This window comes from Tsuneonella sp. HG094 (assembly GCF_053819285.1).
In genome coordinates this window covers 1285971-1394856 of sequence record NZ_JBSORA010000001.1, presented here as the reverse complement: position 1 = coordinate 1394856, position 108886 = coordinate 1285971, and the positions used below count along the sequence as shown (strand labels likewise).

At 65.1% G+C, this 108886-nt stretch carries 118 protein-coding genes, 3 tRNA genes and 1 other RNA gene (2 of these 122 only partly in view); 70 read left to right on the top strand and 52 right to left on the bottom strand.

All coding sequences use genetic code 11. The features are described 5' to 3' along the window. A protein-coding gene (gene der / locus ACWPMX_RS07005) for a ribosome biogenesis GTPase Der (RefSeq protein ID WP_455699316.1) crosses the window boundary here: on the bottom strand, window positions 1-1383 show its 5' portion. The gene continues 15 nt to the left of window position 1, outside the view; 1383 of the gene's 1398 nt are visible here — the first part of the coding sequence; it begins with the start codon at window positions 1381-1383; its stop codon lies beyond the left edge, outside the window. A 70-nt stretch (window positions 1384-1453) separates the two neighbouring features. Here der and ACWPMX_RS07000 point away from each other — a divergent pair, with 70 nt between their 5' ends. Next, entirely contained in the window at window positions 1454-2215 is a 762-nt protein-coding gene (locus tag ACWPMX_RS07000) for a CHAP domain-containing protein (RefSeq protein WP_455699315.1), read from the top strand. Here ACWPMX_RS07000 and ACWPMX_RS06995 read toward each other — a convergent pair whose 3' ends face one another. Both ACWPMX_RS06995 and ACWPMX_RS06990 read right to left on the bottom strand, forming a co-directional pair. After that, window positions 2216-2494: a DUF3297 family protein gene (locus ACWPMX_RS06995; protein WP_455699314.1), complete on the bottom strand. Its 279-nt coding sequence runs from the start codon at window positions 2492-2494 to the stop codon at window positions 2216-2218. A 40-nt stretch (window positions 2495-2534) separates the two neighbouring features. After that, entirely contained in the window at window positions 2535-2723 is a 189-nt protein-coding gene (locus ACWPMX_RS06990; RefSeq protein ID WP_455699313.1) for a hypothetical protein, read from the bottom strand. Window positions 2724-2862: 139 nt separating this feature from the next. Between ACWPMX_RS06990 and ACWPMX_RS06985 the strand changes: the two genes are divergently transcribed. The 4 genes from ACWPMX_RS06985 to clpX all read left to right on the top strand — a co-directional run bounded on the left by ACWPMX_RS06985 (window position 2863) and on the right by clpX (window position 6970). After that, window positions 2863-2947: transfer RNA gene (locus ACWPMX_RS06985), tRNA-Leu, on the top strand. A 61-nt stretch (window positions 2948-3008) separates the two neighbouring features. Further along, the gene (gene tig / locus ACWPMX_RS06980; RefSeq protein WP_455699312.1) at window positions 3009-4565 is read left to right on the top strand and encodes a trigger factor; all 1557 of its coding nucleotides are present in this window, start codon (window positions 3009-3011) and stop codon (window positions 4563-4565) included. Between the two features lie 267 nt (window positions 4566-4832). Further along, the gene (locus ACWPMX_RS06975) at window positions 4833-5537 is read left to right on the top strand and encodes an ATP-dependent Clp protease proteolytic subunit (protein ID WP_455699311.1); all 705 of its coding nucleotides are present in this window, start codon (window positions 4833-4835) and stop codon (window positions 5535-5537) included. A gap of 164 nt (window positions 5538-5701) precedes the next feature. Next, window positions 5702-6970: an ATP-dependent Clp protease ATP-binding subunit ClpX gene (gene clpX / locus ACWPMX_RS06970; protein WP_455699310.1), complete on the top strand. Its 1269-nt coding sequence runs from the start codon at window positions 5702-5704 to the stop codon at window positions 6968-6970. A 17-nt stretch (window positions 6971-6987) separates the two neighbouring features. Here clpX and ACWPMX_RS06965 read toward each other — a convergent pair whose 3' ends face one another. From ACWPMX_RS06965 to mtgA, 4 genes are read right to left on the bottom strand one after another with little or no spacing between them, the layout of a single operon-like run. After that, window positions 6988-7584: a hypothetical protein gene (locus ACWPMX_RS06965; protein WP_455699309.1), complete on the bottom strand. Its 597-nt coding sequence runs from the start codon at window positions 7582-7584 to the stop codon at window positions 6988-6990. A gap of 34 nt (window positions 7585-7618) precedes the next feature. Continuing rightward, window positions 7619-8116, bottom strand: a complete 498-nt coding sequence (locus ACWPMX_RS06960; protein WP_455699308.1) for a GFA family protein — start codon at window positions 8114-8116, stop codon at window positions 7619-7621. A gap of 10 nt (window positions 8117-8126) precedes the next feature. Then, window positions 8127-9053 (bottom strand): cation diffusion facilitator family transporter, encoded by a 927-nt coding sequence (locus ACWPMX_RS06955; protein ID WP_455699307.1) that lies wholly within the window; start codon window positions 9051-9053, stop codon window positions 8127-8129. Window positions 9054-9057: 4 nt separating this feature from the next. Further along, entirely contained in the window at window positions 9058-9726 is a 669-nt protein-coding gene (mtgA, locus tag ACWPMX_RS06950; RefSeq protein ID WP_455700745.1) for a monofunctional biosynthetic peptidoglycan transglycosylase, read from the bottom strand. Window positions 9727-9802: 76 nt separating this feature from the next. Between mtgA and ACWPMX_RS06945 the strand changes: the two genes are divergently transcribed. After that, window positions 9803-10075, top strand: a complete 273-nt coding sequence (locus ACWPMX_RS06945) for a DUF4242 domain-containing protein (protein WP_455699306.1) — start codon at window positions 9803-9805, stop codon at window positions 10073-10075. A 4-nt stretch (window positions 10076-10079) separates the two neighbouring features. Here the strand turns inward: ACWPMX_RS06945 and ACWPMX_RS06940 are convergent, their stop codons facing one another. Next, window positions 10080-10454 (bottom strand): winged helix-turn-helix transcriptional regulator, encoded by a 375-nt coding sequence (locus tag ACWPMX_RS06940; RefSeq protein ID WP_455699305.1) that lies wholly within the window; start codon window positions 10452-10454, stop codon window positions 10080-10082. Between the two features lie 108 nt (window positions 10455-10562). On the opposite strand from ACWPMX_RS06940, the gene ACWPMX_RS06935 reads away from it, so the two are divergent. After that, complete coding sequence (locus tag ACWPMX_RS06935; protein WP_455699304.1) at window positions 10563-11306, top strand: SDR family oxidoreductase; 744 nt, start codon at window positions 10563-10565, stop codon at window positions 11304-11306. Between the two features lie 63 nt (window positions 11307-11369). On the opposite strand, the gene rpoH is transcribed toward ACWPMX_RS06935, so the two are convergent. Together rpoH and ACWPMX_RS06925 are read right to left on the bottom strand one after the other, a co-directional pair. Beyond that, window positions 11370-12296 carry an RNA polymerase sigma factor RpoH gene (gene rpoH / locus ACWPMX_RS06930; protein WP_455699303.1) on the bottom strand — a complete coding sequence of 309 codons (927 nt, stop codon included), beginning with the start codon at window positions 12294-12296 and terminating at the stop codon, window positions 11370-11372. Between the two features lie 123 nt (window positions 12297-12419). Further along, on the bottom strand, window positions 12420-13364 hold the full coding sequence (locus ACWPMX_RS06925) for an RluA family pseudouridine synthase (protein WP_455699302.1): 945 nt from the start codon (window positions 13362-13364) through the stop codon (window positions 12420-12422). Between the two features lie 16 nt (window positions 13365-13380). Here ACWPMX_RS06925 and ACWPMX_RS06920 point away from each other — a divergent pair, with 16 nt between their 5' ends. From ACWPMX_RS06920 to ACWPMX_RS06900, 5 genes are all read left to right on the top strand, one after another. Further along, complete coding sequence (locus ACWPMX_RS06920) at window positions 13381-13788, top strand: Mov34/MPN/PAD-1 family protein (protein WP_455699301.1); 408 nt, start codon at window positions 13381-13383, stop codon at window positions 13786-13788. Window positions 13789-13918: 130 nt separating this feature from the next. Continuing rightward, complete coding sequence (locus ACWPMX_RS06915; protein ID WP_455699300.1) at window positions 13919-14563, top strand: histidine phosphotransferase family protein; 645 nt, start codon at window positions 13919-13921, stop codon at window positions 14561-14563. 72 nt (window positions 14564-14635) lie between these two features. After that, window positions 14636-15274, top strand: coding sequence for an N-acetylmuramoyl-L-alanine amidase (locus ACWPMX_RS06910; protein ID WP_455700744.1), 639 nt, complete (start codon window positions 14636-14638; stop codon window positions 15272-15274). Between the two features lie 7 nt (window positions 15275-15281). Next, an RNA gene (gene rnpB, locus ACWPMX_RS06905) (RNase P RNA component class A) lies at window positions 15282-15679 on the top strand. Window positions 15680-15761: 82 nt separating this feature from the next. Then, window positions 15762-17804, top strand: coding sequence for a S46 family peptidase (locus tag ACWPMX_RS06900; RefSeq protein ID WP_455699299.1), 2043 nt, complete (start codon window positions 15762-15764; stop codon window positions 17802-17804). A 52-nt stretch (window positions 17805-17856) separates the two neighbouring features. On the opposite strand, the gene ACWPMX_RS06895 is transcribed toward ACWPMX_RS06900, so the two are convergent. Both ACWPMX_RS06895 and ACWPMX_RS06890 read right to left on the bottom strand, forming a co-directional pair. Next, window positions 17857-19167, bottom strand: coding sequence for a UDP-glucose dehydrogenase family protein (locus tag ACWPMX_RS06895; protein ID WP_455699298.1), 1311 nt, complete (start codon window positions 19165-19167; stop codon window positions 17857-17859). After that, window positions 19164-19886, bottom strand: coding sequence for a metallophosphoesterase family protein (locus ACWPMX_RS06890; RefSeq protein WP_455699297.1), 723 nt, complete (start codon window positions 19884-19886; stop codon window positions 19164-19166). The genes ACWPMX_RS06895 and ACWPMX_RS06890 overlap by 4 nt, the downstream gene beginning before the upstream one ends. 360 nt (window positions 19887-20246) lie before the next feature. Here ACWPMX_RS06890 and ACWPMX_RS06885 point away from each other — a divergent pair, with 360 nt between their 5' ends. Both ACWPMX_RS06885 and ACWPMX_RS06880 read left to right on the top strand, forming a co-directional pair. Then, the gene (locus tag ACWPMX_RS06885) at window positions 20247-20993 is read left to right on the top strand and encodes a TorF family putative porin (protein WP_455699296.1); all 747 of its coding nucleotides are present in this window, start codon (window positions 20247-20249) and stop codon (window positions 20991-20993) included. A gap of 174 nt (window positions 20994-21167) precedes the next feature. Further along, window positions 21168-21605, top strand: a complete 438-nt coding sequence (locus ACWPMX_RS06880) for a VOC family protein (protein ID WP_455699295.1) — start codon at window positions 21168-21170, stop codon at window positions 21603-21605. Window positions 21606-21620: 15 nt separating this feature from the next. On the opposite strand, the gene nhaA is transcribed toward ACWPMX_RS06880, so the two are convergent. Beyond that, window positions 21621-22811, bottom strand: coding sequence for a Na+/H+ antiporter NhaA (gene nhaA / locus ACWPMX_RS06875; RefSeq protein ID WP_455699294.1), 1191 nt, complete (start codon window positions 22809-22811; stop codon window positions 21621-21623). Between the two features lie 192 nt (window positions 22812-23003). Between nhaA and ACWPMX_RS06870 the strand changes: the two genes are divergently transcribed. From ACWPMX_RS06870 to ACWPMX_RS06850, 5 genes are all read left to right on the top strand, one after another. After that, window positions 23004-23324, top strand: a complete 321-nt coding sequence (locus ACWPMX_RS06870; RefSeq protein WP_455699293.1) for an AtpZ/AtpI family protein — start codon at window positions 23004-23006, stop codon at window positions 23322-23324. Between the two features lie 58 nt (window positions 23325-23382). Then, window positions 23383-24168 (top strand): F0F1 ATP synthase subunit A, encoded by a 786-nt coding sequence (locus tag ACWPMX_RS06865; RefSeq protein ID WP_455699292.1) that lies wholly within the window; start codon window positions 23383-23385, stop codon window positions 24166-24168. A 39-nt stretch (window positions 24169-24207) separates the two neighbouring features. After that, entirely contained in the window at window positions 24208-24435 is a 228-nt protein-coding gene (locus tag ACWPMX_RS06860) for a F0F1 ATP synthase subunit C (RefSeq protein WP_160485897.1), read from the top strand. 66 nt (window positions 24436-24501) lie between these two features. Beyond that, window positions 24502-24996: a F0F1 ATP synthase subunit B family protein gene (locus ACWPMX_RS06855; RefSeq protein ID WP_455699291.1), complete on the top strand. Its 495-nt coding sequence runs from the start codon at window positions 24502-24504 to the stop codon at window positions 24994-24996. Then, entirely contained in the window at window positions 24989-25558 is a 570-nt protein-coding gene (locus ACWPMX_RS06850; RefSeq protein ID WP_455699290.1) for a F0F1 ATP synthase subunit B family protein, read from the top strand. Before ACWPMX_RS06855 ends, ACWPMX_RS06850 begins: the two co-directional genes overlap by 8 nt. Window positions 25559-25632: 74 nt before the next feature. On the opposite strand, the gene ACWPMX_RS06845 is transcribed toward ACWPMX_RS06850, so the two are convergent. From ACWPMX_RS06845 to aroA, 6 genes are all read right to left on the bottom strand, one after another. Continuing rightward, window positions 25633-25959, bottom strand: coding sequence for a DOPA 4,5-dioxygenase family protein (locus ACWPMX_RS06845; protein WP_455699289.1), 327 nt, complete (start codon window positions 25957-25959; stop codon window positions 25633-25635). Between the two features lie 2 nt (window positions 25960-25961). Further along, entirely contained in the window at window positions 25962-26720 is a 759-nt protein-coding gene (gloB, locus tag ACWPMX_RS06840; RefSeq protein WP_455699288.1) for a hydroxyacylglutathione hydrolase, read from the bottom strand. 131 nt (window positions 26721-26851) lie between these two features. Next, entirely contained in the window at window positions 26852-28570 is a 1719-nt protein-coding gene (gene rpsA / locus ACWPMX_RS06835; protein WP_455699287.1) for a 30S ribosomal protein S1, read from the bottom strand. Window positions 28571-28931: 361 nt separating this feature from the next. Further along, the gene (locus tag ACWPMX_RS06830) at window positions 28932-29555 is read right to left on the bottom strand and encodes a (d)CMP kinase (protein ID WP_455699286.1); all 624 of its coding nucleotides are present in this window, start codon (window positions 29553-29555) and stop codon (window positions 28932-28934) included. After that, on the bottom strand, window positions 29552-29809 hold the full coding sequence (locus ACWPMX_RS06825) for a CBU_0592 family membrane protein (protein ID WP_455699285.1): 258 nt from the start codon (window positions 29807-29809) through the stop codon (window positions 29552-29554). Before ACWPMX_RS06825 ends, ACWPMX_RS06830 begins: the two co-directional genes overlap by 4 nt. Further along, window positions 29806-31128, bottom strand: coding sequence for a 3-phosphoshikimate 1-carboxyvinyltransferase (aroA, locus tag ACWPMX_RS06820; protein ID WP_455699284.1), 1323 nt, complete (start codon window positions 31126-31128; stop codon window positions 29806-29808). Before aroA ends, ACWPMX_RS06825 begins: the two co-directional genes overlap by 4 nt. 138 nt (window positions 31129-31266) lie before the next feature. On the opposite strand from aroA, the gene ACWPMX_RS06815 reads away from it, so the two are divergent. From ACWPMX_RS06815 to rimM, 5 genes are all read left to right on the top strand, one after another. After that, a complete protein-coding gene (locus tag ACWPMX_RS06815; protein WP_455699283.1) occupies window positions 31267-31590 on the top strand; it encodes a TIGR02300 family protein in 324 nt (107 codons plus the stop codon). A 94-nt stretch (window positions 31591-31684) separates the two neighbouring features. Continuing rightward, window positions 31685-31760, top strand: a tRNA-Ala gene (locus tag ACWPMX_RS06810). A 121-nt stretch (window positions 31761-31881) separates the two neighbouring features. After that, window positions 31882-33360 (top strand): signal recognition particle protein, encoded by a 1479-nt coding sequence (gene ffh, locus ACWPMX_RS06805; protein ID WP_455699282.1) that lies wholly within the window; start codon window positions 31882-31884, stop codon window positions 33358-33360. 33 nt (window positions 33361-33393) lie between these two features. Beyond that, window positions 33394-33987, top strand: a complete 594-nt coding sequence (gene rpsP, locus ACWPMX_RS06800; protein ID WP_455699281.1) for a 30S ribosomal protein S16 — start codon at window positions 33394-33396, stop codon at window positions 33985-33987. A 6-nt stretch (window positions 33988-33993) separates the two neighbouring features. Beyond that, a complete protein-coding gene (rimM, locus tag ACWPMX_RS06795; RefSeq protein WP_455699280.1) occupies window positions 33994-34476 on the top strand; it encodes a ribosome maturation factor RimM in 483 nt (160 codons plus the stop codon). On the opposite strand, the gene ACWPMX_RS06790 is transcribed toward rimM, so the two are convergent. After that, entirely contained in the window at window positions 34466-35398 is a 933-nt protein-coding gene (locus ACWPMX_RS06790; RefSeq protein WP_455699279.1) for an NAD(P)/FAD-dependent oxidoreductase, read from the bottom strand. The genes rimM and ACWPMX_RS06790 overlap by 11 nt on opposite strands. A 37-nt stretch (window positions 35399-35435) precedes the next feature. On the opposite strand from ACWPMX_RS06790, the gene trmD reads away from it, so the two are divergent. The 5 genes from trmD (at window position 35436) to ACWPMX_RS06765 (ending at window position 39997) form a co-directional block, all read left to right on the top strand. Next, complete coding sequence (trmD, locus tag ACWPMX_RS06785) at window positions 35436-36176, top strand: tRNA (guanosine(37)-N1)-methyltransferase TrmD (RefSeq protein ID WP_455699278.1); 741 nt, start codon at window positions 35436-35438, stop codon at window positions 36174-36176. Beyond that, window positions 36173-36550, top strand: a complete 378-nt coding sequence (gene rplS / locus ACWPMX_RS06780; RefSeq protein ID WP_455699277.1) for a 50S ribosomal protein L19 — start codon at window positions 36173-36175, stop codon at window positions 36548-36550. The genes trmD and rplS overlap by 4 nt, the downstream gene beginning before the upstream one ends. A gap of 141 nt (window positions 36551-36691) precedes the next feature. Further along, the gene (locus ACWPMX_RS06775; protein WP_455699276.1) at window positions 36692-38026 is read left to right on the top strand and encodes a DUF418 domain-containing protein; all 1335 of its coding nucleotides are present in this window, start codon (window positions 36692-36694) and stop codon (window positions 38024-38026) included. Between the two features lie 337 nt (window positions 38027-38363). Then, entirely contained in the window at window positions 38364-39389 is a 1026-nt protein-coding gene (locus ACWPMX_RS06770) for an aspartate-semialdehyde dehydrogenase (protein ID WP_455699275.1), read from the top strand. A gap of 2 nt (window positions 39390-39391) precedes the next feature. Beyond that, entirely contained in the window at window positions 39392-39997 is a 606-nt protein-coding gene (locus ACWPMX_RS06765) for a hypothetical protein (RefSeq protein WP_455699274.1), read from the top strand. 12 nt (window positions 39998-40009) lie between these two features. Here the strand turns inward: ACWPMX_RS06765 and ACWPMX_RS06760 are convergent, their stop codons facing one another. The 3 genes from ACWPMX_RS06760 to ACWPMX_RS06750 are packed head-to-tail and all read right to left on the bottom strand — an operon-like array spanning window position 40010 to window position 43113. Beyond that, entirely contained in the window at window positions 40010-41596 is a 1587-nt protein-coding gene (locus tag ACWPMX_RS06760) for a DHA2 family efflux MFS transporter permease subunit (protein ID WP_455699273.1), read from the bottom strand. A gap of 4 nt (window positions 41597-41600) precedes the next feature. After that, window positions 41601-42677, bottom strand: coding sequence for an HlyD family secretion protein (locus tag ACWPMX_RS06755; protein ID WP_455699272.1), 1077 nt, complete (start codon window positions 42675-42677; stop codon window positions 41601-41603). Continuing rightward, a complete protein-coding gene (locus tag ACWPMX_RS06750) occupies window positions 42670-43113 on the bottom strand; it encodes a MarR family winged helix-turn-helix transcriptional regulator (RefSeq protein ID WP_455699271.1) in 444 nt (147 codons plus the stop codon). The genes ACWPMX_RS06755 and ACWPMX_RS06750 overlap by 8 nt, the downstream gene beginning before the upstream one ends. Before the next feature lie 78 nt (window positions 43114-43191). Here ACWPMX_RS06750 and ACWPMX_RS06745 point away from each other — a divergent pair, with 78 nt between their 5' ends. The 4 genes from ACWPMX_RS06745 (at window position 43192) to ACWPMX_RS06730 (ending at window position 46869) form a co-directional block, all read left to right on the top strand. Next, on the top strand, window positions 43192-43641 hold the full coding sequence (locus tag ACWPMX_RS06745) for a GFA family protein (RefSeq protein WP_455699270.1): 450 nt from the start codon (window positions 43192-43194) through the stop codon (window positions 43639-43641). Then, window positions 43638-44393 (top strand): alpha/beta fold hydrolase, encoded by a 756-nt coding sequence (locus ACWPMX_RS06740; RefSeq protein WP_455699269.1) that lies wholly within the window; start codon window positions 43638-43640, stop codon window positions 44391-44393. The genes ACWPMX_RS06745 and ACWPMX_RS06740 overlap by 4 nt, the downstream gene beginning before the upstream one ends. A gap of 74 nt (window positions 44394-44467) precedes the next feature. After that, window positions 44468-46291, top strand: coding sequence for a M2 family metallopeptidase (locus ACWPMX_RS06735; RefSeq protein ID WP_455699268.1), 1824 nt, complete (start codon window positions 44468-44470; stop codon window positions 46289-46291). Window positions 46292-46386: 95 nt separating this feature from the next. Then, complete coding sequence (locus ACWPMX_RS06730) at window positions 46387-46869, top strand: YbjN domain-containing protein (protein WP_455699267.1); 483 nt, start codon at window positions 46387-46389, stop codon at window positions 46867-46869. Window positions 46870-46905: 36 nt separating this feature from the next. On the opposite strand, the gene ACWPMX_RS06725 is transcribed toward ACWPMX_RS06730, so the two are convergent. Continuing rightward, window positions 46906-48345 (bottom strand): AMP nucleosidase, encoded by a 1440-nt coding sequence (locus ACWPMX_RS06725; protein WP_455700743.1) that lies wholly within the window; start codon window positions 48343-48345, stop codon window positions 46906-46908. Window positions 48346-48424: 79 nt separating this feature from the next. Here ACWPMX_RS06725 and ACWPMX_RS06720 point away from each other — a divergent pair, with 79 nt between their 5' ends. Then, window positions 48425-49045: a DedA family protein gene (locus ACWPMX_RS06720; RefSeq protein ID WP_455699266.1), complete on the top strand. Its 621-nt coding sequence runs from the start codon at window positions 48425-48427 to the stop codon at window positions 49043-49045. A 3-nt stretch (window positions 49046-49048) separates the two neighbouring features. On the opposite strand, the gene ACWPMX_RS06715 is transcribed toward ACWPMX_RS06720, so the two are convergent. Both ACWPMX_RS06715 and hemW read right to left on the bottom strand, forming a co-directional pair. Then, window positions 49049-49936 (bottom strand): tyrosine recombinase XerC, encoded by an 888-nt coding sequence (locus tag ACWPMX_RS06715; RefSeq protein ID WP_455699265.1) that lies wholly within the window; start codon window positions 49934-49936, stop codon window positions 49049-49051. After that, window positions 49933-51084, bottom strand: coding sequence for a radical SAM family heme chaperone HemW (gene hemW / locus ACWPMX_RS06710; RefSeq protein ID WP_455699264.1), 1152 nt, complete (start codon window positions 51082-51084; stop codon window positions 49933-49935). The genes ACWPMX_RS06715 and hemW overlap by 4 nt, the downstream gene beginning before the upstream one ends. 73 nt (window positions 51085-51157) lie before the next feature. On the opposite strand from hemW, the gene ACWPMX_RS06705 reads away from it, so the two are divergent. After that, complete coding sequence (locus ACWPMX_RS06705; protein ID WP_455699263.1) at window positions 51158-51682, top strand: CAP domain-containing protein; 525 nt, start codon at window positions 51158-51160, stop codon at window positions 51680-51682. Window position 51683: 1 nt separating this feature from the next. On the opposite strand, the gene rdgB is transcribed toward ACWPMX_RS06705, so the two are convergent. Continuing rightward, window positions 51684-52310: an RdgB/HAM1 family non-canonical purine NTP pyrophosphatase gene (rdgB, locus tag ACWPMX_RS06700; protein ID WP_455699262.1), complete on the bottom strand. Its 627-nt coding sequence runs from the start codon at window positions 52308-52310 to the stop codon at window positions 51684-51686. Further along, window positions 52307-53023 carry a ribonuclease PH gene (gene rph / locus ACWPMX_RS06695; protein WP_455699261.1) on the bottom strand — a complete coding sequence of 239 codons (717 nt, stop codon included), beginning with the start codon at window positions 53021-53023 and terminating at the stop codon, window positions 52307-52309. The genes rdgB and rph overlap by 4 nt, the downstream gene beginning before the upstream one ends. An 80-nt stretch (window positions 53024-53103) precedes the next feature. Between rph and hrcA the strand changes: the two genes are divergently transcribed. Continuing rightward, window positions 53104-54147, top strand: coding sequence for a heat-inducible transcriptional repressor HrcA (hrcA, locus tag ACWPMX_RS06690; protein ID WP_455699260.1), 1044 nt, complete (start codon window positions 53104-53106; stop codon window positions 54145-54147). Window positions 54148-54161: 14 nt separating this feature from the next. After that, window positions 54162-54740 (top strand): nucleotide exchange factor GrpE, encoded by a 579-nt coding sequence (locus ACWPMX_RS06685; protein WP_455699259.1) that lies wholly within the window; start codon window positions 54162-54164, stop codon window positions 54738-54740. On the opposite strand, the gene ACWPMX_RS06680 is transcribed toward ACWPMX_RS06685, so the two are convergent. The 3 genes from ACWPMX_RS06680 to ACWPMX_RS06670 form a co-directional block, all read right to left on the bottom strand. Next, complete coding sequence (locus ACWPMX_RS06680; protein ID WP_455699258.1) at window positions 54737-55156, bottom strand: hypothetical protein; 420 nt, start codon at window positions 55154-55156, stop codon at window positions 54737-54739. The genes ACWPMX_RS06685 and ACWPMX_RS06680 overlap by 4 nt on opposite strands. Window positions 55157-55219: 63 nt before the next feature. Beyond that, window positions 55220-55642, bottom strand: coding sequence for a vgr related protein (locus tag ACWPMX_RS06675; protein WP_455699257.1), 423 nt, complete (start codon window positions 55640-55642; stop codon window positions 55220-55222). A gap of 113 nt (window positions 55643-55755) precedes the next feature. After that, window positions 55756-56235, bottom strand: a complete 480-nt coding sequence (locus tag ACWPMX_RS06670) for a copper chaperone PCu(A)C (RefSeq protein WP_455699256.1) — start codon at window positions 56233-56235, stop codon at window positions 55756-55758. Between the two features lie 200 nt (window positions 56236-56435). Here ACWPMX_RS06670 and dnaK point away from each other — a divergent pair, with 200 nt between their 5' ends. From dnaK to ACWPMX_RS06655, 3 genes are all read left to right on the top strand, one after another. Further along, window positions 56436-58358 (top strand): molecular chaperone DnaK, encoded by a 1923-nt coding sequence (gene dnaK, locus ACWPMX_RS06665; protein ID WP_455699255.1) that lies wholly within the window; start codon window positions 56436-56438, stop codon window positions 58356-58358. Between the two features lie 72 nt (window positions 58359-58430). Then, window positions 58431-59549 (top strand): molecular chaperone DnaJ, encoded by a 1119-nt coding sequence (gene dnaJ / locus ACWPMX_RS06660; RefSeq protein ID WP_455699254.1) that lies wholly within the window; start codon window positions 58431-58433, stop codon window positions 59547-59549. After that, window positions 59546-60016: a low molecular weight protein-tyrosine-phosphatase gene (locus tag ACWPMX_RS06655; protein ID WP_455699253.1), complete on the top strand. Its 471-nt coding sequence runs from the start codon at window positions 59546-59548 to the stop codon at window positions 60014-60016. The genes dnaJ and ACWPMX_RS06655 overlap by 4 nt, the downstream gene beginning before the upstream one ends. Here the strand turns inward: ACWPMX_RS06655 and ACWPMX_RS06650 are convergent. Next, window positions 60013-62325 carry a patatin-like protein gene (locus ACWPMX_RS06650; RefSeq protein ID WP_455699252.1) on the bottom strand — a complete coding sequence of 771 codons (2313 nt, stop codon included), beginning with the start codon at window positions 62323-62325 and terminating at the stop codon, window positions 60013-60015. The genes ACWPMX_RS06655 and ACWPMX_RS06650 overlap by 4 nt on opposite strands. Before the next feature lie 72 nt (window positions 62326-62397). Between ACWPMX_RS06650 and radA the strand changes: the two genes are divergently transcribed. The 9 genes from radA (at window position 62398) to ACWPMX_RS06605 (ending at window position 73501) form a co-directional block, all read left to right on the top strand. Beyond that, window positions 62398-63765: a DNA repair protein RadA gene (radA, locus tag ACWPMX_RS06645; protein WP_455700742.1), complete on the top strand. Its 1368-nt coding sequence runs from the start codon at window positions 62398-62400 to the stop codon at window positions 63763-63765. 15 nt (window positions 63766-63780) lie between these two features. Beyond that, window positions 63781-64314: a CvpA family protein gene (locus tag ACWPMX_RS06640; protein WP_455699251.1), complete on the top strand. Its 534-nt coding sequence runs from the start codon at window positions 63781-63783 to the stop codon at window positions 64312-64314. After that, window positions 64311-64766, top strand: a complete 456-nt coding sequence (locus tag ACWPMX_RS06635) for an iron-sulfur cluster assembly scaffold protein (RefSeq protein ID WP_455699250.1) — start codon at window positions 64311-64313, stop codon at window positions 64764-64766. Before ACWPMX_RS06640 ends, ACWPMX_RS06635 begins: the two co-directional genes overlap by 4 nt. A gap of 46 nt (window positions 64767-64812) precedes the next feature. Continuing rightward, window positions 64813-66462 carry an MFS transporter gene (locus ACWPMX_RS06630; protein WP_455699249.1) on the top strand — a complete coding sequence of 550 codons (1650 nt, stop codon included), beginning with the start codon at window positions 64813-64815 and terminating at the stop codon, window positions 66460-66462. After that, a complete protein-coding gene (locus ACWPMX_RS06625) occupies window positions 66459-67499 on the top strand; it encodes an alanine racemase (protein WP_455699248.1) in 1041 nt (346 codons plus the stop codon). Before ACWPMX_RS06630 ends, ACWPMX_RS06625 begins: the two co-directional genes overlap by 4 nt. 92 nt (window positions 67500-67591) lie before the next feature. Then, complete coding sequence (gene phaR / locus ACWPMX_RS06620) at window positions 67592-68149, top strand: polyhydroxyalkanoate synthesis repressor PhaR (protein ID WP_455699247.1); 558 nt, start codon at window positions 67592-67594, stop codon at window positions 68147-68149. Between the two features lie 86 nt (window positions 68150-68235). Next, on the top strand, window positions 68236-69777 hold the full coding sequence (proS, locus tag ACWPMX_RS06615) for a proline--tRNA ligase (protein WP_455699246.1): 1542 nt from the start codon (window positions 68236-68238) through the stop codon (window positions 69775-69777). A gap of 38 nt (window positions 69778-69815) precedes the next feature. Beyond that, the gene (locus ACWPMX_RS06610) at window positions 69816-71174 is read left to right on the top strand and encodes a M28 family peptidase (RefSeq protein WP_455699245.1); all 1359 of its coding nucleotides are present in this window, start codon (window positions 69816-69818) and stop codon (window positions 71172-71174) included. A gap of 26 nt (window positions 71175-71200) precedes the next feature. Next, the gene (locus ACWPMX_RS06605; protein WP_455699244.1) at window positions 71201-73501 is read left to right on the top strand and encodes a ribonuclease R family protein; all 2301 of its coding nucleotides are present in this window, start codon (window positions 71201-71203) and stop codon (window positions 73499-73501) included. A 110-nt stretch (window positions 73502-73611) separates the two neighbouring features. Here ACWPMX_RS06605 and ACWPMX_RS06600 read toward each other — a convergent pair whose 3' ends face one another. Continuing rightward, window positions 73612-74064 (bottom strand): universal stress protein, encoded by a 453-nt coding sequence (locus tag ACWPMX_RS06600; protein ID WP_455699243.1) that lies wholly within the window; start codon window positions 74062-74064, stop codon window positions 73612-73614. Between the two features lie 118 nt (window positions 74065-74182). Between ACWPMX_RS06600 and ACWPMX_RS06595 the strand changes: the two genes are divergently transcribed. The 13 genes from ACWPMX_RS06595 to ACWPMX_RS06535 all read left to right on the top strand — a co-directional run bounded on the left by ACWPMX_RS06595 (window position 74183) and on the right by ACWPMX_RS06535 (window position 85383). Next, window positions 74183-75475 carry a pyruvate dehydrogenase complex dihydrolipoamide acetyltransferase gene (locus ACWPMX_RS06595; RefSeq protein WP_455699242.1) on the top strand — a complete coding sequence of 431 codons (1293 nt, stop codon included), beginning with the start codon at window positions 74183-74185 and terminating at the stop codon, window positions 75473-75475. A gap of 7 nt (window positions 75476-75482) precedes the next feature. After that, complete coding sequence (locus ACWPMX_RS06590) at window positions 75483-75860, top strand: acyl-CoA thioesterase (RefSeq protein WP_455699241.1); 378 nt, start codon at window positions 75483-75485, stop codon at window positions 75858-75860. Between the two features lie 155 nt (window positions 75861-76015). Then, window positions 76016-77431 (top strand): dihydrolipoyl dehydrogenase, encoded by a 1416-nt coding sequence (gene lpdA / locus ACWPMX_RS06585; protein WP_455699240.1) that lies wholly within the window; start codon window positions 76016-76018, stop codon window positions 77429-77431. A gap of 96 nt (window positions 77432-77527) precedes the next feature. Then, window positions 77528-77692, top strand: a complete 165-nt coding sequence (locus ACWPMX_RS06580; protein ID WP_455699239.1) for a hypothetical protein — start codon at window positions 77528-77530, stop codon at window positions 77690-77692. 230 nt (window positions 77693-77922) lie between these two features. After that, window positions 77923-79329, top strand: a complete 1407-nt coding sequence (locus ACWPMX_RS06575; protein WP_455699238.1) for a tyrosine-type recombinase/integrase — start codon at window positions 77923-77925, stop codon at window positions 79327-79329. After that, window positions 79326-79718 carry a hypothetical protein gene (locus ACWPMX_RS06570; RefSeq protein ID WP_455699237.1) on the top strand — a complete coding sequence of 131 codons (393 nt, stop codon included), beginning with the start codon at window positions 79326-79328 and terminating at the stop codon, window positions 79716-79718. Before ACWPMX_RS06575 ends, ACWPMX_RS06570 begins: the two co-directional genes overlap by 4 nt. Before the next feature lie 653 nt (window positions 79719-80371). Beyond that, complete coding sequence (locus ACWPMX_RS06565) at window positions 80372-80554, top strand: helix-turn-helix transcriptional regulator (RefSeq protein ID WP_455699236.1); 183 nt, start codon at window positions 80372-80374, stop codon at window positions 80552-80554. Window positions 80555-80615: 61 nt separating this feature from the next. Further along, on the top strand, window positions 80616-82742 hold the full coding sequence (locus tag ACWPMX_RS06560) for a DUF5906 domain-containing protein (RefSeq protein WP_455699235.1): 2127 nt from the start codon (window positions 80616-80618) through the stop codon (window positions 82740-82742). A 378-nt stretch (window positions 82743-83120) separates the two neighbouring features. Next, window positions 83121-83915, top strand: a complete 795-nt coding sequence (locus ACWPMX_RS06555) for a hypothetical protein (protein WP_455699234.1) — start codon at window positions 83121-83123, stop codon at window positions 83913-83915. Continuing rightward, window positions 83912-84142 carry a hypothetical protein gene (locus ACWPMX_RS06550; RefSeq protein ID WP_455699233.1) on the top strand — a complete coding sequence of 77 codons (231 nt, stop codon included), beginning with the start codon at window positions 83912-83914 and terminating at the stop codon, window positions 84140-84142. Before ACWPMX_RS06555 ends, ACWPMX_RS06550 begins: the two co-directional genes overlap by 4 nt. Then, window positions 84139-84564: a hypothetical protein gene (locus ACWPMX_RS06545; RefSeq protein ID WP_455699232.1), complete on the top strand. Its 426-nt coding sequence runs from the start codon at window positions 84139-84141 to the stop codon at window positions 84562-84564. Before ACWPMX_RS06550 ends, ACWPMX_RS06545 begins: the two co-directional genes overlap by 4 nt. Then, window positions 84561-84929, top strand: a complete 369-nt coding sequence (locus ACWPMX_RS06540; RefSeq protein ID WP_455699231.1) for a hypothetical protein — start codon at window positions 84561-84563, stop codon at window positions 84927-84929. The genes ACWPMX_RS06545 and ACWPMX_RS06540 overlap by 4 nt, the downstream gene beginning before the upstream one ends. Before the next feature lie 28 nt (window positions 84930-84957). Continuing rightward, a complete protein-coding gene (locus ACWPMX_RS06535; RefSeq protein WP_455699230.1) occupies window positions 84958-85383 on the top strand; it encodes a hypothetical protein in 426 nt (141 codons plus the stop codon). Between the two features lie 268 nt (window positions 85384-85651). Here the strand turns inward: ACWPMX_RS06535 and ACWPMX_RS06530 are convergent. From ACWPMX_RS06530 to ACWPMX_RS06505, 6 genes are all read right to left on the bottom strand, one after another. Continuing rightward, a tRNA-Lys gene (locus ACWPMX_RS06530) sits at window positions 85652-85727 on the bottom strand. 101 nt (window positions 85728-85828) lie between these two features. Further along, window positions 85829-86944, bottom strand: a complete 1116-nt coding sequence (rodA, locus tag ACWPMX_RS06525; RefSeq protein WP_455699229.1) for a rod shape-determining protein RodA — start codon at window positions 86942-86944, stop codon at window positions 85829-85831. Next, window positions 86941-89046 carry a penicillin-binding protein 2 gene (mrdA, locus tag ACWPMX_RS06520; RefSeq protein ID WP_455699228.1) on the bottom strand — a complete coding sequence of 702 codons (2106 nt, stop codon included), beginning with the start codon at window positions 89044-89046 and terminating at the stop codon, window positions 86941-86943. The genes rodA and mrdA overlap by 4 nt, the downstream gene beginning before the upstream one ends. Further along, entirely contained in the window at window positions 89046-89600 is a 555-nt protein-coding gene (locus ACWPMX_RS06515) for a rod shape-determining protein MreD (RefSeq protein ID WP_455699227.1), read from the bottom strand. The genes mrdA and ACWPMX_RS06515 overlap by 1 nt, the downstream gene beginning before the upstream one ends. Further along, the gene (gene mreC, locus ACWPMX_RS06510) at window positions 89597-90487 is read right to left on the bottom strand and encodes a rod shape-determining protein MreC (RefSeq protein WP_455699226.1); all 891 of its coding nucleotides are present in this window, start codon (window positions 90485-90487) and stop codon (window positions 89597-89599) included. The genes ACWPMX_RS06515 and mreC overlap by 4 nt, the downstream gene beginning before the upstream one ends. Before the next feature lie 13 nt (window positions 90488-90500). Further along, window positions 90501-91544, bottom strand: coding sequence for a rod shape-determining protein (locus ACWPMX_RS06505; RefSeq protein ID WP_455699225.1), 1044 nt, complete (start codon window positions 91542-91544; stop codon window positions 90501-90503). Between the two features lie 191 nt (window positions 91545-91735). On the opposite strand from ACWPMX_RS06505, the gene mutL reads away from it, so the two are divergent. Together mutL and ACWPMX_RS06495 are read left to right on the top strand one after the other, a co-directional pair. Next, the gene (gene mutL / locus ACWPMX_RS06500) at window positions 91736-93535 is read left to right on the top strand and encodes a DNA mismatch repair endonuclease MutL (RefSeq protein ID WP_455699224.1); all 1800 of its coding nucleotides are present in this window, start codon (window positions 91736-91738) and stop codon (window positions 93533-93535) included. Next, entirely contained in the window at window positions 93535-94035 is a 501-nt protein-coding gene (locus tag ACWPMX_RS06495) for a hypothetical protein (protein WP_455699223.1), read from the top strand. The genes mutL and ACWPMX_RS06495 overlap by 1 nt, the downstream gene beginning before the upstream one ends. Window position 94036: 1 nt before the next feature. Here ACWPMX_RS06495 and ACWPMX_RS06490 read toward each other — a convergent pair whose 3' ends face one another. Both ACWPMX_RS06490 and ACWPMX_RS06485 read right to left on the bottom strand, forming a co-directional pair. Then, window positions 94037-94501: a MaoC family dehydratase gene (locus ACWPMX_RS06490; protein WP_455699222.1), complete on the bottom strand. Its 465-nt coding sequence runs from the start codon at window positions 94499-94501 to the stop codon at window positions 94037-94039. 61 nt (window positions 94502-94562) lie between these two features. Beyond that, entirely contained in the window at window positions 94563-95303 is a 741-nt protein-coding gene (locus ACWPMX_RS06485) for a MauE/DoxX family redox-associated membrane protein (protein ID WP_455699221.1), read from the bottom strand. Between the two features lie 44 nt (window positions 95304-95347). On the opposite strand from ACWPMX_RS06485, the gene ACWPMX_RS06480 reads away from it, so the two are divergent. Continuing rightward, window positions 95348-95734: a MerR family transcriptional regulator gene (locus tag ACWPMX_RS06480; protein WP_455699220.1), complete on the top strand. Its 387-nt coding sequence runs from the start codon at window positions 95348-95350 to the stop codon at window positions 95732-95734. Between the two features lies 1 nt (window position 95735). Here ACWPMX_RS06480 and ACWPMX_RS06475 read toward each other — a convergent pair whose 3' ends face one another. Next, the gene (locus tag ACWPMX_RS06475) at window positions 95736-96530 is read right to left on the bottom strand and encodes a DUF1206 domain-containing protein (protein WP_455699219.1); all 795 of its coding nucleotides are present in this window, start codon (window positions 96528-96530) and stop codon (window positions 95736-95738) included. A gap of 72 nt (window positions 96531-96602) precedes the next feature. Then, the gene (gene ychF, locus ACWPMX_RS06470; RefSeq protein WP_455699218.1) at window positions 96603-97703 is read right to left on the bottom strand and encodes a redox-regulated ATPase YchF; all 1101 of its coding nucleotides are present in this window, start codon (window positions 97701-97703) and stop codon (window positions 96603-96605) included. Between the two features lie 298 nt (window positions 97704-98001). Between ychF and ACWPMX_RS06465 the strand changes: the two genes are divergently transcribed. Further along, a complete protein-coding gene (locus tag ACWPMX_RS06465) occupies window positions 98002-99048 on the top strand; it encodes a magnesium transporter (protein WP_455699217.1) in 1047 nt (348 codons plus the stop codon). 56 nt (window positions 99049-99104) lie between these two features. Beyond that, window positions 99105-99335 (top strand): hypothetical protein, encoded by a 231-nt coding sequence (locus ACWPMX_RS06460; RefSeq protein WP_455699216.1) that lies wholly within the window; start codon window positions 99105-99107, stop codon window positions 99333-99335. Here ACWPMX_RS06460 and ACWPMX_RS06455 read toward each other — a convergent pair. From ACWPMX_RS06455 to ACWPMX_RS06415, 9 genes are all read right to left on the bottom strand, one after another. After that, the gene (locus ACWPMX_RS06455) at window positions 99332-99949 is read right to left on the bottom strand and encodes a CPBP family intramembrane glutamic endopeptidase (protein ID WP_455699215.1); all 618 of its coding nucleotides are present in this window, start codon (window positions 99947-99949) and stop codon (window positions 99332-99334) included. The genes ACWPMX_RS06460 and ACWPMX_RS06455 overlap by 4 nt on opposite strands. Beyond that, window positions 99946-100476: an AAA family ATPase gene (locus tag ACWPMX_RS06450; protein WP_455699214.1), complete on the bottom strand. Its 531-nt coding sequence runs from the start codon at window positions 100474-100476 to the stop codon at window positions 99946-99948. Before ACWPMX_RS06450 ends, ACWPMX_RS06455 begins: the two co-directional genes overlap by 4 nt. A gap of 5 nt (window positions 100477-100481) precedes the next feature. Further along, window positions 100482-101051 carry an aminoacyl-tRNA hydrolase gene (pth, locus tag ACWPMX_RS06445; protein WP_455699213.1) on the bottom strand — a complete coding sequence of 190 codons (570 nt, stop codon included), beginning with the start codon at window positions 101049-101051 and terminating at the stop codon, window positions 100482-100484. Window positions 101052-101192: 141 nt separating this feature from the next. Beyond that, window positions 101193-101870, bottom strand: coding sequence for a hypothetical protein (locus ACWPMX_RS06440; protein ID WP_455699212.1), 678 nt, complete (start codon window positions 101868-101870; stop codon window positions 101193-101195). A 65-nt stretch (window positions 101871-101935) separates the two neighbouring features. Next, complete coding sequence (locus ACWPMX_RS06435; protein ID WP_455699211.1) at window positions 101936-102619, bottom strand: 50S ribosomal protein L25/general stress protein Ctc; 684 nt, start codon at window positions 102617-102619, stop codon at window positions 101936-101938. 106 nt (window positions 102620-102725) lie between these two features. Continuing rightward, entirely contained in the window at window positions 102726-103607 is an 882-nt protein-coding gene (locus tag ACWPMX_RS06430) for a TraB/GumN family protein (RefSeq protein ID WP_455699210.1), read from the bottom strand. Continuing rightward, the gene (locus tag ACWPMX_RS06425) at window positions 103604-104518 is read right to left on the bottom strand and encodes a TraB/GumN family protein (RefSeq protein ID WP_455699209.1); all 915 of its coding nucleotides are present in this window, start codon (window positions 104516-104518) and stop codon (window positions 103604-103606) included. Before ACWPMX_RS06425 ends, ACWPMX_RS06430 begins: the two co-directional genes overlap by 4 nt. A gap of 48 nt (window positions 104519-104566) precedes the next feature. After that, complete coding sequence (locus tag ACWPMX_RS06420) at window positions 104567-105208, bottom strand: hypothetical protein (protein ID WP_455699208.1); 642 nt, start codon at window positions 105206-105208, stop codon at window positions 104567-104569. Further along, window positions 105198-105389: a helix-turn-helix transcriptional regulator gene (locus ACWPMX_RS06415; RefSeq protein ID WP_455699207.1), complete on the bottom strand. Its 192-nt coding sequence runs from the start codon at window positions 105387-105389 to the stop codon at window positions 105198-105200. The genes ACWPMX_RS06420 and ACWPMX_RS06415 overlap by 11 nt, the downstream gene beginning before the upstream one ends. 167 nt (window positions 105390-105556) lie before the next feature. Between ACWPMX_RS06415 and ACWPMX_RS06410 the strand changes: the two genes are divergently transcribed. The 3 genes from ACWPMX_RS06410 to ppdK form a co-directional block, all read left to right on the top strand. Then, entirely contained in the window at window positions 105557-106456 is a 900-nt protein-coding gene (locus ACWPMX_RS06410; RefSeq protein WP_455699206.1) for a glycine--tRNA ligase subunit alpha, read from the top strand. After that, window positions 106453-108567 carry a glycine--tRNA ligase subunit beta gene (glyS, locus tag ACWPMX_RS06405; protein ID WP_455699205.1) on the top strand — a complete coding sequence of 705 codons (2115 nt, stop codon included), beginning with the start codon at window positions 106453-106455 and terminating at the stop codon, window positions 108565-108567. Before ACWPMX_RS06410 ends, glyS begins: the two co-directional genes overlap by 4 nt. Window positions 108568-108722: 155 nt before the next feature. Then, window positions 108723-108886, top strand: partial view of a pyruvate, phosphate dikinase gene (gene ppdK, locus ACWPMX_RS06400; RefSeq protein WP_455699204.1) — the start only. The gene runs 2500 nt beyond the window's last position; only the first 164 of its 2664 coding nucleotides appear in the window; the start codon lies at window positions 108723-108725; its stop codon lies beyond the right edge, outside the window.

Below are 108886 nucleotides of genomic sequence, written 5' to 3'. Positions count from 1 at the left end.
GGGGTTCTTCGGTGCCTTGAGCACCACCCGCACTGGCACGGCGTCAAATCCCAGTTCCTTGCGGATGCTGTTGACCAGGTATCGCTCATAGCTCTTGGGCAGCATGTCGAGACGGGTCCCGAAGATCACGAATCGCGGCGGGCGGGTCCCGGCTTGGGTGATGTAACGCAGCTTGATCCGTTTGCCCTTCGGCGCGGGTGGCGGATTGGCCTCCAACGCATCGTCGAACCAGCGGTTGAGCGCGGAAGTCGGGACGCGCTTCGACCATGCTTCGCGGATTTCGAAAGCCGCCTTGAGCATCTGGTCGAGGCCCTTGCCCGTCTTCGCGCTGACCGCGAACAGCGACAGGCCTTTCACCTGGGACAATCCATCCTCGAGCGCGCCCCGGATGCCGTTGAACAGGCGACTGGCATCGCCCACTTCCTCGCTGCCCGCCAGGTCCCACTTATTGATCGCGATCATCAATGCGCGACCTTCCTCGATCACGTGGGCCGCGATCTTGAGATCCTGATGCTCGAGGCCGCGCGTGGCATCGAGCAGAAGCACCACGACCTCGGCAAAATCGACCGCTCGCTTGGCATCGGCGACGGACAGTTTTTCCAGCTTGTCGACCACGACCGCGCGCTTGCGCATACCGGCGGTATCGATCAGGCGAATGTCGCGCACTTCGCCCTCGGGATCGGTCCACTGCCAATCGACCGCGATGGAATCGCGCGTAATGCCCGCTTCGGGCCCGGTCAGCAGGCGATCTTCTCCCAGCAGCCGGTTGATGAGCGTGGACTTGCCGGCATTCGGGCGACCTACGATCGCGAGCTTGAGCGGGCCGAGCGCTTCATCTTCGGGATCGACCTCGCCGGCCCGTTCGGACGCATCGCGTTCGTCTTCCGATGCGCCGATGATCGGATAGAGCGCGTCGAACAAATCGGCCACGCCCTCGCCGTGCTCCGCCGACAGGGCCACCGGTTCACCGAAGCCGAGCGAGAAGGCTTCGTACAGCCCCCCGTCACCCGCGCGGCCCTCGGCCTTGTTGGCAACCGCCACGACGGGAATTTCCTGCGTGCGCAGCCAGCGGGCGATTTCCTCGTCGAGGGGTGTCAGGCCGGCGCGCGCATCGATCACGAACAATGCGGCGTCCGCGCCTTCGACGCTGACCTCGGTCTGCTTCCGCATCCGGCCGGGGAGCGATTCGGCGTCCTCGTCTTCCCACCCCGCCGTATCGACGATCGTGAACTCGAGCCCGGCGATCACCGCGTCTCCGAAGCGGCGATCGCGGGTTACCCCAGGCTGGTCGTCGACCAGCGCGAGCTTCTTGCCGACGAGGCGGTTGAACAGCGTCGACTTGCCGACGTTGGGTCGGCCGATGATGATGACTTGCGGTTTCATGGATCTTTCGCGCGGGAGGTGGCCGCTGGCGGCGCGCTTGGCAAGCGGCGTAACGGCAAATTAACCCTCATTGGCCATCCACAAGCCCATGTGGGGACGGTTGGGAATCCTTGCCGCTGTGCTTGCGGCCACTGCCCCGGGCGTTGCCCGGGCCGACAGCGCGGATGTCGCGAACGCGATCGACGGCACTGAGCTTGCGCCGTACCTTCAGTGCGTACCCTATGCCCGCGAACGGTCGGGCGTCCAGATTTTCGGCGATGCGCGGACTTGGTGGAACCAGGCCGCCGGGCGCTACAAGCGCGGAAACACGCCCAGGCCTGGCGCGGTGATGACCTTTCGTCCGACGGGTAGCATGGTGCTGGGTCATGTTGCCGCGGTGAGCAAGGTGATCGACAGCCGCACCGTGCTGCTCGACCACGCCAACTGGTCGCCGATCAACGGCCGTCGCGGCCAGATCGAGCGCGGGGTGCGGGCCATCGACGTCTCGCCCGCGAACGACTGGACGCAAGTGCGAGTGTGGTATGCGCCCTTGGGCGATCTCGGTACGACCGCCTGGCCGGTCGAAGGGTTCATCTACGGTGAGCGAGACAGCGGTGCGCCGCTTGGCGGATCGCGGGTACTCGCAAGTGCGAGTTACGCGCCGTCTGCCTCACCAAATCCGTCGAAGGCGTTTTCTAAGGCTTTTGCGGGCTTCGGAGAACCGCAACTCGCCGCCGCACCCTCGATACGCGCGGCGCCGACCGGGATCGCGCAGCCCCGCCGGATGGCGCAGGCGTCGCCCGCGCGCCCTCGCGATGCGATCGACGCAGCGCTCGCGCGCTACGCCAACTGATCAGGCTTTCGAGATCGGCGGCTCGTCGCCGAGATCTTCGAACCAGGCTTCGACAGGGCCGTTGAGCTTGAGCGTCAACGGCTGGCCCTTGCGGTCCATCGTCTTGCCGGCTTGCACGCGTATCCAGCCTTCGGAGATGCAGTACTCCTCGACATCGGTGCGGACGCGGTCCTTGAACCGGATTCCGATCCCGCGCTCCAGCACCGACTGATCGAAATGCGGGTTGCGCGGGTTGACCGAAAGGCGGTCGGGCGGGGTCTGGCTTTTCTCGTCGCTCATGGGGCAGCGCCTTTAGTCGCGCACTCCGCTGCGGGCAAGGTCAGTCGGGCGGAGGCATTTCCACCGGTTGCTGGTTCGGCGCGGCGATATCGGGCGGGACGGGATTGACCTCGTCGGGCTGGCGCACGGGGTCTTCCGCAGGTGGGATCACCGGCGGGGTTTCGGGCGGCGCCACGGGGTCGATCGTGTCGGGGCCGGGGTCGGGCTGGATTTCGGGGTTCGAGGCCATCGGGCATCCTTTCGTGTCATGCAGCCAACGGTCCGTGGGGCGGCGATGTTCCCCCGCTTGCCCTTTCCGTCCGCGCGCTGTAACGGCGCACCCCTGTTCGCGGACGGGGCATCCCGCCCGTGCGGCTTCGTTCGGGTTTGCGGGCGTGGCGGAATTGGTAGACGCACCAGATTTAGGTTCTGGCATCGAGAGATGTGGGGGTTCGAGTCCCTTCGCCCGCACCAGCCGCCGCCCCGGTCCCGAGCGATCACGAGATTGACGTTTTACAAAGGCTTACGACCTCCCATGAAGATCGAAGAGACGACCAACGAAGGCCTGCGCCGCGCTTACCGGGTGACCATCACGGCCAAGGACATCGACGCCGCGATCGGCGCCGAGGTCAAGAAGATCGCTCCGCAGGTGCGCATGCCCGGCTTCCGCCCCGGCAAGGTGCCCGCCAACCTCGTGCGCAAGATGCACGGCGAAGCGATCCACGGCCAGGTCGTCAACGAGCAGATCCAGGGCGCGGTCGATTCGCTGCTGAAGGACAAGAAGCTGCGTCCGGCGATGCAGCCGCGCGTCGAGCTGGGTGACGGCTACGCCGAAGGCAAGGACGCCACGCTCGACGTCGAGCTCGAAGTCCTGCCCGAGATCGCCGCGCCCTCGACCGACGGCCTGAAGCTCGAGAAGCTGACCGTTCCGGTCAGCGAAAGCGAGGTCGACGAGGCGGTCGGCAATATCGCCAAGCAGCAGAAGAGCTGGAAGGACGCGCCCAAGACGAAAAAGGCGGCCGATGGCGACCAGCTCATCATCGACTTCACCGGCTCGATCGACGGCGTCGAATTCGACGGCGGCAAGGCCGAAGAAACTCCGCTGATCATCGGCGCGGGCCGCTTCATTCCCGGCTTCGAGGAGCAGCTCGCCGGTGCCAAGGCGGGCGACGACAAGACCATCACCGTGACTTTCCCGGCCGACTATCCGGCCAAGGAACTCGCCGGCAAGGACGCCCAGTTCGCGATCCACGTGCACAAGGTGCAGGTCGAGGACGAAACCACCGTGGACGAGGACTTTGCCAAGTCGCTCGGCCTCGAAAGCCTCGAACAGCTCCGCGGCCTGCTCAAGGGCCAGCTCGAGCAGGAACTCGGCGGGCTCACCCGCACCGCGATGAAGCGCCAGCTGCTCGACACGCTCGCCGCCGGCCACGACTTTGCCGTACCGCAGACGATGGTCGACGCCGAGTTCGAGCAGATCTGGGCCCAGCTCCAGCAGGAAGCGGCGCAGGACGAAAACCCGGCCGATGCGATGAAGGAAATCGAGGCCGAAAAGGACGATTACCGCGCCATCGCGGAGCGCCGCGTTCGCCTTGGCCTGCTGCTGTCGGAGATCGGCCAGGCCAATGGTGTGCAGGTCACCCAGCAGGAAATGAGCATGCTCGTCCAGCAGGCCGCCCAGCAGTACCGTCCGGAAGACCGCGACCGGTTCATGGAGATCATCCGCACCAACGATATGGCCGCCGCCCAGCTGCGCGCGCCGCTGTACGAGGACAAGGTCGTCGACTTCCTGTTCGACAAGGCCGAGGTATCGGAGCGTGAAGTGACCCGCGACGAGCTTCAGGCCGCAATCGAGGCGGAAGAGACCGCCACGGCCGCACCGGCGAAGGGCAAGAAGGCTCCTGGCAAGAAGGCCGAGAAGGCCGACAAGGCCGAGGCTGCGCCGACGAAGGCTCCCGCCAAGAAGGACGAAGCTCCGGCCGAAGAGAAGCCGGCTGCGAAGAAGGCACCCGCCAAGAAGGCTGCGGCTCCCGCCGAAGAGAAACCGGCTGCCAAGAAAGCCCCGGCGAAGAAGGCTGCTGCCAAGAAGTAAGTCGAACCGGGCCGGACCGGGCGCCGCAGTGCGCCGGTCCGGTCTCCGGCCTTCACCAGTGGTACCGGCACACAGGCATGGTGAAGGAGAGTGGGGCAAGCTGCGCGCGGGCCGAGCAGGCCATCCATGCAGCGTGGCACTGCCGCCATACGCGTCAATCCCCAGCTTCGTGTCCAGCTTGGTCCGGGTGAAGGGTTAATCCCCTTGAACATCGTTGGCCCACTCGCGACATAGGTCCGGACAAGAATTCAAAGGACGGACATTTCCATGATCGACGTGTTGGGCGGCTACGGCGAAACCTACGGCAGCCAGGGCAAGTTCGCCCGCGATCCCGTGACCGGCGCGCTGGTGCCGGTGGTGGTCGAGCAGACGAGCCGGGGTGAGCGAAGCTTCGACATCTTCAGCCGCCTCTTGCGCGAACGCATCGTGTTTGTGACCGACCAGGTCGAGGACAACATGGCTTCGCTGATCGTGGCGCAGTTGCTGTTTCTCGAAAGCGAGAACCCGTCGAAGCCGATCAGCATGTACATCAACTCGCCGGGCGGCGTGGTCACCGCGGGCCTCGCGATCCACGACACCATGCAGTACATCAAGCCGCGCGTTTCGACCGTGTGCGTGGGGCAGGCCGCCTCGATGGGCAGTTTCCTCCTCGCGGCGGGCGAGCCCGGCATGCGCATCGCGCTGCCGAACGCCCGCATCATGGTCCATCAGCCGTCCGGCGGCGCGCGCGGCATGGCCTCCGATATCGAGATCCAGGCGCGTGAAATCCTGCGGATGCGCAAGCGCCTGAACGGCCTCTACGCCAAGTACACCGGCAAGACGCTGGAAGAGATCGAAAAGGCGATGGACCGCGATACCTTCCTCGAAGCGGACGAGGCGATGGCCTTCGGCATCGTCGACAAGGTCTTCGAAACGCGGCCTGAATCCGAAGCCGCCGGAGATGCGGAAGGGTCTGGCGGGGCCCCGGAGTAAGCCGTTGCGGCGCCCCAATCCCGCTGCGGGACACGGGCGTAGCATTTCGGCAACCTTGCCGCTTCAGCTTGCCGCAAGGGCGGATAGGCTAGGCGCTTCCAGTTGATTATCGCAAATCCGGCCTTAGGGTCGGCGAATCCCGAACGGGCTTCGAAAGCCAGGATATGACCAAGTTGAGCGGAACCGACTCCAAAAGCACCCTCTACTGCAGCTTCTGCGGGAAGTCGCAGCACGAGGTACGCAAGCTCATCGCAGGACCGACCGTGTTCATCTGCGACGAGTGCGTTGAACTCTGCAACGACATCATCCGGGAAGAGACGAAGGCAGGCCTTGCGGGTCGCAAGGAAGGCGACGTTCCGACGCCGCTCGACATCTTCACCACCCTCAACGACTACGTGATCGGCCAAGACCGCGCGAAACGCGTGCTCTCGGTCGCGGTGCATAACCACTACAAGCGACTGAAGCATAGCGGCAAGTCGGGCGAGGTCGAGCTCGCGAAGTCGAACATCCTCCTGGTCGGGCCGACCGGTTCGGGCAAGACGCTGCTGGCGCAGACGCTGGCGCGCACGTTCGACGTGCCGTTCACGATGGCCGACGCCACCACGCTGACCGAAGCGGGCTACGTGGGCGAGGATGTGGAGAACATCATTCTCAAGCTGCTGCAGGCCAGCGACTACAACGTCGAGAAGGCGCAGCACGGGATCGTCTACATCGACGAAATCGACAAGATCACGCGCAAGGCCGAAAACCCCTCGATCACGCGCGACGTGTCGGGCGAGGGCGTTCAGCAGGCGCTGCTCAAGCTGATGGAAGGCACCACCGCCTCCGTCCCGCCGCAGGGCGGCCGCAAGCATCCGCAGCAGGAATTCCTGCAGGTAGACACGACGAACATCCTGTTCATCTGCGGCGGCGCTTTCGCGGGCCTCGAGAAGATCATCGCCGACCGCTTGCAGAAGCGTTCGATCGGCTTCGGCGCGCACGTTGCCGACCCTGACAAGCGCCGCGTGGGCGAACTGCTCCAGAAGTGCGAGCCGGAAGACCTGCTCAAGTTCGGGCTGATCCCCGAATTCGTCGGCCGCCTGCCGGTAATCGCCACGCTTAACGATCTCGACGTGGCGGCACTGGTGCAGATCCTCAACGAGCCAAAGAACGCGCTGGTCAAGCAGTACCAAAAGCTGTTCGAGCTGGAAGACGTCGAACTGACCTTCACCGAGGACGCACTCAAGGCGGTCGCCGAGAAGGCGATCCAGCGCAAGACCGGCGCGCGCGGACTCCGCTCGATCGTGGAAGGCATCCTGCTCGACACGATGTTCGACCTGCCCGACATGGACGGGGTGACCGAGATCGTCGTCGACAAGGACGTGGTCGAAGGTCGCAAGGACCCGGTCCGCGTGATCAACAACAAGAAGGGCAAGAAGGAAGAGGCGGCCTGATCGCCTCTTCCGGAGCATCAGCCTCCGGACAGTTCCTGCAACCTGCTGCGCAGCTCGCCGATGTCGACGCCCAGCGCGGTTACGTCGGGCATATCCTCCATCAACGGTAGCGCCAGAGCGGCGTACCGTCGTGCGTCATCCGTTCGACCAGCGAGTTGATAGACGAGCGCCTTTCCCGAGTAGACCTGAGGGTCCGGTCCGAAGAGGCCGTCATCGGGCAGGGTATCCGCGATCGGTTCCGCCATTTCGAGTCGGTCCGCGCGATCGAAGACACCGACCAAGAACATATAATCCGCGGGCTGGACGGCAATGATCCGGGGATTCGCGACCTGGAGTTCCATCGCGCGCTCAAAGGCAACGAGAGCATCATCGACTGCGCCTAACGCAAGATGCGCCGTCGCAAGGAAGCCAAGCGCCCGCGGGGTCTCGAAAACGTCACCGATCTCGACAGCACGGACGAGGAGTTCGCGCGCCACGTCCGGGTGGCGCGGGATGAGGTGATAGCCCTGCAGCGAGAGATTCTGCGCCTTCTGGTGGCGCGACCGGGCGAGGCGTCGCTCGAAATCGGCGGCGATGGCATCGGACCAGTCTTCGTTGCGATACCAGTCGGTCATGTGGCCGGGTTAGCTTCGACAGCCTAAGGCGGGGTTACCCGCCTTCGCCTGCCTTCCGGCGGTCGACCAGATTCTGCAACCGCGCCGAGCGTTCCGGAGGCAACAACTCGAACGGGTTGTAGATTGTCTCGAACGCCGGAATGCCATCAGGCAGGGCGACCCAAGGCATCTTGCTCTCGGTGAAAATGACCGCGTCGGGCGTCAGCGAACCGGGGTCGTCCAGTGTGCCGACCCTCAGCCCGAGCCCGAGCGTACCGAGGCGCGGATAACGACTCCACAACGCGCTGCCGCAGGCGGCGCAGCGGCAGATGACGTGGGGACCGCCGCTGCCGGTTGTTACGACGTGCTCGCTGAGTTCGCCATCGACCAGTTCGATCCGTTCACTTTCGTAGAATGCGTTGACCACGCTGGTCGAACCGGTCTGCTGCTGGCACTTTCGGCAATGGCAGTTGTTGACGAAAATCGGCTCGCCGATCGCGCGGTATCGCACCTTGCCGCAGCCGCAGCCGCCCTCGCGAATGACCTCTCCCATCGACTGCCTCCTATGGATGCGCATCCCCGTCCAGTTCGCAATCGGCGGTGCCCGTTTCCACCTGCACCGTCGCGTGGCCGATACCGTGGTGATGCTCGAGGTCGTGCGCCAGAGTGCGCAGGAATGCGTCTCCCGGGTGACCGGCGGGGATCACGAGATGCGCGGTCAGGGCGGCCTCGGTCGTGCTCATCGGCCAGATGTGGAGGTCGTGGACCGCCGTCACACCGGGGAGGGTGGCGAGATGGCGGCGCACCGCGGCTTCGTCGATGTGCCCGGGAACCGCGTTCAGGCCCAGCTTCACGCTGTCCTTGAGCAGGCCCCAGGTGCCCCAGGCAATCACGATTACGATTGCAAGGCTGGTGAGCGGGTCGATCCAGCGCGCGCCCGTCAGCAGGATCACGCCGCCCGCGACGACCACACCGAGGCTCACGAGGGCATCGGCCGCCATGTGCAGGAAGGCGCCGCGGATGTTGATGTCGTGCTTGCGGCCGCGGGCGAACAGCATGGCGGTTCCCGCGTTGATCAGGATGCCGATGCCCGCGACGATCATCATCGTCCGCCCCTCGACCACGGGAGGCGCGCTCATGCGGTTTATGGTCTCGAGCGCGATGCCTCCGATCGCCACCAGCAGCAGCCCGGCGTTGGCGAGCGCGGCGAGGATCGTCGAACTCTTGAAACCGTAGGTATAGCGCCCGGCGGGTGGCCGCTTGGCAAGGACGCTCGCGCCCCATGCAAGGGCGAGGCTGAGCACGTCGCTGACGTTGTGGCCCGCGTCCGCAATCAGCGCCATCGAGCCCGACAGGAACCCGGCGACCGCCTCGATCCCCACGAAGGCGAGATTGAGGAACACCCCGATCGCGAACGCCGGGCCGTGGTTTACCGGGCCATGCGAATGCCCGTGACTGTGTCCGTGGGAATGATCGTGCCCCGCGCCCATTGCCTTACTCGTAGACGCAGGCGTCGAGGCCGTCGCGCCGGACCACACCGATTCGGGCCGCGATCGTATTGCCATAGCGGCGGGTAAAACCGCTCGGATTGGACACCGAGCGCTTCTTGGGCAGGGGCAAGGCAGCGGCCATGCGGGCCGCTTCGGTGCGAGTCAGGTGGTCGGCTGAATGGCGGAAGTAGCGCAGCGACCCTTCCTCGACGCCATAGGTGCCGATCCCGGTCTCGGCGACATTCAGGTAGACCTCCATGATCCGCCGCTTGCCCCACAGATTCTCGATGAGGAACGTGAACCACGCCTCGAACCCCTTGCGGATGTAGCCGCCGCCTTGCCACAGGAAGACGTTCTTGGCGGTCTGCTGGCTGATCGTGGAGCCACCGCGGATGCGCCCGCCCTCCATGTTGCGCTGGATGGCCTGCTCGATTGCCTCGCGGTCGAACCCATCGTGGCTGCAGAACTTGCCGTCCTCGGCCGCGATGACCGCGGAGACCATGTTGCGGTCGATGCTCGACAGAGGCTCCCAGTTCCGGGTCACCGGGTTGGGGTCCATCAGCATGGTCGCGGTGTAGAACACCGGCACGAAACGGAAGAGCAGCACCAGCGCCAGGCTGAGCACCACGAAACCGACGGCGACCTTGGCGACCAGCTTGGCGAACCACAACATTGCCCGCTTGCTAGGGGTATCGACTCGCCCGATCAAGCGGCGCACATTGCGCGCTTCGCAGATTGGGAGATCGAGCGTGCCGCAATTCGTCATCGAACGCGAAATGCCCGGAGTGGGCGGTCTTGGAGCGAGCGACCTGCAGGGCGCCTCGCAGCAGTCGTGCAGCGTGCTGCGCGACCTCGGGCCGGACATCCAGTGGGTGCACAGCTACGTCACCGACGACAAGATCTACTGTATCTACCGCGCGCCGAGTGCCGACCTCATCCGCCAGCATGCCGAGACAGCGGGTTTTCCCGCGAACAGCGTTGCGCAGGTTCGGAGCGTGATAGACCCAACCACGGCCGAGTGACGGCCTAGCGCGCGTCGTAGGCAGCGCGTGCCTTTCCGATCAAGGCGAGGTTCCGTTCCGCCCAGGACCAAACGGGGCAGAACGCTTCGGCCAGTTCGTGCCCGACGGGTGTGAGAGCATACTCGACGCGCGGCGGCACTTCCGGGTGGACTGTGCGCGAGACCAGCCCGTCGCGCTCCATCGCGCGGAGCGTCTGGGTCAGCATCTTCTGGCTGATTCCCGGCACCGAACGTCCGAGTGCGCTGAACCGCACTGTGCCGCCTTCCTCAAGCGCCTCGATCAACAGGAACGTCCAGCGGTCGGCGACGCGACCGATCGTCTCGTTGACCAAGCGGTCGACTTCGGGGTCGTCGCTGTAACTCGTCGTTGCTTCGCTCATTGGTTACCCACGGGTGAGTATAGCACGAAAAGGTGCCTACTTTCCAAAAGAGAGTATTGCACTTAACTCGCGCTCATCGGGCAATCAAGCTCGCGGAGAACTGACCCCATGAAAACCAGCGGAAACACGATCCTTGTCACCGGCGGCGGCAGCGGCATCGGCCGCGAAATGGCGCGGTGGTGGCACGCACACGGCAACACGGTGATCGTCGCGGGACGAAATGCCGCGAACCTCGAAGAGACCACCGGCGGCGCGGGGGGCTTCCACGCGATGACTTTCGACGCCGGCGATGCCCCCGATATCACGCGATTTGCGACCGAGGTGGTGGCGCGCTTCCCCGCACTCAACGTTCTGGTGAACAACGCCGGCGTCATGCGGTACGAGGACGTCACGACCGCGCGCAACCTCGCAGATGCCGAGGACACGATCGCCACCAATCTCCTCGGCCCGATCCGGCTCATCGATGCGCTGGTCGATCATCTCAACTCGCAGGAAGGCGCCGCGATCATCAACGTCACCTCCGGCCTCGCCTTCGTGCCGATGCCGAAGACCGCGACTTATTCGGCGACCAAGGCGGCGCTTCACAGCTATACCGTTTCGCTGCGCGCCAAGCTGGCTGGTTCGGTCGAAGTAATCGAAATCGCTCCCCCTGCGGTCCGGACCGAACTGACCCCCGGCCAGTCGACCCGCGAGGGCTACATGCCGCTCGATGCGTTCATCGAGGAGACGATGGCACAGTTCGCGATGGACGCGACGCCCGAGGAAGTGCTCACCAACAATGTGAAGTTCTTGCGCAACGCGGAGCAGGAAGGACGTTTCTCCGACGCGTTGAAGATGACTAGCGTCTTCTGACCCGACAAGAAAAGGGGCGCGCCGGGCAGGACGCGCCCCTTTCGTTTGTCTGCTGTCGGGACCTTAGCCCGCGGCGAGCGCCGCGATGCTGCCCGCCGGGGCAAGCCGCTCGCCGGCGATGCGCTGCATCGCCTTCTGGAGCTTCTCGAACGCGCGCACCTCGATCTGGCGGATGCGTTCGCGGCTGACGTCGTAGTGCTGCGACAGTTCCTCCAGCGTCTGCGGGTCGTCCGTCAGGCGCCGTTCGGTGAGGATGTGCTTCTCGCGATCGTTGAGGCTGTCCATCGCTTCCACGAGCATCTCGTGACGCATTGTCGCTTCCTCGACCTCGGCGGTGGTCTCGTCCTGGAGCGGACGGTCGTCCTGCAGCCAGTCCTGCCATTCGCCCGAGCCTTCCTCGGCTCCGCGCATGGTGACGTTGAGCGACCCGTCGCCGCCCATCATCATGCGGCGGTTCATGTTGATCACTTCCTGTTCGGGCACGCCGAGGTCGGTCGCGATCTTGGTCACGTCGTCGGGATGGAGGTCCGCGTCCTCGTAGGCTTCGAGCTCCTTCTTCATCCGCCGCAAGTTGAAGAACAACTTCTTCTGCGCCGCGGTGGTGCCCATCTTCACGAGGGACCACGAGCGGAGGATGAATTCCTGGATCGACGCCTTGATCCACCACATCGCGTAGGTCGCGAGGCGGAATCCGCGATCGGGTTCGAACTTCTTGACGCCCTGCATCAGGCCGACGTTGCCCTCTGAAATGAGGTCGCTGACCGGCAGGCCGTAGCCGCGGTAGCCCATGGCGATCTTGGCCACGAGCCGCAGGTGGCTGGTGACGAGCTGGGCCGCCGCTTCGGGGTCCTCGTGCTCGGCATAGCGCTTCGCGAGCATATATTCCTGCTCGGGCGTCAGAATCGGGAATTTCTTGATCTCCGCCAGGTAGCGGTTGAGGCTCTGCTCACCGCCCAGCGCAGGGACCGACAATTTACTGGAATTACTCACTTTACCCTGACCTTTCCTGCGTCGCCCTCGTTATCGGGACCCCGTATGGGCATCCGTCGGGCGGGGCACGCTCCGTGGTATATATAGCTGGCACTCCGACCTTTCGAGTGCTTTTCGTCGATTTCAATGTGCAACTTGGTCGATTAGTTCCGCCATGTCGGCGGGCAGTTTCACGGCAAAGGCGAGGCGTTCGCCCGTGACGGGATGATTGAAGCCGAGGCTGGCCGCATGCAGCGCCTGACGGTGGAAACCGATGTCCGCGAGGAGCGCGCGGAGCGGCGCGGGGGTGCGTCCGTACACAGGGTCTCCCAATAGCGGATGACCGATTGACGCAAGGTGAACCCGCACCTGGTGCGTGCGCCCCGTTTCGAGGCGACATTCCACGAGCGCGGCATGGGCGAACTGTCGAAACGTCTTATAGTGCGTGACCGCGTGTTTTCCGCGCGATGAGGTGTCGGGCAGCACAGCCATCTTCTTGCGGTTGGCGTCCGAGCGACCGATGCGCGTGGCGATCGTGCCCTCGGCGGGCTTCGGCTGGCCTCCGGTGACCGCGAGGTAGGTCCTCTCGATCGAGTGATCGGCAAATTGCCGGGCCAGCCCCTCGTGCGCCGCATCGCTCTTGGCGACCACAAGGAGCCCCGAGGTATCCTTGTCGATCCGGTGGACGATCCCCGGTCGCAAGGTGCCGTTGATGCCCGACAGCCGACCCGCGCAGTGATGCAGCAGGGCATTGACCAGCGTGCCGTCGAGATTGCCGACGGCCGGGTGAACGACGAGGCCCGCCGGTTTGTTGACGACGATCAGGTGCTCGTCCTCGAAGACGACGTCGAGCGGGATATCCTGCGCTTCGGTGTCGAGGGGCGCGGGCGGGGGGAGGGCAATGGCAAAGGATTCGCCGCCCGAAACCTTCGCGGAGCCGCTGCCAGCCGCTTTGCCCGACACCGTGACGGCGCCCTCGCTCATCAGCGCCTTGACGCGTTCGCGCGACAGCCCGCTTGCCTCGGCAAGCAGTTTGTCGAGCCGACCGGGACCGGGCAGCGTGCCGGTGATGATTTCGCTGTCCCCCATGCTAGGGAGATGGTCGATGACGCTCCAAGTCTCAAGCACGCTGATCGATGAACTGCTCGCGGCAGCGCGCGCAGTGTATCCGTTGGAGGCGTGCGGAATACTTGTGGGCGATGGTGCGGGAATCGGCGGGATGCAGTCGTGCCCCAACGTTCATCCCGACCCGGCCACGCATTTCGAGATCGACCCACAGGCTCTGATCGAAGCGCATCGCACGGCGCGGGCGGGCGGTCCCCAAGTGGTAGGATACTGGCACTCGCATCCGGCAGGCCCGCCGAGCCCGTCCGCGACAGATCGCGCGCACGCCACGGGTGACGGCCGGGTGTGGGCTATCGTTGCGCTGGAAGGTTCCGGGCAAACGGTCGGCTGGTGGCGCGACACGCCGGGCGGGTTCGTGCCGCTTTCCTACACGCGGTCGGAACGTTAGGGAGAGGCATGTCGTCCATCTGCCCCGCCTGCGATACAGTGGTCCCCTCGTCGATCGCATGATCGGCAATCCGCTGCCTCGCCGCATTGGCGTATACTTTGTGTAACCTTTCAGGAATCGCCCGCCTTTCATGACCGATACCGCTCAACTAGATCTGGCCGCGATGCTCTGCTCGCGTCTTTGCCATGACCTGCTCTCGCCGGTCGGCGCGCTGACCAACGGGCTCGAACTGCTCGCCGACGAGCGCGACCCCGAAATGCGCCAGCGCTGCATGGAACTGCTCGATCAAAGCGCGAAGACTAGCGCCGACAAGCTCAAGTTCTTCCGCTTGGCGTTCGGCGCGGCAGGCGGATTCGGCGAAAGCGTCCCAGTCGACGAGGCGCGCAGCGTGACCGAAGCACTGGTGGGAGGCTCCAAGCGGGTCGAAATGACCTGGGGCGTAACCACCGACCGCCTCCCCAAGGGCGCGGTGAAGGTGCTGCTCAATTTCGCGCAGATCGGGCTCGACGCGCTGGTCCGCGGCGGCACGCTCGACATCGGCGCGGAAAGCCGCAACAGGGCGAGCGAGATCGTCGTGCGCGCGGCAGGACCGCGGATCGCGTTCGACGAGTCGATCGGCCGTGCACTCGAGAACCGGCTCGATGCGGGCGAACTTTCGAGCCGCACCGCCGCTGCGCACATGCTCGCGCTGCTGGCGAAGCAGGCGGGCGGAGGCCTTCAATTCATGCTGTCCGACGACGCGCTGGTGCTCGGCGCGGTCCTGCCGGAGGGCTGATTCTTGGGCGACGAGCTGGTCCATCGCACTGTCCCGTCGCCCAACTGGGATGAGCGCAAGCTGCCGATCAGCATGGTCGTGCTGCATTATACCGAAATGGCCGACGCCCAGACCGCGATCGCGCGGCTGAGCGATGCCGAGGCGAAGGTCAGCGCGCATTACCTGATCAGCGAGGCGGGCGAGGTCGTTCAGCTGGTCGATGAGGACAAGCGCGCGTGGCATGCCGGCGTCAGCTACTGGCGCGGGCATCCGGACGTGAACTCTGCCTCGATCGGGATCGAGCTCGACCATCCAGGCCATGCGCTCGGCTATCGGGAATTCTCCGAAGCGCAGTTCGCCGCGCTCGTCCCGCTCCTCGCGCGGATCGTGAAGCAGTACGGAATACCGCGTGCGAACGTGGTGGGTCATTCCGACGTCGCCCCGGCGCGCAAGATCGATCCCGGCGAGCTGTTTCCGTGGGACCGGCTCGCGGAATACAAGCTCTGCCTGCCGCGCCCAGACAGACTGGAAGCCGGCGATCCGTTTGATAACGACGCGTCGTTCTATCTCGCGCTCGAGCGGTTCGGATACGACGTGACCGACGGGCACAAGGCGGTCGAGGCGTTCCAGCGGCGGTGGCGGCCGGAAAAGATCAATGGACAGATCGATGGACAGGTTCGCGCGATCCTGTTCCGTTTGCTCTTGGATCGCGACCAAGGGCGGACTAGGTAGCGACTTGCCAGGGGGCCGGGCAGCCGCGGGCATCTCACGATGTTCGAGGAAAGTCCGGGCTCCACGAAACGAGGGTGGCGGGTAACGCCCGCCGCGGGCAACCGAAGGGAAAGTGCCACAGAGAGTAGACCGCCCGCATCAGCGGGTAAGGCTGAAAGGGTGCGGTAAGAGCGCACCGGGGCGCTGGTAACAGGGCTCGCACGGCAAACCCCACCCGGAGCAAGGCCAAATAGGGGTCTCGCGCGAAAGCAGGGGCGTTTCGTCCCGAGAGACCCGGGTTGGCTGCTTGAGCCGCGCGGCAACGCACGGCCCAGATGAATGGCTGCCACGGCGGCGTGGGTCCTCGAGCGAAAGTTCGGGATACCGCCCGCCGGACAGAACCCGGCTTACAGGCCCCCTGGCATCTCACCCGTTGCAATTGAAACCGCTTCTGGACTTTGCGGGTTCGGCAGCGGAATGCTGGCTCGAATTCCAGGAGAGAATACGCATGATTCGCAATGGCCTGCTTGCTTCTGCCGCACTTGTCGTCCTGACCCCGGTCGCCGCATCGGCGGAGGAAGGGATGTGGACGCTCGACGGTTTCCCCGCAGCGAAGATGCGCGCCGATTACGGCTGGGCACCCGATCAGGCGTGGCTCGACAAGGTGCGCAATGGCGCGGTCCGGCTGACCGGCGGCTGCTCGGCCAGCTTCGTGTCGGCGCAGGGCCTGATCCTGACCAATCACCACTGCGTCGCAAGCTGCCTGTTCGACAATTCGACCGATGCAAACGACTATCTCAACAAGGGGTACGTCGCCGAACGCCGGGACCTCGAGCTCAAGTGCCCCGGCCAGCAGGCCGAGGTCGTCACCGCGATCACCGATGTGACCACGCGGGTGAAGGGCGCGATGGGCGCGCTCACGGGCGAAGCGCTGACCAAGGCCCGCGACGCCGAGGTGGCCACGATCGAGAAGGCCGAATGCACCGACACGGCGACAACGCGCTGCCAGGTCGTCACGCTGTTCGGCGGCGGGCAGTACAAGCTCTACAAATACCGCAAGTATTCCGACGTGCGCCTCGCCTGGGCGCCCGAGGATCGTGCGGCGACGTTCGGCGGAGACCCCGACAACTTCAACTTCCCCCGCTACTCGATGGATGCGAGCTTCCTGCGCGCATACGAGAACGGCAAGCCGATCGCGACCCCGCAATACCTCAAGTGGAATCCGCGCCCGCCCAAGGCTGAGGAGGCGACTTTCGTGGTCGGCAACCCCGGTTCGACCAGCCGCCTGTGGACCGGCAGCCAGATCGCGTTCGAACGTGAAGTGCGCTTGCCGATCACGCTGGCGACCAGCTCGGAACTGCGCGGCCGTCTCATCCGTGCGATGCAGGAAAGCCCGGCACACGAGCGTGAGGGGCTTGATACCCTCAACGGGATAGAGAACAGCCTGAAAGTCTATATCGGTCGGACCAAGGCGCTCAACGATCCCTCGTTTACCGGGAGGCTCGCCGCCGCCGAGGCCGACCTGAAGGCGAAGAACGCGGGTAACGCGAAGATCGGCGATCCGTGGACAGCGGTCGATTCGGCGGTCAGCGCCTACCGTTCGCTCTACCTCGCGCAGCGCTTTACCCAGCCGTCCAGCGACCTTCTCGGGTATGCGCAGACTTTGGTGCTCGCGGCGCAGGAACGCGACAAGCCGAATGGCGAGCGGCTGCCCGGCTACACCGACAGTGCGCTGCCGCTGACCCAGAAGCGCGTGCTCGACGATCGGCCGATCTACCCCTGGCTCGACAAGCTGATGCTTGAGTGGAGCCTTTCGAAAGCGCGCGAGTACCTTGGCGCGGATGACGCGGACACCAAGCTGCTGCTCGGCAAGGCGAGCCCCGAAGGCCTCAGCGAATCGCTCGTCTCGGGCACGAAGCTCGCCGATCCTGCCGTGCGCAAGGCGCTATGGGATGGCGGGCTTAAGGCGATCAAGGCGTCCGACGATCCGATGATCGTCTATGCCCTGCGCATCACCGATCGCCAGCGCGAGCTCAAGAAGCAGGTCGATGCGGCCTACAGCGGTCCGCTCGCGATTGCCGGCAGTCAGCTCTCCGACGCGCGCTTTGCGGCGTATGGCGACACGCTCTATCCCGATGCGACGTTCACGCTGCGCATCAGCTACGGCAAGGTGGCGGGCTGGACCGAGCGGGGCCAGCAGGTGCCGTTCCAGACGACGCTCGGCGGCACGTTCGACCGCGCGACGGGCAATCCGCCCTACGATGTGGCACCCGGCTTCACCGCCGCGAAGGGCAAGATCGACCCGAAGGCAACGTACGATTTCGTGACCACCAACGACATCATCGGCGGCAACTCCGGTTCGCCGGTCATCGACCGTGCGGGCACGGTGATCGGTGCTGCCTTCGACGGGAACATCCACTCGCTAGGCGGCAATTACGGCTACGACGGCACGCTGAACCGTACGGTCGTGGTGTCGAGCGATGCCGTGCAGGAAGCGCTCGAGAAGATCTACCCGGCGCCGGCGCTGGTGAAGGAACTGGCCGGCAAGTAAGTCGGCGCGGGCGCGGCAACCCACCGCGCCCGCTCTCCATGGGCCATGGCGATCAGCCGCGCCCGATGCTCGTATAGGCGAAGCCTGCGGCCTGCATGTCCGCCGGGCGGTACACGTTGCGCAGATCGACCAGCACCGGGGCATTCATGATCTGCTTCACGCGGCTCAGGTCGAGGGCGCGGAAGACGTCCCACTCGGTCACGATCGCTGCGGCGTCCGCACCTTCGAGCGCGGCGTACGCGCTGGTGCACATCGTGACATCCGGCATGAGCGGAGCGGCGAGTTCCATCCCCTCGGGATCGTAAGCCGCGACCGACACGCCGGCGTCGGTCAGCGCGAGCGCGATGGCGATGGCCGGACTGTCGCGCATGTCGTCGGTGTTCGGCTTGAAGGTCAGGCCGAGCAGCGCGACTTTCTTGCCCCGAGCCGCCTCGATCCCGCCGAGCGCGTCGATCACCTTGCGGCCCATCGCCCGCTTGCGGGTGTCGTTGACCTTGACCACCGCCTCGACGATCCGCGTCGGACTGTCGTAATCCTCGGCGGTCTTGAGCAGGGCGAGGGTGTCTTTCGGGAAGCACGATCCGCCATAGCCGGGACCGGCGTGGAGGAACTTCGAACCGATGCGCCCGTCCATTCCGATCCCGCGGCTGACGTCCTGGACATCTGCGCCGACCTTCTCGCACAAGTCCGCCATCTCGTTGATGAAGGTGATCTTGGTCGCGAGGAAGGCGTTTGCTGCGTACTTGATGAGTTCGCTGGTCCGGCGCCCGGTGAACAGGATCGGAGCTTCATTGAGGAACAGCGGGCGATAGACCTCGCGCATGACCGCGCGCCCGAAGTCATCCTCTGCACCAATCACGATGCGGTCGGGCCGCTTGAAGTCGCCGATCGCCGCGCCTTCGCGGAGGAACTCGGGGTTGGAGACCACCGCGAAGCGGTGGGTGCAGCCGCTTTCGGCAATGATGCGCTCGACCTCGTCTCCGGTTCCGACGGGAACGGTCGACTTGGTGACGATGACTGCATCGCCCGCCAGGCTCTCCCCGATTTCCTGCGCGACGGCATAGACGAACGACAGATCGGCGTGGCCATCGCCGCGACGGCTTGGCGTACCGACCGCGATGAAGATGGCCGCCGCGCCGGCGATTCCCTCGGCAAGGCTGGTCGTGAATGACAGGCGGCCGGCGCTCACGTTGCTGGCCACGAGCGCGTCGAGACCGGGCTCGTAGATCGGCATGACGCCCGCGTGCAGACGGTCGATCTTCGACTGGTCCTTGTCGATACAGACGACCTCGTGCCCGAAATCGGCAAAGCACGCGCCCGAAACGAGTCCCACGTAGCCTGAGCCGACCATTGCAATCTTCATGCCCTGCATTCCCTATATTCGATCGTCATTCCCAGTTCGGACTCCACCGCCTGGATCAGGCGCCTCTGTTCGCCTTCGAGAACGAGCGCAGTCAATCGCCCGGTGCGATAAGCGCCGGTGTCGATGCCGACGCGATTTGTCCGCAGGTCGACGTCGTCAGTGATCGTGTGGCCGTGGACCACCATGAATTCATGCGGCGCCGTGTGGTCGAGAAAAGGCTCGCGGATCCACCGCAGGTGGTGTTCCCGCTGTTCGCCCAGCGGAACATCAGGAAAGATGCCTGCGTGAACGAACAGATAGTCGCCCGCTACGAGATGGTTGCTCGCCGCAGACAGGAAGTCGCGATGCGACTGCGGCACGATCCGCGGCATGAGGTCCTGGAGTTCCTCGATCGTCGCGGCGTCGTAATGCGCGCGGGTCAGGCCATAACTCAGCAGGGTCTGGCGTCCGCCATGCCTGAGGAAGTGACGAAGCACGCCCTCGGTTTCGAACGAATCGAGGAACATCTCCTCGTGATTGCCCGCGAGCAGCACGACCCGGCGCGTTGCTTGCCACTCGATTGCGCGACTGACGACACCCGCGCTGTCGGGACCGCGATCGACGAGATCGCCGAGGAGCACGACAGTCGTGTCTGCCGGTTCGCTCTCGCGGTCGTCACGCTCGATCGCGGCGATCAGCTCATCGAACAGGTCCCGGCGGCCGTGGACGTCGCCGACCACGTAGTAGCGCGTTCCCTGGGGCACAGCATACCGGACAGGCTCCGGCCTGGAGCCGAACAGGTTGCGAAGCGATGAAAACATAAGCGGGGGTCGGAGCTACTCGCGACTGGTGTGCGGTCGGCGCCGCATAGGGGAGGGGCTTTTGCGCGGCAAGCCATGAGCCTCCCGTGAACCAGATGGAAGGTGATGCACAAAATCAACACAGCGGCACGGCTTCACGGGCGTCAATCAGATTTATCTTGTGCGGCGCAGCATCGCCCGGCAAGAAAGTTGCGCATCTACCGAATGCGATCCGCGAAAAATGACGGATCCGCGGTGTGTGCGCAGGTGGGACGAGGCACAAACCCAAAGGAGTTTGAGATGCTCACGTCCATCCGCGGCCTTATCGCCGCCTCTATTCTTGCAACTTCCGCCGTCGTCGCGACTCCTGCTTTTGCGCAGGACGAAGAAGCTGGACCCGTCACCGTAACAGGCAGCGTAACCCTCGTGTCCGACTACCGCTTCCGCGGCGTCGGACTTTCGGGCGGTGACATCGCCATCCAGGGCGGTGTAACGCTCAACCACGAAAGCGGCCTCTACGTCGGCACCTGGGCTTCGTCGCTCGAGGATACGCCGGTCTACGGTGAGGTCGAAGTCGACGTGTTCGCCGGCTGGGCCGGGGACATCAGCGAAGGCCTCGGCGCCGACGTCGGCGTGACCTACTATGCCTACCCGTCGAAGGATCCCGGCGCGGGTCCGTCGGACGTTTGGGAAGTCTACGGCAAGCTCAAACCCTCGATCGGCCCGCTCGGCCTGACGCTCGGCGCGTTCTATTCGTGGGACCAGGATTCGCTCGGCGGCGGTGACAATCTCTACCTGTCGGCCGATGCCTCGCTGGGTGTTCCCAACACTCCGATCACTCTGACGGCGCACGCCGGTTACACCGACGGGTTCCTCACTTACACGGCCGATGGCGATGCGTTCGACTATTCGGTGGGCGCTTCGGCCACCGTGCTGGGTTCGCTGACCCTCGGCGTAGCCTATGTCGGTGTCGATGGACCCGGCGGGCCGCTGTTCGACGGCGTTACCGACGATACGGTCGTCGTCTCGCTCGGCGCGAGTTTCTGATCCGGTTGCGGGGGCGGCGCTCTGTCGCCCCCGCAATTTTTTCAACCATAATCCTTTGTAAGCGCGATGCTCGTTCCGTCGATCGGAGCTTGAGCGACCCGGCCCTCTTCCAAGAGTCCGCCCCAGCACCCATCTGGTCCACCTGAGTTTCCGCCCTATTGGAGGCAGCAAACCGTGGTGAAGTACCTGCATTCGATGATCCGCGTGTCCGATCCGGACGCGACGATCGCTTTTTTCGAACTCATCGGCCTCAAGGAATCGCGCCGATTCGACAGTGAGGCAGGGCGGTTCACGCTGATCTTCCTCGCGGCTCCCGGACAGGAAGGCGTCGCCGAAGTCGAACTGACCTACAACTGGCCGCCCGCGGATGGTTCGCCCGCCGAGGAGTACGACGGCGGCCGCAACTTCGGCCACCTCGCCTACCGCGTCGATGACATCTACGAGACGTGCCAGCGGCTGAGCGAGGCCGGGCATATCATCCATCGGCCGCCGCGGGACGGGCACATGGCCTTCGTGAAGTCGCCCGACGGGATTTCGGTCGAACTGCTGCAGGACGGTCACCTGCCTCCGCAGGAGCCATGGGCCAGCATGGCGAGCACCGGGAGCTGGTGACGTCGGCCGCTCCAGTCAGTTCTCCGAGCGCGTCGGGGCGAACCGAATCAGCAGATATCCCGCGACGAGCGACGCGAGCGTCCCGCCCAGAACGCCGATTTTCGCCTGTTCGTACAGAAGCGGCTCGTCGGCAAAGGCGAGGGCGCCGATGAACAGGCTCATGGTGAAGCCGATGCCGCACAGGATCGCGACGCCCCAGACCTGCATCCACGACGTGCCTTCCGGCCTGCTCGCAATGCCGAGCTTGTCGGCCGCCGCGACCGCAGCGAATATGCCCGCCTGCTTGCCGAAGAACAGAGCGGCTGCGACCGCTATCGGCAGCGGGGCAAGCAGTCCCCCCGCGCCGAGGCCGCGTAGGTCGACCCCCGCATTGGCGAGGGCGAATACGGGCACGACGAGATAGGCATTCCACGGTGCGAGTCGGTGCTCGACTTTCTCGAGCAGGTGCTTCCCGTCGCGACGGTACATCGGCACCATGACCGCCGCCACGACCCCGGCGATAGTCGCGTGGACGCCCGAGTTGAGGACGCAGAACCACAGGACCACGGTCGCGGCCGCATAGCCCCAGATCCGGTCCGCACGCATCAGGTTCATGACCGCCATCCCGAGCGCTACTGCGATGGAGGCGATCAGCCACGCTCCCTTGACCTGCGCAGTGTAGAAAGCGGCGATGATGACGACCGCGCCGATATCGTCGACGATCGCGACGGTGAGCAGGAACAGGCGCAGGCTGCCGGGAATTCGGCGCCCGAGCAATCCGACCACGCCCATTGCGAAGGCGATGTCGGTTGCCGCCGGGATTGCCCAGCCGCGGTGAAGGCGCGGGTCGTCGCCAACCAGGGCGAGGAACAGCAGGGCGGGGACCGCCATTCCGGCGATGGCCGCGATGACCGGAAGCCTGCGGGCCTGCGGATCGGAGAGGTCACCCTCGACGATCTCGCGCTTTACCTCGAGTCCGACGACGAAGAAGAAAATCACCATCAGCGCGTCATTGATCCACAGGTGTGCGTTCGCGAGCTTGGGGATCGGGGTCACCGCCAGGTCTGCATGGAATAGCGTGTGGTACTCTTCGCCAAGCGCCGAATTGGCGATCGCCATCGCGGCCACGGCAATACCGATGAGGAGAATCCCCTCGCGAGCGTCCGACGTGAAAAGGGCGCGGACCGGGGCTAGGCGCTCGGCGAAAGGAATGCGCTTTTCGGTCATGGAAGGGGCCTTGTTGATCTGGGTCCAAAAGACAACCCCGAGGAAGCCGCAAAGCGGCTGCGCGCCGGTTGACTTGCCAAGGACCCCCGCCTAAGGGGGCGGCGCCCTCGGCGGGCACCTCCCGCGCATGCCGCGCGTTTCCTTTAAAAGGGTCTTTCCCATCGTGGGACTGCCCGTATCAGGGAGAGTGGTATGAGCGACGAGAAGCCCGCACGGGAACCTATCGTTGAGGATGCGCGGATCGACGCGCTCGAGGAGCGGCTGAAAGCCGCGCGCGAGCGGGAAGAGGAGCGCACCGGGTCCAACGTGCAAGGCGCCGACGCGAATTATCGCAGCGGCAACCGGGCACTGGCGGACCTGCTCGGCGGGGTTCTCGGCGGCTTGGTTCTGGGCTGGCTGTTCGATTGGCTGGCGGGAACCTTGCCTTGGGGTCTGCTGGTTGGCCTCGCCCTCGGGATCGTGGTCGCCTTCAAGAACATCCTCCGGGCAGCGAAGCGGCCGCCCGACCAATAGCGCCATGGGTGGCGGCCTTCGCGGGTCGCCACTGACAAGGATCAGGGATTTTCGCACAGTGGCAGCCGAAGCCAAGGTCGATCCGATGCACCAGTTCACGATCGAGCCGCTCGCCGGCACGTCGGGCTGGGAAGTTGCCGGGTACAACGTCGCCTTCACCAATTCCGCATTGTGGATGCTCATCACCACGGTGGTGCTGACCCTGTTCGTCGCCGGCGGCATGCGTCGCCAGCTCGTTCCGGGTCGCTGGCAGATGATGGTGGAGACGTTCACCGGATTCATCGACAACATGCTGGAAGCGAACATCGGCAAGGCCGGGCGCAAGTACGTGCCTTACGTCTTCAGCCTGTTCATGTTCATCCTGTTCGCGAACCTTCTCGGCCTGCTGCCGCTGGGTGTTGTCGGCGTGCACCCGTTCACGTTCACCAGTCACTTCACCGTGACCGGTATTCTCGCGATCCTCAGCTTCGCGATCGTGCTGGTCGTCGGCTTCTGGCGTCACGGCTTCCACTTTTTCAGCCTGTTTGTGCCGCACGGCACTCCCCTGCCGATGATCCCGGTGATCGCGCCGATCGAGTTCATCTCGTTCATGGTGCGCCCGTTCAGCCTCGGCCTGCGACTGTTCGTCGCCATGATGGCCGGCCACGTGCTGCTGGAAGTGCTGTCGAGCTTCGTCATCGACGGGACCAACGCAGGCGTCGGCTTCGGCCTGCTTGTCGGGCTTCCCAGCTTCCTGCTGATGATCGGCATCTGCGCGCTCGAACTGCTCGTCGCCGGTATCCAGGCCTACGTTTTCGCCCTTCTGACGTCGCTGTACATCAACGACGCCGAGAACCTTCACTAAGTTTCTTCTTCAACTTACGAAATTCAAAGGAGTTTTATCATGGACATGGAAGCCGCCAAGCTCATCGGTGCGGGTCTTGCTGCTATCGGCGCCGGCATGGCCGCCATCGGCGTGGGTAACGTCTTCGGCTCGTTCCTCGAGAGCGCGCTGCGCAACCCGGGTGCCGCCGACGGCCAGCAGGGTCGCCTGTTCATCGGCTTCGCCGCCGCCGAACTTCTCGGCCTGCTGGCGTTCGTCGTGTCGATGATCCTGATCTTCGTCGCCTAAGACCGACCACGGGTTTACGCCGTCCGGACCTGCGGGTCCGGTCGGCGCCCATGATACGAGCGCGCGATGCCACAGATAGCCCAGCTAGCCGAAACCTATTCCAGCCAGATCTTCTGGTTGCTGATCTTTTTCGGCTTCACGTTCTTCTTCATCGGTCGCGGCATGGTGCCGCGTATCATGGCGACCGTGGAAGCGCGCGATGCGCAGATCGCCACCGACCTTGCGGCCGCTCAGGCCGCACGGGACGAGGCGGACCGGCAGGAAGAGGCGTGGCGCAAGCGCGAGAACGACAACCGGGCAGCCGCCCAGGCCGTCCTCACCAAGGCGAAGGGCGAGGCTTCGGTCGCGTCAGAAGCTCGCCTCTCTGCCGCTCAGTCGGCGATCGACGCGCGAATGGCCGAGGCCGAAGCGCGCATCGGTGCGGCGCGTGACACCGCGATGGGCGAGATCCAGACCGTTGCCGCCGAGGCTGCGCAGGACATCGTCCAGCGGCTCGCCGGCATCAAGGTGACCAGGCCCGTCGCCAGCAAGGCCGTGAAGGAGGCCATGACCCATGGCTGATCCGCTTCCCGAAGTCTTCACGGCGAACGAAGCCGAAACCGTGGCCGAGACCGGCCATGGCGGGGCGCCCGTTCATGTGGAGCCCGAACTCTTCGGCATGGCCCCGTTCCAGATCGTCGCCCTGGCGATGCTCATCCTCATCCTGATCATGGTTTGGAAGCGCGTGCCGGGGATGATCACCGGACGGATCGACGGCAAGATCGCCGCGATCCGCCAGCAGCTCGACGAAGCCAAGGCGCTGCGCGCCGAGGCCGAGCAGCTTCGCGCCGAGTACGCAGCCAAGATCGCCGGCGCCGAAAAGGACGCCGAATCGCTCCTTGCCAATGCCCGTCATGAGGCCGAGTTCATTTTGGACAAGGCCAAGACCGACAGCGAGGAAGTCGTCGCGCGCCGCGAACGCATGGCGACCGACAAGATTGCCGCCGCCGAGCGCGAAGCGGTCGACCAGGTCAAGGCGCGTGCTGCTGAGGCGGCGACCGTCGCTGCCCGCAAGCTGATCGCCGAGAACCACGCCGAAGACGCGGACCGCAAGCTCGCCGACGAGATCATCGCCGGCATTTAAGCCAGACGCCTCGCTGGTTAATGAAGGGCGGTCCGCGGGGCCGCCCTTTCGCGTTTCAGGCCTCGCTCACCGCCTCAAGCGAAGATCGACAGGTCGAGCGGCTCCGAGTTGCCGAACCAGATCACGAAGCGGGTGTGATCGTCGAGATCGTTCCCGCTGAGGCCGTGGGCGAACACCGTCAGGCTGCCGCGCACATCCGAAATCCACGCGGCGAACCGCGCGAACTGTTCGGGACGCAGCGACAGTTGCACCGACCCGCGCGGGTGCGGGCCGACCGGGGCGGTGTGGAAGTGGCCGACAGGACAGACCAGCGCCTCGCGCGCGGCGTCGGCGAGCGTCTGCGCCTGCCCCAATTGTTCCGGATCGAAATAGATGTGCGCGTGGTAGCCGCGGATCGCCATCGTCAGAAATTGTCCTTGGCGGCGCGCAACTTGGCGAACGTCTCCTGCGGCGTGTGGCCGCCCCAGCGGTTGCGCAGGTCTTCGCGATCGGCCCGCAGGAACGGGTTGGTCAGCAGCTCCCGTTCGAGCTTGGTCGGCACCGTCGGTTCGTGACGGGCCCGCCTGTCGTCGATCTCCTTTGCGTAGAGCTGGAGGTCCAGGTTATCCGGATCGGCGTGGAGAGCGAACTTCGCGTTCGACTGGGTGTATTCGTGCGCGCAGTAGAGCATCGTCTCGGGCGGTAGGGCGCGAATGCGTTCGAGGCTCGCCCAGAACTGATCGGGCTCGCCTTCGAACATCCTGCCGCAGCCGAGCGCAAAGATACTGTCGCCGACGAACGCGACGTCATCCTCGTCGAGGTGGTAGGCGATATGGCCGTTGGTATGCCCGCCGACATCGATGACCGCCGCCTCGTGGTCGCCGATGGTAACGGTGTCGCCGTTCTTCACCACGCGGTCGATCGGCGAGATCCGTTCGACTTCTGCCGGAGCGACGATCGTACAGCCGGTTGCCGCCTTTATCGCCTCGTTCCCGCCGGCATGGTCGGGATGCCAGTGCGTGTTCCAGATCTGGGTAATCTGCCAGCCCTTCTCGGCCGCGGCGGCGAGGTAGGCATCTGCGTCGGGCGTGTCGATCGCGACCGTCTCGCAGCTGTCCGGGTCGTGGACCAGGAAGCCGTAATTGTCGCTCAGACAGGGGAACTGGTGAATTTCTAGGGGCATCGGAGTCTTCGTCGTCCTACCGCTTCGCTACCTGGGGACCAAAGGTAGTGCGTCCGCCCCATGTAGGAAAGGCCCGCCTGCTCGTGTGAGCAAGCGGGCCTTCCTGAATGGCCGAAGCGGCTAGGTCAGGATCAGTCCTGCTTGGCCTTCAGCGCCTCGCCGAGGATGTCGCCGAGCGACGCACCCGAATCCGACGAACCGTACTGTTCGACAGCCTGCTTCTCTTCGGCGATCTGACGCGCCTTGACCGAGAAGTTGGGCTTCTTCGAACGGTCGAAGCCGATGACCATCGCGTCGAGCTTCTGGCCCGCCTGGAAGCGGTCCGGACGCTGCTCGTCGCGGTCGCGGCCGAGGTCGCTGCGCTTGATGAAGCCCGTCGCGCCGTCGTCGCCCGCCTGCACTTCGAGGCCGCCATCGCGGACTTCGAGCACGGTCACGGTGACCACGTCGTTCTTCTTCATGCCGCTCGAGCCGCCCGTGGTCGCACCGGCAACCGGGGCGCCCTTTTCCAGCTGCTTCATGCCGAGGCTGATGCGCTCCTTCTCGACGTCGACGTCGAGAACGATGGCTTCGACCTCTTCACCCTTGCGGTGGAGCGCCAGCGCGTCTTCGCCCGAAATGCCCCAGGCGATGTCCGACATGTGGACCATGCCGTCCACGTCGCCGGGCAGGCCGATGAACAGGCCGAACTCGGTGGCGTTCTTGACTTCGCCGGTGACCTTCGCGCCGACCGGGTGGGCTTCGGCGAACTCTTCCCACGGGTTGCGCTGGGCCTGCTTGAGGCCGAGGCTGATGCGGCGCTTGTCGCTGTCGACCTCGAGTACCATCACGTCGACTTCCTGCGAAGTCGAGACGATCTTGCCGGGGTGGACGTTCTTCTTGGTCCAGCTCATTTCCGAAACGTGGACGAGGCCTTCGATGCCCGGCTCGATTTCGACGAACGCACCGTATTCGGTGATGTTCGTGACCGTGCCGGTCATCTTCATGCCGACCGGGTACTTGGCGGCGACGCCATCCCACGGATCGCTTTCCAGCTGCTTCATGCCGAGGCTGATGCGCTGCGTTTCGGGGTTGATGCGGATGATCTGCACCTTGACCGTGTCACCGATGTTGATGACCTCGTTCGGGTGGTTGACCCGCTTGTAGCTCATGTCGGTGACGTGGAGCAGGCCGTCGATGCCGCCCAGGTCCACGAACGCGCCGTAATCGGTGATGTTCTTCACGACGCCGTCGATCACCTGGCCTTCGCCCAGCTTGTCGATCAGCTCGCTGCGCTGTTCGGCGCGGGTTTCCTCGAGCACCGCGCGGCGCGAGACGACGATGTTGCCGCGGCGGCGGTCCATCTTCAGGATCTGGAACGGCTGCGCCATGTCCATCAGCGGGCCGACGTCGCGCACCGGGCGGATGTCGACCTGCGAGCCGGGCAGGAACGCCACGGCGCCGTCGAGGTCGACGGTGAAGCCGCCCTTGACGCGGCCGAAGATGCGGCCCTCGACGCGCTTGCCTTCGCCGAATTCGCTTTCCAGCTTGTCCCACGCGGCTTCGCGGCGGGCGCGGTCGCGGCTGAGCATCGCTTCGCCGTCGGCGTTCTCGACGCGGTCGACGAAGACTTCGACTTCGCTACCGACGCTGAGGCCGTGCGAGCCGTCTTCTTCGCCGCGCTCGAATTCGCGCAGGGAGATGCGACCTTCGCTCTTCAGACCGACGTCGATGATCGCCATGCCGTTTTCGATGGCGGTGACGGTGCCCTTGACGACGCGGCCTTCGAAGCCTTCGTCGCCGGCGCCGCCGAGCTGTTCGTTGAGAAGCGCCTCGAAATCGGCGCGAGTGGGATTGGCAGTCGATGCCATGCTATGTTCCTTCACGTTTGCTACCGGCCGCGGGTTCTACCCGGGTCTTTCTCCGCGTCGGCGGGATTGCCTTCACGGGCCAAGAGGGCCGATGCCGCGCGGGGCCGATCGCCGTCGCACGGGTCCAGTCGAGCAGATGCTTTCGGGGACGGGCGGCCCCTAGGCGAAAAGCCGGTCGAAGGCAAGCCGGGGCCGGCGGCGGAAGGTGACACGAAGTATACACCAGAATTCGGCGCGGACAGGGCTGGTTGCCCGTTGTCGGGAATGCGCGACGGCAAGATCGGATTTCGGGCTGACCGTCGCGCTATCTGCATAGCCCAGCTCATGGCGAGATTGCCGCGTGTAGGAAAATGCTTTGGGATCAGTCGCGCCGCGCACGCTCGATTGCCTCGATTGCGGCAGCGAGTGCTTCGTTGCGGGTCATCGCCGAGTTGTCGATCACGAACGCGCCGTCTGCCACCCGCAAGGGGGCATCGCTGCGGTTGGCATCTCGTTCGTCGCGGAGGCGAATGTCGTCGGCAATGGACGTGAGGTCGGCCTCGATCCCTCGTTCGCGCATTTCCTTCCAGCGACGCTCGGCGCGGGCATCGACGCTGGCTGTGACGAAGAGCTTCACGTCGGCGTCGGGCGCGATGACGGTGCCGATGTCGCGCCCGTCGAGCACGGCTCCGCCCGGTTGCTCGGCAAAGGCACGCTGCCGCTCGAACAGTGCCTGCCGCACCGACGGATGGATCGACACGCGGCTTGCGAGGCCGCCGACTTCCTCGGTCCGCAGATGGGGGTCGCCCAACAGGCTGTCGGGAAAGGTCGTCGCCGCAAGCGCATCGCCGCCATCGTCGGGATCGCCGCCATCGCGGAACGCCTGCCATCCGACCGCGCGGTAGAGCAGTCCAGTGTCGAGATAGGCGAGGCCGTAATGCGCCGCGAGCGCGCGGGCGATCGTCCCCTTGCCCGAGGCAGTGGGACCGTCGACGGCGATGATCATGCGGCCTTCCTGCGGGCGAGGGTGGCCTTCACCAGCCCGTAGATCGCGATGGCGGCCCAGAAACCTTCGAGCACCAGGCTCGGCAAGTTCGTATGGACGATGAGCGACACGGTCAGCAGCGCGGCACCCGCAAGGTTGGTGCCGTGCAGCACGAACGGGTTCGGTGCGTCGGCCCAGGTCAGGTAGGCATAGGCGGCGATGATGCACGCCATCCCGGCGAACCCGACGAGGGTGTAGATGTCGAGACCGCTCATGCGCGCGCGCTGTCGAGCAGAGCTTCGAAGGCGGGGAAGCTCGTTGCGATGGGGCGCGTGTCATCGACCTCGACGCCGTCGCGGCTGACAAGGCCGGCGACCGCCATGCTCATCGCGATACGGTGGTCGAGGTGGGTGACGATCGGGCCGCCGCCGGGCAGCAGGTCGCCGCCGGTGCCGTCGATGACGAGGCCGTCTTCGACCTCCTCGACCCGTGCGCCCACAGTGGTGAGCGCGGCGGCCATGGCGGCGAGGCGATCCGATTCCTTGACGCGCAGTTCTTCGAGCCCGCGGGTCACGGTGCGGCCGTTTGCCAGCGCAGCCGCGACGAAAAGGACGGGAAACTCGTCGATCATGCTCGGCGCGACCGCCGGGTCGACCTCGATCCCCGTGAGCTGCGCATGGCGGACGCGCAGGTCGGCCACGGGCTCACCGCCCACCTCGCGCGCGTCCAGTTCCTCGATGCTCGCGCCCATCTGGCGCAGCACTTCGACCAGGCCCGCCCGCGTGGGGTTAAGGCCGACGTTCTCGATCACGAGATCGCTGCCCTCGATCACGCTCGCCGCGACCATGAAGAATGCGGCCGACGAAGGGTCGCCCGGAACCTCGATCGTCTGCGGATTGAGGTCGGCCTCGCCGCGCACGGTGATGATCCGTTCGCCGCCCACTTCCTCGACCTGCAGTTCCGCGCCGAAGCCGCGCAGCATCCGCTCAGAATGGTCGCGAGTCGGCACCGGCTCGATCACCGTGGTGATCCCGGCGGTGTTGAGGCCGGCAAGCAGCACCGCGCTCTTCACCTGGGCGCTCGCGACGGGAAGGCGGTACTCGATCGGCACCGGCACTTTCGCGCCGGTCATCATCAGCGGCAGGCGGCCGCCGGGCGATGGGGTGAAACTCGCGCCGATGCGGCTCAGCGGCTCGATCACCCGGCCCATCGGGCGCTTCGACAGGCTCGCGTCGCCGGTGAAGGCGGCGGTGATGTGGTGGCTGGCGATGAGCCCCATGAGCAGCCGGGTCGAAGTGCCCGAGTTTCCCATCTCGAGCGCGGCGCCCGGTTGCAGCAGGCCGCCGATGCCCACACCGTGGATGCGCCATTCGTCGCCGTACTTCTCGACCTGTGCGCCCATCGCGCGCATGGCGGCGGCAGTGGCCATCACGTCCTCGCCCTCGAGCAGGCCGGTCACGCGGGTTTCGCCCACCGCCAGCGCGCCCAGCATCACAGATCGGTGGCTGATTGACTTGTCGCCAGGCACGCGGATTCGACCGCGCAGGGGGGCGGATGGCAGGAAGCGGCGGGGGGAGGGTGTATCGCTGGTCAAGACGGCGGCTCTTTGACAGCGCCCATACCCTGTGGCAAGGCGCGCCCGCTCTTGATTCCGGTGCGCCGGATATCCATCAAGTTTCGTGAATTCTACGCCCTTGCCCGCCTCCCGGGCAGGCAGCATCGAGGATATACAATGGTCAAGCCAGAGTGGGGCACCAAGCGCCAGTGCCCCAAGTGCGGTGAACGCTTCTACGACCTGACGAAGGACGAGCCGGTCGAGTGCATCGAATGCGGCGAGAAGTGGTACCCCGAACCCGTCTTGAAGTCCAAGCAACCGATCCCCTTCGAGGAAGAAAAGAAGAAGAAGGAAGAGGCTGATTCCGACCTCGCCGGAGACGATCTGGAGGATCTCGACGTCGATGACGACGAGGATTCGCCGGACAACGACGTCGACCTCGGCGGTGACGACGATCTCGGCGTGACCACGGCGGGCGACGACGACGACGTGGACGAGTAAGTCCGGCAGCCCGATTTCGGGCTTGCCAACCGGGGCCGCCCTCCATAAAGGGGCGGCCCGCCGGACCTCACGGATCGGCACACATCGATGAGATGGGGCCTTAGCTCAGCTGGGAGAGCGCCTGCATGGCATGCAGGAGGTCAGCGGTTCGATCCCGCTAGGCTCCACCATCGAAACAGACAAAGTCGGGTTTCTCGCAATGAGGCTCGCACGCTGGCCGACGAGGTTTCGTCCGCCGGCGTTTTTCGCATTTGCCGGGCCCCATGCGGTTTGGCCGAGTTGAGGTAGCGCATGTTCGACACCCTGTCCGATCGCCTCGGCACCGTCTTCGACCGCCTACGCGGTCGCGGCGCGCTGAGCGAGCAGGACGTGCGCGATGCCATGCGCGAAGTGCGCGTCGCGCTGCTCGAGGCGGACGTGGCCCTGCCGGTCGCGCGCCGGTTCATCGATTCGGTCACCGAGAAGGCAGTCGGGCAGGACGTGCTCCGCTCGGTCACCCCGGGCCAGATGGTCGTCAAGATCGTCCACGACGAGCTCGTCGAGATGCTCGGCGGTGGCGACGGCGCGGTTGCCGAAGGGCTGAACCTCGCAGCGAAGCCCCCGGTCGTCGTGATGATGGTCGGCCTCCAGGGCTCGGGCAAGACGACCACAACCGCCAAGCTCGCGAAATATATCCGCGAGAAGCACGGCAAGAAGGCCCTGATGGCCTCGCTCGACGTCGCGCGGCCCGCGGCGCAGGAGCAGCTTGCGGTGCTCGGCACGCAGGTGGACGTGGCGACCCTGCCTATCGTGCAGGGCCAGCAGCCGGTCGACATCGCCCGCCGCGCGCTCGAATCGGCGCGGTTGCAGAACATCGACGTCCTGTTGCTCGACACCGCCGGCCGCCTGCACGTCGACCAGGCGCTGATGGAAGAGATGAAGGCGGTCGCCTCCGTTTCGGCGCCGACCGAAGTGCTGCTGGTGGTCGATTCGTTGACCGGCCAGGATGCGGTCAACGTCGCGCAGTCGTTCTCGGGCGAGGTGCCGCTGACTGGCGTTGTGCTGACCCGGATGGACGGCGACGCCCGCGGCGGCGCGGCGCTGTCGATGCGACACGTCACCGGGAAGCCGATCAAGTTCGCGGGCACCGGCGAAAAGCTCGACGCGATCGAGGCGTTCCATCCCGGCCGCGTGGCCGATCGCATCCTCGGCATGGGCGACGTCGTCTCCCTTGTCGAGCGCGCGGCCACCGCGATCAAGGAAGAAGAGGCCGAGGCGCTGGCCAAGCGCATGGCCAAGGGTCAGTTCGACCTCAACGACCTTCGCATGCAGCTCAAGCAGATGCAGAACATGGGCGGCCTCGGGATGCTCGCAGGCATGATGCCGGGCATGAAGAAGGCCAAGCAGGCGATGGCCCAATCGGGCATGGACGACAAAGTGCTCGTCCACATGGACGCAATCATCGGCTCGATGACGGCCAAGGAACGCGCCCGTCCCGAACTGATGAACGCCAAGCGCAAGAAGCGGGTGGCGGCGGGTGCGGGGCTCGACGTCCAGGACGTCAACAAACTGCTCAAGATGCACCAGGAAATGGCCCGCGCGATGAAGCAGATCCGCAAGATGGGCGGCTTCAAGGGCCTTGCCGCGGCGTTCGGAAAGGGCGGCCTCGGCGGTGCGCTCGGCGGAATGGGCGGCATGGGTGGCGGCGGCGGTTCCGCTCCGCCTGCGTTACCCGGACTCGGAGGCGGGGGGGTCCCCGGAAACCTCCAGGATTTGATGAAAAAGAAGTGATTACAGTTTCGTATTTCAGAAAGGTGAAGTGAAATGGCAGTTGCAATTCGTCTGTCGCGCGGTGGCGCGAAGAAGCGTCCGTATTACAAGATCGTGGTGGCCGACAGCCGCTCGGGCCGTGACGGCAAGTTCCTCGAGCAGATCGGGACCTACAACCCGCTCCTCGCCAAGGACGACGAGAACCGCGTGAAGATCGACGGCGACCGTGCGAAGCATTGGCTCTCGGTCGGCGCGCAGCCGTCGGACCGTGTCGCTCGCTTCCTCGACGCCGCCGGCGTTCGCGAGCGCGCCGCGCGCAACAACCCGAAGAAGGGTGAGCCGGGCGAAGCCGCCAAGGAGCGCGCCGAAGAGCGTGCCACCAAGGCTGCCGAGGCTGCCGAAGCCGCCGCTGCGGCCGCCGCCGCTCCCGCCCCCGAGCCGGATCCGGAAGTCGAGGCCGAGCCCGCCGCCGCCGAAAGCGATGCGACCGGTTCGGTGAAGTCGGAAGCGACCGCCGAGGCTGTTGCCGAAGCCGTTGCCGACGAAGTCCCAGCCGAAACCACTTCGGAAGACGCTGCCGCGATCGCCGAAGAAGTCGCCGAGGGCGGCCCGGCTGCCGAGGCTTCGGACGAAAAGGCCGAGGGCTAAGACCCGATGGACAAGCCCGTCACCCTCGCCGCCGTCGCCGGTGCGCACGGGGTGGCGGGCGAAGTCCGCCTGAAGCTGTTCGGCGAAGGTGTCGAATCGCTCAAGATTTACAAGACTTTCAACGACGGTGCTCTCACGCTGTCGAAAGTGCGGGACGACGGCAAGGGCGGCGCAGTCGCCCGCTTCGCCGAGATTGCCGACCGGACAGCCGCCGAGAATCTTCGCGGCACAGTCCTCACCGTCACGCGTGACGCGATGCCACCGCTCGGTGAGGGTGAATACTATCACGCAGACCTGATCGGCCTCTCCGCCGTCTCGCCCGAAGGTGAAATGCTGGGCATGATCGTCGCGGTCGAGAACTACGGGGCGGGCGATGTGCTCGATATCGAGCTTGTCAGCGGGAAGCGGGCGATGGTCCCGATGAACGCCGATGCGGTGCCCGAATGGAATGCCGCCCGCGCGGTAGTCGACCCCGCCTTTATCGCCTGATCGGGCGCTCCTTCGCCAAGTGGTTGCGGATGGTGGTCGATGCCACGCCCGCCTGGCCCATAGCATTGCTGATCTGGTCGAGGCCCTTCACCACGTCGCCCGCTGCGAACAGCCCCGGCACGCTCGTTTCGAAGTGATCGTCGGTGAGCACGCAGCCGTCCTCGCTCGTGTCCGCACCGGCCTGCTCGGCCAATTCGGAACGGATGTGGCTGCCGAGCGCTGGATAGACGCTGTCGAAGGTCATCCAGCCTCGCGACGTGTGCAGCGCCAACTGCTGGCCCTCAATCTTCCAGTCTCCGCAGGGGCCATCGACGCGAACGATCCCTGCGTCATCGAGCTTGGCGATGCATTCCAGATCGAGTTCGTGGCACTCATCGTGCGAAACGAGGGTCAGATCGCTGGTGTAGCCGCGAAGGAACAGCGCCTCAGCCGTGCCATGCGTCCCGCTGCCCACGACCGCGACCCGCTTGTCGGTGACCTCATAGCCATCGCAAACCGGACAATAGCGCAGCATCCCTGCAGCCAGCGCCGCGTCGTGTACTTCGTCGGGCAAGCCCGCGGGGCGGCGATTGATCACTCCAGTCGCCAGCAGGACGGACCGTGCGGTGTAGGTTCCGCTGTCGGTTCCTACGGTAAAATGGTCGCCGGTCTTCGCAAGGTGCGTCACGCGTTTCTCTTCCCGGATCGCACCGTACTGGTGCGCCTGCTTGTACATCCGGTTGAGGAGATCCTTGCCGTTGATCCCGTCGGGAAAGCCGGCGTGGTTGTGGCTCGTCGGGATCCACGCCGCGCGACTCTCGCCGCTGTCGAACAGCCGGATCGAGAGGTGATAGCGGGCGAGGTAGATCGCCGCGGTCAGCCCCGCGGGTCCGGCACCGATGATGATGCAGTCGTCCGGTACGTCCAGTTCTACGTCGCTCATGCTTGCCTTGCCCGTCCAGCTTCATCATGGCGGGCCGATGACCTTCGCCGCCACCGTCATAACGCTCTATCCCGAGATGTTTCCCGGACCTCTCGGCGTTTCGCTCGCGGGGCGGGCGCGCGAGCGGGGGGACTGGAGCCTTCAGGCAGTGCAGCTCCGCGACTTCGCGACGGACAAGCATCGCACGGTCGACGACACCCCGGCCGGCGGCGGCGCAGGCATGGTGCTGAAGGCCGATGTGCTCGCTGCCGCTCTGGATAGCGTGCCTGCAGGGCGGCCGGTTCTGGCGATGACCCCGCGTGGCAAACCGATCGACCAGGCGCGCATCCGGGAGCTTGCGGCTGGGCCGGGTGTCACCATCCTGTGCGGCCGGTTCGAAGGTTTCGACGAGCGCCTGTTCGAGGCGCGGCCCGAGATCGAGCAGGTGTCGCTCGGCGACATCGTGCTCTCTGGCGGCGAGCCCGCCGCGCTGGCCCTTCTCGATGCTTGCATTCGCCTGCTTCCCGGCGTAATGGGCGCCCCGCTCAGCGGAGCCGAGGAGTCCTTCGAGGAAGGCCTGCTCGAATATCCGCAGTTCACCCGACCTTATGAATGGGAAGGGCGCACGATCCCCGAAGTGCTGCGATCGGGGGATCATGCGAAGATCGCCGCATGGCGCAAGTCCATGAGCGAACACGATACTCGGCTACGCAGGCCGGACCTTTGGGAACGCTACAGTGGCGTTCGGGGCCAGCCTGCCTCTGGTGCGCAGCGAGAAACGAAGGACCAGGACCAGTGAATCTGATCCAGCAGCTCGAGGCCGAGGCCGTCGAGGCCCTGTCGCAGGGCAAGGACATCCCCGAATTCCGCGCCGGCGATACGCTGCGCGTGGGCGTGCGCGTCGTCGAAGGCACCCGCACCCGTACCCAGAACTTCGAAGGCGTGTGCATCGCGCGTTCGAACCGCGGCATGGGTTCGAATTTCACCGTGCGCAAGATCAGCTTCGGCGAAGGCGTGGAACGTGTGTTCCCGCTCTACTCGCCCAACATCGAGAGCATCACCGTGGTGCGTCGCGGTGTCGTGCGCCGTGCGAAGCTGTATTACCTGCGCGGCCGCACCGGCAAGCGCGCCCGCATTGCCGAGCGCAAGCAGGTGGTCGTCAAGGACAGCTGAGACAGCCGTCCGGTCGAAACCGAATAGAAAAGGGCGCTCCGGGAAACCGGGGCGCCTTTTTTCTTGCGCGACTTTGCCGCTTGATCGCATTTACCAACCGGGGATGACCGCGCCCGGTTCGGTGGTCGGGGGGATATGACCATGGGGGACGGCATTACGCTGGCGCCGGTTCGCGGACGCGACCGGATCGATGTGCTCGATATCCTGCGAGGGATAGCGATCCTCGGCATCTTTTACATGAACATCCCTTTCATGGCGGGCCCGATTGCGGCGCTGGTCGGCGATATCCGACAGATGGGGTGGACCCCGGCGGATGCCGCGACGTGGAGCGTCATCGCGGTGACCTGGGAAGGCACGCAGCGCGGGATGCTGGAATTTCTCTTCGGCGCGGGGCTAATGGTCACAGCGGCGAAGGCAATGGATCCGACCGGGCCGGTAGGGATCGCCGACCTCTACATTCGCCGAAACCTGTGGTTGTTCGCATTCGGCATGCTCGATGTGTTCGCGCTGCTGTGGCCCGGCGACATTCTCCACATCTACGGCCTCGCAGCGTTGCTGCTGTTTCCGTTCCGCACACTCTCGGTGCGCTGGCTGATACCGCTTGGCCTTCTGTTCGCGACCTTCAGCGCGGTCGGCGGCGGTTTCGAATATTCGAGCCGAACGCAGATGCAGGCGACCTACGCCGTGGCGCAGGACAAGGCAGCGAGCGGCACAAAGCTGACCAAGGCCGAGCAGGACGCGGTCAAGGAATGGCGCAAGAAGGAAAAGGACATCGCCACCGGCGGCGAATTCGGCCGGAAGATCGCCAAGGACGAGAAGAAGGCCCGCAGCGGCTCGATGCTCGATTACGCGTCCTTCATGTGGCAATCGTGGATCATGATCACAGGCAAGGGCGGCCTGCTGTTCGGAGTGTTCGAGGCGTTCAGCGCGATGCTGCTGGGTATCGCTCTGTGGAAGCTCGGCGTGATCCAGGGCAAGCGGACTGAGCGAGAATACCTCGTGCTGGTGCTGGTAGCCTATGGGATGGGCATGGGCCTGCGCTATCTCGGGGTGACCGAGCGGCTGGCCTTCGCTCCCATTCCGAAGACGATCTGGATTACCGCCGAATTCGCGCGTCTTGCGGTATCGCTGGGGCACGTTGCGCTGGTGAACCTGCTGGTCAAGGCGGCGGCAGGACGCTCGCTGCTTGCTCCCTTCAAGGCGGCGGGCAAGATGGCCTTCACTCTCTATTTCATGGAGCAGGTAATCGGCGTCTACGTGATGTTCTCGCCCATCGGCCTGCATCTCCCCGGCGCGCAGGGGTGGGCCACGCTCGCCTGGCAGGCGACGGCGGTCGTCGCGTTCCTGCTGGTGTTTGCGAATATCTGGATGCGGTTCTTCGTGTCGGGCCCGCTCGAATGGCTGTGGCGGAGCCTGTCGTACCTGTCGATCCAGCCGTTCCGCAGGCGGGCCGAACCGCTTGTCGAAGCGGGGTAAAAACGGGCGGGGCGGCGCCGGGGGGCCAGTGGAGCCGCCCCGCCAGTCGTGGGCGAAAGACTTGTGTCAGGAGACGTCACGGCATCACGCCGGAAAACCCCCTGTGTCCGCGTGATGCGGGTGTCCTTTGCGACCCGGCCCGTATCGGTGCTCGGCGGCGCCTCATGAGCCGGTGGGACCGGTGTGGCGGCCGGCTGTTAGGCAAATCTCAAGAAAGCCGGTCAACCCGGAATTAACCAGGCTTGGCGTGCCCCAAGGACACGCTGCGTTGCGCTTTTGCTGCAAGCGCGTAGAGGGGCCGCTCGAAATCGTCCGAGTGCACGAAGGAGTACGTGAAGTGGGTTACCGGGTGGCGGTGGTCGGAGCGACCGGCAACGTGGGCCGCGAGATGCTGGCCGTGCTCGCCGAGCGCGAGTTCCCCTGCGACGAGGTCGCGGCGGTTGCGAGTTCGCGTTCGACCGGGACCGAGGTCGAATTCGGCGACACCGGCAAGATGCTCAAGTGCAGGAACATCGAGCACTTCGACTGGGCTGGCTGGGACATCGCGCTGTTCTCCGCCGGCAGCGGCCCCGCGCAGGAATACGCGCCCAAGGCGGCTGCGGCGGGCTGCGTGGTGATCGACAACAGCAGCTTCTACCGCATGGACCCCGACGTGCCGCTGATCGTGCCCGAGGTGAACCCGGACGCGATCGACGGCTACTCGAAGAAGAACATCATCGCCAACCCCAACTGCTCGACCGCGCAGATGGTCGTTGCGCTGAAGCCGCTGCACGATGCCGCCGGCATCAAGCGCGTGGTGGTCAGCACCTACCAGTCGGTATCCGGCGCGGGCAAACAGGGCATGGACGAACTGTTCCAGCAGAGCCGCGGCATATTCGTCGGCGATCCGGTCGAAAGCCAGAAGTTCACCAAGCAGATTGCTTTCAACGTGATCCCGCACATCGACAGCTTCCTCGACGACGGCTCGACCAAGGAAGAGTGGAAGATGGTCGTGGAGACCAAGAAGATCCTCGATCCGAAGGTCAAGGTGACCGCGACCTGCGTGCGCGTGCCGGTCTTCGTCGGTCACTCGGAATCGATCAACCTGGAATTCGAGCGCGAGATTTCGGCGCAGGAGGCACAGGACATCCTGCGCGAGGCGCCGGGCGTCATGCTGATCGACAAGCGCGAGGACGGCGGATACGTCACCCCGGTTGAGTGCGTCGGCGACGGAGCGACCTTCATCAGCCGCGTGCGCGAAGACTCGACCGTCGAGAACGGCCTCAACATCTGGTGTGTCAGCGACAACCTGCGAAAGGGTGCCGCACTCAATGCGGTCCAGATTGCTGAACTGCTCGGACGGCGCTGCCTCAAGAAGGGCTGACCGTGCTCCGCCTCGGCGTACCGCTTCTGGCGCTCGCACTCATCGGATGCGGACAGGAACCGGCGGCACCGCAGCCTTCGGTCACTGCGAGCGCTTCGGGCAACGCGACACCGTCTCCCACTGCCACGGCAACCGCCCCTGTGGTGGTCGGGAAGGCGATCCTCAGTGCAGGCGGAGCCGGCTTCGGTCGCGCGTCGGCCAGCGCCACCCGCTTTTCATTCGGCGCTGCGCGGGCCGAAGTCGAGAAAGCGGCGGACGCTGCTCTCGGGGTTGCGCGCGAGCGCTCGGCCAATGGCGAGTGCGGCGAGGGTCCGCTCGAGTTCACCGACTATCCCGGATTGCGGCTCGTTTTCCAGGACGGGAACTTCGCGGGATGGCTTGCGCGCGAGGATACCCACGTCATTACGTCCGACGGAATTCGCCCGGGCACGTTCCTGCGCGATCTGCGGATCACCCGCAGCGTTCGCTTCGTGGAGGGAAGCACCCTCGACGGCGAATTCGAGTATCTCGCGGCTGACGGCAACTGGATCGGCGGCTTCGTCGCGGGCGCGGACCGCGAAACGAAGGTCGTGAGCCTCCACGCCGGACTGACCTGCTTCTTCCGCTAGATCGGCGACCGATCAGTGTTCCGCCATCGGCGGAGGCGGACCGCTCGAAGCGGCGGGGCGCAGGAACAACACCAGGGGCACTGCCGCGAGTGCAAACCAGGCCATGAGATAGAAATCGTTGAGATAGGCGATCATCGCCGCCTGCCGGTTGACCTCCGCATCGACGATGCCGAGCGCCACGTCGCCCAGCGTCTGGTAGCGATCGATCGTCGTGAGATCGAGCGACCCGAGCACCGCGCTGCTGATGCGCCCTCCCAGTTCCTCGTGCCCGATCTGGATGTTGGCGGCGAGCAGAATGGTGGTGATGGAAATGCCTATGGAGGCGCCAAGCGAGCGCATCAGGTTCAGAAGGCTCGACCCTTCGGTGCGGAGGCGGGGCTCGAGGGTCGCATAGGCCGCGATATTGAGCGGAATGAAGACAAGGCCCATCCCGAGACCTTGGATGAGTCCGGACTGGACGAAATGCCAGGCGTCGGTCGCAAGCGACCAGTGCGCCATCTGCCATTGGGACAAGGCAACGATCGCGAACCCGCTGCCGACGACCACGCGCACATCCGCGCCCCGTCGCACGAGAACTCCGGCCAGCTGCATCGAGATAAGAACGCCGATCCCGCGTGGCATCAAGACCATCCCGGTATCGATCACGCTGTATCCGAACAGGTGCTGGAGCATCGGCGCCATCAGCGCCATGTTGGCGAACATCACGAGTCCGATGACCAGCATGAAGGCCAACGAGATCGCGAAGTTCCGGTCCGCGAAGAGCGCGGTGTCGAACAGCGGCTGACGCGCGGTGGCGAAGTGGATGACCGCAATCCATGCACCGCTCGCGGCCAGGAACGCATAGAGCCAGATCTCCTTGGACGCGAACCAGTCGAGCTGGTGCCCGCGGTCGAGCATGAGCTGGAACGCGGCGAGCGCGAGCCCCACCAGCGCGAAACCGATCAGGTCGAAGCGCCGCGGGGTTGCCTCGCGCTCCGGCAGCAGCGACATCAGGATCGCGAGCGACAGGACGCCGATCGGCAAGTTGACGTAGAATACCCAGCGCCAGCTGGCGCTTTCGGTCAGCCAGCCGCCGAGTACCGGGCCGAGGATCGGGCCTATCATGATCCCCATGCCCCAGATCGCCATCACCTGGGCGTGGCGGCTGGGTCGGCTCGTATCGAGCATGAAACTCTGGCTGAGCGCGGGAATGAACGCGCCGGCAACGCCCTGCAATGCGCGGAAGATCACCATTTCGGGCAGGTTCTGCGCCATGCCGCAGAGCATCGAGGCGACGATGAACCCGGCTACCGATCCGATGAACAGTCGCCGTGCTCCGATCCGGTCGGCAAGCCAGCCGGTGATCGGCATCGCGACCGCGCTCGCGACGATATAGCTCGTCAGCACCCAGGTAATTGTGTCGGCGGTCGCTCCCAATGCGCTCTGCATGTGCGGGATCGCGACGTTGGCGATCGTGGAATCGAGCACCTGCAGGAGCGATGCAGCCATGATGCCGACAAGCAGCAATGCATGGTTCTCGACCGGCAGCAGCGCCTGGTCTGTCCGCGCTGCTTCGGCTGCCGGAACGGCGCCATCAGCCGGGATCGCGGCCGAGGCCATCGCCCTAGTGGCGCTTGCCGTCGGTGAACACGGTGACTTCGGTCGAGAGACCGGCGATCATCGCACGCGGTGGCTTGCCCTCGATCGCGATGCGCACGGGTACGCGCTGCGTGACTTTGACCCAGTTGCCGGTGGCGTTCTGCGCGGGCAGGACGGAAAACTCCGACCCGGTACCGGCACCGATCGACGATACGCGGCCCTTTACGACGATACCGGGATAGGCATCGAAGCGGACCTCGGCTGGTTGCCCGACCGCCATGTCGGCAAGGTCGGTTTCCTTGAAATTGGCCTCGACATAGGTGCTGCCGGTGGCAACCAGCGTGACCACGGGGAGGCCCTGGACGATCTGCTGCCCGTCCTGAAGCCGGTCGGCCTGGGCCACGCGGCCAGTAAGCGGGGCGCGAACTTCGGTTCGCCGCAGGTTGAGTTCGGCCAGCGCACGCTGTGCGCGTCCTGCGGCCACCTGCGGGTTCTCGCCCGGCACCTGCGCGCCTGTAGCGAGCTTGGCTTGTGCAGCGCTTCGGCGGGCTTCGGCTGCGCTGAGGTGTTCGCGGGCCTCCGCGACCGAGTGCTGCGCGGCCTCGAGATCGGCTTTCGTCGTGAAGCCGCGGCTCCACAACGCCTGCTGGCGGCTGAGCGCGGCCTGGTTGAACCCGATATCCTCCCGTGCGGCGGCAATATCGGCGCCCGACAGATCGGCCGCACTGGCGAGCGCGGTCACGTTCGCCTGCGCGGTCGCGATCGAGGCGTCTGCCTGCTGGATCTGCAGGCGGTAGGGCTCGGGATCGATGCGGAAGAGGAGATCGCCCTGCTGGACGGTCTGGCCGTCCTTCACCGCGACTTCGACGATCCGTCCGCCGACCTCGGCACTGATCGAGACCTTGTCCTGCTGGACGTAGGCGTTGTCGGTGGTGACCTTTCCCTGAAGGCTCAGCCAATAGAGACCACCCCCTATAAGCAGCGCAAGCGGTAGCGAGATCATCAGGGCAAGTCGGCCGAGACGTCGCGGAGACGCGGCTTTGGTGACGGTCTCTTGCTCGGACGCATCGACCGGGATGCTCATGGGATCGGCTTCAGCCATTGACCACGACCTTATCTACCGGCGCCGCAAGGTTTTCGGCGATGCGCTTGAGCATGGCGGCGAGCTGAGCCTGCTCCTTGTCATCAAACCCACTCAACATCGTCTCGGTCAGTCCATCGATTGCCCGTTCGATGCTTTCGATTTCGCTGCGGCTGCGCGGGGTCAGGTGTAGGCGCCGCGCGCGGCGATCGGTGGGGTCCTGCTGCCGTTCGACCAGACCGCTCTCCTCCATCCGATCGACCATGCGGCACAAGGTGATCGGCTCGATCTCCAGACGATCGGCGTACCACGCCTGGTTCTGGTCGGGATTGCGCGCCAGCATCAGCAGCAGCCGCGCCTGCGGCGAGGTGGCGCCGGTTGCGCGAACACGGTCGTCGAAGGCACGGCGCAGGAGACGCGAGCTGTCGACGAGGAGGTATGGTGCCATCTTGTCCATAGTAGCGCATATAATAAGCACACTCATGATAGACAATCGCTGGTTGGCGGAATTTCGTCGAGGCGTTAGGCGGCGGAAATGACAGAATCGATCAAGAGCGGCGGATGCCAGTGCGGTCGCATACGCTATCGCGTTTCCGTGGACCCGGACTCGGCCTATTTGTGCCACTGCCGGATGTGCCAGCGCGCGACCGGCGGCGTCTCGATCGCCTTCGTCGGGGTCAAGCGTTCGGAGTGCCAATGGGAGCGCGAGCCCGACTGGTATGCTTCGTCACCCATCGCCAAGCGACCGTTCTGCTCGCAGTGCGGTACGCCGCTGGGCTTCCAGTTTGCCGACGATGGCCCGAACATGGACCTGACCGTGGGCAGCTATGACGACCCGTGGGATTTCAAGCCGAAGCATCATTTCGGCGCGGAATCGATCCATGGAGCCTGGATCGATACTCACGACCTTCCGCGGATGCGGACTGACGAATACGACGCCTTAATGCAGAAGTGGAAAGACGCCGGCGCGGAGCCGCCGAAGTGAGCACCGTCACTACCGAAACCCTCGAAGGCTTCGACGGCGCGCCGCTGGCTGTCCACCGGATCGGAGCGGGACGGCCGGTTCTCCTCCTTCACGGCCTATTTTCGGAAGCGAACACGAACTGGATCAGGTTCGGTCATGCGCAGAAACTGGTGGACGCCGGGTTTGAGGCGATCATGCCCGATCTGCGCGCGCACGGTGCCAGCGCCAAGCCGCACGAAGCGGCAGCCTACCCCACCGATGTACTGGTGCGCGACACCTTCGCGCTCGTCGAGCAACTGGGGCTCGTCGATTACGACCTCGTCGGCTTTTCGCTCGGCGCACGGACGGCGGCGCGTTCCGTAATCGCGGGTCTGGAGCCGCGGCGTCTGGTGCTCGCCGGCATGGGTCTCGAGGGGCTCGCGGGCTGGAATCGGCGCTCCGCCTTCTTCCTCGACGCCATCGACCGGTTCGATTCGGTGAAGCACGGCGATCCCGCGTTCATGGCGGTCGCCTTCATGAAGACGCAGAAGATCGACCGCGTGGCGGCGCGACTGCTGCTCCAGTCGGTGGGCGATACCGAGCCGGCCGATCTCGAGAAGATCGCCATGCCGACGCTCGTCCTCTGCGGCGCCGAAGACCGGGACAACGGCGATCCCGTCGCGCTGGCGGAGGCGCTACCCGATGCGCGCCACGAGGTTATCCCGGGCACCCACATGGGCTCGGTCACCGAAGGCGCGCTGGGCGATGCGCTGGTTAGCTTCCTGTCGGGTTGATTAAGCCGAGGCACAGGTTAGGGCGGTAACAGCTGAAACCAACAGGTTGCCATTCGCTCCAGGAGAGTTCCGCCATGAAGTTCGCATCCGTTGCGCTGACCGCGCTTGCCGTCGCGCTCGCCGCTCCCGCCTTCGCCCACAACGAAGTCACTTATCCGCAGACCGCCGAAGGTGCGGCGCAGTTCGTCGCCGCGGCGGAGAAGGACCTGTTCGATTATACGGTTGAGGCGAGCCAGGTGAACTGGGTTAACGCCACGAACATCACCGAGGATACCGACGCGATGGCTGCGCGGATCAACGCGGTGGGAACCGAAAAGACGGTGAAGTATGCGCTCGAGGCGGCGAAGTTCGCTGCGCTTCCGGGCCTCGACGCAGACGTGAAGCGCAAGCTCGACATCATGCGCAATGGGCTCGTGCTGCCTGCCCCTACCACGCCGGGTGCCGCGACCGAACTGAATACGATCGCGACCAGCCTGCAAAGCCAGTACGGCAAGGGCAAAGGCACCCTGAACGGCAAGGAAATCAACGGCTCGGACATCGAGGCCGAGATGGGCAATCCCGAGCGGACACCCGCCGAACTCAGCGAGATGTGGGCGAGTTGGCACACCAACGTCGGCGCGCCGATGAAGGACGATTACGCCCGCATGGTGACCATCGCCAACGAGGGCGCGAAGGAACTCGGCTTTGCCGACACCGGCGCGATGTGGCGCTCGGGCTACGACATGAGCCCCGCCGATTTCCAGGCGATGACGGAGCGGCTGTGGAACGAGACCAAGCCGCTGTACCAGGCGCTGCACACCTACGTGCGCTGGAAGCTCAACGAGAAGTACGGCGATGCGGTGCAGCCCAAGACCGGCGCCATCCGCGCCGACCTGCTCGGCAACATGTGGGCGCAGGAATGGGGCAATATCTACCCGCTCGTCGCGCCGGCAGGCTCGGGCGACCTCGGCTATGACATCGGCGAACTGCTGACCGCGCAGAACAAGACCCCGCTCGACATGGTCAAGATCGGCGAGGGCTTCTACTCCTCGCTCGGCATGGCACCGCTGCCGCAGACGTTCTGGCAGCGCAGCATGTTCGTGAAGCCGGCCGACCGCGAAGTCGTGTGCCACGCGAGCGCGTGGGACATCGACAACAAGGACGACATCCGCATCAAGATGTGCACGAAGGTCAATTCGGACGACTTCGTGACCATCCACCACGAGCTCGGCCACAACTACTACCAGCGCGCCTACAAGGACCAGCCGTTCGCGTATCTAAACGGCGCGAACGACGGCTTCCACGAGGCGATCGGCGACTTCGTGGCGCTGTCGATCACCCCTCAGTACCTCGTGGACATCGGCCTGCTCGACAAGAGCAAGGTTCCGAGTGCCGACAAGGACACCGGCCTGCTGCTGCGCCAGGCGATGGACAAGGTCGCGTTCCTGCCGTTCGGCCTGCTGGTCGACAAGTGGCGCTGGGGCGTGTTCGATGGCACGATCACGCCGGCGACCTACAACAGCGCGTGGGTGGACCTGAAGAAGCAGTACCAGGGCATCGTTCCGCCGGTCGATCGGCCCGCGAACGCGTTCGACCCGGGTGCGAAGTATCACATTCCCGGCAACACGCCGTACACGCGCTACTTCCTCGCGCGGATCCTGCAATTCCAGTTCTACCAGGCGGCTTGCAAGCAGGCCGGATGGAAGGGGCCGCTCCACCGCTGCTCGTTCTATGGCAACAAGGAAGTCGGCGCTAAGCTGAATGCGATGCTGGAAATGGGCGCGTCGAAGCCTTGGCCCGAAGCGCTGCAGGCGTTCACCGGCACCCGCGAGATGAGCGCCAAGCCGATGCTCGACTACTTCGCCCCGCTCAAGAAGTGGCTCGACCAGAAGAACAAGGGCAAGCCCAGCGGCTGGTAAGCCTTTGCAAAAAGCGCACTTGCGCGCGTCGATGAATCTCCTGAGGAATTCGGACGCCGGATCGGCTTTCGATTCGAGAAGGGGGACTACATTCGATGCGCGCAGGTATTCTGGGTCCACTCATGGTGGCTGGAGCTGTTCTTGCAGCTCCGGCGACCGCGGCCGACACTGTCACCGCCTACAACCCGGGCGGCGTAGCGACCGCCGATGCAGGATACAAGGCCACGATCGACGTCGACGATTACGGCGATCCGATCATCAATACCGAGTGGGGTGGATACACGGGTGCTGTGTATTTCTACGGATGCGACGAAGCTACGCACGACCGCTGCGAATCGGTGCAGCTTCGATCGGGCTTCGATCGCAAGAATCCGCTGCCGCTGACCACCCTCAACGAGGTCGTCACCAAATACCGCTACACGGCGATGTGGCTCGACAAGGATGGCGACCCGTGGGTCAATTTCGACCTCTTCACGGGCAGCGGCATCCCGAAAGACGTCTTCACCACAGCGGTGAAGGCCTATGTCGATAAACTTTCTACCATTGCCGACGCCGTCTTCGCGGACGAGCGAAAATAGCTCGATGGCTTCAGCGCAATCCGCCTGTTCGGCCGATTAGCGAAACGGCGGTTCGTTGAACGCGCGCAGCTTGCGGGAGTGGAGGCGCTCGCCTTCCTCCTTGAGTCGCCGACACGCTGCGACGCCGATCTGCAAGTGCGCGGCGATCGCTTCCTCGTAGAACTTGTTTGCCTGGCCGGGCATCTTGATCTCGCCGTGGAGCGGCTTGTCGCTGACGCAGAGCAGTGTGCCGTAGGGTACGCGGAAGCGATAGCCCTGGCCCGCGATCGTCGCGCTCTCCATGTCGACCCCGACCGCACGGCTCAACGACATGCGGTGCGCCGACTTGGTGTACTGCAGTTCCCAGTTGCGATCGTCGGTGGTGACCACGGTGCCGGTGCGCATCCGCTGCTTGAGGTCGGCGCCCTGCGTCCCGGATACTTCCTCCGCCGCGCTGTAGAGCGCCTGCTGGACCTCGGCGATCGCGGGAAGGGGGATTTCGGGCGGCAGGACCGGGTCCAGCACGTGATCGTCGCGCAGGTAGGCGTGGGCGAGGACGTAGTCGCCGATCTTCTGGCTCGGGCGCAGGCCGCCACAGTGGCCGATCATCAGCCACGCCTCGGGCCGCAGGACGGCGAGGTGGTCGGTGATCGTCTTGGCGTTGGAAGGACCGACCCCGATGTTCACCAACGTGATGCCGCTTCGGTTCTCGCCGACCAGGTGATAGGCGGGCATCTGGTGCCGCCGCCACGCGGTATCCGAAAGCTGCATCCGCGCGTTGCCGCGCGGTTCGGTCAGATACAACCCACCCGCGCCGGCCAGCGCGCTGAATGCGTTGCCGCCGAGCTGCTCGGCCGCCCAGTCAACGAATTCATCGACATACCGGTGATAGTTCGTGAACAGGATGAAGCGCTGGAAGTGTTCAGGACTTGTGCCCGTGTAGTGGGCGAGCCGCGCAAGGCTGAAGTCGGTCCGCAGGCCGTCGAACAGCGACAGGGGGATAGGATCGTCGGGCCCGCCGAGTTCGATCCCGTCGGCCAGCTCGTCGCCGATAAGCGCGAGTTCGGTTGCCGGGAAATGCCGCGCAAGGACCTGCGGCGCGATGCCCGCAAGGTCCGCCCCGGCGGTGCCGTCGAGTACGTAGGGAAACGGGATTTCCTGCCGGGAAGCGCGCACTTCCACCTCGACCGGGTAATCGGCCGCGATCAGTTCGAGCTGCTCGGTCAGGTACGAAGCGAACAGCGCCGGGCGCGTCACTGTCGTCGCGTAAGTGCCCGGCGCGTTGAGCCGCCCGTAAGCAAGACCGTGCGGGCTCGCAGGAGCCTCTCCGCCATAGCGGATCACCAGTTCGGGATAGGCATAGCTGCCGTCGATCCGGCGCGAGGCCGCAGGCAGTTTCCCGTCGCGGGCGAAGGCGACGATATCGTCGCGCAGGTTCTGAACCGCGCGGTCGTAGTGCTCCGTGAGCTGGGCGAGGATAGTTTCAACCGATTCCATCGACGGCAGATAGCGCGCCGCTTGCGACAAGGCAAAGACGGCCCGCGAACCCTTTTCCTCCTCGGTCGTTGAGCGGATCATGGACCAGTTCATCATCAACGCCATCGCGCAAGGCGGCTACGTCGGCATTTTCCTGCTGATGGCGCTGGAGAACATCTTCCCGCCGTTGCCGAGCGAAGTGATCATGGGCGTCGGCGGCGTGCTGGTTTCGCGGGGACAGATGGACTTCTGGCCGCTCCTTGCGGTGGGTACGGCGGGGACCGTAGCGGGCAACTATGCCTGGTACTGGCTCGGCGATCACTGGGGTTACGAGCGCACCAGGCCGTTCATCGACCGGTGGTGCCGCTGGCTCACGATCGACTGGGAGCATGTCGAAAAGGCGAGCCGGTTCTTCCACAGTCATGGCCAGTGGGTCGTGCTGTTTCTGCGCTTCTCGCCGTTCATGCGCACGATGATTTCTCTTCCCGCGGGCCTTGCGCACATGCCCGTCGGCAAGTTCCTGCTGTTCACCACGCTCGGGTCGATCGTGTGGAACGCGCTGCTGATCCTGGGTGGGACCGTGCTCGCGCGGTTCCTCGGCGAGTACGAGGTGGTAATGGGCTGGACGATTCTCGGCCTGATTGCCCTCGGCCTTGCCGGATACATCTGGCGTGTCGCCACCTGGAAGCCGCGGCACGAGCGGGAGCTTCCCGCCGAGTAGCCGTCACCCGCGCGGGTGTGCGTTGCGGTAGGTATCGAGCAGCGTCGCCGCATCGACGCGGGTGTAGATCTGGGTCGATCCCAGGCTTGCATGGCCAAGCAGTTCCTGCAGGCTCCTGAGGTCCACTCCGGCGCTGAGCAGGTGCGTGGCAAAGCTGTGTCGCAGAGCGTGGGGCGTTGCGGTCGAAGGCAGGCCAAGTGCAATTCGCGCGCGTGCCATCGCCTTCTGCACCATTCCCTGGCCGAGCGGTCCGCCCTTGGTCCCGCGGAACACGGGTGTTTCCCGCGCGGTCGGCCAAGGGCTCTTGGCGAGGTAATCGGCCACACCCGCGCGGACCAGCGGGATGAGCGGCACCACGCGCTGCTTGTTGCCCTTGCCGGTCACGACCAGCGTCTCGCCCAGCGGCAGGTCGGCCCCGGTTAGCGACAGCGCCTCGGCGATGCGCAGGCCCGCGCCATACATGAGCAGCAGAACCGCCCGGTCGCGCGAGCCGATCCAGTCCTCGCTCGCGCTTCCAGCGACGAGATCGGTCAGGTTCACTGCCTCGTCGGGCGTGACCGGGCGGGGCAGCCCCTTCTTCAGGCGAGGTCCACGCAGTCGCGGTGCGGTCGCATCCTCGCCGACTTGCGAGCGCGCGAAGGCGACGAACCCCTTGAGCGCCGACAGCTCGCGTGCAGCCGAGGCGTTGGCGAGGCCGTCGGCACGACGCAGCGCGAGCTGCCGGCGTAGCGCGGGTCCGTCGGTCGCGGCGACCTGTGACCATTCCCTCAAGCCGGTCGCTTCCAGCAGGCGATTGGCCGCGGCTAGGTAGGCGCGAACGGTATGCGGACTGCGGCGCCGACCGTCGCGCAGGTGTGCGCCCCATGCTTCGAGGAGGTCGGCCTTGCTCACGCCTCGACCAGCGCGTCGGGCACGAGCTCTCCGAGCAATGCATCGAGCAACGGCATCCCGGCCTCGGTGATGGTCAACCGGTCGCCCTCGGTGGCGACGAGCCCGAGCGACCGATGAAGCGCAAGGCGATCCGCGTCGATCAGGTCGCCTTGCGGAACGGCGAAGCGGCGCGACAAGGCGGCAAGATCCACCCCTTCGGCCAGTCGAAGGCCCATCAACAGCGCTTCGGAAGCTTGTTCGCGGAGCCTAAGCGAGCGTTCCTCCGCGATGCCTTGCCCGCTCGTCGAGACCGCAGCGAGCCAGTTCTCCGGCTTCTTGTGGCGCACCGTCGCGTGCCCGCCGCGTCGGCCGTGGGCGCCGGGGCCGATCCCCGCGTAGTCGCGGTATCGCCAGTAGGCGAGGTTGTGGCGGCTCTCCTGCCCGGGGCGCGCGTGGTTCGACACCTCGTAGGCTGGGATGCCCGCCGCCGCGGTCATCAGGCGGGTGAGGGCGAAAAGGTCCGCAGCCGGATCGTCGTCGAGCGGGGAGAACGTGCCCTGCCGCACATCGGTGGCGAACCGCGTGCCCGGCTCGATCGTGAGCTGGTAGAGCGACAGGTGATCGGTGCCGAGCGCCAGCGCCCGGGCCAGCTCCGCTTCCCAATCCGCCACGGTCTGACCGGGGCGCGCGTAGATGAAATCTGCGTTGACCCGCGCGAAGACGCTCTGCGCCGTTTCGAGCGCGGCGAGACCCTCGCTCGCATCGTGCAGCCTCCCGAGGAACCGCAGCGCTGCATCGTCGAGCGACTGGAGGCCCAGAGAGACCCGGTTCACTCCCGCCGCTGCCAGTCCCGCAAAGGCCGCAGCCTCGACCGAAGAAGGGTTGGCCTCCAGCGTGATCTCGATCGCGTCGGCAAAGCCCCACAGCCGCTCGGCCTCGGCCAGCAGCGCAGCTACGAGGGCGGGGGGCATCAAGCTCGGCGTGCCGCCGCCGAAGAATATCGAATCAAGCGGTTCGCCACTCGCGAATGCAGCTTCGTGTCGCATGTCGGCGATCAGCGCGGCCTGCCACGCCGGCACATCCACGCCATCTCGGACATGCGAGTTGAAATCGCAATACGGGCACTTCTTAAGGCAGAACGGCCAGTGGATGTAGAGTGCGCGGGCCATTTACCTTCACTGATACAGAATCGGTTAAGCGTGTCCGCTATAGCCGACACGACGCCTGGATGGGGATCGGGGAATGGGTCGTAGCATATCGCGCGCGTTGAGTGCGTTCGCAATCGTCGCATCAGCGTCGGCAGCCGTGCCGGCCGGAGCGGAACCGCGTGGCGATTTCGCCGGGCGCCTGCTGGAAGCGCATAACATCGAGCGAGATAATGCGGGCCTGCCGCGTCTTTCGTGGTCGCGCAGTCTCGCACAGGACGCGCAGGACTGGGCGTTGCAGCTTTCGCGCCGGGGAAGCCTGCAGCACGCCGAAAGCCACGTCCGCAAGGGCATGGGCGAGAACCTCTGGATGGGCTCCGCGGGGAACTATTCCGCCGAAGACATGGTCGGCGGCTTCCTGACCGAACGCGAGAAATTCCGCGCCGGGACATTCCCGCAGGTGAGCCGCACCGGGAACTGGTCCGACGTGGGCCACTACACCCAGATCATCTGGCCGCGGACGACCGAGGTCGGCTGCGCGGTCGCCAAGGGACGGACCGACGATTTCCTCGTCTGCCGCTACAACCCGCCGGGCAACACCTTCGGCGAAAAGGTCGGCTGACCTAGCCGAACTGCTCGGCGACGAGCTTCGCGAACGCATCGGCACGGTGGCTGATGCGATGCTTTTCCTCCGGATCGAGCTCGGCGAAGGTCACATCACGTCCTTGGGGAACGAAGACCGGATCGTAGCCGAAGCCCAGCGTGCCGCGCGGCGGCCAAGTCAGCGTGCCGTTTACGCGCCCTTCGTAGACCGCCGTCTCGCCATCCGGCCACGCCAGCGCGAGGACGCAGGAGAACCAGGCATCGCGCGGAATGGCAGCGCCCTTCTGCTGCAGCATCCCCTCGACCTTGCCCATCGCCATGTACCAGTCGCGGCCCGGATCGCCTTCGAACCACTGCCGTTCGGCCCAGTCGGCGGTGTAGACCCCCGGCCTTCCGTCGAGCGCCGCGACCGACAGGCCGCTGTCGTCGGCCAGCGCCGTCAATCCCGACGCCTCCGCCGCCGCCCGCGCCTTGAGCAGCGCATTCTGGACGAATGTCGTGCCGGTCTCCTTCGGCTCCGGCAGCCCGAGCGATCCGGCGCTGATGCATTTCACGCCATAGGGTTCGAGCAGTGCGCCGATCTCCTTCAGCTTGCCCGCGTTGTGCGTTGCGATGACCAGCGATCCGGAGCCGATACGGCGGGTCATGGCCGGGTCGCGGCCTCCTGCGCCTTGAACACCTGCGCGCAGCCGATCTGGGCGAGGCGGAGGAGGCGGAGCAGGCCTTCCTCGTCGTAGGTCGCGCCTTCGGCGGTGGCCTGCACCTCGGCGATGCGGCCGCCTTCGATGAGAACGAAATTCGCGTCCGCATCGGCCGAGCTGTCTTCGTGATAGTCGAGGTCCAGCACCGGCGTGCCCTTGCAGATGCCGCAGCTGATCGCGGCAACCTTGGCCTCGATCGGGTCGACGGCTATCGCGCCCGATGCCAACAGCTTGTCGACCGCGATGCGCAGGGCGACCCAGGCGCCGCTGATCGCCGCGGTCCGCGTGCCGCCGTCGGCCTGGATCACGTCGCAGTCGAGCACGATCTGCCGTTCGCCGAGCTTCTTGAGGTCGACTACGGAACGCAGCGACCTGCCAATCAATCGCTGGATTTCCTGTGTTCGACCGCTTTGTTTGCCCTTGGCCGCTTCGCGCTGGCCACGCGTGTGGGTGGCGCGGGGCAGCATCGAGTATTCGGCCGTGACCCAGCCTTCGCCCTTGCCGCGCAGCCATGGCGGAATGCGGTCCTCGACCGAGGCAGTGACGAGGACGCGGGTATCGCCGAAGCCGACGAGGCATGAACCCTCGGCATGCTTGGTGAAACCGGTCTCGATCGAAATGGCGCGCATCTCGTCGGGCGCGCGGCCGGAAGCTCGCATGATAATTCCTTTGTGAGTCGTGATCGCCGCCTAGGCGCTTGGGCCTTGCCGCCGCAAGTGCGCGCTCTAGATTGACCGCAATGGTCACTCCGCCCGTCACAGAATTGAGCACCCGCGCGCGCGACATTTTCCGCCTTGTCGTGGAAGGATACATCACGAGCGGACAGCCGGTGGGATCGAAGACGCTGGCCGGCGACAGCACTCTGAACCTGTCGCCGGCATCGATTCGCTCTGTTCTCGCAGAGCTTGAGGGGTTGGGCCTGCTCGCCGCACCGCATACCAGCGCCGGGCGAATGCCGACGACGAGCGGGCTGCGCCTGTTCGTCGACGGGATGATGCAGGTGGCCGAGCCGACCGCCGACGAACGTCGCGTCATCGAAAAGCGCCTGTCCGCGCCCGGTCCCATCGAGGCGGCATTGGAGGCGACGAGTGCGCTACTGTCCGACATCTCGGGCGCGGCGGGCATGGTCATGGTTCCGCGCCGCGAGCCGCGCCTCGTCCAGCTCACGCTCGTCCCGCTCGCCCCGACCCGCGCCTTGGCGGTGCTGGTGGGCGAGGATGGCGGAATCGAGAATCGGATCATCGACCTCGACGCTCCGGCGAGCGCCGCCGCGCTGGAGCAGGCCGGCAACTACATCACCGCGCGCCTTGCCGGGCGGACGCTGGCCGAAGCGGCGACCGCGATGCGGGCTGAGCTATCGGCTGGCCAAACGCAGCTCGATGCCGCGAGCCGCGACCTCGTCGAGCGTGGGCTGGCCGTCTGGAGCGAGGATGCCGCCCGCCGACCGGTGTTGATCGTGCGCGGCGCGGCCAACCTCCTGGACGAAAGCGCGCTCGGCGATATCGAGCGGGTGCGGCAGCTTCTCGACGACCTCGAAAACAAGCAGGCGGTTGCCGAACTGCTCGAATCGGCGCGCGGGGCGGAGGCGACGCGGATCTTCATCGGTAGCGAGAACCGCTTGTTCGCGCTGTCGGGATCGTCGGTCATCGCCAGCCCCTATCGCGATCGCGAGGGCCGGGTCGTCGGCGTGCTCGGGGTGATCGGGCCGACGCGGTTGAATTATGCGCGGGTGGTCCCCATGGTGGATTTCACCGCCCGATCGCTGGGCAAACTCATCGGATAGACGCGAAAAAAACAATGATCGAAGACGAGAAGCAGGCGGCCGACGAGGCCGTGGCCGAGGAACTTGACGGTGTTCCGGCCGACATGATCGACGAGGCGGATGGCAAAGGCGAGGACGACCTCGGCGATGCCCTGTCCGCACTCAAGAACGACCTCGACAAGGCGATGCAGGACGTTCTCTACGCCCGCGCCGAAACTCAGAACGTGCGCCGCCGGATGGAAAAGGACGTCGCCGACGCCCGCGCCTATGCCGCGACGGGCTTCGCGCGCGATATCCTGTCGGTCTACGATAACTTGGTCCGCGCGATCGAGGCGATCCCCACCGACCTCCACGACGACCCGCGCCTGTCGGGCCTCGTCACCGGGATCGAGGCGACCCAGCGCGAGGTCGAGAAGGTGTTCTCCAGCCACGGCATCACCCGCATCGCTGCGACCGGAATGCCGCTCGACCCCAACCAGCATCAGGCGATGCTGGAAATCCCCACGGACGGCCACGAGCCCGGCACGGTCGTGCAGGAAATGCAGAGCGGCTGGATGATCAAGGACCGCCTTCTGCGGCCGGCGATGGTGGGGGTGGCGAAAAAGCCGGGTTAGCGCGCTTTCACTTTCGCTAGTTCGCTCGCGCAAGAGGTTAGTCGTTCGCGAAGACGCTTCATTCCCGCCAACTCCATTCGTGTGGCAGGTTGGATGTCTTTGGCTGCGTCACGAGCATTGCTAAAAACGGCAAAACGCTGCCCGTCGCTATCAGACAATCCAAGTACACCGTGAACGATGTCGGTTCGATTGGCATTCTGTTGGCCAATGAACTCGAGGCAGGCTTCAGTCGATTCGCTTAGGTTCGGATACGCGGCCCGAAATGCTTTGATCCGTGTAGCTAGTGTGCCTCCTTTGCCTTGTTCACCCTTGCTAGTCACCGCCTTGACCAACACAGCCTCGACTGACGCATAAGCATCAATCAGTTTGCTACGTTCGCGATGAAACGAGTCCTCATTGGGCAGTGGAGTGGGCATTGAATTGGCGCTTAGGACAGATCAATAAAAACGAAGTAAAGCTTTGGTCGTAATTTCGGCTGACTAGCTAAATGACCCCGGAAACCGCACCAGCATATCGTACGCGCCTGGGTCCGCCACGCCCGCAACCTGCACCCCGTTCCGCAGCCAGAAGGCGTGCTTCACGATCTGCGCCTGCTGTTCGATGCCGTAGCGTTCCAGGCTCCAGCCGGGCTTGAGGCTGTAGTCGTAGCGGCAGAACGGGTGACGGTGGAGGAGAAGATACCAGTCGCCGCGCGTCTGCGTCTGCCAGACATGGGTCATTTCGTGGATGAACAAGCCCTGCGCGATGCGGCTCGCGGCGGCGAAATCGTCGCAATAGCCGCTTCCGAGCGGGTGGAAATGCAAGTGCCCGCGCGGGGCCATCGTCACCCGTTTCGGCTGGAACGGGAAGAACTTGCGGCGACGGATGGTGACCTTGGCGTAGTCGATGGCGCTGCCGAACACGCTGCGGGCGAGGGCGATCTCGCCTTCGGACAGTCGCCGCTCTCCGCCGACCGGGCATGATGGCCCGATTGGCTGGTCATGACTCTCCAGTCCGAGCGGGTGCTCCTCGTCCGTCAGCGCTCGTCCCCGGCCGCGCGGATTTCCACCGGGAACGTCTGCTTCTTGCCGCCCGAGACGATGATCGTCGCTTCGGTGGTGCCGCCGGGCTTGAGCGAGGCATCCGGCTCCATCGCCATCAGGTGCTTGCCGCCGGGTTTGAATTGCAGCGTGTCGCCCTTCTTGAGCGGAACCGGCAGCATATCCATCATCTGGACCTTCATGTCGTATTCGCCATAATCGTGGAACATCGCGCTTTTCGCGCCCTTTACCTCGGCCCGGTTGAGCGCGACGTTGCGGTCCCCGTCATAGGCGAGGTCGAAGTAAACGGCGGCCGGATTTCCCGAAACCGGGGCCAGCACCATCCGCGCGTTGCTGATCCTCATGCCCGGAATACCCGGGTTGGCTTCGGGAGCCTCGGCCGGGGTTTCTCCGCAGGCGGCGAGCGGCAGGGTTGCGCCAACCAGCGCCAAGACCATCAAACTGCGTCCGAACATCCGTTTTCCCCCTCTGGAACAGGCGGCCAGCGGTAGCCGCGCCAGTCTCTTGTGCCAAGAAATTCCGCACCTATATCGCCCCCGCAATCCGAGCTGCCGAAGGAGCTTGCCGCGCATGCGGGAGCAACCAGTGGCGGTGTCCAACAATCCCCCGGGCCTCCATTTCAGGAATGGGCCGGGCCCAAGCGAATAGGGAAACAATGGCCAAAGTAATCGGTATCGACCTCGGCACCACCAACTCGTGCATCGCGGTCATGGATGGGGGCAAGCCCAAGGTCATCGAGAATTCCGAAGGCGCGCGCACCACGCCTTCGATCGTCGCCTTCACCAAGGACGGCGAGCGCCTGATCGGCCAGCCGGCCAAGCGCCAGGCGGTCACGAACCCCGACAACACGGTCTTCGCGGTGAAGCGCCTCATCGGCCGCCGCTTCGACGATCCGGTGACCAAGAAGGACACCGAGCTCGTCCCCTATACCATCGTCAAGGGCAAGAACGGCGACGCGTGGGTCAACGCGGGCGGCAAGGACCTGTCGCCTTCGGAAGTCAGCGCCTTCATCCTCCAGAAGATGAAGGAAACCGCCGAGAGCTACCTCGGCGAGACCGTGACCCAGGCGGTCATCACCGTTCCCGCATACTTCAACGACGCGCAGCGCCAGGCGACCAAGGACGCCGGCCAGATCGCGGGCCTCGAAGTGCTGCGCATCATCAACGAGCCGACCGCGGCCGCTCTCGCCTATGGCCTCGAGAAGAGCGACGGCAAGACCATCGCGGTCTACGACCTTGGCGGCGGCACCTTCGACGTGTCGATCCTCGAGATCGGCGACGGCGTGTTCGAGGTGAAGTCGACCAACGGCGACACGTTCCTCGGTGGTGAGGATTTCGATGCGGCGATCGTCGAGTACCTGGCGGACAAGTTCAAGTCCAAGGAGAATATGGACCTGAAGACCGACAAGCTCGCCCTCCAGCGGCTCAAGGAAGCCGCCGAAAAGGCTAAGATCGAGCTTTCGAGTGCGCAGACGACCGAGATCAACCTGCCCTTCATCACCGCCCGCATGGAAGGCGGCAGCACCACGCCGCTCCACCTCGTGGAGACGATTACCCGCGCCGACCTCGAAAAGCTGGTCGCGGGCCTGATCGAGCGCACCAAGGAGCCGATGAAGAAGGCGCTTGCCGACGCCGGCCTCAAGGCCAGCGAGATCGACGACGTCGTTCTCGTCGGCGGCATGACCCGCATGCCCAAGGTTCGCGAGGTCGTGAAGGATTTCTTCGGCAAGGAACCGCACACTGGCGTGAACCCCGATGAAGTCGTGGCAATGGGCGCGGCGATCCAGGCGGGCGTGCTGCAGGGCGACGTCAAGGACGTGCTGCTGCTCGACGTGACCCCGCTGTCGCTGGGCATCGAGACGCTGGGCGGCATCATGACCCGCATGATCGATCGCAACACGACGATCCCGACCAAGAAGAGCCAGACCTACTCGACCGCCGAGGACAACCAGCAGGCGGTGACGATCCGCGTGTTCCAGGGCGAGCGCGAGATGGCGCAGGACAACAAGCTGCTCGGCCAGTTCGACCTCGTCGGCATTCCGAGCGCGCCGCGCGGCGTGCCGCAGATCGAGGTGACGTTCGACATCGACGCCAACGGCATCGTGAACGTCAGCGCGAAGGACAAGGGCACTGGCAAGGAACAGCAGATCCGCATCCAGGCCTCGGGCGGTCTCAGCGACGCCGACATCGACCAGATGGTCAAGGATGCCGAGAAGTTCGCCGACGAGGACAAGAAGCGGCGCGCGGGCGCGGAAGCGCGCAACCAGGCCGACAGCCTCGTCCATGCGACCGAAAAGCAGCTCGCCGATAACGGCGACAAGATCGACGCCGACCTCAAGTCCGAGGTCGAAACGGCGATCGCCGAGGCCAAGACCGCGCTGGAAGGCGACGACACCGACGCGATCACCGCGAAGGCCGAAGCGCTGACCCAGGTGGCCATGAAGATGGGCCAGGCCATCTACAGCCAGGAACAGGCGGCTGCGGCCGATGCTCCCGCTGGCGACGCCGGTCAGGGCGGCTCCGAGGACGAGGTGGTCGACGCCGAATTCTCCGAAGTCGACGAAGACGCGAAGAGCTGATCAATCTGATGGAAGCCCAGACCGCCACCGGTGCACACCGCGCCGGTGGCGGCTGAGTTTGGGGCCGGGTCAATGTCAGCCACCGAAATCGATTTCTACGAAGTGCTCGGCGTCGGGCGCGATGCCGACGGCGCGACGATCAAGAGCGCCTATCGCAAGCTCGCGATGCAATTCCACCCGGACCGCAACTCCGGGTGCAAGGAGAACGAGGACAAGTTCAAGGCGGTCTCGGCTGCCTACGAATGCCTCAAGGATCCGCAGAAGCGCGCCGCTTACGACCGGTTCGGCCACGCCGCCTTCCAGCAGGGCGGCGGCGGGGGCGGGCACCCGGGCGCGGACTTCGGCGACATCGGCGATATCTTCGAAACGATTTTCGGCAGCGCCTTCGGCGGCGGTGGTCGCCAGCAGCCGCGCCGCGGCGCGGACCTGCGCTACGACATGGAAGTCACGCTCGACGAGGCATTCCACGGCCAGACGCGAGAGATCGAGATCGAAGTCAGCCAGAGTTGCGACACCTGCCACGGATCGGGTGCAACGCCCGGCACCGGCGCGCGCCGCTGCAACCTGTGCTCGGGCCACGGCAAGGTGCGCGCCAAGCAGGGTTTCTTCGTCGTCGAGCGTCCGTGTCCCAATTGCCACGGCCGGGGCGAGGTGATCGAAAGCCCGTGCCGCGACTGCGGCGGGGAAGGGCGGATCGACAAGGCGCAGGCGCTCTCGGTCGAAATTCCGCCGGGCGTCGACACCGGCACGCGCATCCGCCTGTCGGGCAAGGGCGAGGCGGGCCCTCGGGGTGCGCCTCCGGGCGACCTCTACATCTTCGTCCATGTCCGCCAGCATTCGGTGTTTGAGCGTGAAGGCACGACATTGCTCACCCGCGCGCCGATCAGCTTCACGACCGCCGCGCTTGGCGATGCGATCGAGATCCCCGACCTCGGCGGGACGGCGCACACGGTCAATATCCCGGCGGGCATCCAGTCGGGCAAGCAGTTGCGCGTGCGCGGAGCCGGTATGCCGGTGCTGCAAGGGCGCGGGCGGGGCGACCTCGTGGTGGAGATCGTCGTCGAGACCCCGACCAAGCTCACCAAGGCGCAGAAGGACCTGCTCCAGCAGTTCCGCGAGACCGAGACCGGCGACGAATGCCCCGAAAGCCAGGGCTTCTTCGACAAGCTGAAGGGTGCCTTCGGCGCGTGAGCGAGCGGACGCCTGCCGTCCTGTTCGTCTGCCTCGGCAACATCTGCCGCTCCCCGCTGGCCGAAGCGGCGTTTCGCGCCGAAGCCGAGCGCGTTGGCCTTGAGGTTGAAGTCGACTCGGCAGGGACCGGAGACTGGCATGTCGGCGATCCGCCCGATCCGCGTGCGCAGGCAACCGCGATGGTGGCGGGTATCGACATCTCGGACTACCGTGCGCGGCAGGTCGTCGAAGACGACTTCTTCCGGTATGATCACATTTTCGCAATGGACGCCAAGAACCTCGCCAACCTGAACGCAATGGCGCCCACGGGAGCGACGGCGGAGGTCACGCTCCTGCTCAATGAGGTAAAGGGGCGCGAAGGCACCAACATCCGCGACCCGTACTTGGATCGCGAAAATATCTTCGCCTACACGTGGGATGTGGTGGCCGAAGCCGCCAAGGCGCTGGCCGAACGGCTCGCCCGTTAGCCAATCGCTTCGACCTCTCGTCGCAGACCGGCCACCAGCCCGGCATCGACCTTCAGCCGGGCGTCCTCTTCGTCGAGGATCGCGAGGAACGCACGGCGCTTGAATGCGGTGCATTCGCCGGCGTCGAAGCCGTCGTGCGTGGAACAGACGAGATCGATCATTCGCTCCGCTCCGTGAAGCCGCCCCCACAGGTAATCATTCTCGCGATAGGCGCGGCTGAAGAAGGCGCCGAAATTGTAGAACTCGGTCCCGCGCAGCGTCGCCCGGGTGCCGCCCTTGCGGATCGAGAGCGCGTCTTCGGGACTGATCCGATCGACCTTTACCGCGTCGAATTCGGTCAGCCCTTCGTTCTGCAGCAGCGGCAGCGTGGCCACGTCGTAGAACGGAAAGCCGAGGTAGGCGAGCAGCACCCGCCGCCGCAGCTCCTTCGGCATGTCGGCCAAGGCTGCAGCGAGCATTTCCTCTGCCTGGGCGTCGACCTCCGGCAGCAGGCGCCGTGTCGCAAGCGCGTCGAGCACGGCGCCCGGCTCCTCCATCACTTTTTCGGCGATGACGGTGAAATCGTCGCCCAGGCTCGTCGTCCCTTCGCGGGCGAAGTAGAGAGCAAGGATCGAGTAGATCGCGTCCCGCGCGGCCTCCAGTGCGGCCTCGGGGATTGCGGGATCGGCTTCCCACTCGCGTGAAAGGCGGCGGGCAATCAGCCGCAGGCGGCGGATGCGAAACGCCAGGTCGTGCGCGCGGAGGAACGCGATCGCTGCATCGCTCGCCCCGCCGCCGGTGTCGACCAGCGTCGCCAGGCCTCGCTCGTCGAGCTCGCGGCGCAGGCGCAGCGCGATCGGCTCGGGCTCGGCCAGCTTCAGCGCGGGCGCTGAGTCGAGCACAGTGCGGGCGAGCACGTCGATGATCCCGGCGACCTTGGCCTGCGCATAGGGATGGAAGGTATAGCTCGCCCGCTCGGCCGCAGCCGTTTGCGCCTTGTTGCGCCAAGATGCGAGCCGCTTGGGCGTCGGGCTGTCGAGGAACAGCGTCATCCCGAACAGTTTCTCGACCGCTTCCTCGACCTGCGGGCGCAGGGCCGACACGATGCGAGACAACTTCTGTGCCTCGCGTGACTGGCGTTCCAGTGCATCGAGGTTGTCGCGGATCGGCTGTTCGCGGGGGATCGTGGACAGCGAACCGAAGATCGCGCCGAAGAAACCGACGGGCCGATCGATCCGCGATTCGAGCGAGCCGAAGCGGTCGGGCCGCGGATCGATATAGACGAACCGCCGATCGACCTCGCGCTGGGCCGGCCGCGCGGGCAGTGCAGCCCGCGCGGCGGCGAACGGCGCGTTGATCAGCACCGACCCGTCGATCAGCGATACGTGCTGCTCGTTGCCCTGGCGCACGTGAACGGGCATGATTCGTTCGAGGAAGGCAGTGCGGGTGGCCCATTCTTTTCCGCGCTCTGCGGCCAGGCCCTCGATTTCGGCAAGACGCAGCGGCGGGAACGCGCCGGGAAAGCTCGCCGTCGCGCGCGCGGCCAGCGCCAGCTCGAGCGGATCGGCGAGCGATTCGCCGCCCGCGACCGGCGTCTTGCTGCGAAAACCGATCGGCATCCGGTGCTCGCTCTCTTCTGCCATCGGCGGACTGTTGAGCTTCAGGACCGAAAGATAGCCGCGAAAGTCGGTGGTGGTGACCAGCAGGTCGAGCGGGTGCCCCGGCGGCAATAGCGGGGCTTCGGACCGGGACGCCGCCATCGCTTGCAGTCCGTCGTAGAGCAGGGCCGAAAATCCGGCGCCGGAGAACGGGGGTTCGAACCAGCGGCCGCGCACTAGGTGCGAGACCTTGCGCCGCACCTCGGCCCGGGTCTCGGGAGCGACGCTCTCGCTCACTGCATTGCCGGGGCGTCGCAGCAGCCACCAGACGAGCGGCATGGCCCAGAGCTTGGCCGCGCGCGACCACGGCCGCGCTTCGGGGTCGAGCAACCGGTCGACGTCGGCGGTCTCGAGCCACAACTCGGTCAGCGGTTCGAGGCTGGTGCCCGAATGGATCGCCTGGGCCAGGAAGATCGCGTTGATCCCGCCCGCGCTCGCCCCGGTGACGATGTCGGGCAGCACCCGCAGCCGCAGGTCGTGGTCGGCTTCGATGCGCGAAAGCAGGTCGGCATAAACCGCACGCACGCCGCCCGGTTTGTCGGCATCGTCGCCGTGATGGTCGCGGCTCGCGCGGGCGAGATGCCACAACTCCTTCGTGACGCCGTGCATGTAGACCGCCAGGCTCACCCCGCCGTAGCAGACCAGAGCGATCCTGAGTTCCTTCTGCCGCACGCCCGCTCTGTGCCGTGCAAAAGCGGCGAAGGCAATTGCGTTCCACAAATGTTCCCGCTACCCGAGGCGGCGATGGTCAAGACCAAGCGCCGTTACGTGTGTCAGAATTGCGGTTCGGTCAGCGGTCGCTGGCAGGGCCAGTGCGCCGATTGCTCCGAATGGAACACGCTGGTCGAGGATGCGCCGGCGACGGTCTTCTCGATGAAGCACGACCTGTCGAGCGGCGGCCGGGCGCTGACGTTCGAAGCGCTCGATGCGCCGTCCCAACCGCTCGTTCGATTGCCTACGGGGCTTGCTGAATTCGACCGTGCGCTAGGGGGCGGGATGGTGCCCGGCTCGGCGGTGCTGATGGGCGGTGATCCGGGCATCGGCAAATCGACATTGCTACTGCAGGCCGCGGGGGCCGTGGCGAAGCGCGGACTCGGCGTGGTCTACGTCAGCGGAGAGGAAGCTGCGGGGCAGGTACGGATGCGCGCGGGGCGCCTTGGCCTCGCCGATGCGCCGATCAAGCTCGCATCGTCGACCAGTGTGCGCGACCTGCTCACTACCCTCGGCACGATGGCACCGCCATCGCTGCTGGTGATCGATTCGATCCAGACGATGCACTCCGACACGATCGAGGGCGCGCCGGGGACCGTCAGCCAGGTGCGAGGGTGTGCATTCGAACTGATCCGCTACGCCAAGGAAAGCGGCACCGCGCTGGTCCTTGTCGGGCATGTCACCAAGGATGGCAGCATCGCGGGGCCGCGCGTGCTCGAACACATGGTCGACGTGGTCATGAGCTTCGAGGGCGAGCGCAGCCACCAGTACCGCATCCTGCGCGCACTCAAGAACCGCTTCGGTGCGGTGGACGAGATCGGAGTGTTCGCGATGGAGGGGGCGGGGCTGGCCGAGGTCGGCAATCCGTCGCTGCTGTTCCTGTCGGGGCGCGAGGAGCCGTTGGCGGGCAGTGCGGTGTTCCCGGCGCTGGAGGGCACGCGGCCCGTGCTCGTCGAAATCCAGGCGCTGATTGTGCGCCTCCAGTCAGGCGCGACCCCGCGCCGCGCTGTGGTGGGGTGGGATAGCGGACGGCTGGCGATGCTGCTCGCGGTTCTCGAATCGCGCTGTGGGCTCAATTTCTCCTCGGCCGAAGTCTATCTGAACGTCGCGGGCGGCTATCGCCTGTCGGACCCGGCGGCGGACGTCGCGGTTGCCGCGGCGCTCGTCTCGGCACTTGCCGACAAGCCGCTCGACACGCGTTCGGTGTGGTTCGGCGAGGTATCGCTGGCGGGCGAGATTCGGTCGGTCGCCCACGCTGGCCTGCGTTTGCGCGAGGCGGCCAAGCTGGGTTTCGGCCACGGCTGCGGTCCGTCGGATGCCGACGGCAGTTCATCTGGACTTAACTATCGCGGGCTAGGTCGACTCGCCAACCTCGTTGACCGGGTGATGGCTGAGGGATAAGCGACAGGCGATCGCATGACGGGTTTCGATTTTTTCGTTCTCCTGGTCGTCGGTGTGGCGGCTCTGGGTGGATCCATGCGCGGTTTCGTGCAGGAAATCCTGTCGCTGATCGCATGGGGGTTCGCCGTGCTGGCGATCCACTACATGCACACACCGCTCTATGAGTTCCTGCTCCCGAAAGTCGGCAACCCGACCGGCGCGGCAACGGTGGCATTCGTGGCGATGCTGCTGATCCCGTGGGCGGCGATGAAGCTCATCGTCGGGCGGCTTGGCGAGACGACCAGCGCGACGGTCCTCAATCCGGTGGACCGCGTGCTCGGATTCGGATTCGGCGCCATCAAAGGCGCGATCGTCGTGGTCTGCGCTTTCTCCCTGATGGTGCTCGGCTATGATGACACGTGGGGCATTGCCGGGCGACCGACCTGGGTGACCCAGGCGCGGACCTATCCGCTCGTGAATGCCGGAGCGGATGCGATGGTCCAGCTCATCGAGCGAAACGAAGCGACGCGCAGCGACAGAAACGCCAGCATCCGCACCATCGAGCGATGAGCGCAAACGCCGCCGCCAGGCCGGCGACCGGCGCACTCTATACCCCCGAACTGTTGTCGCTGGCTGTATCGCTCGCGGCCAATCCCTTCGACCCGGCGATGCCGTTTATCGGAGATGCTCATTCGCGCACCTGTGGCAGCACGGTGCGGATTTCGCTCGCTGTCGACGTGGGCGGGAGGATCGAGCGCATCGGTCTGCGCGCCAGCGCATGCGCGGTGGGGCAAGCCGCTGCAGCGCTGTTCGTTCGCGGCGCGGTGGGTCGATCGCGTCCGGAGCTTGCCGATAAGCGCGACGCTCTCTCGGCATGGCTCGGCGGCGATGCTGCGATGCCCGGCTGGCCCGGACTTGAAGCCCTCCAAGCTGCGCGTGCGCATCCGGGACGGCACGGGGCGATACTTCTGGCGTGGAATGCCGCGCTGGCCGCGCTTTCCAACGACGAGGCGCCTCGCTAGAGCCTGACCATTCCGGGATGGGCTGGAAGGGGAGACCGCTGCCGTCATGAGCGACACCGCTGCAATCGCGCATCACGAACCGAGCGCAAAGGAAATCCGCCTCGTCATCGCCGCCTCGAGCGCAGGGACGGTGTTCGAGTGGTACGATTTCTTTATTTACGGCACACTCGCGGCACTGATCGGCAAGGCCTTCTTCCCCAGCGGAAACGAGACGCTCGAACTGTTGTTGGTCTGGGCCGGTTTCGCGGTCGGGTTCGGCTTTCGCCCGCTCGGCGCGGTCCTGTTCGGGTTCCTCGGCGACCGCCTGGGACGCAAGTACACTTTCCTCGTCACCGTCACCCTGATGGGTATCGCCACCGCCGGCGTGGGCCTGATCCCGTCGGCCGCGACGATCGGCTTCGCTGCCCCGGTGATCGTGATCGCGTTGCGAATACTGCAGGGCCTTGCGCTCGGTGGCGAATACGGCGGCGCGGCGGTCTATGTCGCAGAGCACGCTCCACCCGAGCGGCGTGGTTTCTATACGAGCTTCATCCAGGCGAGCGTGGTCGGCGGGTTCGTGCTGTCGATCGCGGTCGTCGCGGCGTGCCGGTACCTGATCCCCGAAGAGGCTTTCGCCGCATGGGGCTGGCGTGTGCCCTTCCTCCTTTCGATCGCGCTGCTCGCGATCAGCCTGTGGATGCGCCTCAAGCTGTCCGAGAGCCCGGTGTTCCGCGCGATGAAGGCGGCGGGCGAGACCGCCGGCAACCCGTTCGTCGAGAGCTTCACCTATCCGGGAAACAAGAAGCGCATCTTCGTCGCGATGTTCGGCGTGGCCGGCGTGCTGACGGTGATCTGGTACACTGCGTTCTTCTATGGCCTGTCGTTCCTGCGCGGCCCGATGCGGATGGACGATGGGTTGACCGAATGGGTCATGCTGATCTCCGGCCTCATTTCGATGAGTTTCTACCTCTTCGTCGGCAAGTGGTCCGACCGCGTCGGGCGCAAGAAGCCGATCATCATCGGCGCGATTGCGACGCTGGTTTTCCTGTTCCCGATCTTCTGGGGCCTCGGTGCGCTGAGCAATCCGGGCCTTGCGGCGAGCGCGCGCGAGACGCCGGTCGTCGTCGCGGGTGAGGGTTGCACCTTCGATCCGTTCGCCAGCAAGCAGGCGACCGAATGCGGACGGTTGCTGGCGGACCTGACCTCGCTCGGGGTGGGCTATTCGCTGTCCGATCCCTCGGGCGCTGCGCGGGTGTCTGCGGGTAACGAAGCGCTGGCGATCGACATGGCCGACGACGCGGGCCGCAAGGCCGCGCTACAGTCGGCGCTCGAGGCAAAGGGCTTCGACTTTTCGAAGCAGAAGCCGCCGCTCATCAACCTCGTCGGGATCGTTGCCCTGCTGTGCAGCCTGGGGATGCTGTCGGCGTTGACCTACGGTTCGGTCGCGGCGCTGCTGTCGGAGATGTTTCCCGCGCGCATCCGCTATTCCTCGATGTCGATCCCCTATCACATGGGCGCGGGCTACCTCGGCGGGTTCCTGCCGCTGATCGCGGGCTATATCGTCGCGAGCACGGGCGACGCCTACGCTGGCCTGTGGTACTGCTGGGTGGTGATGGCGTTCGGCCTGCTAGTAGCATGGTGGGGCATCCCCGGAGGGCGGCCGCGCGATTTCGAGGACAGCGGCGAACTGCCGCCGGTATCGCCCGCCACGCCATGACCCAGCTTCCGCCGCCCAGCCTGCGGCTCGACCTCGATACGCAGGCGCTGGCGGACAACTGGCGCACCCTCGACCGGATGTCCCGTCCGGCGCGCGCCGGGGCGGCGGTGAAGGCGGATGGCTATGGCCTTGGCGCTGGCAAGGTCGTGCCGGTCCTGGCCGCAGCGGGCGCGCGCGATTTCTTCGTCGCGCACTGGAGCGAGGTGCCTGCGGTCCTCGACCATGTACCGGCCTCCCGGATCGCCGTCCTGCACGGCCCGCTCACCGAAGCCGATTGCGCCTTCGAGCGCGCTACGGGTGTTCGTCCGGTGCTCAACAGCCTCGCGCAGGTGGCGCGCTGGCAGGCGAGCGGCGGCGGGCTTTGCGATGTCATGGTCGATACCGGCATCAACCGCCTCGGCCTGCCACTGGACGCGCTCGGCGATCCGGTGCTCGAAGGGTTGGAGGTCGATACGCTGATGTCGCATCTGGCTTCGGCAGACGAGGATTCGGCGCTCAACGAGAAGCAACTCGGACGCTTCCGGCAGGCTGGCGAGGCGATCCCCGCGCGCCGCCGGAGTCTCGCCAATAGTGCCGGGATCGCTCTGGGGGCCGACTACGCGTTCGACCTGACCCGGCCGGGCCTCGCGCTTTACGGCGGCGTACCGCGCTCCGAATTCGGCGGCGCGATCCGCCAAGTGGCCTACCCGCGGGTGGCTATCCTGCAGGTACGCGAGATCGCGGCGGGCGAGGGGGTGGGATACAATGCACAGTTCGTCGCTCCGGAGCCCATGCGCGTCGGCGTCGTTTCGCTCGGTTATGCCGACGGCTTCCTGCGCTGCAGGGGACCGAACGGAGTGTTGACGAGTGGGGGGCAGTCGCTGCCGCTGCTCGGAAAGGTTTCGATGGACATGGTCGTCGTCGACCTGTCCGAGGCGCCGCACATTGGCGAGGGCGACTGGCTCGACGTGCCCTTCGACCTTCCTGCAGAGGCCGCGCGAACCGGCTTGTCGCAATACGAGCTCCTCACCACGCTCGGCCAGCGCCTCCGCCGCTGACATTGCTGCGCACAGGCATTGCAGCATTTGTTGCACTGCAAATGCTGCGAGTGCTAAGGAGATGCCTCAACTGGGTTTAGAGGTGCGCAGCAATGGCTCGACGGGAAGCGGAAGACGGCGTCATCGTTATCAAGAAGTACGCCAACCGGCGGCTCTACAATACCGGTACGTCCAGCTACATCACGCTCGACGACCTGTCGAAAATGACGCGCGACGGAGTGGAGTTCAAGGTGCTCGACGCCAAGACCGGCGACGATATCACTCACACGATTCTGACCCAGATCATCATGGAAGAGGAATCGAGCGGCGGCGAGCAGATGCTGCCGACGAACTTCCTACGGCAGCTCATCTCGATGTACGGCAACTCGATGCAGTCGATGATGCCGTCCTATCTGGATGCGATGATGGACAATTTCCGCGCAAACCAGACCAAGCTGCACGATGCCTTTATGGCGCGTGCGGGAGACACGCCGCTCGGGAAGATCGCGGAAACGAACATGGCGATGATGCGCGCCGCGACCGACGCTCTCATTCCCAAGCGGGGCGGTAGCAAGCCAGCCCCTAAACCGGCCGCAGACAAGTCGGACGAGATCGCCAAACTCCGCGCGCAGATGGCGGCGATGCAGAAGAAACTCGACGACATGCAGTAGCTCCGGCCATCTGGCTCTGGACCCTTCCTCGCAACGCCCGCTAAGGCGCCGCGCTGCGCCGCAATAGAATACGAAAGCCAATTCCTGTGTCCCAGATCCGCCACGCCCTTTCGGTCAAGCGCGCCGATGACTTTGCCGCCTGGTACCAGGAGGTCATCTCCGCTGCCGACATGGCCGAGGAATCTGGCGTGCGCGGGTGCATGGTCATCAAGCCGTGGGGCTATGGCATCTGGGAACGCATCCAGCGCCTGCTGGACGACCGGATCAAGGCGACCGGACACGACAACGCCTATTTCCCGCTGCTCATTCCGCTGAAGAACTTCGAGCGCGAGGCCGAGCACGTCGAAGGGTTCGCCAAGGAAATGGCCGTCGTCACCCACCACCGGCTGATCGCCGACGGGAAGGGCGGGCTGGTGCCCGATCCCGCCGCGAAGCTGGAAGAACCGCTCGTCATCCGGCCGACGTCCGAAACCATTATCGGCGACGCCATGGCGCGCTGGGTGCAGTCGTGGCGCGACTTGCCGCTCAAGCTGAACCAGTGGGCCAACGTCATGCGCTGGGAAATGCGCACGCGGATGTTCCTGCGGACGAGCGAGTTCCTTTGGCAGGAAGGCCATACAGCGCACGAAACCGCGACCGAGGCCAAGGAGCACACGCTCCGCATGCTCGAGGTCTATCGCGCCTGCGCCGAGGAAGACCTCGCGCTGCCGGTGATCGCGGGCGAAAAGCCCGAGAACGAGCGTTTTCCCGGAGCGGTCGAGACGTGGTCGATCGAGGCGATGATGCAGGACGGCAAGGCGCTGCAGGCCGGCACCAGCCACTACCTCGGCACCAATTTCGCCGAAGCGAGCGGGATCAAGTTCCAGGACCGCGAAGGCGGCCAGCAGCTCGCTCATACCACGAGCTGGGGCGTCTCCACCCGCATGATCGGCGGGGTGATCATGGTCCACGGCGACGACGACGGGCTCAAGGTCCCGCCGGCGATTGCGCCGTGGCAGGTCGTGATCGTACCCATGCTGCGCGAGGATGAAGGCGATGCCGCGCTGATCGCTTATTGCGAGGGCCTGCGTGCGAAGCTCGCCGTCAGCAACGCGCTGCGCGAACCCGTGCGGGTGCTGCTCGACACCAAGCCGGGCAAGGCCGCCGCCAAGCGGTGGGACTGGGTGCGCAAGGGCGCGCCGCTGATCGTCGAGGTCGGCGGACGCGACATGGAGGGCGGCAAGGTCAGCCTGCTGCGCCGCGACGCGCTGTGGGCCGACAACGGCAAGCCCGATTTCGCCGCGCCTTCGCTTGATGAAGCTGCAGCGATGATACCGAAGATGCTCGAGGCTATGCAGGCGAGCTTGCTGGCCGATGCCGCCGCGGTGCGCGACACCCGCATCGAACGCGGCGTGACCGACTTTGCGGGTCTCTCCGCCTACTTTGCCGAAGGGCAGAAGAACCCGGGCTGGCTCGAAGTGCAATGGTCGAAGCCGACCGGTGCCGCGCTCGAGGCGGTGACCGAGAAGCTCAAGGCGCTCAAGCTCACACTGCGCAACGTGCCGATCGGCGCGGCTGCGGCGGACGGTGCGTGCGTGTTCACCGGCGAACCGGCGGTCGAGCGGGTGCTCGTCGCGAAGGCATACTGACCGCTTGCCAAGCGCGCGGGGCTGATCGACAAGGCCCCATGACTTCACGCTTTTTGCTCGGCGCGGCGCTTGTCGCGGCCGCCCCTCTTGCCGCTGCCGATGAACCAGTTTCAGAGGCTCGCCTCAAGGCCGATGTCGAAAAGCTGGTCGGTTTCGGCACGCGGCACACGCTGTCCGACCAGGTCAGCAAGACGCGCGGTATCGGAGCGGCGCGGCGTTGGGGCGAGGCGGAGTTCCGCAAGACCGGCAAGGCGTGCGGCAACTGCCTCGAGATCGTTCTACCCGAGCGCATGGTCAGCGGTGCGCGCATCCCGACGCCGACGCGGCTCGTCAACGTCGTGGCGATCCAGCGCGGGACCGAGCGACCGAACGAGGTCGTGATCGTGCAGGGACACATCGACAGCCGCGTCTCCGATGTGATGGACTTCACCTCCGACGCGCCGGGCGCGAACGACGACGGCAGCGGTACCGCGTTGGTGCTGGAGGCGGCGCGGGTTCTGTCCAAGAACAAATATCCGACGACGATCGTCTACGCGCTGCTATCGGGCGAGGAGCAGGGCCTTCACGGCGGGCAGCTTCTCGCCGATTATGCGGCGGAGCAGGGCTGGACCGTCAAGGCGGTGCTCAACAACGACATCGTCGGTAACTCGTGCAGCAGCGATGGCTATTGCGATCCTGCCCACGTCCGCGTTTTCAGCGAAGGGCCGCGCGCGGACCTCGACGACAAGACCCGTGCGGACCAGCGCCGCTTTGCGGGCGAGAACGACAGTCCGAGCCGCAACCTGTCCCGCTGGCTCGACGGGATCGACAGCCAAGCGTTGCAGGTCCGCCCGATCTGGCGTGCCGACCGCATGGGCCGGGGCGGGGACCACCTGCCGTTCCTCGACAAGGGCTATCCCGCGATCCGCTTTTCTGTCGCGGTCGAGAATTACGACAAGCAGCACCAGGACCTGCGCACCGAGGGTGACGTGCATTACGGCGACACGATCGACGCGATGGACTTCGGCTACCTCGCCAAGGTCACCGCACTCAACGTGCGGGCACTCGACCGGCTGGCCCGCGCGCCATTGCCCCCGGTGCTCAAGGCCGATGCAGCGGTGCGCAACGATACCCTGCTAGAATGGAGCGACGTGCCCGGCGCGGCGACTTACGTGCTCAAGGCCCGGCGGACGAACGAGGCCGACTGGTCGACCGACATCGCGATTGCCAGTCGCGAGACCGCGTCGCCGGCGGTTCCGGCGAAGACGACGCCGTTCAGCCATGTCGCCAAGATTCGCGGCGACGACTGGATCTTCGGCGTGAGCGCCTGTTCGGCGGACGGCGCCTGCAGCCCGTTCGCCAGCGCGGTGCCGGGCGGGGCCTTCGCGCCGATCGCCAAGCCTGCGGGTGACAAATAGCTCGGCTGCCCCCATATTCACGGTCAATGAAACAGAACAACAAGACGGGCCGCACACACGGCCAAAGTCACGGAATGCCAAGCCGGGCGCAAGTGCTCGAATTCCTCCAGTCCAGTCCCACGATCGCCGGCAAGCGCGAGATCGCCAAGGCGTTCGGCCTCAAGGGGCAGGAGAAGATCGCTCTCAAGGCGCTCCTCAAGGACATGGCCGAGGAAGGCCTGATCGACGGCAAGAAGACCGCCTACCACCGAATGGGCGGGGTGCCGAAGGTGACCGTCCTGCGCGTGCTCGAGATCGAGGACGGTGAACCCTATGCGATCCCCGATGCCTGGTCGCCCGACGACGGCGCGCCGCCGCCGCGCCTGCGGGTGATCGAAGGCAGGAAGGATAAGCGGGGGAGCGGCAACCGCTTCCCCGCTCTCAAGGTCGGCGACCGCATTCTCGCGCGCACCGAGGAAACGGGGCGCGGCCTGACCGCGCATCCTATGAAGAAGCTGCCCGCGCGCACCGACGGGTTGATGGGCGTGGTCGAGATCGACCGCACCGGCAAGGGTTGGCTCGCGCCAGTCGACAAGCGGGTTCGCACGTCCGCGCCGATCGCCGACCTCGGCGGCGCGGAAGAGGGGCAACTGGTGCTCGCCGAACCCGCAGGCAAGTCGCCGCGCTCGGGGGTGAAAGTGGTCGAGGTCCTCGGCGACCCGCTGGCGCCGCGCGCCTTCAGCCTCATCGCCATCGCCAAGCACGGCATTCCGCACGTCTTCGGCGAGGAGGTGTTGACCGAGGCGCAGCGCGCCGCGAAGCTGCCGCTGTCGTCCGACCACCGCGAGGACCTGCGCAACCTCCCCATCGTGGCGATCGACCCCGCCGACGCGCGCGACCACGACGATGCGATCTGGGCCGAACCCGATGGCGAGGGCGGCTATAACGCGCTCGTCGCGATCGCCGACGTCTCGTTCTACGTTCGCCCGGGCGGCCAGCTCGACCGCGAGGCGCGGAAGCGCGGCAATTCCGTATACTTCCCCGACCGCGTCGTCCCGATGCTCCCCGAGGTGCTGAGCGCCGACGTCTGCAGCCTCAAGGAAGGCGCGGATCGCGCGGCGATGGCCTGCCACCTGCGCATTTCGCCGGAGGGCAAGGTGACGAAGTGGCGCTTCACCCGCGCGCTGGTCCGCATCGCGCACAACATCGCCTACGAAGACGCACAGGCGGAGGTCGACGGCGAATCACCGCGCGAATTCCTGACCCACCTGTGGGGGGCGTGGAAGCTGCTTGCCGCGGCGCGCAGCGAACGCGATCCGCTCGACCTCGAATTGCCGGAGAGGCAGGTCCGCCTCGACGATCAGGGCCGCATCTCGGAAATCGCCATCCGCGAACGGCTCGATGCGCACCGCGTGGTCGAGGACTTCATGATCGCTGCCAATGTCGCCGCGGCAAAGGCGCTGGAGGCGAAGACCGCGCCTGTCGTCTACCGAGTACACGAGGCACCGGGCCGCGAGAAACTGATCGCGCTGCGCGATTACATGAAGACCTTCGGGCACTCGCTCGCGCTCGGGCAAGTCATCACGCCCAGCCTGTTCAACCGGATGCTCAAGGACATCGCCGACGACGCCGAGAAGGCGCAGGTGATGGAAGCGGTGCTGCGCAGCCAGACGCAGGCCTATTACGGTCCGGCGAACGCAGGGCACTTCGGCCTGGCGCTGGGCAGCTATGCGCACTTCACATCGCCGATCCGTCGATACGCCGACCTGCTGGTCCACCGCGCGCTGGTCGATGCCTACAAGCTCGAACAACCGAAGCCGCCGACGGGCCTGCCCGAGACGAGCGGCCTCAGCGACCGAGACCGCGCGGACCTTTCCAAGGTATCGGAGGCCATCAGCCGCGCCGAGCGCGTGGCGATGGAGGCCGAGCGCGAGACGATCGACCGCTATGTCGCCGCATGGCTCGCGGGGCGCGTGGGTGAGGTGTTCGCGACGCGGATCACCGGCGTCACCAGCTTCGGGTTCTTCGCCACGATAGTTGGCCTCGGCGGCGACGGGCTGGTCCCGGTCTCGACTCTCGGCCGTGAGCATTTTCGCTGGGAGGAAGGTGCGCAGCGCCTCGTCGGCGACGACAGCGGCACGGCCTACAAACCGGGCGACCGCCTCGAACTGCGGCTCGCCGAGGCCAATCCGCTGACCGGGGCGCTGAAGTTCGAACTGCCCGATGGAGAGGGGCGCATCGAACCGCGCGGCAATCGACCGCCGCCCAAGGTCAAACCGAAGCCTGTGCAAGGCACACGGGGCCGTCCGGGCAACATCCGTCACCAAGGTCGGGGCCGAACGAAATAGGACACAGCGTCGGTCGATTGCATCGACCGCAAGGCCGAACGGCCGCCCGCAGCGGGCGCAGCTTGCCTGCGCGTCTAGCGAGGACGGACCCGCGGAGGCGGGTTCGAAGATCAGGAAAGCCGGTCGATATCCTCGTCGCTGAGGCCGCCCGGCACCACGAAAAGCGGGCAGGCAAGGTGGCCGGCGTGAGCCGAAAAGTGCGTGACCAGGGGACCCGGTCCGCCGTCTGCCGCCGCCCCCAGCACGAGCGCGGCGACCTCGGGATGCTCTTCGAGGTATTCCTTGATCACCGTTTGCGCATCGCCGGTTTTGACCGCGATCACCGGCATCTTGCCGCTTTCGGCGAACAGCGAACCCGCTGCGCTCGAAGCGACCATTTCCGCACGGTCGCGCGCTTCCTGTTCGATGGTGGCCTGGATCGCACCGAACGCATTGAAATTCTCGCGCTGGACGAGCGCCAGGATGTGGACCGATCCGCCGGTCTTGGTCGCGCGTCGACTGGCAAAGCGCAGCGCGCGCAGCGCCTCGTCGGTCTCGTCCATGATTACCAGATAGACGCGCATCGATCCCACCTCTCGCAGGTGCCGATATCGGCGGAAATCGTATTCAGGGCAAGCCGCTTGCGGTGACGCTACGGCTTTGCCAAAGCGGGCGCGGATCACTCCCCAGTGAAGGACACCCATGCCGACTCCGATCAAGATGCCCGCCCTCAGCCCGACGATGGAAGAGGGCACGCTAGCCAGGTGGCTGGTCAAGGAAGGCGACACGGTCAGCGCAGGCGACGTGATGGCCGAGATCGAGACCGACAAGGCGACCATGGAATTCGAAGCGGTCGACGAAGGCACGATTGCGAAGATCGAAGTGGCCGAGGGCACCGAAGGCGTGAAGGTCGGCACCGTGATCGCGATGCTGGCGGGTGAGGGCGAGGATGCTTCGGCACCGGTCGCTACGCCCGCACCGACGCCTGCTCCGGACAAGGAAGAGGCGAAGGCCGCGCCCGCTGCTGCCCCTGCACCCACACCTGCTCCGGCACCGGCACCGGCTGCTGCCGCAACCAAGCCCGCCGGCGACCGCGTGATCGCCTCTCCGCTCGCCAAGCGGATCGCGGAGCAGAAGGGCATCGACCTTGCGGGCGTGAAGGGCACCGGCCCCAACGGCCGCATCGTGAAGGCCGACGTCGAGGGTGCGCAGCCCGGTGCTGCAGCGACTGCCGCTGCCCCCGCAGCCAGCGCTGCGCCGGCCGCTGCTCCGGCTCCTGCCGCGTCCGTCGCGCAGGATTTCGGCATCCCGCATACCTCGGAAAAGCTCAGCTCGATGCGCAAGACCATCGCGCGCCGCCTGACCGAATCAAAGCAGCAGGTGCCGCACATCTACCTGACGGTGGACGTCCGCCTCGATGCGCTGCTCAAGCTGCGCGGGGATCTCAACAAGGCGCTCGAGAGCCAGGGCGTGAAGCTGTCGGTCAACGACCTGCTGATCAAGGCGCTGGCGAAGTCGCTGCTCGCGGTGCCCAAGTGCAACGTGCAGTACGCGGGCGACGAACTGCTCACCTTCACCCGTGCCGACATTTCGGTAGCGGTGTCGATCCCCAGCGGCCTCATCACCCCGATCGTAAAGGATGCCGGGTCCAAGTCGGTCAGCGCGATCAGCACCGAGATGAAGGACCTCGCCAGTCGCGCTAAAGAGGGCAAGCTCAAGCTCGACGAATTCCAGGGCGGCACCGCCAGCCTGTCGAACATGGGCATGTACGGGATCAAGCAGTTCGAGGCGGTGATCAATCCGCCGCAGGGCATGATCATGGCGATCGGCGCTGGCGAGAAACGCCCCTACATTGTCGACGACGCACTCGGCGTCGCCACCGTCATGAGCGCCACCGGCAGCTTCGACCACCGCGCGATCGACGGCGCCGACGGTGCGGAGCTGATGAAGGTGTTCAAGGAACTGGTCGAGGCACCGCTCGGCCTCGTCGCCTGAGCGGGCCATGAGCCGCGACCCCCTCATCCGCGTCACCGCGATGCCGACGGACATGAACCCATACGGCGGCGTGTTTGGCGGTTGGCTGATGAGCCAGATGGCACTCGGGGCGGGCAGTCTTGCCAGCCGAGTCGGGCAGGGGCGGGCCAATGTGGTCGCGGCGAGCGACTTCGGCTTCCCCGCCGCCATGCTGTGCGGGGACGAACTCAATATCTATGGCGAGATCGCGTCCGAAGGGCGCACCTCGATCACCATCGCTGTCGAGGGCATCGCACGGGAGCGGCACGGCGAGGCGACGAAGCTGGTCTGCAAGGGCACTTTCGTGTTCGTGCTGGCCGATGAAGACGGCACCCCGCGACCTGTCCGCGTGGGGCAGGCGCAATGATCGTTTTCCTACAGCATCACCCCTGTGCCATGCCGTCCACGGCGCGGCGCGCGGCGACCGATGCGTGCCGGTTCCGCCCGAACCGCAGCCCGATCAACGCCGCGGTTCAGGTGTAACTTTCGTGTATACTTTGGCTTTCGAGAGACCCGATTTTCATGGCTGACACCCAATACGACGTCATCGTGCTCGGCAGTGGCCCCGGCGGCTACGTTGCGGCGATCCGCTGCGCGCAGCTCGGCCTCAAGACCGCGATCGTGGAGCGCGAGTTGCTCGGCGGCATCTGCCTCAATTGGGGGTGCATTCCGACCAAGGCGCTGCTGCGCTCGGCCGAGATCCTCCACTACGCGCAGCACGCCAAGGACTACGGCCTGAAGATCGCGGGCACGATCGAGGCGGACCTCGAGGCGGTCGTGAAGCGCAGTCGCGGCGTGGCCAAGCAGCTCAACGCCGGCGTCACGCACCTGATGAAGAAGAATAAGATCGCGGTCCACATGGGCGAGGGCGCGCTGACCGGCCCCACCAGTCTGACCGTGAAGGGCGAAAAGGGAGAGGAGAAACTCTCCGCCAAGCACATCATCGTCGCCACTGGCGCGCGGGCCCGCGAGCTGCCGTTCGCCAAGTCCGACGGCAAGCGCGTGTGGACCTATCGCCACGCGATGACGCCCACCGAAATGCCGAAGAAATTGCTGGTGATCGGCAGCGGCGCGATCGGGATCGAGTTCGCCAGCTTCTACAACGACATGGGCTGCGACGTGACCGTGGTCGAAATGCTTGACCGCGTGGTGCCGGTGGAGGACGCGGACGTGTCCGCCTTCCTCGAAAAGGCACTGACCAAGCAGGGCATGACGATCATGACCGGCGCGGGGGTCGAGGCGCTTGCCGTCGGGCCGACCGGTGTGAAGGCGAAGATCAAGGACAAGGCGGGCAAAGTCGCCGAAAACGAGTTCAGCCACTGCATCGTCGCCGTGGGCATCGTGCCGAACACCGAGAATATCGGCCTCGACAAGTTGGTCGAGATGGACCGCGGCTTCATCCAGATCGATCCCTACGGCCGCACCAAGGCCAAGGGGCTTTGGGCGATCGGCGACTGCACGCCCGGCCCGTGGCTGGCGCACAAGGCAAGCCACGAAGGTGTCACTACTGCCGAGGCGATCGCCAAGGAACTCGGCAACAAGGACGTCCACCCGCACCCGCTCGACCGCGGCAACATTCCGGGCTGCACCTATTGCCACCCGCAGATCGCCAGCGTCGGCCTGACCGAAGCGAAGGCCAAGGAGGCAGGTTACGCCGTGAAGGCCGGCACGTTCCCCTTCATCGGCAACGGTAAGGCCATCGCGCTGGGCGAGGCGGAGGGCTTCGTGAAGACCGTCTTCGACGCCAAGACCGGCGAGCTGCTGGGCGCGCATATGGTCGGCGCTGAAGTGACCGAGATGATCCAGGGCTATGTCATCGGCAAGACGCTCGAGACGACCGAGGCGGAACTGATGCAGACGGTCTTCCCGCACCCGACGATCAGCGAATCGATGCACGAAAGCGTGCTCGCCGCATACGGCCGCGCGCTGCACATCTAAGGTCTGGCGATTCGTCGCAAGTCCCTGCAATTCGTCGCAAAATCGCGGAACACGCGCTTCTGTCGGTCATTGCCCGATCGAGAGAGGATTTGCCCGATGGAATTCGAGATCGAAGACCGCCCGTCGTCGGGCGAACGCCCAGGCCACTTGCAAAACGAGCATCCTTCGCCGCGCATGACTGGTGCTCACTGGATGCGTCGCTTGCGCCCCGAACTGCTCGACCGCGCGATCCTCATCCCCGACCAGGAAGCATTGTCCTGAAGAAGCCAGAAATGGAGGAGGGTGGTGGACGCACAAGGGCTCGAACCTAGGACCCGCTGATTAAGAGTTAAAATTTGGGGTCTAACAGTGCCGCACATGTTAGAAGGTCCCAGCCGCTCAAATCGCTTGAATTACCGTGATTTCTCCCGCATGTGATGCGCTGTTACGAACGCAGGGTAACAGTAGCAATCCCGCTGCGCTTGTTACCCTCGCGTTACCCCGGAGGGTGCATGGCTAGAGATTTATCGGCAACGGCAGTCCGCAACGCGAAGGCCTATCCGGCAAAAGCCGATCCGAACGGCCCGCTTGTACGCACTGAAATACCCGATGGAAAATCGCGCGGCCTCTTTTTGGTGGTGCAACCGTCCGGCGCAAAATCGTGGGCGTTGCGGTTTCGGTATGACGGCAAGCCGAAGAAACTCACCATAGGTCCCGTTCTCGAAGCCCGCGAAAGCGAGATCGACGATTTGCCGCTAGGCGAGCCTCACACGTTGGCAGAGGCGCGGATTGCAGCGGATAGGGCGCGCATTCGTGCGGCGCATGGCGACGATCCAACGGCCCGCGCGGTGCGCGCTGATCGGCTCACATTGCGGCAGGCTGTGGAGAGGTTCATTGCCGAGTATGCCAAGCCGAGAAATCGATCATGGGCGGAGACGGAGCGGCAGTTAGAGCGATACTTACTCACCGACCTAGGCGACCGTCCTATTGCCGAATTGCGCGACGATGAAATCCGCGCTCCGGTTGACAGGCTGACAGCGGGCGGTGCGCCTAGCATGGCGAATGCCTTGCACCGTACCTTGTCGAAATTCTGGAAATGGTGCGCGGCGAAAGAACGCAAGATTGTCGCTGTGAACCCCTATGCCGGATTTGAAATGCCGAACCCCGTCAACAGTCGCGATCGCGTCCTTTCGTGGGATGAACTCGCGACAATTTGGAACGCTGCGGCGAACGTTGGCGAGCCTTTCGGCGCTATCGTGCGCGTCCTGATCCTCACCGGACAAAGGCGCGAGGAGGTCGCGGGGATGCGAGAGGGTGAGATCGATCGGCGGCAGGATATTTGGACGGTGCCCGCTGCCCGCTCGAAGAATGGCAAGCCGAATCCCGTCCCGCTCACCCCTGCCGTCCTTTCGGAAATCGACGCGGTAAAGCGTATCGGCAAAGACGGGCTGATATTCACCACAACAGGCAAGACCCCTTTTTCCGGTTTCGGCAAGGCGAAGGCCCGGCTCGATTCATCGGTCGATGCTGCGGAACCTTGGCGATTGCACGATTTGCGACGGACGTTCGCAACGGGGCTGGAATCCTTAGGCGTCCCTCAAGAAGTGACCGAGGCGCTACTCAATCACCGCAGCGGCAAAAAGGCGGGCGTGGCGGGCGTCTATGCGCGGCACGAATACCGCGAAGAGCGCGGCCATGCGCTCACCGCGTGGACCCGTTTCGTGGTGGACGTGGTGGCACACGATACGGCGCGCGACACGTTCACCCGATTGCGGGACACGCGGCGAATCAAAGAGACGATCCACGGCAGCGATGAGGCATGGCAACCGTGCGCCATCGCGTTGCAAAGCGGTAGCAAAGCATGGGCGCAATACGTGGCGGCGCTCGATGCGCCAGCCGAGACGAGGGAGGCGGCGTGATATACGCGATCGATCGTGATTTCAGCGATGCTCAATGGCAGGCGCTAAACGGAAACGCGACCGCTATGGCCGCGATCCTACGCGATTCGAATCGGACGCTGGACGCAGGCGAGCGTGATGCGCTTGCAATGATGATAGAACGATTGGCAGAACATGCGCGCGGCGACATTGGCGGCAAAGTCGGAAGGCGGGAAAAGGACGCAGGGCACCCCGAGGTTCGACGAGTTGTAGAACGCTACGACGATCTGATCGCACAAGGACGGCAACACACCGAAGCGAAGAAACTGGTGCAGGCGGAGCAGAACATCAAATCAATTCGCACGGTCGAAAAATACATCCGTTTGCGCCGTCAGCGCGACAAGGCGATCGCGCAATTCGAACGGGGATAACGATCACTCAAAGCTTGCCGACGTTCCACATTTGTTCGAACATGGTTGCGCACCCTAGAAAGGAGGCGCACCATGCCCGCATACGAACCACCATAAAGACGCGAAAGACGCACAAACGGTTGCGATAACACTGCGGCAGACAGTTTTTGAGTAAGTCCGAGAGCCTATCAATTTTCGCTGATAATAAGAACCGATCGACCCACAACGAAAGCGATAAAACGGGCGCCGATTGACCTCTCGAAGCTAACACACATACCAAAGCCCGGTTTGATAACCTTCGCGACCATGGCCCATCCCCAAAAGGGAGATCGGTTATGCGTCCTTACAACGTCTATTATCTGCCTGACCTACGTGGCGATTGACACTGGTTCATTTACGACGCGCGCGGCAACTCTGTCGCGCAGTCTGACCGTGCTGCATTCCACTTGATCGACGCGCAGAGAGAGGCGGAGGCGTTCATGTCCTACAGCATGGCCTCTTAGTCGATCCGCGCTTTCTGATAATCCATAACAGCCTGGTGCAGACTTTGGGGGGCTAAACGCCCCCCATTTTGCGCAATCAACTAAGATTTCTTTGCGTAAATCGGCTGGTGCATTTTCTCGCGCTGTGACGATAATCGCGAGCCGTCCCTTGATATAACTGGAGCGGCAAAAATGGACCCGATGCTGAATTCCAAACAGGTTCGCGAAACCTGCGGCAACGTTAGCGATATGACCCTTTGGCGTTGGCTAAAGGACGCTGATTTTCCCAAACCCGTAAAGGTCAATCACCGCCGCTATTGGCGCACCGCAGAAGTCAATTCGTGGTGGAACGACCGCAAGACTGTGAACGCCTGACCTGCACGAAAAAGCCCGCCGCGCAGTTCGATGCGCAGCGGGCCTTAACGCGATCGAGAACATGACGGATAAAGAATCTGGTGTGGAGGCGCAAGGCCCGCTCACCTTCACGCACTTTGAGCGGTTCAACGTCGCCACCGGCGCGCGATACGCGCTGACATGGCCGCAACTGGTGGAATGGATCACGTCACCTGATCGGCGCGCACCGTCCAAGGCGGAACTGCCCCTGATCAAGCTGGCGACGTTCGCGCGGGATCACCGCAGCAATGAGACCCTTGAAGCGGTCTATGGGATCGAAGGCGACTATGACGGCGAAGCGGTTCATCCTGCCATTGCGGCTGGGCAGCTGGGTACGGCGGGCATTTGCGGCTTGATCGTTACCACACCATCGCACCGGCCCGATGCGCCGCGCTGGCGCGTTTGGTGCCCGCTATCGCAGCCTGTCGCACCTGCCGAGCGTCACGCTATGGCCGCGCGGCTCAACGGCGCATTAGGCGGCGTCCTGGCAACTGAAACGTTCGTCGCCTCGCAAGCATTCTATGTGGGCGCGGTTGACGATGGCGAGCCGATGCAATGCTATCCAATAGGCGGCGCGCCACTCGATACCGTGCAAGGGATCGCGCCGATCGGCCCCGCTCAATCTGTTGGGCAACGGCAACCGCTTGGCACCTTGCCAACCGTCGATACTACGATTGTCGAAGCGGCGTTGGATGAGATCGATCCGAACGAATGCGACCGCGATCAATGGCGCAATCTCACTGCCGCATATCGTGGCGCTGGGGGCGGGCGCGATGCGTGGGACCGCTGGTGCGCTCGCTTTGAGGGCAACAGCCTTGCCGACAATGACAAGCTGTGGCGCTCGCTCGACAAAGGAACGGCGCTGGGTTGGGGATTCTTGCGACGTTTCGCACCCGTTGCGGCGGCGCGCGCGGCATTCGGAGACGGGGCGGGCGCACAGTCCTTTGGCGAATTTCTAACCAGCGATGAGCAGCGCGTGTATTTCCGCGATTGTACGCTAATCGGCCCGCGCAACGTCATCGTGGATGGGAAGGGGATTGAGTACGGCCCTGGTGCGTTCAATGCGGCTTTCGGCGGGCACCGGTTCATCATATCGCGCGACGGCAAAGCAACCGATGAGGCGTGGAAGGCGGCAACGCGGTCGACTCTTTGGACCGTGCCCAAGGTGGACGGCTACGCCTTCCGTACCGACCTTCCGACCGGCGACATTGCTGCGGATGAACTGGGGCGCACCGCCGTCAACGTGTACGTCCCGGCGCGTATCGAACGCATGGAAGGCGATCCCGCGCCGTTCCTAGATCACTTGGCGCGCGTCATCCCCGATGAAACCGACCGGCAAATCTTGCTCGATTATCTGGCGCACAACGTCCGCTTTCCTGGCTTCAAAATCCCGTGGGCACCGCTGATCCAATCGGCGCAAGGCGTGGGCAAGAACGCGATCAAATACGTGATGACTCACGCGATCGGCAATCACTACACCTATGCGCCGAACGCAAAGGAACTCGGCTCTAGCGGCTCGAAATTTAATCAATGGATGGAGCGCAAGCTATTCCTCATCGCCGATGAGATCAAAACCGATGATCGGCGCGACTTGATTGAAACATTGAAGCCGATGATTAGCGAAGAGACGTTGGAGATACAGGGCAAGGGTGTCGACCAACGCAAGGCGGACAATCCGGCGAACTGGGCGTTTTTTTCGAATCACAAAGACGCGATCCCGATCAACGCGAACGATCGTCGGTTTGCGATATTCTACAGCCCATTGCAGACTAAGGCGGACCTCGATCGGGCCGGAATGACGGATTCCTATTTTGCGACCCTCTATGACGGGTTTCTCGGCAACCGAACGCACCGGCGCGGCCTCAAGATCGTGGCCGACTATCTGTTACGCTATCCGATAGAGCGCGGCGCGATCCCGATGCGCGCGCCTGTAACGACTAGCACGGTGGAGGCGATCGAAGCGGGGCGGGGCTGGCTAGAGCAGCTGATCGCCGCAGCGGTCGAAGATGGGGCAGATGGGTTCCGTGGCGGCTGGATCAACACTGCCGCCGTGGGCCGCTTGCTTCGCGAGAACCGCCGTAATGCCGGTCCAGTTGCGATCGGCGCTGCGATCGGCGCGCTTGGCTTTCACCGGATTGGTCAGGCGGGGGCGGCCCTTTTTACAGGATGATACCCAGCACCCCAACAAGCGCGGCATTTTATGGAACGAAGAGCCAAATGCTGATCCCGCTAAATACGGCGATGCGCAGGCCTACGCTTGGACGCTGTGAACCCGCTTTGATTGCAGCACCTATCGAAGCGGCGATTTTTTGCAGTTTTCTGCGGGTTTCAGAGTGATGACGCTTTGACGCTTTGATTTTCTCGAATTTGTGAGCGAGAATGAAATATAAATAAGAACGCCTCCCGTTAAATATATCGTCCTGACATGCTGACGGAGGAGTTGGAAAAATCAAAGCGATCAAAGCGTCAAAGCGTTGGGTCTCGATATACGAATCATAATTTATGTTATAAGATGAGATGTTGACGAACTATTGTTTAGAACGTCAAGTTGAAGGCTCAATCTCTTAGGGTCCTCAAAATGAACTTCACCTACACAGCCAATCCTGCACCCGGCGTGATGATCCTGCAACCGAAGCGCGACAATGCCGGTCCTACGCTCGCTTTTACCGATCAACTGACCCAGCACGATCGTATCGGCGGACCTCTGACACAGGTTCAAACATCATTCGCGACGATCGCCGAGACGCTGGCGCACCGCTCTGGCGACCTCTCCGATGACGGATTTTCGAAGGAAGCGCGCCGCTTGGTCGATGACAAGCTACGGCCACCGCACCGGCTCACCGTTGAAGCGACTTATGCGGCGCAGCGTGAATTCGATGCCGAGTGGCGCAAACTGAACACTCCGCGCTTTTCAGATGAAAGCGACCCTGCCGTGCGAGCCGAGCAGCGGACATGGTGGCGGGGATTGTCGACACCTGCGAAGCTGGAAACTGCCAATGCCGATCCGGCGCTTGCTGCGGCGGTAGTGGAGGGCGGTTTCGCCGCGTCCGGTTTGCCACGCGATGTATTCGATAGGCTCACCCGAACGATGGGCGAGGGCCAACTTGCCGATGCGATCATGCGAGGGCAGGAATTCAGCACCGCACCTTCGCCCGATGATCCAATCGCGGGCCATCCGGATCGGGCAGCGGCGTTGAAGGTAGCAACCGCACGCTTCGAGCGGATGGAAGCCGAACGGGACTTGCTGGCGACCGTCTCACCGCTTTTGGCGACCCTCATCACCGCCGTTGCCATGATTACCGGCGAGTCGCGCCAGGCGGCATTTGAGCGGCTTTCGCTATGAACCCGCAAGGTATCCGCCTCCCGTCCCCCGTGACGTTGCCCGCAGCGCCGATGATAGCCGCGTGGCACGTTCGGGACGCGCTACGCGTCTCCAAGGCAGTTTTGCACCTGTGGCGGCGCGACAAGGGCTTTCCCGGCTTCCACCGCGAAGGACGCGAATTCTACACGTCGACCGATGCCCTTGCCGAATGGCTTACGTCGCGCGGCGTGAAGGTGGTGCGACAATGACAACGCAATCCACACAGGCGGCATGGGCACCGGAACGCGACAAGGCCGGGAAATTCAAACCGGGGCAGGGCGGACGGCCCGCTGGTGCGCGCAATAGGAAACCGTCCGGCGCGCTCGCTGCGGTTCAGAACCTTTCGGACTTAGCGATCGGCAAACTCGCCATGCTCATATCGCAGAACAGTTGGCCTGCGATCCGCTACGTACTCGACATGACGTTGCCGCGCGGCGGGCGCACGGTCGACCTCGACGGCACCGCTGATCCAAATGAACTCATCGCCGCCGTAACATCTGGCGAGATTTCACCGGACGAGTTTGCGCGAATAGCCCAAGGCTGGAAAACCGCAGTCGACGCTGCCGAGATGAAAGAGATCAAGGCTCAAATCGACGAACTTGAGCAACTCGTTTCGGCGTTGCGCAAATGAGCCGGGTGAGTTTGAATCGACGCCTTGGCGCGATCATCGAAGCAGCGGAACGCATCGATCCGATAGCGGCGCGCGTGTATCGATTGCCGCCAGCGTTGCACGTTCGATACGACAATTGGCGCGCAGAATGCGACCGGGCCGCCGCGCAATATCCCGATGGTGCCGCGATGTATGAGGCGTTTCTTTCTGGTGAATACAGGACACCGCCAATGCCGCGCGACGTGCGCGAGGCTCTAGGTTTGCAGCCGGCTCCCTTGTTACCCGAGACAATGACCGCGCGCGACATAGCAGACGTGTGGGATGGCATGGTGCGTGGCGACACAACGCCGTCCAAACGAACAGCCGATAAATTTTCCAGCCGCTAGGGCTGGCGCAAAATAGCGGGATACTGACATGGCGGATAGCAAGGTGCCGATGACGGCGTTCGAGATCGGCGAACCGCGTTGCGTCCTCGTCCTGGGCGGCGAGATCGGCGCGATCCGGTTGCGATGGTCCGAATACAGGGACCAATGGTGTCGCGGCATCAAGCGGATGGTGCGAGCGCGCAAGAAAGGCTTGCTGCACACCGTAGCAGAGGTGCGCTTCGATCGCATCGAACGGCGCTGGCGAGTGGAGCGGGATGACATCGGCAGGCCCGTCCTAGTCATCGGGCCGCGAGTCGCGCTGATCCATTCGCTTCGCGATGACACTGATCGCGACCTAGACGCGCAAATGGCGGACTTATTCGGCAACCGAGGCTGGATCGCTCGCGAGGCAGCGGACGCGGCTGCGGCTCTATACGAACGGATGGGCGGTGAACTGGAGCGCGTGGCGCTGTGAAATGGCACACTGATTGAGTATCAGCGAGCCATCGCATCGATTGCCTAATGGATTGAAAGGGTTACGCGGTGCCGATCGGCCCTAGGGTAACGAGCGGGTAACGATCCAACGTATTTGGTGCCGGAGGACCCCCCCGGCCCCTTCGCGCAACCGGACATCGGTTCACCGGAAGCGGGATGCCCGATAACCTTCCCAGATTCCGTTACCCCGTACGTTACCCCAGCCGCAGAGCGGGGCGCTCAAATTTCAGCTAACTATCTGAGAAAGTTGGTGGACGCACTAGGGCTCGAACCTAGGACCCGCTGATTAAGAGTCAGCTGCTCTACCAACTGAGCTATGCGTCCGTACCGTCAGCTTGGGGCGGCAATTTCTCGCGGCCCCGAATCGTCGGGAGAGGCGCATATAGCCGCGATTTCAGCGTTGCCAACCCCTTGCGAAAGCTAAATCAGCCGAGCCCGCGTCGACCCGCTTTGCGGTTCCACCGATGGACCATCATCAGAGTGCCCAGGCAGATCATGTTGGTCATCATCGAGCTGCCGCCGTGGCTCATGAAGGGCAGCGGGATGCCGACCACCGGGGCAAGGCCCATCACCATCATGAGGTTGATGCAGACGTAGAAGAAGACCGTCGCGACCATGCCGCCGGCGAGCAGCTTGTTGAAGCGATCCTGGCTTGCGTGGGCGACCGACCAGCCCCAGCGCAGGATCAGGAAGAACGCGACGAGCACGAACAGGCCGCCGATCAGCCCCCATTCCTCGGCCATGGTGGCGAAGACGAAGTCGGTGTGCGGCTCGGGCAGGTAGTTGAGGTGGCTCTGCGATCCCTCTCCGAAACCTTTGCCGGTCACGCCGCCCGAACCGATCGCGATCTTCGACTGGGTGATATGATAGCCGGTGCCGAGCGGATCGCTCTCGGGGTCCAGGAACGTGAAGACGCGCTTGCGCTGGTAGTCGTGGAGGAGGGTGAAAAACGAGATCGGCGCGATCACCGCTGCTGCTGCGCCGCCCATAAGGAACCAGCGCAAGGGTAGCCCGGCCATGAACATCATGCACGCCCCGCCAAAGCCGATTGCGAGCGCGGTTCCAAGGTCGGGCTGGAGCATCACCAGCAGCATCGGCGTACCGATGAGCACGCCCGCAGGCACCAGCGAACGCCATGTCGGCACCATGCCGGAAGGCAGGTCGCCATAGAAACGGGCAAGAGCCAGCACGATCGCCGGCTTCATCAGTTCGGACGGTTGCAGCACGATGAAGCCGAGATTGATCCACCGCTGGCTGCCGCCGCCGACGAATCCGAGAAGCTCCACCGCGAGCAGCAGGAGCAGGATCACCGCGTAGGCCGGATAGGCCATCAGGCGCACGAAATCGCGATTGAACAGCGTCATCACGCTCGCCATCACGATGAACACGGCGAAGCGGACGAGGTGCGATAACGAGAAGACTTCGAACTTGCCCCCGGCAGCCGAGTCCAGCACCGCCGCGCCGAAGCAAACCAGCAGGATCAGGGGCAGCAGCATCGCCCAAGGCTGGCGTGCTATCGGAGCGGGGACGATAGAGCTCATCGCGGTTCGGGACCGGTCGGCATGGGTGCGGACGGCGACGGAACGGACGATGGCGCTGCTGAACCGACCGGCTCGGGCGGCGGCGCTACTGCACCCGTCTCCAGCGGCTGCGGCTTGTTCTGCACGGCGCGGGATTCGGCATCGACCCGCGCGAACACATCTTCCTCGCGACGGGGTGCGCGGCCGACGTTCTCGCCTTGGGCTGCAGCAAACGCGGCGTAGCGCGCCTCCAGCCGTTGCTGAGCCGTCCCGCCCCATTGCTTTTCGAAGCCGTAGAGCGCGTCGAGGCCCTTTTGCGGATCGAACAGGAACGTCATCACGTCGCGCGCGATCGGATAGGCGGAGCCCGAACCGCCTCCGTGTTCGATGACCACAGCGCCCGCGTACTTCGGCTTGTCGAACGGTGCGAAGAAGATGAACAGGCCGTGGTCGCGGTATTTCCAGGTGCCTCCTTTGCCGCTCGAGATGTTGAGGCCGACAACCTGCGCGGTGCCGGTCTTGCCCGCCATCAGGACGTTCTCGAGCGGAAGCTTGGCACGTCCCGCGGTTCCGGGCCCGTTGACCACATCGCTCATCGCCTTCTGGATGATCTGCACGTGATCGCCGTGAAAGTTCATCGATTCCAGTCGCGGCGGCGTCTTGTCGAGGATCATCCGCGGCATCAGCTTCTTGCCCGTCGCGAGCCGCCCCGCCATCACGGCAAGCTGAAGCGGGTTCGCCAGCATGTAGCCCTGACCGATCGTCGCGTTGACGGTATCGTAGGGTTGCCAGGCCTGGCCGTATTTCTTCTGCTTCCACGCCGGGTCGGGAACGGTGCCAAAGAACTGGCTGAGCACGGGCAGGGGGAATTTCTGTCCCATGCCGCAACGCTTCGCCATCGGTGCGATCACGTCCATCCCGAGCTTCTGCGCGAAATGGTAGAAATAGACGTCGCACGACTGGTAGATCGCCTTGGCCATGTCGACGGTGCCGTGTCCGCCACGATCCCAGCAGTGGAATACGCGGTTGCCGACGCGCAGGCCGCCGCCGCAGCCGACGGTGGCCTTGGGATCGAGGCCAGCCTCCAGGAATGCCATTGCGACCATCGGCTTGACGGTCGAACCCGGGGGGTAGAGCCCCTTGAGCACCTTGTTGCGCAGGGGCACGCGCTCATCCTGGCTGAGCATCGAATACTCGACGCGGCCGATGCCGTCCGAGAAGCTATTCGGGTCGAAGCTCGGCATCGACGCCATGCAGAGAAGGTCGCCGGTGTCGCAATCGAGGACAACGACCGAACCGGATTCAAGGCCGATGCGCCGTGCAGCATAGTCCTGCAGCGGTCCGTCGATGGTCAACTGCAGCGGCTTGCCCTGAACGTCCTCGCGCGTTTCCAGATCGCGCACCATGCGACCCGAGGCCGTGACCTCGACGCGCCGGGCACCCGGCACGCCGCGCAGGTTCTGCTCGAACCGCTTCTCGACCCCGTCCTTGCCGATCTTGTAGCCAGGAGTGATCAGGATCGGGTTGCGATCTTCCTCGTACTCCTCGGCGCTCGCGGGGCCCACGAAGCCGATGAGGTGCCCCACCGAGGGACCCGTCGGATAGAATCGCGAGAAGCCGCGCTGCGGGACGACGCCGGGCAGATCGGGAAGGCGCACGCTTACTGCAGCGAACTGGTCGTAGTTGAGGCCGCTCGCCACTTCGATAGGCTGAAATCCGCGCGCGGCATCGATCTTGTCGTGAAGGTCGCGCACCTTTTCATCGTCGAGTCCCAGGAGCGGGGCGAGCGTGGCGACCTCGCCCTTCGCATCGCGCATGCGTTCGGGCACGATATCGACACGGAAGTCGGCCTTGTTGGAGGCGAGGGGCGCACCGTTGCGATCGAGGATCCACCCACGCCGCGGCGGGATCAGCGACAGATTGACGCGGTTGCTTTCCGCCTCGGTCTTGTACTTCTCGTTCTCGAAGATCGAGAGGTAGGCCATGCGCGTCGCCAGCAGCACGCCGATGCCGCCCTGGAATGCGCCGATGACGAAACTGCGCCGTTCGAACGTCGCGTCGAGCGTGGCGGGGCTGACGATCGGCGTGGGCCGCCTCGATCGGCGGCGACGGCGCAGCGGCATCAGATCCCTCGCACCCGGGTCAGGCGGAACCGGTCGAGCGCAGCCACGAAGCGGGCAAGCACCGGAATCAGCACGAGCGTGACGACGATTTGCGGCAGCAACACCGCTATCATCACGCCATCGACCCGGCCGCCCGAGAGAATCGCCGCCATTACGAGATAACCCACCGACAGGATGCCCGACACGAGCCAATCCTGGAAAAAGCCACGCCACGGAAACCGCGTTTCGAGAATCTCGAGCGCGATCATCGTGGCGGACCACAACAGTATGGCACTGCCCAGTGGCTGTCCGGTGAACAGGTCGTCGAACAGGCCGAGCGGGAAACCCGCCCAGACCGGCAGCAGGCCCGGACGGACGAGGCGCCACGACAGCAGCACGAGAAATCCCAGCGGCGGCACCAACGGCACCGCGCTCGCGATGAATAGCTGCGGCAGCAGCGATCCGATCATCACCGACGCCCAAGGCACCGCGTAGGCAAGGACCGGCGAGTGCGTGCGGTTGATCTTGCTACCATAGCGATCGCTGCGGGCGCGGGAGGACAGCTGGTCGATCATTCCTCGATCGCTTCGCCCACCGGAGTTTCCGCAGCCTCCACCGCGCGCGGCTGCCAGATCGGCTCGACCGAGACGAAATCGGTCGCTGCCGGATCGCTGATCACGCCGCCGACCGCACCGTCGGGGGTCACTTCTTGCACGATCGCGACTGCGATGCCCGGGCGGTAGTATCCGCCGGCGCCGCTGGTGACGAACACGTCGCCCTTCTTCAGTGGATTGAGGCCTAGATTGATCAACCGGATGCGCAGCTTCCCGTCGCCGCGACCTTCGGCAAAGGCGACAACCTCGTCCTTGGATCGACGCACCGGGATCACGCTTTCGGTGTCAGCGAGCAGCAGCACGCGCGAACTGTCCTGGCCGACCTCGAGCACGCGGCCCACCACTCCGCGCGGCGACCGCACGGGCATGCCTATGCCGACACCTTGGTCGCGCCCTGCGCCGAGGTAGGCGAACCGGCGTGTGCTGGTCGAGGTCGACCCGATCAGGCGGGCGACCGCTACAGGCTTCACTTCGTCCTCGCGGAAGCCGAGGAGGGTCTTCAGGCGCGCGTTCTCGCTGCGGACCGCGTCAGCCTCCTTCAGGCGAATGCGTGCGAGTTCGACCTCTTTCTTCAGTTCGGCATTCTGGCTGCCGGCCGCGAGGTACCCGCTGATGGTATCGAACAGCCCCTGGCCTTCGCTGCGAACCACCCCGTTGGCCTGTCCGGCCGGGGCGACGGTGTCCGCAGCGGCGGTGCGCAGGCCGTTGAACGAACTCGGCCGCCACAGCGAAATGCCGAGCAGCACCGCGCCCAGCGCAGCGCCGATCGCGGCGAGCACGTAGCCCGTGAACAGTCCATATTGCGCCCTGCGCGAATGCCCGGAGCGCCGTGATGAGGGCGGCGCCATCTCAATCAATCCTTCAGGCGGTCATCAAAACCCCGCGATAGACCGGGTCCTCCATCGCCCGACCGGTGCCGATCGCGACACAGGAGAGCGGATCTTCCGCGATCGAGACCGGCAGACCGGTTTCCTCCCGCAGGTGATCGTCGAGCCCGCTGATCAGCGCGCCGCCGCCCGTAAGCACGATGCCCTGGTCGACGATGTCGGCCGCGAGTTCGGGCGCGGTGTTCTCAAGCGCGATGCGCACGCCTTCCACGATCGCGCCGATCGGTTCGGACAGCGCTTCGGCGATGTGGCCCTGGTTGATCTGGATTTCCTTGGGCACGCCGTTGACGAGGTCGCGGCCCTTGATCGTGATCACTTCGCCGATCCCGTCTTCGGGCGGGCGCGCAATGCCGTAATCCTTCTTGATCCGCTCGGCAGTCGCTTCACCGATCAGCAGGTTGTGATGTCGGCGAACGTAGCTGACGATCGCCTCGTCCATCTTGTCGCCGCCGGTGCGGACCGAGGTGGTGTAGGCGAGACCGCGCAGCGACAGCACCGCCACTTCGGTCGTGCCGCCGCCGATGTCGACGACCATGCTGCCGACCGGTTCGGTCACCGGCATGTCGGCGCCGATCGCCGCGGCCATCGGCTCGAGGATGAGGTAAACCTGCGAGGCGCCCGCATTCGAAGCGGCATCGCGGATCGCGCGGCGTTCGACCGAGGTCGAGCCAGAGGGAACGCAGATCACGATTTCCGGATAGCGCAGCAGGCTCTTCTTGCCGTGCACCTTGCGGATGAAGTGCTTGATCATCTCTTCGGCGATTTCGATGTCCGCGATCACGCCGTCGCGCAGCGGGCGGATCGCCTCGATGCTGTCGGGCGTCTTGCCCATCATCATCTTCGCATCTTCGCCCACGGCCTTCACCCGCTTGATGCCGTTCAGCGTCTCGATCGCGACGACCGACGGTTCGTTGAGGATGATGCCCTGACCCTCGACATAGACCAGCGTGTTCGCGGTGCCGAGGTCGATCGCCATGTTCTGCGAGCCGAATTTCAGGAGATTGGAAAAGAAGCCCATTGGGTTGCGCGTTCCGTGAATGGTTCGGGTTTCGGCCGCAAAACCTGCGACCCTTTCGACCCGGGGGTGACGGGAATGTGCGCCCCTTACCCAAAGGTGCCCGAAAAGGCCAAAAAAAGTTATACCGCCGTCCCCGGCAATCTGCACTGCTCGGCTCGAATTTGCGCCCGTTGGTCGCTAGGTTGGGGGTCATGGCCGAAATTCGCCGCCTCCCGGAAGCTCTGGTCAATCGCATCGCTGCCGGCGAGGTGGTCGAACGACCTGCCGCCGCGCTCAAGGAACTGGTCGAAAACGCGATCGATGCCGGTGCTACCCGCATCGCGGTTGCGCTCGACGAAGGCGGGCTCGACCGGATCGAAGTGACCGACGACGGGTGCGGCATGACGCCCGCCGAGATGGCGCTCGCTCTCGAACGACACGCCACTAGCAAGCTGCCCGACGAAAGCATCGAACTCGTCGCAACACTCGGCTTCCGCGGCGAGGCCCTGCCGAGCATCGCCAGTGTCGCGCGCTTCACCCTCGAAAGCCGGGTGCGCGGGTCGGAGCAGGGTTGGCGCCGGGTGGTCGATCACGGCGTTGTGGCCGAAGAAGGACCGGCCGCCCTGCCGCCGGGCACCCGCGTGCGGGTGGAGAACCTGTTCGGCAAAGTACCCGCGCGGCGCAAATTCCTCCGCTCGGCGCGCAGCGAATATGCCGCCTGCCTCGATGTCGTGCGCCGCCTCGCGATGGCGCGGCCCGACGTTGGCTTCACGCTGGACCATGCTGGCCGCACGGTGCTGTCGCTGCAACCGGGGCAGGACCTCACCGACCGCGTGGCGCAGATCGTGGCACGCGAGCTGAAGGACAACGGCGTCGCGCTCGACCTGGAACGCGGGGGAATGACCCTTGGCGGGATCGCCGGGCTGCCGACGTACAATCGCGGCGTGGCCGACCATCAGTACCTGTTTGTCAACGGTCGGCCGGTGAAGGACCGCCTGCTCATCGGAGCGGTGCGAGGAGCGTATTCGGACATGCTCGCGCGCGATCGCCACGCGGTGCTCGCGCTGTTTCTCGACCTGCCTCCGAGCGAAGTCGACGTAAACGTCCATCCGGCCAAGACCGAAGTACGGTTCCGCGACGCTGCGGGGGTGCGCGGATTCATCGTTTCGGGGCTGCGGCAGGCGCTCGGTTCGGGCGACCGGCGGAGCGCACAGGTCCCCGATGCGGGCGCGATGGGACGCTGGACTAGCGAGCCGGTTGCATCGCCCCAGTCGACGCTCGGATCGATCTTCGCCGGTCGCGACTGGACCGCGCCTTCGGCCAGCGTCCGCGAGGCCTCGCGCACTTGGCGCGGCTACGAAGCCGACGTGCTCACTGCGCCGCACGGCAGGGCGGAGGAAGCCACGCCGCTGCCCGAGGCGGCCGAGGATTATCCGCTCGGTGTCGCACGTGGGCAGGTGGCACAGACCTATATCGTCGCCGAGGCGGCCGATGGACTGGTGATCGTCGACCAGCATGCCGCACACGAACGGCTCGTCCTCGAACGATTGAGGGCGGCCGGGGCGGGGGAGGCGAACGCGCGCGCGCAGGCACTGCTGATTCCCGATGTGGTCGAACTGGACGAGGTGGATTGCGACCGGCTCGAAAGCGCTGTCGACACGCTTGCGGGCATGGGCCTCGCTATCGAGCGGTTCGGCCCGGGCGCAATGCTCGTCCGAAGCCTGCCGCACGCGCTTGCGGGTGCCGATCCCGCGAAGTTGCTGCGCGACATCACCGACGACCTCGCGCAGCATGGCGAGGCGCTGCTGCTGGGCGAGAAGCTCGACCTCGTCCTTGCGACGATGGCCTGCCACGGCTCGGTCCGCGCGGGGCGAGTGCTGTCGGTGGCAGAGATGAACGCGCTCCTGCGCGAGATGGAGCGCACCCCGCGTTCGGGCCAATGCAACCATGGACGACCCACGTGGGTTAAGCTTCGCATGGAAGACGTAGAAAAACTGTTCGGGAGACATTGATGCGGGCTTTGTGGGTCGCGCCGCTGGTGATGCTGGTCGCGGGTTGCGGCGGGGACGAACCGTCTGCAGCCGAAAAGCGCAAGATGGACGATGCGGACGTCGCCGCGGTCAAGGCCGCACAGGTTCCTCCGCCGACGCCGGTCACACCGGGCAAGATCCTCTATCCCGATATCGAGCGGTATGATCTGTTCGGCGCGGGCTGCAATTTCGCGCCCGAGGGCAGCATGGCGGCGGTGGCGCTGGCGCAGCCGTCGAAGGGCTTCATGAAGATCGACGGCGAGCTCGTGGCGTTCGCGCCCGATGCGGGCAGCGGCGACCTGCCGTTGGGCGCGAAGGGCAAGTACACGTCGAAGGCGTGGTCGTTCGTACTCGATCTCGCCGCTGAAGAGGGCGCCCAGTCGGGCAGCGAAACGGTCAATTTTCCGGCGCACTTCGTGCTGCGCAACGATCGCGACCAGATCGTGTTCGAAGCCAACGGCACCGCCCAGTGCGGCAGTTGAACTAGACCTCGGTCGGCGCTGCCGGATCGCGCACTTCGATGAGGCCGTTCGATGTCATCTCCATCACCGGCTCGTCGTTCTGGTTGAACACTTGCAGGTGCGACTTGAACAGGCCCATCTCGGGCCGCGACTTGCTGCGGCGCTTTTCCAACACGGTTGTCTCGCAGCGGAGAGTGTCGCCCGGAAACACCGGCTTGAGCCAGCGCAGGTTGTCCATGCCCGGTGATCCCAATCCGGCCTGACGATTCTTTTTCAGGTTCTCGACCAGCATCGCCATCGTCATGGCGCAGGTGTGCCAGCCGCTCGCCGACAAGCGACCGAAATGGGTCTTTGCTGCAGCCTCGTCATCGAGGTGGAAGGGCTGGGGATCGTACTTGCTGGCGAACTCGATCACCTCTTCGCGGGTGACCTCGTAACGCCCGAATTTGGCGGTCTCGCCGACCGGAAGATCTTCGAAATACTGCACGCTGCCTGATCTCCGGAATGGTCCTAGATTGAAACCCATAGACCATCCCGGACCGCCGAGATCAATGGCCGAAGAGCATCCACCCCGCCATCGCGATCATCGCCAGGTTCTCAGTCAGTGAAACGAAGCCGAGCGGGACGTTGCTCGATCCGCCCACGCAGGCGCACTTGATGTCGCGCTTCTGCACATAGACCGCGTAAAAGACGCTGACCGCGCCGATGGTGCCGATTGTCAGCGCGACCGGTATCGACAGCCAGTCGAGCGCGCGGGCCGCCATGAGCAACCCGGCACCGAATTCGAGGAACGGGTACAAATAGCCGTAGGGCACCCAGCGCTTGGCGAGGAGATCGTAGCCGAGGAACATCGAGGAGAACTTGTCGATATCCTGCAGCTTCAGCATGGCGAGGATGACCATCGCAAACGACACGAACCATTCGCCGGCTCGCACCGTGAACGGAGTGCCGAAGGCGGCGTGACTTACCGCCAGGGCCAGCGCGGCCGCGGAGACGAATACTACAAGAACAGGGACGTAACTGGTTGCGCCGGGCGGCGGCAGCGGTTTGCCGAAGTAGGCGCGAAGCTCCGTATATCCGCCGATGCGCTTGCCATCGATGAAGGTCTGCGGCGTGGTCTCGACGCCGTGCGCGGCCTTGTAAGAGTCGGTCTCCTCACGGGTCGTGAGCCAGTGGTCCTCGACCGTGTAGCCGTGTTTCTCCAGCAGCCATTTCGACTTCACGCCGTACGGGCAGGTGTGGGTTGGCATGACCATGCGGGTCAGGCTGGCGGTTTTTGCGTGTTCCATGCGAATCACCTATACCGTCCGTACCACGGTACGGAGTCAAGCGAATGGTGGCCTTGCGTATTTCCGACCTTGCGCGCGCCGGCGGAGTAGGCGTGGAGACGGTGCGCTTCTACCAGCGCAAAGGTCTTCTCGCTGTCCCAGGACAAGGCGCGTCGGGCACGCGCCACTACGGGTCCGACGACGTGCGCCGATTGCGCTTCGTCCGCCGGGCGCAGGGAGCCGGCTTCACGCTGGCGCAGATCGCGGAACTGATCGCCCTCGATCGCCTCGACGACCGGCCGCGAGCCCGTGCGATGGCGCAGGCGCGGATCGCGGCCCTCGATGAAGAGATCGCCCGGCTTCAGGATGCCCGTGCATTGCTCGGGAAGCTCGCGCGCGAATGCGCGAAAGGATCGGGCGGTCCCTGTCCGATCCTCTCCGCGTTCGACTGACCTACAGATGGGGCTTCAGGTCGCCGCGCTGGATGTCGGGCACGATCCGGTAACGCGCGGTGATCAGGCTGAAGACGCCGAAGAAGACCAGGCCTACCGCGACCAGCGAGTAGATCCCGCTGTCGGACAGTGCGACGATCGCATCGCCGAGGCCCTTGACCTCGCTTTCCTTGTCGAGCCACGCGCCGCGGATCAACGACCACCCGATCAGCGCGAAGATGACCACGCGGGCGGCATGGCCGGCCTGACCGACCGGCTTGACCCATGACGGCGCGCCGCCGCCGATATGCTTCATGAAATTGGCGGTCCACGCGGACTTGGCCTGCATCGCGGCACCGATCAAAAAGCCAAGGCCGACGATGCCCAGCACGAACGGACCCACTTCCCAGTCGAGCAGGCTGCCTGCGGTTTCCTGCGTGCTGTTGGTGCCTTCGGCCTGCTGCTTTTCGCCGTTGGCGAACTGGATCGCCGTCCACGCGAGGACCACGTGGGTCAAGGCGCTAGCGGCGGAGCCGATACGCTTGCCCTTGCCTGCGGCGTCGTCACCGTGGTTCTCGAGGTCGGTCGCGGCATCGATCGCCTTGAACGCACCGTAGGCGAGCAGGCCGAGCGCGACGAGATACAGCAGCGGCGTGCCGAACGGCACGTCCTGCAGCAGGTCGAACACCGCGTTCTGCCCCTCCTTCGCCTTGCCGGCGGTGGACAGCGCCAGGTAGCCCAGCAGGAGGTACACGAGCCCGCGCGCGGCATAGCCGAGGCGCACGAGCAGGCTGAACTTTTCGGACTTGTCGACCATGGCAGGCAGTCTCCCCTTTTGCGCCCCCAACGGGTGAGGCGCAGGTTGGTGCCCGCCGGATTCAGAAGCAAGTCAGACGTTGAACTTGAACATCATCACGTCGCCGTCCTGGACGACGTATTCCTTGCCTTCCTGGCGCAGCTTGCCTGCTTCCTTCGCTCCGCTTTCGCCGCCCAGCGCGACGTAGTCGTCGAAGGCGATCGTTTCGGCGCGAATGAAGCCGCGTTCGAAGTCGGTATGGATCTCGCCAGCAGCCTGCGGAGCCCTTGCGCCTGTCGGAAAGGTCCACGCACGCGCTTCCTTGGGGCCGGCGGTGAAGAAGGTCTTCAGGCCGAGGAGCTTGTAGCCCGCGCGGATTACGCGGCTGAGGCCGCTTTCGGAGAGACCCAGCGAATCGAGATACTCGGCGCGATCCTCTTCCGGCATGGCGACGAGCTCGCTCTCGATGGCAGCGGAGACGACCACCGCCTCGGCGCCCTCGGCCGCGGCCTTGGCGAAGACCCGTTCGGACAGGGCGTTGCCGGTCGCGGCATCATCCTCAGCGACGTTGCAGACGTACAGGACCGGTTTGGCGGTAAGCAGTTGCGCCTGCGCGAACACGCGCTCCTCGTCGTCGCCGTTGGGCTGGGTCAGGCGGGCGGGCTTGCCGTCGCGCAGCAGGTCGAGTGCCTGGCCGAGGACGCTCGCCATGACCTTGGCTTCCTTGTCGCCGCCGGTCGCCTTTTTCTGCGCGGCGGGCACGCGCTTCTCGAGGCTCTCGAGGTCGGCGAGCATCAGCTCGGTTTCGACCACTTCGGCGTCGGATAGCGGATCGACCTTGTTGGCGACGTGCTGGATGTCGTCGTCCTCGAAGCAGCGCAGGACGTGGACGATCGCATCGACTTCGCGGATGTTGCCGAGGAACTGGTTGCCGAGTCCTTCGCCCTTGCTCGCCCCTTTCACGAGGCCGGCGATGTCGACGAAACCGAGCTGGGTCGGAATCACCTTGGCGCTGCCGGCGATCGCCGCCAGCTTGTCGAGCCGTTCATCGGGCACGGCAACCTGGCCGACGTTCGGCTCGATCGTGCAGAACGGATAGTTCGCGGCCTGCGCGGCCTGCGTCTCGGTAAGGGCATTGAACAGCGTGGACTTGCCGACATTGGGCAGCCCGACGATTCCGCAACGGAAACCCATCGGTGACTCCGGAAGGTAAAGGGGATACGGGCGCGCCCTTAGCGGGTCGCGCGCATGAAAGGAAGATGACAGCGGGGAAGGGCGCGCTAATCTTGCGCGGAAAGGGAAATGTTCATGGTTCCAAAGATGCTGACCTTGCCGCGACGCGCTCGCGGCGGCGGTTGCAGACAAGCGGCTGCTGCCTACGGTTCCGCCGGGGATGCCGAACTGATCCGAGGTCCGAACGGGCATTGCGCCCGCCGATCAAGACGCTAAGTCTCTCTTTCGTATAGCTGTCTGCGCCAGGGGAGTGACGGGCATGAATGCGACCGCAATTGCCGAACCCGCCGCGGACGAGTTGCCACCCGCGCCCGCGCCTGCCACCTCGAGCCGTGACGAGACCGTCGCCGACCTGATGGCGCCGCCAGTCGGTCTGTTCGGCACGGACGTCACCGTCGCCGAAGCGACCGAAGCTCTCCGCGAACAGGTGAAATCGGCCTTCATCACCTATGTCTACGTCGTCGACGGAGGCGGGCGGCTGCTCGGCCTGGTCGTCATGCGCGAAATGCTGCTGGCGAGGCCGGACGCGACACTCGGGTCGATCATGATCCCCGATCCATTCGCGCTGCAGGCGTCGCTATCGCTGGGGGAGGCACTGAAGCTTGCGCTGCACAAGCACTTCCCGGTCTATCCGGTCGTCGACGCTGGCGGCAGCCTTGTCGGTCTGGTCCGCGGATCCGACCTTTTCGCCAACCGCGCGGTCGAAATCTCCGCGCAGTCGGGGGCGATGGTCGGCGTCGACAAGGAAGAGCGCATGGGCACTTCGCTCTCGCGCAGTCTGACCTTGCGGCACCCATGGTTGCAGGTGAACCTCCTCACGGCATTCGTTGCAGCCGCCGTCGTCGGGGTATTCGAGGACACACTGAGCCGACTGGTCATCCTCGCCGTTTTTCTGCCGGTCATGGCTGGTCAGACGGGCAACACCGGCTGCCAGGCGCTCGCGGTCGCACTGAGGGGCATGACGCTGGGCGACGTCAAGCCGGGCATGGAGACGAGCCTCGTTCGCAAGGAAGGGATGCTGGGCTTTCTGAATGGCGCTTTGGTCGGCATCACCGCAGGGCTGGGCATGTTCGTCTACGCCACTATGCAGGGCGAGCCTCGGGCGGCGACACTAGCAGGGGTCGTGTTCTTCTCGATGATCACGGCATGTACCGTGGCGGGCATCGCCGGTGCCCTGATTCCGCTCACCCTCAAGCGCCTGGGCGCCGATCCGGCGACCGCTTCGAGCATCTTCCTGACGACGGCCAGCGATGTCGCCAGCATGGGCATTTTCCTGTCGCTGGCGACAGCCCTGATGCCTGCCTGATCGAAGCTATCGCCGAAACGCTTGCGCGCCAGGTAACCTCGGTCCAGTGGAGCACCGTGCGTCGCGCCATCCTCATCGCCGTTTCCATGTTCGCCATTGCCGGGTGCAGGACCACCAATGCCGATGGCTGGACCGGCGGCGGCACGACCCCGTTCAACCAGGCGGAACGCAGCTGCACCGATCTGACGAAGTCGATCGGGGAAGAACCCGATCGCCGCGAATTCTTCATCGGTTGCATGGGTTCGCTGGGATGGGCGGCAGGGCCGAACGCGCGGATCGACCTTTAATCGGCCCGGGTCGGGTTCGGCAGCAGCTCCAGTCGCGCGAGTTCCCGATGCAGGGCGACGATCGCCCAGATGTCGTAGACCACGTGGCCGACGATCACCGTCATCAGGCTGCCGGTGAACCAGAAGACCGCCGCGAAGACCAGTCCGATCACGAACAGCATGGCCGCAATCGGCGGCTTGGCCACGTGGAACAGAGCGAACGCCAGCGACGTCGCGATCACCGCGAGGGGCGCGCCGATCGTGTCGCTCGCCAGCGGCATCAGCCCGCCCCGAAACAGCGCTTCCTCGCCGATGCCGGCGCACAGCGAAATCAAGATGACGACGGGCAGTGAAATTGTCCGGCCGAGAACCTGACCGACCTGTGCCTGCAATCGTGCGGTCCATTCGAGGAAATCCGGACGCAGGCGAAACGCGGTCCCGACCAGTCCGATCATCGCCAGACCGAACGCAGCGCCGTGCAACGCGGATCGCCATTCGAGATCGAGGAAGCCTGCCAGCGGTCGCCCCGACCAGTGCCAGAGAAACGCGGCTATCGCGGTGAGGACGCAGGCCTGGATGGCGAGCACGGACAGGACGACCGGACGCGATACCTCACGGTCTTGCGAAGACGTCATGACGTCGCCAGCCGATGGTCTGCTGCGGGGCACGATGCGGCAAGCCATTGCTCGGTCTCAAGCGGGTTCCGCAAGCGCACGATCCGTCCGTCCCAGTCCCGCAGGCTCGCCTCCAGCCTGCGCGCGGGGCCGAGACGCCAGGTCGCGACGTAGCGCACGAATTCGAAGTCGATCTTTTCGGGACAGCCTTCGGTCATGTCCGGGCGGCTGCGGCCCTGGTACTGCCGATAACGCCGCACGATCCGGGCGAGGCACAGCGGGATCGGGTAATCGAGCACGATCACCGTATCGGCCCGTGCCAGGCGCTCGGGCAAGGTGCCGCCATAGTTACCGTCGATGAGCCATCGCTCGCCTGCGAGGATCGGGGCGAGGGCGGCGCGCAATTCGTCGTGGGTGCTGTCGATCCAGCCCGTTTTCCACGCCAGTCGGTCCATGTGGAACAGCGGCAGGTCGAGCCGCCTCGCCAGCTCGTGCGACAGGGTGGACTTGCCCGCCCCGCACGGTCCGACGACAAGGACCCGCTGCACGCCGGTCAGTCCTGCAGGCGCAGCGCGAACTCGCTCATGAAGCGGACGTCCTCGCCCTTGGCGAGCCACTCCGCCTCGCCGGCGATCGCGCCCAGCATGTCGGCAAGATCGTCCATCTCGGCCTTGGCGTAGTTGCCGAGGACGTGGCCGGTGACCCGGTCCTTGTGCCCCGGATGGCCGATGCCGATCCGCACGCGGCGGAAATCGGGGCCTAGATGCTGGTTGATCGAGCGCAAGCCGTTGTGCCCCGCCAACCCGCCGCCCACACGCACCTTCACCTTGAATGGCGCCAGATCGAGTTCGTCGTGAAACACGGTCAGCGCGTCGACGTCGAGCTTGTAGAAGCGCAGCGCCTCGGCCACCGCGCGGCCGCTTTCGTTCATGAAGGTGGCGGGCTTCAGCAGCAGGATCTTCTGCGTGCCGATGCGCCCTTCCTGCACCCAGCCGGAGAACTTCTTCTGCACCGGGCCGAATCCATGCACCTCGGCGATGGCGTCGAGCACCATGAAGCCGACGTTGTGCCGGTGGAGCGCATATTGCGGACCGGGATTTCCAAGGCCTGCCCAGACTTGCATGGCGCGCGCCTAGCCGAGGCGAGGTGTGGGGGGAAGGGCGGTGCGAAGCTCGAAGCGGGCAGTCGGCCGATTTGAAAGTCCGCTTGTGTTTGTTTAAATGTATCTGCTGAAGGTCCACTTTTGGGGTGGAAAGCGGACATTCTAGACCTTCCATGAGCGTAGCAGCGACACCGCTCGCTGATAGGTCATTTCGAGCTTGGGAAGTTCATCGTCGTTGAGGCTGATGGTAAGCAGCAAATCGCCAAGGCCCAGGGTTGCCGAGCATAGGCCGGTGTGACCTTCTATTTGCATTTTGTGGCAGCTTACAAATGGGGCGTCCCCGCGAACGGGAGTGTCTGGGCTGTAGGTCCACCATGTTTCATCACCGGCCTTACGCCAGCCGTGGCCTCGCCATGCGATCTCGCGCGGGCCGCAAACCGTTCGGGAAACGTATCCCGCTCCATTTGCTCGGGCGCAGACGCGTTCCCGATTTTGAACCAACACACTCCTCTGCTGGCGTAGTTCGGCTTCAGGGTTGAGGGTGAAGATGAAACCCTCCTCGTCCGACTTAGGCAGAAAAAAAGGGTAATCACTCTTTGGAACCAGATTGGCGGGAGGCACCTCATAACGGTGATTAGCGACCTGCTGCTGCGCATTGGCGCAACCACTCAAAAAAAGAGCCATCGCGCCGACGGCAATAGTCAAAGTTGAAAGTGGTCTCAAAGCTGCGCTCATACCTAAGCAATGACGTTTCGTGCCAACGTCCGCAATGGGGTCGTTTGCCGACAGGCCGCTTTCGCCGAAAAGCCTTCGAAAGCTGACATCGCTCGCGCCACCCACAAAAGCAAAACGCCGGCCCCCTTGCGAGGACCGGCGCTTGCTGAAAGCCGGTGAGGGCGGGCGGATTACTCCGCGGCTGCGTCCTCGCTGCCTTCTTCGGCTTCGTCGTCGGTCTGCTCACCGGCCGGCACGTCACTCGCGGCGACGGCTGCGGCGGCTTCGGCGCCTTCGGCCTTCTTCAGGGCCGACGGCGCGACGAGCGTCGCGATGGTGAAGTCGCGATCGGTGATCGCGCTTTCCGAACCGGCGGGCAGGGAAACCTCGCTGATGTGGATCGAATCGCCCACGTCCTTGCCGGTCACGTCGATCTCGATCTGGTCGGGGATCTTGTCCGATTCGCAGATCAGGTCGAGCTCGTGGCGAACGATGTTGAGCACGCCGCCCTTCTTCAGGCCGGGGCTCGCTTCCTCGTTGAGGAACACGACGGGGACCATGACTTCGACCTTGGCGTTCTTCGCCAGGCGCAGGAAGTCGACGTGGACCGGACGGTCGGTGACGGGGTGAAACGCAACGTCCTTGGGGAGCGTGCGAACCTTCTTGCCGCCGACGTCGATCATCACGATCGAGTTCATGAAGTGGCCGGTGCCGAGCTGACGGATCAGCTCCTTGGCCTCGACGTGGATTGTAACGGGTTCTTCCTTGCCGCCATAGATGACGGCGGGAACACGGCCTTCGCGGCGCAGTACACGGGAGGCTCCCTTGCCAGCCCGTTCGCGCGCCTCGGCCGGCAGGGTCAGAGCGTCGCTCATCGGATTGCCTTTCGAAGTGTATTGAACGCCCGGTCCGCCACGCCTCCAGGGATGACCATGACGCCGGAGCGCGGGCCGTTAGACGGGACACGGCAGAAAAGCAAGCTCAGCGGAGGCGGCGGACCTTGTAGCCTTTGGCGGCGAGCAGCTCGGGGAGGCCCGATGGCGGCGCCAGGTGCGCGGCACCCACCGCGACGAGCGGCTTGAGGCCGGCTGCATAGAACGCAGCGATCCTGTCCGCCCATGCCTTGTTGCGGTTCACCAGCAAGGCATCGCGCAGTTCGGGGTCGGCGAGCATTCCTTCGTCGCCTTCGCGTGCGATGGCTTCCATGTCGCCGCTGAGCCACAGCTTTGCGAGCTTCGCGCTGTCGTCGGCGGTCATCGTGTCTTCCTCGACCACTGCGCCGAGCAAGTCGCGCTGGTCTGTTTCCGGGAGGGCGTCGAACAGCGCGAACTGGCCCTCGATCCCCTCGAGCTCCTCCACCCGCCGCGCGCGGAAGTCGCGCAGCAGCGCGCGGTCGACGCCGTTCTCTCCGATCGAATCGTCCGCGAGCTGCGCAAGCATGAGGGCGGCGGCCCAGGTCTCGGTCGCCTTGAAGTCGGCCTCGCGATAGTTGCCCTTGCCGAGCAGCGCAGGCAGGCGCGTGCGCAAAGTCGGCGGCACGCGCTCGGAGAGGGGGGGCAGATCGTCGGTGGTGTGCGACAGCCGCGTGAACGTCGCGGCGAGCTTGCCCGAATCCGCCAGGTCCTTGACCTCGACCACCAAAAGATCGGCCCCGACGATCGCCCTGTCGATCGCCGGGGTCCGCCATTCGGTATCTTCGGGAAGGGAATGGATCGTCCCGAACAGCCAGCCGGCGGGAGAACCGTCGGCCAGCGTAACCTCCCACAGCGCCGGATCGGGCGGGGGCAGGTCGGGCGGCGTAGCGGCCCGGTCGCAGCCCGCCAACGCGAGCAGTGCAGCCAGGCCGATAATCAAACGCTTCACCGGACGCGTTCGCTCTTGATCCCGCGCTTATCAAGCGCGTCCTGCACGCTTTCCTTGCCCGCCAGGTGGCCTGCGCCCACGGCCATGAACACGGTGCCGGGCTGATCGAGCCGGGTGTCGATCCATTCGGCCCAGTTGCGGTTGCGGGCATAGAGCAGGCGTTCGGCAAGTGCGGGGTCGTCCATGCCCTCGTTCATCAGGTCGGCCAGCTTGTCGGCATCGCCCTCGGCCCACGCGGCGACCATCTCGTTGAGCATGGGCACGACCTCGTCGACCTTACCGGCGGTGCTGGTGAGGTACTTGACCTGCGCTTCGGCCGGAAGCTCGTCGAACAGCTTCATCTGGCCGTCGATAGTCTCGACCGCGCCGCGCTCCATGGTGGTGCCGGCCTTCGCCTCGAGCACCTTCTCGACGCCGCTGTCGACCTTGTAGCCGTTCTGCATCAGCGGCAGCATCGACAGGGTCATCGCCGCGAACCAGGGCTCGAAGCGGTCGAATGCGGGGGCCGGAACGCCGAGCTTGGTCAGCGCCGCCTCGTAGGTCTTGCGCTGCTCGTCGTTGAGCATGGCGCGCAGGCTCTTGTCGGCGGGGAGCATCGCATAACCCATGATCGTCTGCTGGGCAGCCGGGTCCGCCATCGCGCTCGGCGGCAATTCGGTGACAATCGACTGCGAAGAGGCAAGCGCCTTGGCGATGCGGTCGTCGAACCAGTTCGTGCTTTCGGGAAGGACGTGAACCGTGCCGAAGAGGTAGATCGTGGTGTCCTCGTCGGCGACCTTCCACAGCGCGGGGCCATTGGCCGCAGCAGGAGCTGTCGCGGCAACGGCGGCAGGGGTCTCGGCCATGGCCGGGCTGGCGAGCAGCGCGACGGCGGGAACGAGCGAGCGGGCAATCGAACGAAGCAGTGTCATGGCAGATATTTCCTTGAAGCAACCAGGATTGACGGGAAGTGAAATTTCTCAGGCGAAGCGGCGCACCATCCAGGTCAGGCCCCACGCAGTGAGCACGAGCATGAAGGTAATCATCTCCTGCGGTTCAGGCAGGAAGCCGCCGCGCCAGCCGAACCACCAGGTCGGCGCGATCGCGCTATAGGCATAGATCCCCACCAGAGCGCCGTCCTTGTAGGCGCTCGCCTCGTGTTCATCGATGTTCTTCCACCAGATCCAGCTCAGGATCGGCACCGCAATGAGCCACACGGCGATCGCGATCGCGGCGGTGAGCGGGGGCAGCGGGCCCTCCGCCAGCATCGCCGGGTCAGTCTCGAAGGCACCGAGTTGCAGCACGACGCCGAGCACCGCGCCGACCGCGCCCGAGGCGTAGAGGATCGACCGCGCCTTCTTCGTGCGGGGCGACAGCTTGCCGGCGAAGAAGTGCGGCAGCGACCGGCGCAGGAGCGAGCCGCCCAGCGCCGCGAAACTTAAGACACCGGCGATGACCAGCGCCACCTTCCACCCGTGCCGAACGCCGTGATCGGCTACGGCGGCGAGGAAGCCGGCCAGCACTCCCAACGCGAACAGCACGAGGAAACCGCCGATGAGCGCTTGCACGACGTGGCGCGCTGTTGGCCCGTCATCCTCGCGGGCAAGTTCCTCACTGGTCATCGAAAATCTCCTCGATCGGCATGTCGAACAGCCGGGAAATACGGAAGGCGAGCGGCAGCGACGGATCGTGCTTGCCGGTCTCGATGGCATTAACTGCCTGGCGCGAGACATCGAGATGGATCGCCAGGTCGGCCTGGCTCCAGTTTCGCTCGGCCCGAAGGACCTTGAGGCGGTTGTTCATGGGATAATGCTCGATCAAGCGCATATGTCAGGTTTCCCTGACTTTATGTCGCGATTCGCTGACTATGTCAACAAGACCTGACAAAAAGTCGCCATGACCTTCCATTGGTCCGGCGCGCCACCTCGCCATTGACCGCGCAAAACCCATCCGCCATTGCGCGGCGCACCATGAGCCGCGACCCGTCCAAAAGCTTTCAGGACATGATCCTGACGCTCCACGATTTCTGGAGCGAGAATGGCTGCCTGATCCTGCAGCCCTATGACATGCGCATGGGGGCCGGCACATTCCACACCGCGACCACGCTGCGCGCCCTCGGGCCCGAGCCGTGGAATGCCGCTTTCGTGCAGCCCTGCCGCCGCCCGACCGACGGCCGCTACGGCGAGAACCCGAACCGGCTGCAGCATTATTACCAGTACCAGGTGATCCTGAAGCCGAGCCCGCCGGACCTGCAGGAGCTTTACCTCAAGAGCCTGTCGCTGATCGGGATCGACCCGCTCAAGCACGACATCCGCTTCGTCGAGGATGACTGGGAGTCGCCCACGCTCGGCGCGTGGGGGCTGGGCTGGGAGGTCTGGTGCGACGGGATGGAGGTGACGCAGTTCACCTATTTCCAGCAGATGGGCGGGTTCGACTGCAAGCCGGTGGCGGGCGAGCTCACCTACGGCCTCGAACGCCTCGCGATGTACATCCAGGGCGTCGACAACGTGTACGATCTGAACTTCGACGGGCGCGGGACCAGCTACGGCGACGTGTTCCTCGAGAACGAACGCCAGATGTCCAAGTGGAACTTCGAGGTCGCCGATACCGACGCGCTGTTCGACCTCTTCCGCAAGGCGACCGCCGAGTGCAGGAACGCGCTCGCCGCCGAGGTCCCCATCGCCGCCTACGAGCAGGCGATCGAAGCCAGCCACGTGTTCAACCTCCTCCAGGCACGCGGCGTGATCAGCGTACAGGAACGGGCCAGCTACATGGCGCAGGTGCGCGATCTCGCGCGCGGATCGTGCGAGGCCTACATGGCGAAGGAAGCGGGTCGCTGGGCGCAGGAATACCCGGGGTGGTCGGCATGAGCGGCGGCGACTTCCTTCTCGAACTGCGCTGCGAGGAAATCCCCGCAAGGATGCAGGCCGGCGCGCGCACCGATCTCGAAAAGCTGTTCCGCGCGGAGATGGGCGCGGCGGGCGTATCGGTCGGCGAGGTTAACGTCTGGTCGACCCCGCGCCGACTCGCGCTGATCGCGAAAAACCTGCCCGATGCGACAGAGGCGGTGAGCGAAGAGGCCAAAGGCCCGCCCGAAGGCGCGCCCGACGCGGCCATCGAAGGCTTCTGCCGCAAGGCCGGCGTTACCCGCGACCAGCTGACCTTGCGCGACGTGAAGGGCCGCAACACGTATTTCGCGGTGATCGACAAGCCCGGTCGCGCCACGCGCGAGGTGCTGGGCGAGGCGATCCCGGCGATCGTCGCGAAGTTCCCTTGGCCCAAGTCGATGCGCTGGGGCACGGCATCGCTTTCGACCGAATCCTTGCGCTGGGTGCGTCCGCTGTCGGGAATCGTGGCGATCCTCGGCGAAGACCTCGTCGAATGCGAGATTGGCGGGATTGCGAGCGGATACGCCACGATGGGCCACCGCTTCCACCACTCGGGCGAAATCACCATCGGCGGCGCGCACGACTACGCCGAAAAGCTGCGCGCGTGCCACGTCATCGTGGACCATGCGGAGCGCGAGGGCATCGTGCGCGAGATGGCGCGCGGGGCCGCGATCGCGGGCGGGCTGACGCTGGTCGAGGACGAGGGGCTGGTGATCGAGAACGCCGGCCTCACCGAATGGCCGGTGCCGCTGCTCGGCCGCTTCGACGAAGCCTATCTCGACGTCCCGCCCGAGGTGATCCAGCTCACCGCGCGGACCAACCAGAAGTATTTCGTCTGCAACTCGGCCGACGGCAAGCTCGCCAACGCCTTCGTCTGCACCGGCAATATCGAGGCGGCGGACGGCGGCGCGGCGATCGTCGACGGCAACCGCAAGGTCCTCGCTGCGCGGCTTTCGGATGCGCGCTTCTTCTGGGAGCAGGACCGCAAGACCCCGCTCGCCGAGCACGCGAAGAAGCTCGAACGGATCACCTTCCACGAAAAGCTCGGCACGGTCGCCGACAAGGTCGAGCGGGTGGCGAAGCTGGCCCGGTGGCTGGTCGAGGAAGGCATCGTCAAGGGCGCCGACGCCGACCAGGCCGAACAGGCCGCTCGGCTCGCCAAGGCCGACCTCGTCACCGAGATGGTCGGCGAGTTCCCCGAACTGCAGGGCCTGATGGGCGGCTACTACGCCCGCGCCGAAGGCCTGCCGAGCGCCGTCGCCGATGCCATCCGCGACCACTACAGGCCGGTCGGCCAGGGCGACGAGGTTCCGACCGCGCCGCTGACGGTGGCGGTGAGTTTGGCGGACAAGCTGGATACTCTTCGCAGCTTCTTCGCGATCGATGAAAAACCGACGGGTTCCAAGGACCCGTTCGCACTGCGCCGTGCCGCCCTCGGCGTCATCCGGATTGTGCAGGACAACGGTTTGCGGACCGCGATTGCCGATGGTGACCTGCTCGACTTCTTCGCCGACCGCCTCAAAGTCCAACAGCGCGAAGCCGGCGTTCGCCACGACCTGATCGACGCGGTATTCGCACTGGGTGGCGAGGACGATCTCATCCGCCTGCTCGCGCGGGTCCATGCACTGCAGGCGTTCATGGGCACCGAGGACGGCGCGAACCTGCTTGCCGGATACAAGCGCGCGGCAAATATCCTCAAGAAGGAGGGCTGGACCTCGTCGTCGGCCACGAAGATCGCGCGGACGGGCGAGGAAGACCCGATGTCCGACGTCGACGATCCCGCGATGGCGGCGGTCTATGCGGCGCGGGCCGAGCAGCAGAATGCACTTTCCTACACGCCCGAAGCCGACGAAAAGGCCCTGATCGAGGCGCTCGACGCGGCCGGGCCGGAAGCGGCCCGTGCGGTCGAGGCGGAGGACTTCGCGGCCGCGATGGCGGCGCTGGCTTCGCTGCGCGCCCCGATCGACCGGTTCTTTGACAGCGTGACGGTGAACGACCCCGAGCCCGCAAAGCGCGCGTCGCGCCTCGACCTGCTGGCCCTGTTCCGCGACGCGGTGCACCGGGTCGCGGATTTCGGGCGCATCGAGGGGTAGGATTTGGGCGTATACTTCGTGTCACCTTTGGCGCGTTGGCCGCAACCCGAGGTGGGGCAGAACGAGGCTGGCCGAGGCGTAGGTTTTCTTCCTTCTGGACCCACGCCGTATCGGGCAGGGGGCATCCACCAGAATCAGCCAGGGCAGGGTTGTTGATGAGCCAGACGGTCTATCCTTTCGGCGGCGGTGCGACGTCGGACGATGCGCGCAGCCGGGACAAGACGATAGTCGGCGGGAAGGGCGCGAACCTGGCCGAGATGGCCTCGATCGGCCTGCCGGTGCCTCCGGGCTTCACGATCACGACCGAAGAATGCGTCCG

Excerpts from the sequence above, each read along its gene's own strand:
- ACWPMX_RS06995 (WP_455699314.1), bottom strand. The coding sequence starts at position 2,494 with ATGAGCGACGAGAAAAGCCAGACCCCGCCCGACCGCCTTTCGGTCAAC.
- ACWPMX_RS06990 (WP_455699313.1), bottom strand. The coding sequence starts at position 2,723 with ATGGCCTCGAACCCCGAAATCCAGCCCGACCCCGGCCCCGACACGATC.
- tig (WP_455699312.1), top strand. The coding sequence starts at position 3,009 with ATGAAGATCGAAGAGACGACCAACGAAGGCCTGCGCCGCGCTTACCGG.
- ACWPMX_RS06975 (WP_455699311.1), top strand. The coding sequence starts at position 4,833 with ATGATCGACGTGTTGGGCGGCTACGGCGAAACCTACGGCAGCCAGGGC.
- clpX (WP_455699310.1), top strand. The coding sequence starts at position 5,702 with ATGACCAAGTTGAGCGGAACCGACTCCAAAAGCACCCTCTACTGCAGC.
- ACWPMX_RS06965 (WP_455699309.1), bottom strand. The coding sequence starts at position 7,584 with ATGACCGACTGGTATCGCAACGAAGACTGGTCCGATGCCATCGCCGCC.
- ACWPMX_RS06960 (WP_455699308.1), bottom strand. The coding sequence starts at position 8,116 with ATGGGAGAGGTCATTCGCGAGGGCGGCTGCGGCTGCGGCAAGGTGCGA.
- ACWPMX_RS06955 (WP_455699307.1), bottom strand. The coding sequence starts at position 9,053 with ATGGGCGCGGGGCACGATCATTCCCACGGACACAGTCACGGGCATTCG.
- mtgA (WP_455700745.1), bottom strand. The coding sequence starts at position 9,726 with ATGTTGTGGTTCGCCAAGCTGGTCGCCAAGGTCGCCGTCGGTTTCGTG.
- ACWPMX_RS06940 (WP_455699305.1), bottom strand. The coding sequence starts at position 10,454 with ATGAGCGAAGCAACGACGAGTTACAGCGACGACCCCGAAGTCGACCGC.
- ACWPMX_RS06935 (WP_455699304.1), top strand. The coding sequence starts at position 10,563 with ATGAAAACCAGCGGAAACACGATCCTTGTCACCGGCGGCGGCAGCGGC.
- ACWPMX_RS06925 (WP_455699302.1), bottom strand. The coding sequence starts at position 13,364 with ATGGGGGACAGCGAAATCATCACCGGCACGCTGCCCGGTCCCGGTCGG.
- ACWPMX_RS06920 (WP_455699301.1), top strand. The coding sequence starts at position 13,381 with ATGACGCTCCAAGTCTCAAGCACGCTGATCGATGAACTGCTCGCGGCA.
- ACWPMX_RS06915 (WP_455699300.1), top strand. The coding sequence starts at position 13,919 with ATGACCGATACCGCTCAACTAGATCTGGCCGCGATGCTCTGCTCGCGT.
- ACWPMX_RS06910 (WP_455700744.1), top strand. The coding sequence starts at position 14,636 with ATGGTCGTGCTGCATTATACCGAAATGGCCGACGCCCAGACCGCGATC.
- ACWPMX_RS06900 (WP_455699299.1), top strand. The coding sequence starts at position 15,762 with ATGATTCGCAATGGCCTGCTTGCTTCTGCCGCACTTGTCGTCCTGACC.
- ACWPMX_RS06895 (WP_455699298.1), bottom strand. The coding sequence starts at position 19,167 with ATGAAGATTGCAATGGTCGGCTCAGGCTACGTGGGACTCGTTTCGGGC.
- ACWPMX_RS06885 (WP_455699296.1), top strand. The coding sequence starts at position 20,247 with ATGCTCACGTCCATCCGCGGCCTTATCGCCGCCTCTATTCTTGCAACT.
- nhaA (WP_455699294.1), bottom strand. The coding sequence starts at position 22,811 with ATGACCGAAAAGCGCATTCCTTTCGCCGAGCGCCTAGCCCCGGTCCGC.
- ACWPMX_RS06870 (WP_455699293.1), top strand. The coding sequence starts at position 23,004 with ATGAGCGACGAGAAGCCCGCACGGGAACCTATCGTTGAGGATGCGCGG.
- ACWPMX_RS06860 (WP_160485897.1), top strand. The coding sequence starts at position 24,208 with ATGGACATGGAAGCCGCCAAGCTCATCGGTGCGGGTCTTGCTGCTATC.
- ACWPMX_RS06855 (WP_455699291.1), top strand. The coding sequence starts at position 24,502 with ATGCCACAGATAGCCCAGCTAGCCGAAACCTATTCCAGCCAGATCTTC.
- ACWPMX_RS06850 (WP_455699290.1), top strand. The coding sequence starts at position 24,989 with ATGGCTGATCCGCTTCCCGAAGTCTTCACGGCGAACGAAGCCGAAACC.
- ACWPMX_RS06845 (WP_455699289.1), bottom strand. The coding sequence starts at position 25,959 with ATGGCGATCCGCGGCTACCACGCGCACATCTATTTCGATCCGGAACAA.
- gloB (WP_455699288.1), bottom strand. The coding sequence starts at position 26,720 with ATGCCCCTAGAAATTCACCAGTTCCCCTGTCTGAGCGACAATTACGGC.
- rpsA (WP_455699287.1), bottom strand. The coding sequence starts at position 28,570 with ATGGCATCGACTGCCAATCCCACTCGCGCCGATTTCGAGGCGCTTCTC.
- ACWPMX_RS06830 (WP_455699286.1), bottom strand. The coding sequence starts at position 29,555 with ATGATCATCGCCGTCGACGGTCCCACTGCCTCGGGCAAGGGGACGATC.
- ACWPMX_RS06825 (WP_455699285.1), bottom strand. The coding sequence starts at position 29,809 with ATGAGCGGTCTCGACATCTACACCCTCGTCGGGTTCGCCGGGATGGCG.
- ACWPMX_RS06815 (WP_455699283.1), top strand. The coding sequence starts at position 31,267 with ATGGTCAAGCCAGAGTGGGGCACCAAGCGCCAGTGCCCCAAGTGCGGT.
- ffh (WP_455699282.1), top strand. The coding sequence starts at position 31,882 with ATGTTCGACACCCTGTCCGATCGCCTCGGCACCGTCTTCGACCGCCTA.
- rpsP (WP_455699281.1), top strand. The coding sequence starts at position 33,394 with ATGGCAGTTGCAATTCGTCTGTCGCGCGGTGGCGCGAAGAAGCGTCCG.
- rimM (WP_455699280.1), top strand. The coding sequence starts at position 33,994 with ATGGACAAGCCCGTCACCCTCGCCGCCGTCGCCGGTGCGCACGGGGTG.
- ACWPMX_RS06790 (WP_455699279.1), bottom strand. The coding sequence starts at position 35,398 with ATGAGCGACGTAGAACTGGACGTACCGGACGACTGCATCATCATCGGT.
- trmD (WP_455699278.1), top strand. The coding sequence starts at position 35,436 with ATGACCTTCGCCGCCACCGTCATAACGCTCTATCCCGAGATGTTTCCC.
- ACWPMX_RS06775 (WP_455699276.1), top strand. The coding sequence starts at position 36,692 with ATGGGGGACGGCATTACGCTGGCGCCGGTTCGCGGACGCGACCGGATC.
- ACWPMX_RS06760 (WP_455699273.1), bottom strand. The coding sequence starts at position 41,596 with ATGGCCTCGGCCGCGATCCCGGCTGATGGCGCCGTTCCGGCAGCCGAA.
- ACWPMX_RS06755 (WP_455699272.1), bottom strand. The coding sequence starts at position 42,677 with ATGGCTGAAGCCGATCCCATGAGCATCCCGGTCGATGCGTCCGAGCAA.
- ACWPMX_RS06750 (WP_455699271.1), bottom strand. The coding sequence starts at position 43,113 with ATGGACAAGATGGCACCATACCTCCTCGTCGACAGCTCGCGTCTCCTG.
- ACWPMX_RS06745 (WP_455699270.1), top strand. The coding sequence starts at position 43,192 with ATGACAGAATCGATCAAGAGCGGCGGATGCCAGTGCGGTCGCATACGC.
- ACWPMX_RS06735 (WP_455699268.1), top strand. The coding sequence starts at position 44,468 with ATGAAGTTCGCATCCGTTGCGCTGACCGCGCTTGCCGTCGCGCTCGCC.
- ACWPMX_RS06730 (WP_455699267.1), top strand. The coding sequence starts at position 46,387 with ATGCGCGCAGGTATTCTGGGTCCACTCATGGTGGCTGGAGCTGTTCTT.
- ACWPMX_RS06725 (WP_455700743.1), bottom strand. The coding sequence starts at position 48,345 with ATGGAATCGGTTGAAACTATCCTCGCCCAGCTCACGGAGCACTACGAC.
- ACWPMX_RS06720 (WP_455699266.1), top strand. The coding sequence starts at position 48,425 with ATGGACCAGTTCATCATCAACGCCATCGCGCAAGGCGGCTACGTCGGC.
- hemW (WP_455699264.1), bottom strand. The coding sequence starts at position 51,084 with ATGGCCCGCGCACTCTACATCCACTGGCCGTTCTGCCTTAAGAAGTGC.
- ACWPMX_RS06705 (WP_455699263.1), top strand. The coding sequence starts at position 51,158 with ATGGGTCGTAGCATATCGCGCGCGTTGAGTGCGTTCGCAATCGTCGCA.
- rdgB (WP_455699262.1), bottom strand. The coding sequence starts at position 52,310 with ATGACCCGCCGTATCGGCTCCGGATCGCTGGTCATCGCAACGCACAAC.
- rph (WP_455699261.1), bottom strand. The coding sequence starts at position 53,023 with ATGCGAGCTTCCGGCCGCGCGCCCGACGAGATGCGCGCCATTTCGATC.
- hrcA (WP_455699260.1), top strand. The coding sequence starts at position 53,104 with ATGGTCACTCCGCCCGTCACAGAATTGAGCACCCGCGCGCGCGACATT.
- ACWPMX_RS06685 (WP_455699259.1), top strand. The coding sequence starts at position 54,162 with ATGATCGAAGACGAGAAGCAGGCGGCCGACGAGGCCGTGGCCGAGGAA.
- ACWPMX_RS06680 (WP_455699258.1), bottom strand. The coding sequence starts at position 55,156 with ATGCCCACTCCACTGCCCAATGAGGACTCGTTTCATCGCGAACGTAGC.
- ACWPMX_RS06670 (WP_455699256.1), bottom strand. The coding sequence starts at position 56,235 with ATGTTCGGACGCAGTTTGATGGTCTTGGCGCTGGTTGGCGCAACCCTG.
- dnaK (WP_455699255.1), top strand. The coding sequence starts at position 56,436 with ATGGCCAAAGTAATCGGTATCGACCTCGGCACCACCAACTCGTGCATC.
- dnaJ (WP_455699254.1), top strand. The coding sequence starts at position 58,431 with ATGTCAGCCACCGAAATCGATTTCTACGAAGTGCTCGGCGTCGGGCGC.
- radA (WP_455700742.1), top strand. The coding sequence starts at position 62,398 with ATGGTCAAGACCAAGCGCCGTTACGTGTGTCAGAATTGCGGTTCGGTC.
- ACWPMX_RS06640 (WP_455699251.1), top strand. The coding sequence starts at position 63,781 with ATGACGGGTTTCGATTTTTTCGTTCTCCTGGTCGTCGGTGTGGCGGCT.
- ACWPMX_RS06635 (WP_455699250.1), top strand. The coding sequence starts at position 64,311 with ATGAGCGCAAACGCCGCCGCCAGGCCGGCGACCGGCGCACTCTATACC.
- ACWPMX_RS06630 (WP_455699249.1), top strand. The coding sequence starts at position 64,813 with ATGAGCGACACCGCTGCAATCGCGCATCACGAACCGAGCGCAAAGGAA.
- ACWPMX_RS06625 (WP_455699248.1), top strand. The coding sequence starts at position 66,459 with ATGACCCAGCTTCCGCCGCCCAGCCTGCGGCTCGACCTCGATACGCAG.
- phaR (WP_455699247.1), top strand. The coding sequence starts at position 67,592 with ATGGCTCGACGGGAAGCGGAAGACGGCGTCATCGTTATCAAGAAGTAC.
- ACWPMX_RS06610 (WP_455699245.1), top strand. The coding sequence starts at position 69,816 with ATGACTTCACGCTTTTTGCTCGGCGCGGCGCTTGTCGCGGCCGCCCCT.
- ACWPMX_RS06605 (WP_455699244.1), top strand. The coding sequence starts at position 71,201 with ATGAAACAGAACAACAAGACGGGCCGCACACACGGCCAAAGTCACGGA.
- ACWPMX_RS06600 (WP_455699243.1), bottom strand. The coding sequence starts at position 74,064 with ATGCGCGTCTATCTGGTAATCATGGACGAGACCGACGAGGCGCTGCGC.
- ACWPMX_RS06595 (WP_455699242.1), top strand. The coding sequence starts at position 74,183 with ATGCCGACTCCGATCAAGATGCCCGCCCTCAGCCCGACGATGGAAGAG.
- ACWPMX_RS06590 (WP_455699241.1), top strand. The coding sequence starts at position 75,483 with ATGAGCCGCGACCCCCTCATCCGCGTCACCGCGATGCCGACGGACATG.
- lpdA (WP_455699240.1), top strand. The coding sequence starts at position 76,016 with ATGGCTGACACCCAATACGACGTCATCGTGCTCGGCAGTGGCCCCGGC.
- ACWPMX_RS06580 (WP_455699239.1), top strand. The coding sequence starts at position 77,528 with ATGGAATTCGAGATCGAAGACCGCCCGTCGTCGGGCGAACGCCCAGGC.
- ACWPMX_RS06575 (WP_455699238.1), top strand. The coding sequence starts at position 77,923 with ATGGCTAGAGATTTATCGGCAACGGCAGTCCGCAACGCGAAGGCCTAT.
- ACWPMX_RS06565 (WP_455699236.1), top strand. The coding sequence starts at position 80,372 with ATGGACCCGATGCTGAATTCCAAACAGGTTCGCGAAACCTGCGGCAAC.
- ACWPMX_RS06560 (WP_455699235.1), top strand. The coding sequence starts at position 80,616 with ATGACGGATAAAGAATCTGGTGTGGAGGCGCAAGGCCCGCTCACCTTC.
- ACWPMX_RS06550 (WP_455699233.1), top strand. The coding sequence starts at position 83,912 with ATGAACCCGCAAGGTATCCGCCTCCCGTCCCCCGTGACGTTGCCCGCA.
- ACWPMX_RS06545 (WP_455699232.1), top strand. The coding sequence starts at position 84,139 with ATGACAACGCAATCCACACAGGCGGCATGGGCACCGGAACGCGACAAG.
- ACWPMX_RS06540 (WP_455699231.1), top strand. The coding sequence starts at position 84,561 with ATGAGCCGGGTGAGTTTGAATCGACGCCTTGGCGCGATCATCGAAGCA.
- ACWPMX_RS06535 (WP_455699230.1), top strand. The coding sequence starts at position 84,958 with ATGGCGGATAGCAAGGTGCCGATGACGGCGTTCGAGATCGGCGAACCG.
- rodA (WP_455699229.1), bottom strand. The coding sequence starts at position 86,944 with ATGAGCTCTATCGTCCCCGCTCCGATAGCACGCCAGCCTTGGGCGATG.
- mrdA (WP_455699228.1), bottom strand. The coding sequence starts at position 89,046 with ATGCCGCTGCGCCGTCGCCGCCGATCGAGGCGGCCCACGCCGATCGTC.
- ACWPMX_RS06515 (WP_455699227.1), bottom strand. The coding sequence starts at position 89,600 with ATGATCGACCAGCTGTCCTCCCGCGCCCGCAGCGATCGCTATGGTAGC.
- mreC (WP_455699226.1), bottom strand. The coding sequence starts at position 90,487 with ATGGCGCCGCCCTCATCACGGCGCTCCGGGCATTCGCGCAGGGCGCAA.
- ACWPMX_RS06505 (WP_455699225.1), bottom strand. The coding sequence starts at position 91,544 with ATGGGCTTCTTTTCCAATCTCCTGAAATTCGGCTCGCAGAACATGGCG.
- mutL (WP_455699224.1), top strand. The coding sequence starts at position 91,736 with ATGGCCGAAATTCGCCGCCTCCCGGAAGCTCTGGTCAATCGCATCGCT.
- ACWPMX_RS06495 (WP_455699223.1), top strand. The coding sequence starts at position 93,535 with ATGCGGGCTTTGTGGGTCGCGCCGCTGGTGATGCTGGTCGCGGGTTGC.
- ACWPMX_RS06485 (WP_455699221.1), bottom strand. The coding sequence starts at position 95,303 with ATGGAACACGCAAAAACCGCCAGCCTGACCCGCATGGTCATGCCAACC.
- ACWPMX_RS06480 (WP_455699220.1), top strand. The coding sequence starts at position 95,348 with ATGGTGGCCTTGCGTATTTCCGACCTTGCGCGCGCCGGCGGAGTAGGC.
- ACWPMX_RS06475 (WP_455699219.1), bottom strand. The coding sequence starts at position 96,530 with ATGGTCGACAAGTCCGAAAAGTTCAGCCTGCTCGTGCGCCTCGGCTAT.
- ychF (WP_455699218.1), bottom strand. The coding sequence starts at position 97,703 with ATGGGTTTCCGTTGCGGAATCGTCGGGCTGCCCAATGTCGGCAAGTCC.
- ACWPMX_RS06465 (WP_455699217.1), top strand. The coding sequence starts at position 98,002 with ATGAATGCGACCGCAATTGCCGAACCCGCCGCGGACGAGTTGCCACCC.
- ACWPMX_RS06455 (WP_455699215.1), bottom strand. The coding sequence starts at position 99,949 with ATGACGTCTTCGCAAGACCGTGAGGTATCGCGTCCGGTCGTCCTGTCC.
- pth (WP_455699213.1), bottom strand. The coding sequence starts at position 101,051 with ATGCAAGTCTGGGCAGGCCTTGGAAATCCCGGTCCGCAATATGCGCTC.
- ACWPMX_RS06435 (WP_455699211.1), bottom strand. The coding sequence starts at position 102,619 with ATGAGCGACGCTCTGACCCTGCCGGCCGAGGCGCGCGAACGGGCTGGC.
- ACWPMX_RS06425 (WP_455699209.1), bottom strand. The coding sequence starts at position 104,518 with ATGACACTGCTTCGTTCGATTGCCCGCTCGCTCGTTCCCGCCGTCGCG.
- ACWPMX_RS06420 (WP_455699208.1), bottom strand. The coding sequence starts at position 105,208 with ATGACCAGTGAGGAACTTGCCCGCGAGGATGACGGGCCAACAGCGCGC.
- ACWPMX_RS06415 (WP_455699207.1), bottom strand. The coding sequence starts at position 105,389 with ATGAACAACCGCCTCAAGGTCCTTCGGGCCGAGCGAAACTGGAGCCAG.
- ACWPMX_RS06410 (WP_455699206.1), top strand. The coding sequence starts at position 105,557 with ATGAGCCGCGACCCGTCCAAAAGCTTTCAGGACATGATCCTGACGCTC.
- glyS (WP_455699205.1), top strand. The coding sequence starts at position 106,453 with ATGAGCGGCGGCGACTTCCTTCTCGAACTGCGCTGCGAGGAAATCCCC.